This is a genomic window from Pseudooceanicola nanhaiensis (assembly GCF_020171315.1).
In the GTDB taxonomy this organism is placed as follows: domain Bacteria; phylum Pseudomonadota; class Alphaproteobacteria; order Rhodobacterales; family Rhodobacteraceae; genus Pseudooceanicola; species Pseudooceanicola nanhaiensis_A.
Window position 1 is genome coordinate 110,941 of record NZ_JAIUZP010000009.1, and the last position, 114,002, is coordinate 224,942.

The window sequence follows — 114,002 nt, forward strand, 5'->3', positions numbered from 1 at the left end:
CGAGACCGGCGAGCCTGCGTCTGCCCGTTCCCGCAGCATCCGCGCGGCGTGGGGCGAGACGCCCCCTCACCGCATTGCTGCCTCCCGGAATTGACTCTGGTCTCTCCCACGGTGCGTCGCCATGATCCGCGCGGGCGCTCCCGCGTCCCAATCCCTCCTCCGATCCGACAGGCTGTCATGACCACGACTTCCCCCCTCACCGCCGCCGCTGCCCACAGCGCCGGTGCCTCGATCCGTGCCTATTTCTCCCTCACCGAACACCGCGCGCCCGCGATCAGCGGCGATGGCAGCCGGATGGTCTGGCTCTCCAATGCCAGCGGCTTCGCACAGGTCTGGGAGGCGGACGGGCAGGGCGGCGCCGTGCAGCTGACCCGGATGGACGAGCCGGTGGGCAAGCTCAGCTTCGTGCCCGGCAGCCGCGACCTGATCCTGACCACTGACCGGGGCGGGAACGAGCGGCACCAGATCTGGCGCCTGCGCGACGGGGACACGGTGCCCGAGCCGCTGACCGAGGCGCCCCGCGTGGTGCACGGGTTCGGCGCGATCTCCGCGGATGGCGGGCTGATGGCCTATGCCGCGAATGACCGCGACCCGTCGACGATGGATGTGCTGGTCCGGGACATGGCCAGCGGCGCGGTGCGCCGGGTCTGGCAGGGGCAGGGCTTTGGCGAGGTGCTGGCGGTCTTCCGCGATGGTGCGTCGCTGCTGGTGAAAACCTCGGAGGCGTCGAGCCGCCAGACCCTGTGGCGCGTCCAGATCGCCGATGGCACCGCGACGGAGGTCTTCCCCGGCGAGGGCCCGACCCAGTACCGGACGATCAAGCTGCTGAAGGACGGCGTGACGATGCTGGCGCTCTGCGATCGCGGGCGCGAGCGGGCGGCGCTGATGCGGGTCTCGCTGGAAAGCGGCGCGGCGGAGGTGCTGGCTGGCTACGAGGCCGCCGATATCGACGGTTTCGCGCTCAGCGGGGACGAGGCCACGGCCGCCCTGCTGGTGAACCGCGACGGGTTGCACGGGATCACGCTGCTGGATATCGCGCAGGGCACGCTCACCGATCTGCCCGCGCCGCACCCCGGCGTCCTCTCGGTGCCCGTCTTCCATCCGGCGAGTGGCGCGCTGGTCTTCTCGGCCGAGGGCGCTTGCGACGCGCCCGCGCTTTGGACGCAGGCCCTTGACGGCAGCCCGGCCACGGCGCTCGCCAAGACCCGGCCCGAGGGGCTGCCTGCCTTCCGCGAGCCCTCCCTCATCAACTACACCAGCTTCGATGGGCAGCAGGTGCCCTGCTTCCTTTACGATCCCGAAGGCCCCGCGCCGGAGGGCGGCTGGCCGGTCATGGTGATCGTGCACGGCGGGCCGGAACTGCAATGGCAACCGACCTTCCGCGCCGATGTCCAATGGATGCTGGCTAAGGGCATCCGGGTGGCTGCGCCCAACGTGCGCGGCTCCACCGGCTATGGCCGCCAGTGGCACGAGATGGACGACCTCGGCAACCGGATGGACAGCGTGAAGGACCTGCTGGCCCTGCGCGACTGGCTGGCGGCGCAGCCCGAGGTGGACGCAGAGCGTATCGGCGTCTTCGGGCGGTCCTACGGCGGCTTCATGGTGCTGGCCGCGATGGTCGAGGCGCCGGAGGCCTGGCGCATGGGCGTGAACTTCTACGGGATCGCCAACTTCTCGACCATGATGCAGACCACCGGCCCGTGGCGGCGCGACTTGCGCGCGGCGGAATACGGCGACCCGGAGGAGATGGCCGAGGCGCTGGAGGTCTTCTCGCCCATTCACCGGATCGAGAGGATCGCCGCGCCCCTGCTGCTGGTCCATGCCTTCGAGGACCCGCGCGTGCCGATCGGCGAGACGGAGATGGTGCATTCCTGCCTGACCGGCCTGCAACGGGACGTCGAGTATCTGCGCATCGCCCATGAAGGCCACGGATTCGCCCGGACCGAGAACCGGCTGACCGTGCACGAACGGCTGGCCGACTTCATCACCCGAACCCTCTGATCCGGTCCCGCGCGGCACGCCTGCGAGCGACGGAGTTGCACAGGGATTGCGCAGCATGGCGTTTTCCGTCCTCGCGGGCGGTCACGCCGGCGGCATTTCCTTGACGGGGTATAAGGTTTTTCCTCAATCGTAATTTTGTATGACAATATGGAAATAGACTGATGCCGAAGGATTCTGTGATCGGGGCCATCTCTTCCGAGCGGGCGCGCAAGCATGTCGAGGTGATCTGCAAGACGATCCCCCACCGCGCTGCCGGGGCCGAGAACGGCAAGCGGATGGCGGAATATTCCCGCGACGCGCTGCTGGCGGACGGGATCGCGGATGCCACGATCTTCGAGTTGCCGGCCGTCGTCTCCTTCCCCGAACCCGCAGGTTTCAAGGTCACCGCGACCGGCGAGGAAATCCCGGCCAACACGCTGGGCCACAGCACCGAGACCGGCCCCGAGGGCATCACCGGCGAGCTGGTCTATGTCGGCTCCGGCGCCTTCGAGGACTACGAGGGCCTCGACGTCACCGGCAAGATCATCCTGACCGAGCTGTCCTATGCCCCCGGCCGCCACGAGAAGCAGCGCATTGCCGCGCTGAAGGGCGCCATCGGGGCCGTGATGATGAACTGGGGCGGGCCGGAGAACCCGGCCGTGCCCATGGGCTCGGTCAAGCCGAACTGGGGCTCGCCCACGCCTGAAGGCATGCGCGACGAGATGCCCACGATCCCCTGCATCGGGATCGCCCGCGTCGACGGGCTGCGCCTGAAGGCCGAGGGCGAGAAGGCCCCGGTCGAGATCTGGATGCGCCCCGTGGTCGAGAATGGCTGGCGTCCGGTGCAGATCACCGTGGGCGAAGTCGCTGCCCCCGAAACCTCGCCCGAGTCCGAGGATTTCGTGCTGATCGGCGGGCATCAGGACAGCTGGCCCGGCGAGGCCGCCACCGACAACGCCGCCGGCAACGCCTGCATGCTGGAACTGGCCCGCGTGATGAACGAGAACCGCGACCAGCTGCGCCGCGGCGTCGTCTGCGGCTTCTGGACGGCCCATGAGACTGGCACCATGGCGGGCTCTGCCTGGTATGCGGATCATGAATGGGCGCGGCTGCGTGACCATGCGGTTGCGTATCTCCAGATCGACCAGCCCGCCTGCGTCGGCACCGATACGCTCTGGGCCGCGGGCTCCAACGCCGAGCTGAAGACCTTCCACGAAAGCGTCGCGGCCGAGCATCTCGAGGGCCGCGGGCAGCTCTGGCACCGCGCTGCCAAACATGGCGACAGCTCCTTCTTCGGCCTTGGCATCCCGGCCTTCGCGGGCAACGGCTCTTTCACCGAGGACGAGCTGAAGGCCACCGCGTTGGCGACGCTGGGCTGGTGGCACCACTCGACCGAGAACACGCTCGACAAGCTCGACTGGGAATGGATGCAGACCCACCTCGAGATCTACGCGGCCTGGGTCTGGGAACTCTGCACCGCGCCGGTGCTGCCCTTCACCTTCACCCCCGTGGCGGGGCAGGTGAGCGAGCGTCTGGAAGAACTCTCGGCCCCCGGCCAGCTGATCGGGCTGGAGGCGGCCGAAGCCGCAGCCGCCCGCTTTGCCGAGGCCGCCGCCACCTTCGACGCCCGGGCCAAGGCCGCAGCCGAGGCCTTCGACGGTTCTGACGCCGCAGAGGCGATGGCCACGCGGATCAACACCTGCATGAAGCGCCTGTCGCGCATCCTCGTCCCGCTGCAGAGCACCTCTGTCGGCAAGTACGGCCACGACACCTACGGCTACACGCCGCAGGGCTCGATGATCCCGATCCTCTACGACCTGCCCGAGCTGGCAACGCTGGAGGAGGGCGAGGACTTCTGGATGCTGCGCACGAAACTTGTCCGGGCCCGGAACAAGGTTATCGACGGGCTCGACGAAGCAACAACCCTGATCGCCGACACGCTGGAAATGATCGGCGACTGACCCAACTCCGGCGGGGCATCTCCCCTCCCGTCGGGCCAACAAGGAGAACGACACGACATGACATTCCGCACCCTTCTTCTGGCCGCGACGACTGCGCTCGCCACGGCCACGATCTCTGTCTCGGCGCAGGCCCAGACCGAGATCGTCTGGGGCGAAGGCACGCCCAAGGGCCTCGACCCGCACGTCGTCTATGACGTGCCGATGCAACTCTACATGCTGAACGCCTACGACAGCCTCTACCGCTACATCGGCAACCCGCCGGAGCTGAGCAACTGGCTGGCCGAAAGCCACACCGTCAGCGAAGACGGCCTGACCTGGGAATTCACCCTGAAGCCGGGCATCACCTTCACCGACGGCTCCCCGATGACCTCGGAAGACGTAGTCTATTCGTTCCAGCGCCTGCTGGAGATCGGCAAAGGCCCGTCGGGCGCTTTCAAGCCCGTGCTGAAGCCGGAAAACGTCTCGGCCGTGGACGAGCTGACCACCCGCTTCGTCCTCGACAAGCCCTATGCGCCCTTCCTGTCGACGATGCCGCTGGTCGCGATCGTGAACAAGGACGTGGTGCAGGCGCATGAAGCCGATGGCGACTTGGGCGCCGCGTGGCTTTCGACCCACCAGGCCGGCTCGGGCTCCTACATCCTGAACGAGGACACCTACAAGCCGCTGGAAAACGCCGACTTCAACCGCAACGTCGATCACTTCTACGGCTGGGACGACAACGCGAACCCCGTCGACGTCGTGCACGTGCCGACCTTCACCGAAACCTCGACCCGGGTTCTGGCGCTGCTGCGCGGTGACACCGATGCGACCGACGGCTACCTGCCGACCGACCAGGTGGAGCGCATCAAGGCCGCCGACGGCGTCCGCGTGCAGAGCGACGAATCCATGCGGATCATGCTGATCCGGATGAACAACCAGAAGCCGCCGTTCGACAACGTGAACTTCCGTCGCTGCGTCAGCTACGCCTTCAACTACGACGGCTTCAACGAGGTCGTCCTCGGCGGCCTCGTGAAGCGCAACGTCGGCCCGCTGCCCTCGAACCTCTGGGGCGTGGACGAAAGCGTCGAAGGCTACAGCTACGACCTCGACAAGGCGAAAGAGTTCTGTGACCTCGCCCGTGAAGAGGGCGCCGACATCGACCGCAAGATCGAGATCAAGATCCTCTCGGGGCTCGACCAGACCACGCAGGCCGCACAGGTCATGCAGCAGGGTCTCGACGAGCTTGGCCTGAACGTCGAAGTCGTCGGCGACACCTGGGCGAACCTCGCCACCTCGACCGGCACCGTTGAATCCACCCCCGACATGTGGGTGCACTGGGTCTCGACCTACTTCGTCGACCCGGAAAACTGGATCGGCCAGATGTATTCGAGCCAGTTCAACGGCACCTGGAAAGCATCGTCCTGGTACGTGAACCCCCACGTCGACGACCTGCTGCAACAGGCCCGTGACGTGACCGATCAGGCGGAGCGCGAAGTGCTCTACAAGGAAGCCTATCGCACGATCGTGGACGAGGCGGCTGACGTCTGGATCTACAACACCGTCGCCCTGCGCGGCCTGAGCGATCGCCTCGAAGGCTTCAAGTTCTCCCCCGTCGGCTCTGGCGCCGACTTCCGCTGGCTCTCCGTCAAAGAGTAAGCGGCACTGCCCGGCCGGTTCCCCTTCCCGGCCGGGCTTTTTCTGCAAGACCCGACAGGCCCCTTCCCAAAGGCACCGATCCCTCCCATGCTGTTATTCCTGATCCGCCGGCTTCTGCTGATCATCCCCGTCCTCTTCGGCCTGCTGCTGCTGACCTTCTTCATGCTGCGGCTGGGTGGCAACGATCCCGCGGCCATCATGGCCGGCGACAACGCCACGCCCGAGATGATCGCCCGTATCCGCGAGGAACTGGGCCTGAACCAGCCGCTGGTGGTGCAGTTCTGGGATTACCTCGTCAGCGTGCTGCGCGGGGATTTCGGCGTCTCCCTCTTCTCCCAGCGGCCGGTGAGCGAGGACATCCTCGACAAGCTGCCCGCCACGCTGGAACTGACCCTCGTCGCCCTCGTCATCGCCACCGTCCTCGGCATCCTGCTGGGCACGCTGGCCGGTGTCTGGCGCAATTCGATCTTCGACCACAGCGTGCGGATCGTCTCGGTGGCCGGTCTGGCCACGGCCTCCTTCTGGTTCGCGATCATGCTGCAGCTGGTCTTTGCCATGGGCTTCGAGATCCTGCCGCTGCGCGGGCGGCTGCCCACGGGCATGGCGCCGCCGCCGGACATCACCGGCATGTATATCTTCGACAGTCTCGTGACCGGGCATTTCGCCATCACCTGGCAGGCGATCCTGCACATCATCATGCCCGCCGTGACGATCTCTCTCGGCGGTGTCGCGACGGTCGCGCGGTTCACCCGCTCTGCCGTGGTGGCCTCGCTGCAGAGCGAATACGCAAATTACGAACAGGCCGTCGGCTACCCCCGCCACCGCGTGGTCTTCCCCTATGTGCTGCGCAACTCGCTGGTGACGCCGGTGACGCAGGTCGGCCTGCTCTTCGGCGGCTTCATCTCCAACGCCGTCGCTGTGGAGGCCGTCTTCGACTGGCCCGGCCTCGGCTCCTACCTCGTGCAGGCGATCTTCACCTCCGACTACCAGGTGGTGCTGGCGGTGACGCTGGTGATTGGCGCGATCTATGGCGTGGTGAACATCCTCGTCGACATGACCCAAGGCTTGCTCGACCCCCGCGTCGCCGAGAAAATGTGAAGGCTCCCGCATGCTGATCCTCAAGAAATTCCTGCGCGATCTGCCCGCCGTCCTGGGCGCGCTCATCGTCCTGGCCGCGGTCATCCTCGCGATCTTTCCCGAACTGCTGGTCGACAACGTCGACCGCATCAACCGCGGCAACATCATCATGCGGCTGAAGCCGCCCTCGGCCGACATGCCCTTCGGCACCGATGACCTTGGCCGCAACATCTTTGAACGGGTGATCGTGGGCACGCGCTCGGCGCTGACGATCTCGCTCTTCGTGGTGGTCGTCTCGATGATCGTGGGCGTGCCGCTCGGGCTGATCGCGGGCTACCGCAGCGGCTGGGCCTCCAGCGCGATCATGCGGGTGACCGATGTCTTCCTCGCCGTGCCGCAGCTGATCCTCGCCATCGCGATCGCACAGCTCCTCGGACGTGGCCAGATCAGCGCCATGATCGCCCTCGCGGTGACCTACTGGCCGTTCTTCACCCGCACCGTCTATGCCGAGACGCAGAAGGTGCGCGCCTCGCTCTTCGTCGAGGCGCTGGAGGGCTACGGCGCCTCCAAGACCCGGATCATGCTGTTCCACATCCTGCCCAACGTCGCGGCCCCCGTCATCGTGCGGGCCACCGTGGGCATGGGCTTCGTGATCCTCACCGCCGCCGTGCTGGGCTTCCTCGGCGTGGGCGCGGTGCCGCCGGCGCCGGACTGGGGCCTGCAAATCTCGGAAGGACGCAAGTACCTGCCCGAGCAATGGTGGTACGCCACCTTCCCGGGCCTCGCGATCCTGCTGCTGGTGCTGGGCTTCAACCTGCTGGGCGACGGTCTGCGTGACCTTGTCGATCCCCGACTGCGGAGGTCCTGAGCATGAGCGACGCAATCCTCTCCGTCCGTGACCTGAAACTCTCGGTCAAGGGTGACGCCGGTCTGGCGCAGATCCTCGACCACGTCGATTTCTCGATCCACCCCGGCGAGGTGCTGGGGCTGGTGGGCGAAAGCGGCTGCGGCAAGTCCACCCTGATCCGCTCGATCATGGGGCTGCCGCCCAAGGGCGCCCGGATCGAAAGCGGCTCGGTCACCTTCAAGGGGCAGAGCCTGATGGACCCGAAGATCGCGCAGACCCTGCGCGGCCGCGAGATCGGCTTCATCCCGCAGGACCCGTTCCAGGCCTTCAACCCGGTCTTCACCGTGGGCGACCAGATCCTCGAGATCCTGCGCTGGAGCGGCCTGCCCGACGACCCCAAGGGCGGGCGCTACACCAAGGAGCTGCGCGCCAAGCACCGCGCCCGGCTGATCGAGGTGCTGCACGCGGTGCAGATCCCCGACCCGGAAGAGGCGCTGACCCGCTTCCCGCACCAGTTCTCGGGCGGGCAGCGGCAGCGGATCCTGATCGCCGGGGCGCTTGCCTCGCGGCCCTCGGTGATCCTCGCGGACGAACCGACCACCGCGCTCGACGTGACGACGCAGATGCAGATCCTGCGCCTGCTGCGCGAACTGGCCAAGGACTTCAACGTGGCGATGCTGTTCGTCACCCACGACTTCGGCGTGGTGGCCCAGATCTGTGACCGGGTGACGGTGATGTACGCGGGCCAGACGGTGGAAACCGGCACCACCCGCCAGATCATCGACGCGCCGCGTCATCCCTACACCGGCATGCTGATGGCCTGTCACCCCGAGCGCGCGACCGAGATCACCGGCATCCCCGGGCAGGTCTCCTCGCCGCTGACGCCGCCGCCGGGCTGCCGCTTCGCCCCGCGCTGCCCGCGCGCGACCGAGGCCTGCACCACCGCGCGGCCCGGCCTGGACCGGCGCGCCGATGGCCGCCGCATCGCCTGCATTCACGAAAAGGAAGTCGCATGACGGCCCCCCTGCTGGAAACCGTAGACCTCAAGAAACACTACGGCGGCACGCGCAAGCTTCTGCAACGGCCCAAGCCGCTGGTGAAGGCCGTGGACGGGATCGACCTGCAGCTCGCCCCGGGCGAGGTGCTGGGGCTGGTGGGCGAAAGCGGCTGTGGCAAGTCCACGCTCGCCCGCACCCTGCTGGGGCTGGAACGCGAGACCGAGGGCAAGATCCTCTTCGAGGGCAAGGACGTGGGCGGGCGCGGGGCCTCCGCCGCACGCGCGATCCGGTCCGACATCCAGTACGTGCATCAGGATCCGGGCGCGGCGCTCGATCCGTGGTGGCGCATCGGCGACACGCTGCACGAGACGCTGAAGATCCACGGCGTCACCGACAAGGCCGAGCGTGACGCCCGGATCGAGGAGATGCTGCTGGCCGTCGGGCTGAACGACAGCTTCCGCCGCCGCTATCCGCACGAGCTTTCCGGCGGGCAGCAGCGCCGCGTCGGGCTGGCGCGGACGCTTTCGCTGCGGCCCCGGCTGGTGATCCTGGACGAGCCGACCTCGGGCCTCGACCTGTCGGTGCAGGCGACCGTGCTGAAGCTGATGCTGGAGCTGCGGGCGCAATACGACCTGACGTATCTCTTCATCAGCCACGATCTCTCGGTGGTGGAGCGGCTCTGCGACCGGGTGGCGATCATGTACCTCGGCCGGATCGTCGAGATCGGCGCGGCGGAGCAGGTCTTTTCCAAGCCCGCGCATCCCTACACGCAGGCGCTTCTCGCCTCGGCCCCGACGCTGGAGCGTCAGGAGGCGGGCAAGCCGATCGAGGGCGACCCGCCGAGCCCGACCAACCGGCCGGACGGCTGTCCGTTCCACCCGCGCTGCCCGATGGCAGAAGCGGCCTGCCGGCAGTCGGTGCCGGACCTTGCAGACGTGGCAGCGGCCCATCGCGTCGCCTGCCCGCCCGCCCTGCGGACGCTGACACCGCAGTGACTGGGCGACCGGGACGGGGCGCTGCCGGGCGGGCGCGCCCCGTCTCCCGGGACAGAGCCGGACGGAGAGAGGCCGGTGTTCGGCCGGTCGGATGCTGGGATGGTTTGCGGGGCAGGGAGCCCGGGGACTGCGTGCGGCCCCTCAGGCCCTCAGGCGCCCGTTTCCTCGTTGAACCGCTCCAGCGCGTCGCGGGCCGCATTGGCCACGTAGCGCCGCATGGCCGCATCGGCGGCATCCGCATCGCGTTTCACAAGGGCCTCGATGATCGCGTCGATCTCGGCCAGCGAGTCGTGGATACGGGTCGGGTTCTCCATGGCGAGGAACCGCAGGCGGGAAATCCGCGCCAGCAGGCTGCGCAGCAGGTCGCCCGTCACCTGAAGGCCCGAGACGGTGATCATATGCTCGTTCAGCTGCACCATCATCCGCACCAGCCCGATCAGGTCGCGCTTCTCGGCGCCGGTCTTGTGGGCCCGGTGCAGGGCCAGCAGCATCGCGTCCTCGCCTTCGGGGGCCTGCTCGCAATAGGCGCGGGCAAGGCGGGCTTCCAACTCGGCGCGCAGGCCGAAGATCTCGGCCGCCTCGGCCTTGGTCAGCCGGGTGACGGCGGGGCCGCGGTGGGTGGTCACCGTCACCAGCCGCTCGTTCTCCAGCGTGCGCAGCGCCTCGCGGACAGAGGTGCGCGACGCGCCGAGCGCCTCGCAGATCTCGCGCTCCACCAGCCGCTGGCCGGGCTTCAGCCGGCCCTCGATGATCGCGGTGCGCAGGTTCTCGACCACCGCCTCGCGCACGGTCTTGGGCTGCACCAGTGCGGTGCTCAGCCCGTCGGCCAGCGTGTTCTGCTCGGCGAGCGTTTCGGTCAGGGCGGCGCGGGTGGTGGTGTCGGTCAAACGGGGCCTGTCGGTCTGGGGCGGGGCCCTTGCGGGCGGCGGCAGGCCCGCCAGATCGCGGGCACTGGAACGGAATACAGGGCCGCGGATCAGGTTGATTCGAGGCCTCTTGAATTATCATACAATATGACAAGGCTAGGCAAGCAGCATCGCCCCGGCGATGCCCCGCAGGGTCCGGCGCTACCCTTAGGAGGTTCACATGATGAAAGGCAAGGCATTCCAGTGGTCTGCGGCGGAAGCCGCCGCCTCCGACGCGGTGGCGCAATGGGCTGCGGACGGTCCGGGCGGGGCCATTGTCGGCTTTGATCGCGACGGGCTGCGCTTTGCCGTCTCGGGCGGGCTGGCGGATCTGAACCACGGGCTGCCCTTCACGCCCGACACGGTGTCGCGCTGCGCCTCGGTCACCAAGCACCTGCTCTGCGCCATGGTCCTGTCCCATCCCGAGGCGATCGCGCTGGACGATCCTCTGGGCGCGCATCTGCCAGAGCTCGCCCCGGCACTGGCGGAGGTCACGGTGGCGCGCGCGCTCTCCATGACCGGGGGGCTGGCTGACACCCGCGAAAGCCTGTCGCTGCTCGGCCTGTCCTCGGCCGCGCCGTCCGAGGCCGGGACCCTGATGGCCTACCACGCCCGGATGACCGGCCTGAACTTCGCGGCAGGGTCCGAGGTTTCCTACTCCAACGCCGGGTATCGGTTGGTGGAGGAGGCGCTGAAACGGCGCGGCCTGACGCTGGTAGGCTTCGTGGCGGAGGCGATCAACGGCCCTCTCGGCACGCGGTTCGCCGTGCCGGAGCATTGGGGCGACCCGGTGCTGGGCCTTGCGCCCGGGTATTGGCATGACGGCGCGCAGTGGCAGCCGGGCGGGCAGGGGATGCACCTGAGCGCGGCGGGCAGCCTTGCCGCATCGGCCACGGACATGGCCCGCTGGGTGGCCGCGCTGCTGGCCGGGCAGGGGGTGCTGTCCGGGCTCTGGGACGGGATGTCGGCGCAGCGGTCGCTGAGCGACGGCACCGAGACACCCTATGGTTTGGGGCTCTACCGCGTGCCGCTTGGCGATCACGTGCTGATCGGGCACAGCGGCGCACAGGCGGGCTATCGGGCGCAATTCCTGACGCTGCCCGAGGCGGGTGTCGGCGTCGTGGTGCTGTCGAACCGGGACGACGTGAAGGCGCTCTCGCTCGTCCTCGCCACCTTCGCGGCCCTGCTGGAGGCACCGATGCCGGTGCCGGTCGCGCCCGGCACCCTGCCCACGGGGCTCTATGTCGAAGCGGACGGCCCGCGGTGGGTAGAGGTCAAGGCCACCTCGCTGGTGCACATGGGCACGGAAGAGGCGCTCTATGACGGGGGCGAGGGCTGGGCCGAAAGCTGTTCCGGCACGGCGCCCATGCGACTGCGCTGGACTGGCGCGGCACTGGAGGGCTCTATCGGCCACGCTCCCTGCCGCCTGCTGCCGGTCGGGGAGGCGCCCCTGCCCGAGGGGCTGGAGGGGCACTGGCACATGCCGGAGGAAGGCGCTGTCTTCGAGATCCGGGATGGCATGGTTCACTGGGGCATCGGGCCGTCGCGACGGGCGGCCCCCCTGACCCCGCTGGGGACGGGCCGGGCGCTCTTCCTGATGGCGGACGGTCCGGCCCGCCGGCCGGTCTGCCTCGTGAAAACCGGGGCGGACAGCCTGACGCTGGGCCTCAACCGGGCGCGGGCGGTGCCCTACGTCCGGTTGCGCTGATCCACGTCCCTCAGCCGAGGAGGGCCCGCTGGCGCAGGGGGGCCGCGATGGCGGGCACCGCGCCGAAGGGGGCGACGCCGGACGGCATCGCGGGCACATGGGCCGCGGCGAAGGCCGGTCTGTAGGCCGGGCGCGGCGTGTTGGCCGGGGCCTTGGGCGCGACCCGTGCGCGGCGGGCACTGCGGGCCGAGGTCTCGCGACCCCATGCCAGCATCAGTTGCAGCGCCAGACCCAGCGGCGGCAGCACAAGGGCGGGCCACAGCAGGTGCTCGTGGGTCAGCACGACGGTCTGGAACAGCAGCGCCAGCAGCGTGCCCGCGGCAAAGACCTGCAGACCGTGGCGGCCCATCAGGCGCAGCGGCGCGGTCCAGCGGCTTTCCGCGATGGTCACCACGACGGGCAGGCAAGACAGCACGTAGGCCAGCGACAGCGCATGGGCGAAGCGCGGCAGGGCCAGGAAGGTCTTGTCCTGATTGGTGATGTGGAACGGCACGCCAGCCTCGCGCAGCGCTGTCATCGCCGCATCCATCCGCGGGCCCATGCCGGGCACGTAGAGCCACGCGAGCGAGAACAGCAGGTAGCCGACGCAGGCCCAGAAGAGGCCGCGATGCACGGGCACGAACCGTTCGCCACGGCGCATGAAGATGCCGGTCAGCAGCCCGATGGTGAAGAGCGCCTGCCACGCGAAGGGATTGAAGAACCAGCCGCCCTCGTTCGGGAAGTTGGGCAGGTTCAGCCGCACCAGCCCCGCCGTGAACCAGAGCGTCAGCGAGGCGCCCAGCGTCGCGTAGGGGAACCGTTCGGCCAGCGGGATGATCGCGGGCAGCACGAAGAGCAGCACCGCATAGGCGGGCAGGATGTTCACGTAGCCCAGCTGATGGGTCATCAGCGGGATGCCGATCACGGCCTGCAGCGGGTTCGCCAGCAGCGGCGCGAGATTGATCTCCTGCATCAACTCCGGCGCGCGGAACATCAGCACCCCGCCCGCGAAGATCGCGATGGCGGTCACCGTCAGAAGCACGTGGATCACGTAGAGCAGCCACGCCCGGGACCAGAGCGGCGCCATGGCCTGCCAGACGCCGGTGCGCGCGATCCGCTCGGGCAGGAACCGCCCGGAATAGGCCAGCCCCGCGGCGATGCCGGACATCAGGAAGAAGGCCTCGGCCGCATCGGAGAAGCCGATGTTGCGGACGGTGCCGTATTCGTAGGGATTGCCCGGCACATGGTCGATGAAGATCATCGCCAGCGCCAGACCCCGGAACATGTCGATCCGCAGGTCGCGCTTGGCCTTCACCGGGCCCTGGGGGCCGGGCATTGTGATGGGTTTAGCCTCAGGCTGTGACATGGGTGCCTCCTTCACCTGTGTCGGTCTTGGTCGCGGCCTGCGGCTCCAGCGTTTCGGGCCAGTTCGAGGTGACACCGTGGTAGAGCGTCACGACACGGGCGGCCTCCAGCTCTCCCGGCACGCGGAAGAGACGGGAACGCGCGGGGCGCGACGACCAGGAAATCAGCAGCGGTGCGGCCATCATCGGCACGCAGACCGGCAGCAGCCACAGGGCCAGCGTCGGCGCGAACTGGGTCAGCGCCGCCAGCACGAGGGTGCCCCAGGTCACGATCCAGCCGCTGGCGGCCCAGGACTGGCGCAGGGACAGACGGCCCTCGCCACGCTGGTTCGCGGGCCAGCCGCCGTCGCGGCCCATCAGGACCTGCAGCACCGCGCGGGATTGGTACATCAGCATCACCGGCGCCATCAGCGAGGACAGCAGCAGCTCTCCCAGCACCGACCGGAAGGTGGTGAAGGCCCCGCCGAAGCCCGGCGTGCGGCGCGTCGCGATGGCGTGTAGCAGGATGAGGAACTTGGGCAGGATCAGCAGGCCGATCACCCCGATGCCAAGGCCCACGATCTCGCGCGTGCGGTCGGACGGGAAGGAGGGGAAGAGCTGGTAGGGATCGGGGAAGTAATTCGGCAGCGGCGCCGTGGCGAAGGCCACGAGGCTGACGATCAGGAACGCCGCCCAGATCAGCGAGACGATATAGGCCGTGATGCCCTGAAGGAAGACGAACCGGCTCCAGAACCGCAGGCCGGGGGCGGTCAGCAGGCGGGAATGCTGCAGGTTGCCCTGGCACCAGCGGCGGTCGCGCTTGGCGTAGGAGACGATGTTCTCGGGGCCTTCCTCGTAGGAGCCGCGCAGGTCCTCGTCGAGGCGCACGATCCAGCCGGCCCGCGCCAGCAGCGCCGCCTCGACATAGTCATGCGACAGGATATGCCCGCCGAAGGGCGGACGGCCCTTGAGCTCCGGCAGGCCGCAGCTTTCGGCGAAGGCGCGCACGCGGACGATGGCATTGTGGCCCCAGAACGGGCCGGTATCGCCCTGCATATGCGCCAGCCCGCGCGAGAAGACCGGCGAGAAGAAGGTGGAGGAGAACTGCATCGCGCGGCCGAAGAGCGACTGCGCGCCCACGATCTGCGGCAGGGTCTGCAGCAGCCCGAGGCGGGGCTCCGCCACCATGCGGCGGATCATCTCGGCGATGGTCTCGCCTTCCATAAGGCTGTCGGCGTCGAGGATCACGGCAAAATCATAGGCACCGCCGGAACGGGTGATGAATTCCTCGATGTTGCCGGCCTTGCGGCCCCAGTTGTCGGTGCGGCGGCGGTAGAAGATGCGCCCTGCGCCGTCACGATCGCGGTGCAGCTTGTCGAACCACTGCCGTTCCTGCCGGGCCAGCGTGTCATCGCGGGTGTCCGAGAGGATGGCGAAATCCACGGCGCCGGTCAGCTGCGCCTCGGCAAGCGAGATGTCCATCGCGGCCACGCGCGAGAAGGTGGTGCGCGGGTCCTCGTTGCAGATCGGGACGAGCACCACGGTGCGATGCGCCCGCGGGTCGATGGCGGAGAGGTCGCCCGTTTCGATCCGGCGGGGGACCAGACCCAGCAGGGCCTGCGCCGCACCCCATGCCAGCCACGACGTCGTCATCCAGATCAGCAGCGCGCGCAGCACGTCGGTCGTCTGAAGCCCGTCCTGAATGGCGGCCTCGAAGACGAGCCCGGCCGCGCCGAGGCCCAGCAGGCTGGCAAAGCCGATCGCGACGAGGCGCGACACGAGCGTCTTGGATTTCATCGGAGCACGGTCCGGCATGTCAGAAAACTCCCCTGAACGCCCGAAACGGGCGCCATGCCGGTCGGGCCGGCGTCATCCCCTTGGGTCCGCTTTGGATCGGCGTGCCGTAAGGGGCGGACGCGCCGGGCGGGTGGTGCGGCAGGTCAGACCTGAGGGTCAGCCCTGTGCCGCACGTCCGCCGAAATGCATGAGCCGGGCAAGCAGAGACGCGCCGCGACGGGCGGGCGCCTCGAGCTGCTGGCGCGGCATCGCGAGCGGCGCGTCAGGCGGCGCGATGCTCACGTGGGCCTCGGTTTCGGGAGCTTGGTCGAACAGGTGTGCTTCGTTACTCATGCTTTGATCCACTGGTTGATCCATGTCTCTGTCAGGATTCGGTTGAACCCTTCCACATGGGCTTGCAGTTCCACGACGGCGCCGTCCGAGGCCGAAACCTCGATCACCAGCCGCCAGGTGTCGCGGCCGGGAATTTTCGAGAGGATTGCTTCGACGAGCTCGCCATTCTCAATTGTTACTTGGGGTTCAACGGCCGCATCCGCCGGAAGTTCCGACAGAAGCCCGCCGGCGAAGTCGACGACGAATTTCCGCTGATCCTCGACCGCCTCGCCGCCGGAGACACCGCCGTGGCCGGCCAGCGTGCGCAGCACGTATGCGGTGTCGGAGGTCTCATCCGGGGGCAGGTCGCCCCAGTGCATCCGGTAGGAGAATTCCAGCGCCTCGCCGGCCTTGGGCTGGGTTTCGGGCACCCAGAAGGCGACGATGTTGTCGTTGGTTTCCTTGTCGGAGGGGATCTCGACCAGCCGCACGGTGCCGGGGCCCCAGTCGCCGATCGGCTCGATCCGGCAGGAGGGGCGGCGCTCGTAGGCAGCACCCGCGTCGAGCTGTTCGCTGAAGGCGCGGTTGCGCTGCATCAGGCCGAAGGCCCGGGGCGACCGGCTGCCGATGTAGGAATTGGCCAGCTTCGACGGGTTGTTCAGCGGCCGCCAGAAGCAGCGCCCGTCCGCGTTGATCAGCGTCAGCCCGTCGCTGTCGTGCACGCGGGGGCGGTAGTCGTCGAAATCGCCCATGTCGCCCGGACCGAAGAGGAACATCGAGGTCAGGGGCGCCATGCCGATCTGCTCGACGTCATTGCGCATGTAGAGCCGCGCGGTCACTTCCATGACGGTGTCGCTGCCCGGCGTGATGACGAAGCGATAGGCCCCGGCGAGAGAGCGGCTCTCCATCGTGGCGTAAACGGTGATCGTGCCCTGCCCCTGCGCGGGGCGGTCGACGTAGAAGTTCGAGAACCGGGGGAATTCCTCGCCCGAGGCAAGGCCGGTGTTCAGCGTCAGGCCGCGGGCCGACAGCCCGTACGCGTTGTCCCGGCCAAGCGCGCGGAAGTAGGAAGCCCCGAGGAAGGCCACGACCTCGTCATAGACATCGGGGCGGTTCATCGGCGCGGTCAGGCGCATCCCGGCGACGCCCGAGAGGGCGGCATGCTCGGGGATCTTGTCCCGCAGGCCGTTCATGTAATCGAAGTCATCGGTCGAGAAGGTCAGCGGATGGGCCTGACCCTCGGCCACTTCGAAGATTTGCACCGGCTGCTTGAAGAGCCAGCCGAGGTGGAAGGCGTGCAGCTGGAATCGTGCGCCGGTCTCGTGCCAGACGGCGCGTTCGGGCAGGAAGCGGATGTTCTGGTAATCGTCGTAGCCGAGGTCGGCGATGAAGCCCGACGGCCCACCCGGCGCGGTGTAATCCTCGGTCGCGAGGCGCTGCATCTGCGCGCTCAGCTCGTCGAAGGAGAAGGCGGGGGCCGCGTCGGGCGCGGGAGCAGCCGCAGGATCGGCAGGCGTCGTCGTGTCCTGTGCGCGGGCGAGGCGCGGCAGAACGGTCAAGCAGCTGGACCCCGCCAGCAGGGCAAGCATGCGGCGGCGGTTCACGGTCGGTTCGGTGGCAATACAGCGGGAAATCGTATTGTCAGAATACAAAGGTCGGGCCTCATGAGACGACGGTACACCTAGCAAAGCCAAAGACCGTCAGGGTTGCAATCGCTGGGCTGCGGCGCGGCAATTTCACGCCATTTCCCCGGGGCTTGCCGGCTGGTACCCGCGTCCCCACAGCGCTTTAAACGCATGAGATACCAGCGGGTTCCACGAGGTTTCTGCGCCTGCGCGAAACTTCGCCGCAGCGCAGGCACGATCTCGCGTACCGGGTGTGGACGCCGCCTTCGGATCGGACGCCCACGGAAATGTCGGAAGATAAGCTCAGGAGCTGGGGTTGCAGAACAGCCTGTAAAGCAGCGCGATCATCTCGGAGGTGGCGTCGCTGGCGAGGGAGTAATAGATCGTCTTGCCGTCGCGGCGGGTCTGCACCAGACCCTCCTCGCGCAGGCGGGCCAGCATCTGGCTGACAGCGGCCTGACGGAAGTCCAGAAGCTGCTCCAACTCGCCCACCGATTTCTCGCCCGAGCCGAGGTGGCACAGGATCATCAGACGCCCTTCATGCGCCAGCGTCTTGAGGAACGCGGCGGCATTGCCCGCAGCGCGGGCCATTTCGGCAGGAGGGGCTTTGACGTCGGTCTGGTCTTCCACGGGCGTAACGGTCTTGCAGGTTTCTGTGGGCGTTATGTAACACCTTTGTAGCGCGTTTTTAAGATGGGCCATGAGGTGGGCCCGCCGCAGCACGATAAATTTTTCGCGCTGCGGCGTTCATGTCACCGGTGTTGACCCATCAGGGCCTGCGTTGGGGGCTTAGCGCAGCAGCAGCACGTTGCGCCGGGCGGCGCCGGACACGGTGTCGGCGATCGCCTCGTTGATCTCCTCCAGCCGCCAGCGGCCGGAAATCAGCTCGTCCAGCTTGATCCGGCCCTGCTGGTAGAGGTCCACGATCCACGGGATGTCGCGCCGGATGATGACGTTGCCCATCATCGAGCCCTCGATGCCCTGCGCCTGCCGCGCCAGGAGCATCGGCGAGTAAGTGGATGATTTATCTAGGTGTGGCATGCCCACGGCGATCACCCGGCCGGTCGGAACGAGGTAGCGCGGCGCGGTGTCATAGGCCGGGGCGGCCCCCACGGTGACCAGCACGCTGTCGGCGCCCTTGCCCAGAAGAGCCTTCACCGCGGCCCAGGGTTTGCCCTCGGCCAGCACCCCGTCGGTGGCCCCGAATTCGCGGGCGACGGCCAGTTTCTCCTCGGTCATGTCCACGGCGACGATCCGGCGGGCCCCGGCGAGGCGCGCGCCCTGAATGGCGTTCAGACCAACGCCGCCCGCGCCGATGACCACGACGTCCTGTCCGGGACGCACGTTGGCGGCGTTCACGGCGGCCCCCAGCCCCGTGATTACCCCGCAGGAAACGAGCGAGGCCGCCTCCATCGACATGTCGGAGGGAATCACCACGACCTGGCTCTGGTCCACCACGACCTTCTCGGCGAAGGCCCCGCAGGCCATGGCCTGCAGGATCGGCGTCCCGTCGGGCAGCGACAGCGGCCCCGGCTGCGGCACGGGCGTTTCGCAGGTCGTCGGGCTGGCCGAGGCGCAGCTGCGGCAGTGGCCGCAGGAATGGATCAGCGTGACGCAGACATGATCCCCGACCTTCAGGCCCTTCACGCCGTCGCCCAGCTTGGTGATGATACCGGCTGCCTCGTGCCCGGCGATCGTCGGCAGGGTGCCGCCAAAGCCGCCCTGCAGGAAGGAAATGTCGGAATGGCAGATCGCCACCGCCGCAATCTCGACCTCGATCTGACCCTCCCCGGGGGGCGCCAGAAGCACCTCCTCGATGGTGAGGGGTGCGTTGTATTCGCGACAGACGGCCGCCCTGATCTTTTCCACGTCTCATGCCTCCCTGACGGCAGGCCCGGACAGGGGCCTGCTGATAGGGATCACCCTAATGGAATAGAATTCCGCAAGGGAAGGGGCGATACGCCGCGCTGTTATCCCCGGACGCGGGCCGCGAAGGCGCGGGCCTCGGCCGGGGCGGTGCCAAGCTGGCGCGACATGTCGAAGAGATCGCCGAGGTCACGGTCGGGGAAGACCTTCTGCGCCTCGGTGGCAAGGTCCGAGCCCTCGGCCATCACCGTCTTGCAGATGTCCTTCACCTGCGCCTGCGCCTCGGGGCGTGGCATGTCGGCGGCAAGGCGGAAGGTCAGCGCCTCGGCCAGCATCAGGCCCTGACCTGCGTCGAGGGTCCGCTTCATGGCGGCGGCGTCGGGTTGCACCCCTGCGGCCAGTTCCTGTGCCACGTTCAGCGCCGCGCCGGTCGATAGGACCAGCTGCGGCAGCGTCAGCCATTCGGTGAACCACGCGGCCCCGTCGCGTTCGTTGCGGGGCATGGCGGCGCCCTGCATCGTGGCGTTCAGCCCCGCGACCTGCCGGCCAAGCGCCACGAGGGCGGAGGGCTGCACCGGGTTCTGCTTCTGCGGCATGGTCGAGGAGCCGCCGGTCGCGCCAAGGCGCACTTCGCCGATGCCGCTCATGGTCAGGGCGATCAGGTCCTCGCCCATCTTGCCGAGGCCAAGGGCGAGGCGGGCCATCCACGCCGACAGCGCCAGCACCGGGCTGCGATCCGCGTGCCACGACCGGCCCGGATCGCGCAGGCCAAGCGCCTCGGCCAGTTTCGCGCGGGTTTCGAGCGCGGTGTCGCCAAAGGCCGCGCCGGTGCCCGCCGCACCCGAGAGCGAGACCCAGAGCACCTGATCGCGCAGCGCGGGCAGGGCGTCGCGCAGATCCGCCAGCGGCGCGCCCCAATGGGCCACGACCGCGCCGAAGCCCACGGGCGTCGCGTGCTGGCCATAGGTGCGGCCCGCCATGGGCAGCTCGGCATGGGCCTCGGCCAGATCGGCGAGGGTGGAGAGCAGGGCCGTCAGCCCCTTCTCCATCAGGTCCAGCGCCTGCCGCATCCGCAGCATCAGCCCGGTGTCGGCGATGTCCTGCGAGGTGGCACCCCAATGGACGTATTGCGAATGCTCGGGCGCCTGCATCTCCTTGCGGAAGGCAGCGACAAGGCCGGGGACCGGCACGCCGTTGGTGGCCACGGCCTCGGCCAGACCGGAGGGGTCGAGGGGGATCTCGAGGCTGGCGCGGTGGATCGCGGCGGCCGAGACCTCGGGGATCACGCCAAGGCTGCCCTGCACCTTGGCAAGCGCGCCTTCGACCAGCAGCATGGCACGGACCTCGGCGCTGTCGGAGAAGAGCCGCCCCAGATCGCCCGCAGGGAACAGGCGGTGATAGATCGAGCTGTCGTGGACGGAGCCAGCCATGTCAGCGCCCTCCCGCGATCTGGTGCAGCAGCGCGGCCAGCCCGCGCGGATCGGAGAGGAAGGGGGAATGGCCGGTGGGCATGTCGTATCTGTCCTTCGGGTCGCAATCTGCCGCCATCTCCGCCTGTCGGGCAGGGTCGATGGTCAGGTCCTTGGTGCAGCGGATATAGGAACGCGGGGTGTTTTGCCAGTTCGTGCCCAGCCGGATCGGCTCTGCATGGGGCGCCATGGGTTCGGGCACGAGGGTGGCCTGCGCGGCGCGGCGCAGGTCGGGCGCGACATCCTGATAGAAGCGCAGGTCGTCGAGGGCGGGGTCCACGGCATAGCTGTCGCCATGGCGCCGGGCGATGCCCTTGAGCGGTGCGCGCGGCCAGCCTTCGGTCATGCCCGTCAGCGAGGCGCCATCGCGCGGCAGGAAGGCGCAGAGATAGACGAGGCGCTGGACCTTCTGCGGTGCAAGTTCGGCCGCGCGGGAGATGGCGAACCCGCCCGCGGAATGGCCGACGAGGATCGTGGGGCCCTCGGTGGCGGCCAGCACGGCCTCGGCATAGTCATCGAGGGTGAGGGTGCCGTGCGGGCGCGGGTCAGCCCCGCGCCCGGGCAGATCCGGGGCGATAGCCGCATGTCCCCGGGCCTCAAGCTCGGGGATCACGCGGTGCCAGCACCTGCCATCGTGGCAGGCGCCGTGGATCAGCACGAAACGTGCCATTCAGAGGTCGAGGAAGACCGTCTCGTCCTTGCCCTGAAGGACGATGTTGAAGCGGTAGACGCCGTCGGCCTCCTTCTTGGCGATCAGCGTGTCGACGCGGGGACGCTGCTCGATCCGCTTCAGCAGGGGATCGTTGCTGTTGTCCTCGTCCTCGAAGTAGATGCGCGTCTGCAGGCCGGTGTTGATCCCGCGGGCCACGACCCAGACCGAGATATGCGGCGCCTGCATGCCGCCGCCACGCATCGGCACGGGGCCGGGCTTGACGGTGCGCAGGGTGAATTCGCCGGTGGTGCCATCGGCGGCAAAGCGGCAGAAGCCCGAAACCTTGGGGTCCGCGCCGTCCTGACCGGGGAATTTGCCCGCGGCGTCCGGCTGCCAGCTTTCCATCATGGCATCGCGCAGCGCCCAGCCGGTGCCGTCGAAGACCTCGCCCTTGATGGTGATGATCTCACCGGCGCAGCCGTCTTCGATCGGGCTGGTGCCGATCTCTTCCGCATAGGCCCCGGCATTGCCGGCATGGGTCGGCATGCAGCCGATGTGAACGTAGGGGCCCGCGGTCTGCGACGGGCTTTCCATCAGGCGATCGTTGAGCGGTTGGACCATCTCACATACCCTCCAGCTTGTTTTCAAACATGGTCTGGCGACGGCCGCGCAGCACGATGTCGAACTTGTAGGCCAGGAAGTCCATCGGGCGCGACTTGGCCATATCCAGCGGCGCGACGAGGCTGTCGAGCTGGCTGCGGCTCTTGATCGTGGCCGCGATGGGGCAGAGGTTGATCAGCGGATCACCCTCGAAATACATCTGGCTGATCAGCCGCTGGCCGAAGCTGTGCCCGAAGATCGAGAAGTGGATGTGCATCGGGCGCCAGTCATTGGCGCGGTTCGGCCAGGGATAGGCACCGGGGCGGATCGTCAGGAACTCGTAGTACCCGTTTTCGTCCGTCAGGGTCCGACCGCAGCCGCCGAAGTTCGGATCGAGCGGGGCGAAGTAGGTGTCCTTCACGTGGCGGTAGCGCCCGCCCGCGTTGGCCTGCCAGATTTCCACGAGCGTATGCGGCACGGGGCGGCCGAATTCATCCAGCACGCGACCGTGGACGAGGATCCGTTCCCCGACTGCGGGGCTCTCGCCCTTGGTCCAGTTCAGGATCAGGTTGTTGTCCAGCGGCTGGATCTTGTTGTGGCCAAACCGGGGGCCCGTCTCCTCCGACGGGGTCGATTCCATCGACAGCAGCGCCCATTGCGGCGAGCGCGGCACGGTCGTCTTGTAGTCGGGGTAATAGGCCGGCGGGTGCGCGTCTCGGTTGCGCGGCACCAGCGGCCCCAGGTCACGGGCGCTGTCAGTCATCTTGGCTCTCCTCCATTTCAGCGTAGGTGGCTTTGGCAAGTTTCAGGGCGTGGTTCGCCTTGGGCACGCCGGCATAGATGGCGACGTGCTGGAAGGCTTCCTGCACGTCGCGCTTGCTGGCGCCCGTGCGGGCGGTGGCGCGGATGTGCATCGGGATTTCCTCGAAGTTGCCGGTCGCGGCCAGCAGGGCCAGCGTGATCATCGAGCGTTCCCGCTGCGAGATCCCGTCAGAGGCCCAGACCGTGCCCCAGGCGCCCTCGGTGATGAGGGTCTGGAACGGCTCGTCGAATTCGGTCTTGGCGGCTTCGGCGCGGTCGACATGGGCGTCGCCCAGGACCGAGCGGCGCACCTCCATGCCACGGTCGAATTTTGCGGTTCTCTCAGACATGTCCGGTTCCCTTGATGAAGTCGGTGAGGAGGGCGGCATAGGCCTCGGGCTGTTCGGCGCAGGGCAGGTGGCCTGCCTTGCGGATGACCTCGAAGCGGGAGCCCGGGATCAGGTCGATCGTCTCGCGCACGAGGTCGGCCGGGGTGGAGCCGTCATCGCTGCCCGCGATGCCGAGGGCCGGCATCCGCAGGCTGGCGGTGGGCGTGTAGAAATCGGTGCCCGCGATGGCGGCGCAGCAGCCGGCATAGCCTTCGGTGGGTTGCCGGATCAGCATGTTGCGCCAGCCGGTGAATTCCGTGGTCTCGCGGAAGGCGGGGTGGAACCAGCGTTCGAGGATGGCATCCGCCATGGCGGCGATGCCCTGCTCCTTCACCGTGCCGATGCGCTGTTCCCACATCTCGGCGGTGCCGATCTTGGCGGCGGAGTTCGAGATGACGACGGCGCGGATCAGGTCCGGCCGCTTCACCGCGAGGCCCTGCGCGATCATCCCCCCGATGGAGAGACCGACGAAGAGCGCGTCCTTCACGCCGAGGTGGTCCATCAGCCGCTCTGCGTCGCGCACGAGCGCGCCCATGGAATAGGGGCCATCGGGGCAATCGGTCAGGCCGTGGCCGCGTTTGTCATAGCGGATCAGCCGCAGGCCCGCGGGCAGCAGCGGCAGCACCGCATCCCAGAGCCGCAGGTCGGTCCCCAGCGAATTGGCAAAGACGACGGGCGCGCCGTTCGGGTCGCCCTCGTCGGTGTAGTGGACCCTGAGCCCGTCAAGATCGGCGATATTCATGCGTGACGTTTCCTTCCTCCGGAGCCGGTGCGGGCCGAGGCCCCGCCGGACCATGCGCGCACAGGATCCCAGCCCGCGGGCCGGCTGTCAAAGCCTCCGCTCAGCCCGGCCCACGGCCCGGCACGCCATGCCAATGGCATGGGGGCTCGCCCCGAAATGCGCATGATGTCCTCCCTGTTCGCCATGGGAAGGAACCAAAAGTGATTGTCTGTGTCAATTAAAATGCGCGTGGCCCGGCGCCGGGCAGCGCCGCCGACTAGCGCCGCAGGAGAAGCCCGGGCAGTCGCCGCAGCGCGGCACGGCTGAGGTCGGCATACTCGATCTCGCCGCCAAGCAGTTCAAAAGTCAGGCGGCGCAGGCGGCCGGAGGGGCGTTTGAACGCGGCGACAATGGCGCTCTGCAACGGCCGGGCATAGACCAGCTTGCGCAGCAGGATGGCCTGCCGCAGGTCGGCGTGCATCGGGCGCAGGGCCAGGCGATAGCGCGGCAGCGCGTCGTCGGGATGGTTGTGCCGCAGCGCATCAATGGCCGAGTCGGCCGCCAGCTGGCCGGATTTCATCGCCAGTGCGATTCCCTCGCCGGTGAAGGGATCGACCAGCCCCGCCGCGTCGCCCGCCAGCAGCACGCGGCCTGCGCCGGGCACGCGGCGGAAGTCACCGGCAGGCAGGAACTGGCCCTTCACCTTCTCCTCCGCCCCGCGTCCGATCGCGGTGACGTAGTCGGCCATGGCGCGCTTCATCGCAGGGTTGCGGGACAGGATGCCGCCCACCCCGATGGTGGAACTCACCGCCTTGGGGAAGTGCCAGCCATAGCCGTATCGCACCACGCCGAAGTCGATCCGCACCGGGGCGTCGGGGTTGTCGGCGGTGGCCGGGGCCTCCACCTCCAGCCCGAAGCCGACGTGACGCCGGTTGAAGGGCTGGCCGAAGAGGGCGCGGGCGACCTCGCTGTTCACGCCATCCGCGCCGATCAGCACCCGGGCGGTGAGCCTGCGCCCGTCCGCAAGGGTGACGGCAGGGGCCGCCGGGTCGATCCCCGTGACCCTCACCCCGGTGAAATCCTCGGCCCCCGCCTCCAGCGCGCGGCGGCACATATCCGCATCCAGCGTACGCCGCATGGCGAGGTGGATGGCGGTGGCGGTCGATCAGCGCGACGCGGAGCCCGGCCCGCGCCGCCGTGAAGGCGGCCGCAGAGCCTGCGGGCCCGGCGCCAAGCACGATTACGTCCCAGAGGGCGGTGTCAGTCATCGTCCAGCCCAAAGAACCTGTGGATGTCGTCGAAGAGCGTGGGCGCCGTCACGAAGAGAAGGTGCCCCTGTTCGGGATAGGTATAGAACGCATCTGCCGGGATCTCACCGGCGAAGCGGCGGGCACGTCTGAGCGGGAAGAGGTTGTCGTCCTCGCCGTGGAACAGGGCGATGCTGGCGCGCTCCAGCTTTGGATCGGGGTGGTAGACCCAGCCCATCAGGCTGCCGGTATGGGCCAACGTCATCTTGACCGACGGCGTGGTGATATGGCCGCGCTGCTCCTCCGCGAGGGCTTCGCTCTTCTCGGCCAGACCGGGCTGTTCGTAGTGGCGCCGCCCGTAGAGCAGCGTCCGGTAGTTTTCCAGCCACGCGGCATCCATCGACTGGCCGCCAGACCGGATGAAAGCGCTGGCCACGTCCACCGCGCCCTCTGCCGCTGCCACCAGCGTGTCGGGGAAGGAGCTGGCCGAGGAGACGAGGGCGACATGCACATCTGCCGTCTCCACCCGCCGCGCGGCTTCCAGCGCCACCGGCCCGCCGGTCGAGAACCCGATGAGGTAGAGATGCTTGGGCCGGATGCGGTTGACCGCATCGGCGATGTAGGCGCCGGACTCGAGGATATCGACCCGGTGGTCCAGCGGCAGCCCGTCGAGACCCGGGAACCGGAAGGCGAGGATCGAACTGTCGCGGTCGTCCCAGCCAAGCACCGGGCTGAAGATGTCCACCGTCGCCATGGCGCCGGGCACCAGCACGATCAGCTTGTCGACCTCGCTGTGGAGGTTCGGCTCATGAATGATCGGGGAGGTCTCGGCCTCCTGCGGGGGCGGCAGCGAGGAACAGGCGGCCGTGCCGAGGCTCAGCAGGGCGAGGAGAAGAAAACGGAGCATCCGCCTCTTCTTGACGTCCCGCGGCGCGGCTGTCCAACGTCTTTTCACGCCGCGCCTCCGCGAAAGCCGGTGCGGGGGCTTCTCCCGACGCGCTCGCGTACATATATCGGGAAACGAATGTAAATATGGAGGCCGCGATGGCTGGCAAGAAGATCACGTGCCTTGACTGCGGACAGGTCAACCGCGTGCCTGAGGACAAGCTGATGTCCGCACCCAAATGCGGAACCTGCGGTGCGCCGCTGATCTCGGACAAGGTGCAGGAGGTGGATTTCGCCACGCTGCAAAAGGCCGCGCGCACCGACGAGGTGCCGCTGGTCGTCGATTTCTGGGCGCCGTGGTGCGGCCCCTGCCGCATGATGGCGCCGGAGTTTTCCAAGGCGGCGGTGGCGATGAAGGGGCAGGCGCGGCTGGTGAAGCTGAATACGCAGGATCATCCGCAGGCCGGTCAGGCCTATGGCATCCGCGGTATCCCGACGATGGCTGCCTTCTCCGGTGGCCGCGAGAAGGCCCGCCAGTCCGGCGCGATGCCCGGCGCGCAGATCGTCGACTGGGTCAAGCGCGCGCTCTGAGCGGCGCGTCGTCCAATCGACCCCGGATTCGACACCGGGGGCCTGCGGGCCCCCGGCGACACCCCTTGCAGGGCGCATGATCAGAGCACGGTCACCTTGGTGCCGATCGGCACCTTGTCGTAGAGCGCGCTGACATGTTCGTTCAGCATCCGGAAGCAGCCCGAGGAGGCATTGTGCCCGATGCTGGAGGGCTGCACCGTGCCGTGGATGCGGATGTAAGTGTCCTTGCCCCCCTCGTAGAGATACATCGCGCGGGCCCCCAGCGGGTTGCCCGGGCCGCCGGCCATGCGGTCGGTGTTGCCCTTGAACTTGCCATAGCTCGACGGGTTGTTGGCGATCATCTCATCCGTGGGACGCCACGTCGGCCATTCCACCTTGCGGCGGATCGTGGCGGTGCCGGTCCAGCCGAGACCCGGCTTGGCCACGGCGATCCCGTAGCGGGTGGCGACGCCCGGGGCGGTCACGTGGTAGAGGAAATAGGCGCGCGGCAGGATCACGATCTCGCCCGGCTGGTAGGCCGCGTCGAAGGCGACTTCCTGCGGTTGCAGGATCGCGGGAAGCTCGAAGGCGGCCTGAGCAAAGCCGGGGATCGCGGCCAGACCGGTTGCGGCAGCAGCGGTCGCGAGGAAGGAACGGCGGGTGGTCATGCAAGAATACCCTTCTATGACTTACCTATCAAAACGCCAGTTTCGCACTGTGGTTCCGATTCGCAATGGAAACCCCCCTGCTTCCCGGTGAAGTGAACTCTCGGGTGTGGCCCTGATGCATGGTTCGCGCGCCGGGAGAGTGCCTGCGTCACCGCGGTTCACGCCACGGCGTCCTGCGCGGGTCCCTGCAGGGCGGGGGCACTTTGGCGGGCGGGATGCTGCCATGGCCCCGGGGCACGGCGGGCGCTTGCCGGGGGCGCAGGGGCATTCCGGCGAGGGATCGCCGGTTGGGCTGGCGGCGGCCCGCGTTCCCTTGTGTGACGCTGGGGGTGGCATAGGTCGGTGGGGACGCCGCAGATGCCCTGCGGTGAAGACCAGACTGAAAGCAGACCGAAAGGAAAAGCTATGACCCTTCGCGCAAACGCCCTGAAAGCCGGTGTCATCCTTGGCCTCGCCGCCACGCCGCTCGCACCGCTCATGGCCCAGAGTGCCGATCCCGCAGCGCCCGCGACCTCCGCGACGCCGCCCGCCGCGGAAGCCCCGGCGGAGGATTACAGCGATGCGCAGCTCAACACCTTCGTGACCGCCGCGCTGGATGTGAGCGCCGTGCGTCAGGATTACACCCAGCAGATCGAGACCGCGACCGACGAGACCGCCCGCGCCGAGCTGGTGGAAGAGGCGAACCAGAAGATGCTGGATGCGATCTCCGCCGTCGAGGGCATGGACCTCGAGACCTACAACGAGATTGGCGCCGCCGCGCAGGCGGATCAGGAACTGAACACGCGGATCATGGAAATGGCGCAGGCGAAGATGTCTGCCAAGCAGGACTCGGGCGAGGGCTGAGCGCGTCCTTTGACCCGACGCCCGGACCATTCTGGCCGGGCCGCGCCGTCCCCCTCGGGGACGGCGTTTTCGTGTGCGGGGTGAAGGGCGCCCCGGTTGGGCGTTTCGGCTGGGCGCGTCCGCTTGCTCTTGGGGGCGATTGTGTCCATCGCCATCGCTGGGGGCGGGGCAGGGGCCTTGGCTGGATTTCCCGCCCGGATCAATTCGGGCCAAATACGCCGTCCTCTCGGAATGTCCCGCCCGGCCGAGAGGCCGGGCAGCGCCGACCCGCCCCTCTGGAGCGGCGCTTCTGCGCCACCCTGCGGGACGGCGCTGCCCTTTGCGATTGCCGGAGGGCGTGAAGGGGGCGCGTCTTGGTGTGCCGGCCACTTGGCAGAGAAGACTCTGCTCAGCCCTGCACCACCACCCCATCCCCGAAACGAAAAACGGCGCCCTCGCGGGCGCCGTTTTCCTGTTTCTCCCGGCTGCCCGGGTGGCCCTTAGCGGGCGAACTTCTTATACTTGATCCGCTTCGGCTCGAGCGCGTCGGGGCCGAGGCGACGTTTCTTGTCTTCCTCGTAATCCTCGAAGTTGCCTTCGAACCATTCCACATGGGCGTCGCCCTCGAAGGCGAGGATGTGGGTACAGATCCGGTCGAGGAAGAAGCGGTCGTGCGAGATGACCACCGCGCAGCCGGCGAAATCGACCAGCGCGTCTTCCAGCGCCCGCAGCGTTTCCACGTCAAGGTCGTTGGTCGGTTCGTCGAGCAGCAGCACGTTCCCGCCCGAGCGCAGCAGCCGCGCCATGTGCACGCGGTTGCGTTCACCGCCCGACAGCAGCGAGACCTTCTTCTGCTGGTCGCCGCCCTTGAAGTTGAAGGCCGAGCAATAGGCCCGCGCGTTCACCTCGGCGTCGCCCAGCTTCACGATGTCCAGACCGTCGGCGATGGCTTCCCAGACGTTCTCGTTCGGGTTCAGGTCGTCGCGCGACTGGTCCACGTAGGACAGTTTCACCGTGTCGCCGTATTCGACGGTGCCCTCGTCGGGCTGTTCCTGCCCGGTCAGCATCCGGAAGAGCGTGGTCTTACCGGCGCCGTTCGGCCCGATCACGCCGACGATGCCGCCCGGCGGCAGCGCGAAGGACAGGTCCTCGATCAGGAGCTTGTCGCCCATGGCCTTCTTCAGCCCGTTGACCTCGATCACCTTGGAGCCGAGACGCGGCCCGTTGGGGATGACGATCTGGGCGCGGGTGATCTTCTCGCGCTCGGACTGGTTGGCGAGGTCGTTGTAGGCGTTGATCCGGGCCTTCTGCTTGGCCTGACGGGCCTTGGCGCCCTGCCGCATCCACTCCAGTTCGCGCTCCAGCGTCTTCTGGCGCGACTTGTCCTCGCGGGCTTCCTGCGCGAGGCGCTTGGCCTTCTGTTCCAGCCATGCGGAGTAGTTGCCCTCGTAGGGGATGCCCCGGCCGCGGTCGAGTTCGAGGATCCAGCCGGTGATGTCGTCGAGGAAGTAGCGGTCGTGGGTGACGATCAGGATCGTGCCCTTGTAGTCGATCAGGTGCTGCTGCAGCCAGGCGATGGTCTCGGCGTCGAGGTGGTTGGTCGGTTCGTCGAGCAGCAGCATGTCGGGCGCTTCCAGCAGCAGCCGGCAGAGCGCCACGCGGCGCTTCTCACCACCCGAGAGCTTGGTCACGTCGGCATCGTCCGGCGGGCAGCGCAGGGCTTCCAGCGAGATGTCGATCTGGCTGTCGAGGTCCCAGAGGTTCTGGGCGTCGATCTCGTCCTGCAGCTTGGCCATCTCGTCCGCGGTCTCGTCCGAGTAGTTCATGGCCAGTTCGTTGTAGCGGTCGAGGATGTCCTTCTTCGCCTTCACGCCCAGCATCACGTTGCCGCGCACGTCGAGGTTCGGGTCCAGTTCCGGCTCCTGCGGCAGGTAGCCGACCTTCGCGCCCTCGGCATGCCAGGCCTCGCCCTGGAAGTCCTTGTCGAGGCCGGCCATGATCTTGAGCAGGGTCGACTTACCGGCGCCGTTGACGCCGACGACGCCGATCTTAACGCCGGGCAGGAAGTTGAGGTGGATGTTCTCGAAGCATTTCTTGCCACCGGGATAGGTCTTAGACACCCCGGACATGTGGTAGACATACTGATACGCGGCCATGGGAGACTCCCCGACTGGGTGAAAAGGTTCGGGGGTTGATACATAAGGCAGCGGGCCGGGGCAATCGGGATGGCCTGCGCTGACGTGATATCCGGCGGATATTCGGTGCCGGGCGTGGTCATGGGGTGGTCAGCCTGCGCGCCGCCCGGGCCGCTGTCGCCCGCGGGACGGTCCGGGCAGGCTCCTGCGCTTGTGAAGAAAGATGAAGCGGACTGCGGGCTTGTGCGGCGCCACGAGGGCGGGGGCCAAGAAACCTTCAGGAAAACCTCTCGTTTCAGGAACTGGCGCCCTTCGGCGGCGTTGGGACCGGTATCACGAGAGGAGAGGACAGATGGGCCAGCCATCCAACAGCCACGCCCGTGCGCCCGGTCTCGCTGCCGCGACCGCGGCCACCCAGAGCGCCCCCTCCGATGATCCCGGACAGATGCCACGACAGATGGGCGCCGAGGAGGGAAGCCATGCGCCCCGGCCGGCGATGACCCGTCCCGCGACCATCGAGGCGCGCACCGGCGGCCTTGGCGACGGGCCCGGTGGCGCGGGCGGACGACCCCCGGCACCCGCCACGCCGCCTTCGGGCAAGACGATGGCGGACCGGCTCGTGGCGCTCAGCCGGATCGAATACATGCTGGCCGGGCTGCTGATCATCCTCGTGCTCTGGTCGATCTACGTGGCCAAGGTGGTGATGCTGCCCCTCGTGCTTGGCTTCCTCATCGCGCTGACGCTGGCGCCGCTGGTGCGCTGGATCGCCCGCACGGGCATTCCGGAAGGCGTGGTGGCCGTGGGGCTGATCCTCTCCATCGGCGGCGGCATGGCGCTGGGGCTCTACCTCATGTCGGGCCCGGCGGCGGACCTCGTCGATGCGATGCCCGGCATCCGCTACGAGCTGAACATGAAGCTCGCCGGCCTGACGGAGCAGCTGGAGAGCGTGAAGCAGGCCTCGGAGGAGATCGAGGCGCTCGCCGGGGGCGAGGACCAGCCGGGGCAGGTGGTGATGGAGGCGCCCTCCATCGTGAACAAGGCCGTTGCCTCGCTGGCCGGTACCGGCACCGCGCTGATGATCGCGATGATCCTCGCCATGTTCCTGCTCGGCTCGGGCGACATGTTCCGCCGCAAGCTGGTGGAGAGCCTGCCGCGCCTGCAGGACAAGAAGCGCGCGGTGCGGATTTCCCACGACATCGAGCGCCAGATCAGCCGCTACCTCGGCGCGATCACCGTGATCAACGCCTGCCTCGGGATCGCGATCGGCGGCACGCTGCATGTTCTGGGGATGCCCTATGCCTATCTCTGGGGCGTGGCCGCCTTCCTGCTGAACTACCTGCCCTACATGGGCGCGATCATCGGTGCGGGGGCCGTGGGGGCGGTGGCGCTGGTGACCTTCGACACCACCGGCGAGGCGCTGCTGGTGCCGGGGGCCTACCTCGTGCTGACCTCGATCGAGGGCCAGATGATCACGCCCTGGCTGGTGGGCCGCCACCTGTCGCTGAATGCGGCGGCGGTCTTCATCGCGGTGATCTTCTGGGCCTGGCTCTGGGGCGTGGCCGGGGCGCTGATGGCGGTGCCCTTCCTCGTCTTCCTCAAGGTGCTCTGCGACCATGTTCCGGCGCTGAACGTGATCGGCAACTTCCTCAGCGGGCGGGAAGAGGTGCTGGCCGAGGAGTGATACCGCCCGGGATATGCGCCGTCGCCTCTGCAAGGGCCACCTGCGGCGGTGTCGGGGCGAAGTCCGGCAGCAGCCTGTCGAAGGTCGTACCGTCGAGCCGGTGGGGCAGGGACCAGAGATAGCGCATTTCCACCAGCCCGCGCAGGAAGGGGACCGCAGGCGCCGCCATGCGCAGCGGCAGCCAGGGCATCCGCGTGGCGCGGATGGTCTGGCCCCGGGCCGCGGTCAGCAGGGTGGCGATCTCCTCGGCGCTCAGCGTGTAGCCGGGCATCGTGACCTTTTGGAAGGCGGGCAGGTCGTTGCGGATCGCGGCCAGCCTCGCCGCCGCGCGGCCCGCGTCGGTCAGCCAGGCCCAGGCATGGGGCACGTCCAGCGCGCCCGGGTAGCGCAGCACGCCCCGGTCGAGCCGCGCCGCTATGATCCGGTCGAACCAGCCGCCGGTCGGCGCCTCGTCGAGGAAATCGCCCATGGTCAGCACGATCGTGCGGCAGGTCTCGCGGTACATCTGTTCCAGTTCGATCCTGAGCCGTCCGAGCGGGTTCGTCGCCCGCTGCGGGCTGTCGGGCCCCCAGGGCATCGGGCTCTCTGGTCCGTAGACATAGACATTGCCCGGTACCAGCACGGGGATGTCGGCGGCGCGGGCCGCCTGTGCCACGGCGCGATGCAGCGGCATCAGTTGGCGCGCCCAGAGGTGATAGGAGGGCGGGTTCGCGGCCATCACCACGATCTGCTTGCCGGCCATCGCCTGCGCGAGGTCATCGCGGGCCCGGTCGAAGCGGGTGATCTGCCAGCCCTCCGCGGCGAGCGCGGCGGCGGCATGGCGCCCGAACTTGCCGGAGGCGCCGATGACGAGAGCATGGGGCATTGGAGGTCCTTTCCATCGGAAGCGGGAGAGTCGTCGGCAGGATGCGCCCATCGTAACTGAAGCGGAATTGCGTGAAATCCGGTATCTGCTATTCATTATTGCATGGATCAGGACCTCGACTGGGCACTTGTACAGATCTTCCTCGCGGTGGCGGAGGGCGGATCGCTCTCGGCTGCGGCCCGCAGCCTCGGGCAGAGCCAGCCGACGCTGGGGCGGCAGGTGAAGCGGCTGGAGGACCGGCTGGGGCTTGCGCTCTTCGAGCGGCACGCGCGCGGGCTGGAGCTGAGCGAGGCCGGGCGCCGCCTGCTGCCCGCCGCCCGCGAGATGGCCGGGGCCATGGGCCGGATGCGCCTTGCCGCCGCCGGTCAGGACGGCGCGCTGCAGGGGCGGGTGCGGATCACGGCGAGCGAGGTGGTGGCCCATCACCTGCTGCCGCCCCTGATCGCGCAGATGCGGACGGAGCTGCCGCAGGTGGGCATCGACCTCGTACCTTCGGACACGACCGAGAACCTGCTCTTCCGCGAGGCGGATATTGCCCTGCGCATGTACCGGCCCCGGCAGCTCGACCTTGTGGCGCAGCATCTGGGGGACCTGCCGGTCGGGGCCTTCGCGGCAAAGAGCTATGTGGCGCGGCGCGGGCGGCCGGGGTCGGCGGCGGAGCTGAAGGACCATGATCTGGTGGGATATGACCGGTCGGAGCTGATGCTGCGGGCGATGCGCGCACTGGGGCTGGAGATGCAATCCACCGACTTCGCGCTGCGCTGCGACAGCCAGGTCGCCTATTGGGAACTGGTGCGGGCGGGCTGCGGCGTGGGCTTCATGCAATGCGGCGTGGCCCGGCGCGATCCGCTGGTGGAGGAACTGGAGATCGGGGTGGAGATCCCGCCGCTGCCGGTCTGGATCGCGGCGCATGAGGCGATCCGGCCCGTGCCCCGGGTGGCCGCCGTCTGGTCGCGACTGGTGGCGGGGCTGGGCGCGCTGACGGGGTGAGCGCGGGGACTTCGGTCGATGGGGAGGCTGCGGCGGGTAGGTCTGGCGCCTGCGGCGGGCGTGGCGAGGGGGCTGTCTGCCCCCTCTTGCGGGCTTTGCCCGCAATTCACCCCCGAGGATATTTCTGAACAGTGGATGAGGGGGATGCGTAGTCGGGACAGGGCCGGGGGCGTTTGGCGGTGCCTGTGGTGGGTCGTGGGGGGACGATCCCGGGGCGGAGGCGGACGGGGCGCGCAATCCGGCTTTCTTGACGCAACGTGGCCTTCGGGATAGGCGATGCGGGACGTGATTTCAGGAGGATCGCCCCATGTCTAACCCCTCGCTTCTCATCCTCGCCGGTGACGGTATCGGCCCCGAGGTGATGGCCGAGGTCCGCAAGATCATCGACTGGTTCGGGACCAAGCGCGGCATCAGCTTCGACGTGACCGAGGATTTGGTGGGCGGCGCGGCCTACGACGTGCATGGTGTGCCGCTCTCGGATGCCACCATGGAGAAGGCGCAGGAGGTGGACGCCGTCCTGCTGGGCGCCGTGGGCGGGCCGAAGTACGACAAGCTCGACTTCTCGGTGAAGCCCGAGCGCGGCCTGCTGCGGCTGCGCAAGGAGATGGACCTCTATGCCAACCTGCGCCCGGCGCAGTGTTTCGACGCGCTGTCCGACTTCTCGTCGCTGAAGCAGGAAGTGGTCTCGGGCCTCGACATCATGATCGTGCGCGAGCTGACCTCGGGCGTCTACTTCGGTGAGCCCCGCGGCATCATCAAGGAAGGCAACGAGCGCGTGGGCATCAACACCCAGCGCTACACCGAGAGCGAGATCGCCCGCGTGGCGCGCTCGGCCTTCGAACTGGCCCGCAAGCGCGGCAACAAGGTCTGCTCCATGGAGAAGGCCAACGTGATGGAATCGGGCATCCTGTGGCGCGACGTCGTGCAGGAAATCCACGACGCGGAATACCCGGACGTGGAGCTGAGCCACATGTACGCCGATGCCGGCGCCATGCAGCTGACCCGCTGGCCCAAGCAGTTCGACGTGATCGTCACCGACAACCTCTTCGGCGACCTGCTCTCGGACCTCGCGGCGATGCTGACCGGCTCGCTGGGCATGCTGCCCTCCGCCTCGCTGGGCGCGCCGATGGCCAACGGCCGTCCCAAGGCGCTCTACGAACCGGTGCACGGCTCCGCCCCCGACATCGCGGGCAGCGGCAAGGCCAACCCCTGTGCCTGCATCCTCAGCTTTGCCATGGCGCTGCGCTACAGCTTCGACCTCGGCGCCGAGGCGGACCGGCTGGAAGCGGCGGTCAACGCCGTGCTGGCCAAGGGCATCCGCACCGCGGACCTGCTGAACACCGAAGGCGTCACCCCGGCCTCCACCTCGGAGATGGGCGATGCGGTGATCGCGGCGCTCGAAGAGAGCCTCTGATTTCATCCCCCCGCGGATGAGAGCGGCGCGGCCCCCGGGGCCGCGCCGTTTTTCGTGGGGAATTCCGCTGGTTGGGCGGATGGCCCCTTGCGTCCCCGTCGCGGGTCGGCTGATGCTTGGCCGCGACGCGGGGCCGGCTGGCGGCCCCGGCAGCGACAGCAGGGCCAGAGCGGGCCGGAACGGGACAGCACGGACATGGGTACAACGGGCAGCGGCATTCTCTTCGCGCTGGGCTCCTTCGCGATCTACGCCTCCCAGGATGTGATCGTGAAACTGCTTGGCGGCTCCTATGCGCCGTTCCAGATCGTCTTCTTCTCGGTCCTCTTCTCCTTCCCGCTGGCCACCGTGCTGCTGATGCGCGACGCGCAGAAGAGCAACCTGCGCCCGGTCCACCCCTGGTGGATGGCGCTGCGCACGGTGGCGGCCGTGGGCGCGGGGGCCTTTGCCTTCTATGCCTTCTCGGTGCTGCCGCTGGCGGACACCTACGCGATTCTCTTTGCCTCGCCGCTGCTGATCACCCTGCTGGCGATCCCGATCCTGGGCGAACGGGTGCGCCTGCGCCGGGGGCTGGCGGTGGGGGTGGGCCTCGTCGGGGTCGCGATCGTGGTGCAGCCCGGCCAGACGGCGCTCAGCCTCGGGCATGGGGCGGCGCTGGCCTCGGCCTGCTGTTCGGCGCTGTCCTCCGTCGTAGTGCGCAAGATCGGGCGCGAGGAACGCTCGGTCGTGCTGCTGCTCTACCCGATGATGGCGAACTTCCTGATCATGGGGGCGATCCTGCCCTTCGTATACAAGCCGATGCCGATCGAGGCCCTCGGCGGCATGGCGGCCATCGCCTTCTGCTCCTTCATCGCCATGCTGGGAATCATCGCGGCCTACACCCGGGCCGAGGCGGCCCTGATCGCGCCGATGCAGTATTCGCAGATGCTCTGGGCCCTGTTCTACGGCTGGCTGATCTTCGGGGAATGGCCCTCTGTCACCACCCTGGGCGGGGCGGGCGTGATCATCGCCTCGGGTCTCTACATCGTCTTCCGCGAGAGCCGGGGCGGCAGTTCGGCCACCACGCCGGTGCTGCGCACACGGACCCGTCCGGGCACCCCGGCGGCGCTTCGGATCGGCCCGTTCCTGCGTCGCCAGAAAAGCACCGAATTGGTGTCGTGAGGGGCTTGCAAATGCCTGCGGAAGGGGATAGTTCGCCCTCCACGGTCGGAGTGTAGCTCAGCCTGGTAGAGCACTGTCTTCGGGAGGCAGGGGTCGGAGGTTCGAATCCTCTCACTCCGACCAGATAAACAAGGCGCCCTTGGGGCGCCTTTTTTATTGGGTGTGAAGCATCTTCCTGATCTGAGCGCGGCAGTACCGAATTTCGGCCAGACGGTCCTCCGCCCGGCCTTGTTGTGCAAGCCGGCCTTATTGGGAACGAACGTGATAGGGCTGGGGGCAGGACCCGATTGTCGGGTCTGCCTGTCCCGTGCGTGCCCGTCCGCGTCGCCGGACCCCGGACCGCCGCAGGGCAGATCGCAGGGGCTCAGCCTGCGTGGCGGGCGTAGAGGTCGAGCGGCGTGCCCGGGAACCGGTACAATCCCCCCGCGGTGGTCTCATGCTGCTGGAAGCCGTGGCGGTTGTAGAACGCCTCCAGCTCCGCCTTGCTGAGGCCCTCGTCCCCGAACGGATCGTGGTAGAGGGCGATCCCGCAATCCACCGCATCCGCAGCATCGACCAGCCGGCGCAGCAGCCGGTGCGCGATGCCCTTGCCGCGGTAGGAGGGGACAACCCAGATCCCGCTCAGCACGAAGCGCCGGTCCTTCAGTGCGTGCTCCAGATAGGCGACATCGTCGACGGCGTTGCGGTAATAGGTGCGCTCGCCGCTCTCCCCCAGCGTGGCCCGCAGGCCCGGCACCTTGCCGATGGCGGCCACGATCTTCTCGTACTTCGCTTCGACGGATTTTTCCGACTGCAGGGTGCTGGCTTCCAGATCGCGCACGATCTGGGGGTGCCGGTCTTCGCAGTAATCCCGCAGCCCGTGTTGCAGGGCGACGGCGACAAAGGCGCGGAGTTCGCCTTTCAACGTGTCGATCTCGCTTCGGAGTGCGCTTTCGAGGCCCGGCGGCAGGTCGTGCGGCCCGGGACTCATCCTGTTTGTATGTGGCATAGCTTCCTCCCCTCGACGTTGTTCTAGCAGATCGCCGGGCAGATCGCACTCGTCGCGTTGACGCGGGGGCCGGTGCCGTCGATGGCCCCGGGGTTGTCGGCCCTATCGCAGCCCTCTATGGCTGGGGCGACAACCGGGGCGAGAGATGAAACACGGCGCTGCAGAACCTTCGTTGACCGATCAGGCCTTTGACCGGACCCGGAGCCTCATCCTGCGGTCCGATCTCGAACCGGGGGCGGAGATCTCGGCCGCGCAACTGTGCGAGAGGCTGGGTCTGGGGCTGGCCCCGATCCGCGCGGCGCTGGCCCGGCTGGAGCAGCATGGCCTCGTGAGCGCGCAGCCCCGCAAGGGCTACATCGTTGCCCCGCTGACCCTGCAATCGGTACGCGATGTTTTCGAGATGCGCCTGCTGCTGGAACCCGCCGCCCTGCGCAAGGCTGTCGGGCGGGTGGATTTCGACGTGCTGGAGGCGTTGAACGCGGCCTGCCTGCAGGCGGGGCGCGACGGCACGGCGGACGGGCGGATGGACTACCTTGTCGCCAACCGCGAGTTCCACCTCTATCTCGTGCGGCTGTGCGGCAATGCCCTGATGACCGAGACGCTGGCGCGGGTGCTGGACGAGTCGACGCGGGTGCTGCACCTCGGCCTCAGCCACCAGAACCGCAACCGGGATGACCGCAACACCCACAGCGCCCTGATCGACGCCCTGCGGCGCGAGGATGCCGACGCGGTCGAGGCCGTCACCCGCGAGGAGGTGCTGACCTCCCGCAGGCTGGTGATGGAAGCGATCCTGTCGAGCGAGATGTTCCAGAACCTGCGACTCGAAGCCCAGCGGGGCTGAGACAGCCCCGCCGGAGGATGCAGGGGATCACTCCTGCACGGTTGCGGCCAGCGTGCCTTCCCAGAAGACCAGCTTGGCATGGGCGAAACGCACGAGCTGCGTGCCGATCACCCCCATGGCGGCGAGGCTGACGAGGGCTGCGAACATCACGTTCACCTCCATGGTCAGCGCCGAGGCGTTGATCAGGTAGCCGAGCCCCTCGGAGGAGGAGACGAACTCTGCCACCACGGCGCCGATCAGGCTGAGGACGATGGCGATCTGAAGGCCTGCAAAGATATGGCCCGCCGCACTTGGGAAACGGATTTCCCAGAAGGTGCGCCAGCGGCCCGTGTTGGCGGCCCGCGCCATTTCCAGCAGGTCGGCGGGCGTCTGCTTGAGGCCGACCACCGTGTTCACGAAGACCGGGAAAAAGCAGACCAGCACCACCATGATCACCTTCGATGCCTGATCGAAGCCGAACCAGACGAGGATCAGCGGGGCCAGTGCCACCTTGGGCATGGATTGCAGCGCGATCACCAGCGGGTTGATCAGCCGTTCCGCGATCCGCCACTCCGACACGACGGCCCCCACGCAGATCGCCGCGACGCAGCCGATGACATAGCCCATCGCGGTCGAGGAGAGCGTGTAGAAGAAGTGGTGCCAGAACAGCCCGTCGATATAGCCGGTCTTGAGCGCGCCCAGAACGGCCAGCGGCTTGGGCAGGACGTAGCTCGGCACGTCCCAGACATAGACCGCGACCAGCCACAGCGCGAGGATCGCCCCGAAGGTGATCAGCGGATAGAGCGCGCCTGTCAGTTTCTCTTTCATGTCGGGCCTCACTTATCCAGATGCGAGAAGATGCCGCGCAGGTGGCGGGTGTAATCCGTGAACCGCGCGTCGGACATCGTGTCCATGGTGCGCGGGCGCGGCAGGTCGATGGTCAGGTCCTCCACCAGCCGCGCGGGGCGGGGCGAGAGCACGATGACCCGATCCGAGAGATAGACCGCCTCGGGGATGGAGTGGGTGATGAACATCACCGTCTTGCGGGTCTCGTTCCAGATTCGCTGCAGGTCATCCATCATGGTCTCGCGCGTCATGGCGTCGAGCGCCGAGAAGGGCTCGTCCATCAGCAGGACCTTGGGATCGTTGACGAGGCCGCGCACGATGCCGACGCGCTGCTGCATCCCGCCCGACAGTTCGGAGGGGTAGCTCTCTGCGAAATGCGCGAGGCCCACCATGTCGAGCAACCGGCGCGCGCGCTCGGCCCCGGCCTTGCGGTTCAGTCCCTGGCTGCGGACCGGCAGGGTGACATTGTCGAGCACCGTCTTCCACGGCAGCAGCGCGGGCTTCTGGAACACGACGCCCACGTCGGAGCGCGGGCCCGCGACGGTTTCACCGCCGACCGACAGCGCCCCGCCCGAGGGTTTAAGCAATCCGGCGGCCACCCGCAGGAGGGTGGACTTGCCGCACCCCGACGGCCCGAGGATCGAGACGAATTCGCCATCGCCCACGTTCAGCGACAGGCCTTTCACAGCCTCGATGCGACCCTTCTTCGTATGAAATGTCACGTCGAGGTCCTTGGCCACCACAAGCGGTGTCCCAAGCGGCTCCGGGCGGCTGGCAGGCTCTTCCACTGAGTCGATCTGCGCCCTGTTTACCTGTGCCACGGCAGTACTCCTGTCGGTTTTTCGCAATCAAACCAAACGCCTGACCGGCTGGCCGCTGTTCTGACCAGAAAATGACCGGCAGCGACGCTCAGTTGGATCGCCTATTGATTTGTCTAAATTCGTATGTTGACATTTTAGAGTGGTCAATATGATGTTGCTAGAAAACCGCCTTAATTCGAACAGGGATTGGAAAACGATGGATTCTGTGGCCAAGGACCCGGCACGTACCACTGACGACGTGGCACAGCTGCGCAATCTGGGCGATTTGCTCGCCCCGGCCGGACAGGACCCCTGCCTGATCGAGGTCGATCCCGATGCGACCGGCCCGGCGCAGGAGATCACCCGCGCGCGTCTGTCGGCCGCCATCTCTGCCGTCGCCGCCCACCTGCAGGGGCAGGGGCTGGCCCCCGGTGCACGGGTCGGCCTGATCTCGGGCAACCGCTGGGAATATATCGCCGCCTACCTCGGCATCATGTCCGCGGGTTTCGTCGCCGTGCCGGTGAACTTCAAGCTGCCGCGCGACACGGTCACCTGGCTCTGCGGCGATTCCGACATGCAGCTCGTCTTCACAGATGACGCGCGCCGGGATCTCTGCCCTGCCGGGCTGGCGCAGATCAACTTCGACCACGACTGGGCGGCGCTGGAAGCCGCGGGCGGCAGTGCCGCCGCCACGGTGCCCGCCCCCGGGGCCGATGCGATGATCCTCTACACCTCGGGCTCCACCAGCCTGCCGAAGGGCGTGCCGCTGTCCCATGACGGGCAACTCTGGGCCCTGCGCAACCGGCTGCACAACAGCCCCGCCTATGGCCGCAACCGGGTGATCGCCGCGGCGCCGCTCTATCACATGAACGCGCTCTTCACGGCCAAGGTCGCCCTCGCCTCCGGCGCGCGGCTGGTGCTGATGCGCCGCTTCGATGCGGCGGGCTTCGTCACCGCGATCTCGGACCATGACGTGACCATGGTCACCTCCGTTCCCACGATGATCGCCCTCGCCCTGCGCGAAGCGGAGGCCCTGGCCGCGGCGGACCTGTCGGGCGTGCGCTTCGTCGGCATGGGCTCGGCCCCTGTGACGGAGCAGCTGGTCAAGGCGACCAAGGCGGCCTTCCCGAACGCGATCGTTTCCCTTGGCTACGGCACGACGGAAAGCGGCCCTTGTGCCTTCGGCGCCCATCCCGAGGGCCTGCCGAAACCGGCCCTGTCGCTCGGCTATCCCCTGCCGGACGTGGACCTGCGGTTGAGCGGCGGCGAGAGCCGGGGCGAGTTGCTGATCCGCACCCCCGCCGTCATGCGCGGCTACCTGAACAACCCCGAGAAGACCGCCAAGGTGCTGGACGCCGAGGGCTGGTATGCCACCGGCGACCTGATGCGCCGCGACGCCGAGGGCTTCTTCTACTTCGTGGGCCGCGCCGACAACATGTTCACCTGCGGCGGCGAGAACATCTATCCCGAGAACGTCGAGGACATGCTGAACCGCCACCCCGGCGTGGCGCAGGCCTGTGTCGTGCCGGTCGCGGACGAGGTGAAGGGCCAGAAACCCGTCGCCTTCATCGTGCCCCAAGGCACCCCGACCGAGGCCGAGATCCGCAGCTTCGCGCTGGAGAACGGCCCCTCCTACCAGCATCCCCGGCGGGTGATCTTCCTCGACGAGATGCCGCTTGCGGGCACCAACAAGGTCGACCGCGCCGCCCTGACCCGGCGCGCCGCCGACGAGGCCGCCGCTTGACCCCCTTTTGCCATCGCGCCCGCCGTGGCGCCCCTGACATGACATGACGAAGGACGACCCGAACATGAGAGCAGCTGTAATCTACGAACATGGCGCCCCCGAGGTCCTGAAACTGGAAGAAGACTTCCCCAAGCCCACCGCCGGCCCCGGCGAGGTGATCCTGCGCGTCGGCGCCTCCTCGCTGAACTACCACGATGTGTTCACCCGTCGTGGGATGCCCGGCATCAAGGTGCCGATGCCCATGATCATGGGCATCGACGTGGCCGGCACCGTGGCCGAACTGGGCGAAGGCGTGGAAGGCTGGAAGATCGGCGACCGCGTTCTGGTCGATCCCGTCGACCGCGAAGGCAAGCGCGGCTTGATGGGTGAGATGGTCCATGGCGGTCTGGCCGAATACTGCCGCGCCGAGGCCCATTCGCTGGTGCCTGTGCCCGACGAGGTGACGCTGGAACAGGCGGCGGCGCTGCCCGTGGCCTATGGCACCGCCTACCGGATGATGATGGTGCAGGGGCAGATCAAGAAGGGCGAGCGCGTCCTGATCCTCGGCGCTTCGGGCGGCGTGGGCACCTGCTGCGTCCAGCTGGCGAAATCCGTGGGCGCCGAAGTCGTCGCCTGCGCGTCGTCGCAGGAGAAGATGGACCGCCTCAAGGACCTCGGTGCAGACGATTGCATCAACTACGTCGAGGAAGACATCGCCAAGGCCGTCTACAGCCGCTACGGCAAGCCGCACCGCCACAAGCCCGGCAACGGCGTGGACGTGGTGATCAACTTCACCGGCGGCGAGACCTGGGCCCGCTGCATGCGCACCCTGCGGCCCGGCGGGCGGATCCTGACCTGCGGCGCGACTGCCGGTTACGATCCCAAGACCGACCTGCGCTTCATCTGGACCTACGAGCTGACGATCCAGGGCTCGAACGGGTGGAAGCGTGAAGACCTGCACAAGCTGCTGGAGATGGTCGCCGCGGGCGAGCTGACCCCGATGATCGACACCGTCTTCCCGCTGGAGGCCTCCAATGAGGCGCTCGCGCTGATCGAGGATCGCAAGGTCTTCGGCAAGGTCGTGGTGACGCCGTGAGCGACGCGCCCGAGAAACTCGACGTTCCCGCGATCCAGGCGATCTTCGACCGCTCGGCCATGATCTCCTTCATGGGGCTCAAGGCCGAGACGGTGGACTACGACACCATGGTCTTCACCGCCCGGATGCCCCTGCGCGACGAACTGGCCCGCGGGGTCGGCAGCGGCCAGTTCCACGGCGGGGCCATCGCGGCCTTCATCGACACGGTGGGCGATTTCGCCGTGGGGATGATGGTCGGTGGCGGCGTGCCCACCACCAACATGCGCGTGGATTACATGCGCCCGGCCATCAACACCGACCTGATCGGCATCGCCACCGTGCGGCGCATGGGGCGGTCGATCGCGGTGGTCGACATCGACGTGACGAACGAGGACGGCAAGCTGCTGGCCATCGGTCGCGCCAACTACGTGCCCAAGACCGGCTAACCGGCAGGCACCCCCGGCCGGCGCAATCCTGCGGCGGCCGCATCCCCCAGTCCGACAACGGAGTTTTCCATGACCACTGCACAGACCAAGCTGCGTGGCGCCATCAGCGCGCTCGCCCTCAGCCTCTCGCTCGGCGCGGCGCTGCCCGCCGCCGCACAGGACCTGACCCCTGTCACCTTCGGCAACCCGACCTCGATCAGCATCTCGCTGGCGCCGCTGATCTTTGCCCGCGACGCAGGCTACTTCAAGGACGAGGGCCTTGACGTCGAAGTGCTGGAGTTCAAGGGCACCGGCGTGCTGCTGCCCCAGATCGTCGCCAAGCGCGTCGACATCGGCTACCCCAACCCGGATGCGCTGATCATCTCGCGCCAGCCGGGCAAGGAACACCTGCCGCTGAAGTTCTTCTATGACGTCACCCGCGTCTCGGGCTGGGAATTCGTCGTGCCCGCCGACAGCGAGATCCAGACCATCGCCGACCTGAAGGGCAAGACCCTCGGCGTGGGCGCCATGACCTGGGGCAACATCCCGATCACCAACGCCCTGCTCGCCGAAAGCGGCGTTGGCGAGGACATCAAGATGGTGCCCGTGGGCGTCGGCGGCCCGGCCTTCCTCGCGCTGGAAAACGGCACCGTGGACGCGCTGAACCTCTTCGACACCCAGCACGCCACCATGGAGGCCGCCGGCACCGAGATCCGCCGCCTCGACATGGGCGCCAAGTACACCGGTCTCTTCTCGAACAGCTTCATCGCCCACGAGGACACGCTGGCCGAGAAGCCCGAGGTGCTGGCCGCCTTCGGCCGTGCCTTCGCCAAGGCGACCGTGGTCTGCGACGAGAACCCCGAGGTCTGCGTGAAGACCTTCTGGGAAGCCTACCCGAACCAGAAGCCCTCCGAGGGCACCGAGGAAGAGAAGCTGGCCTCCAGCGTGACGGTCATGACCTCGCGCACCGCCAAGTTCTCGGACTTCCAGGGCGGCGAGGAGCTTTACGGCGCCTTCCCGCGTGAAGGCTGGGAGAACTTCATCGAGGTGCTGCACACCGGCGGCCAGCTGGACAGCACCGAGATCGACGTGGACAGCCTCTACACCAACGACCTCGTCGAGCAGATCAACGACTTCGACAAGGCCGCTCTGCGCAGCGAAGCCGACGCGATGTGATCCTGTCTCCGGGCGGCCCTGCGCGGGCCGCCCGGGGCATCGCCGCAACGTTGCGGCAGAGTAAAATGTCAGATTCTTGCCCGGGGCGCAGCGCTGCGCTAGGCTTTCGGGGCATCTCCCGGGGGACCCGCCTTACATGACCGATCTCGCCACGGACCCGCAGCGCGCCGAGAAGGTGAGCGACCGGGCCTTCGACCTGCTCCATGACGCGATCGTCACCTGCGACCTGCTGCCCGGCGAAGTGCTTTCCGAACCCCAGTTGCAACAGCGCTTCGGCCTCGCCCGGGGCTCCTTGCGGCTTGCCCTCGACCGGCTGATCCAGCTGCGCCTCGTCGCGCCGATCCACCGCCGCGGCTACGAGGTGGCCCCGATCACGGTGGCCGATGTGCATCAGGTCTTTGGCCTGCGCCGCCTGATCGAACCGCCCGCAACGGCCATGGCCGTGGGCCGCGTCGATATCGCCTACCTCGAAGAACTGCGCGATTCCGCCCCGCCCCTGACGGGCATCGGGGAAAAGGAACTGACGCGCCGCATCCTCGACCACAACCGCTGCTTCCACATGCATATCGTCGATGCCGCCGGGAATCCCCGGATCAGCGCCATCGCCAAGCAGGTGATCGACGACATCGACAGGCTCTATTTCGTCGGCCTCGTGAAGAACCCGAATTTTCAGGCCATGCGCCGGGATCACGCCAGCATCATCGAAGCGCTGAAGGCAGGCGACGCCGCGCGCGCCGAGGCGGTCGCCCTTGCCCACGTCGACAAGGGGCTGGAGATGGCGATGGATTCGATCCTCGAAACCGCGAGCCTCAGCCGTCTGAGCCTCGCGCGGCTCTGAGAACTGAGGCCGCCGCACCACGTCCCATCTGCACTGGACGGTCCGCGCGGATCGGCTAGGGTCTGGCGCGACGCGCGGATCGCCGCGCCGCATCTGCAAGGGACACAGCATGACAACCGCGGACAGCCTGCTTTCCAACGGCATTCTCAGCCTTTCGGTCTCGCCCCTCGGGGCCGAGATGCAGAGCCTGCGCGCGGCCTCGGGGGCGGACTATCTCTGGGATGGGGATGCGGCCTTCTGGACCGGGCGGGCGCCGGTTCTCTTTCCCATCGTCGGTCGTGCGGCGGACGACAGGATCACCGCGGGCGGGCAGGCGGCCCCGATGGCACAACACGGCTTTGCCCGGCGCAGCCTCTTCGACCTCGTGGACGAGACGCCGAGCGGCTGCCACCACGTCCTGCGGGCAAGCGATGAGACCCGCGCGGTCTATCCCTTCGACTTCGCCCTGCATGTGGAGCACCGGCTGGACGGGCACACGCTGCACTGCGACGTGCGGGTCGAGAACGCGGGCACGGCGCCGATGCCCTTCGGCTTCGGCTTCCATCCGGCCTTCCGCTGGCCCCTGCCGGGCAGTGGCGGTGCCCCGCATGTGGTGACGCTGGCCTCGGGCGGATCGCCCGACCGGCGCGCCCTGAACGATGGCCTGCTGGAGCGGGAGCCGCTGCCCGGCCCCTTCGTCGCAGGCCGGCTGGAGATCGTCGAGGCGCTCTTTGCCGACGGTGCACTGGTGTTCCCGAACGGGGCAGAGGCCCTGCGCTATGGGCCGGAGGACGGGCCGGGGCTGCGCTTCGCCTTCCGCAACCTGCCGGATCTGGCGCTCTGGAAGCCGGTGAATGCGCCCTTCCTCTGCATCGAGCCGTGGCATGGCACCGCCTCCTACGTCGGTGACGGGCCAGAGATCGCGGCGCGCCCGAACAGCCTGACGCTTGCGCCGGGCGAGAGGGTGGCGTTCGGCTACTCCGTCACCATCGAGGCCTGAGCGCCGATCCGCCCGGGCGGGTCAGATGCTTTCGGGCGTGACGATTTCGAAGGGCAGGGTGCGCTGCAGGGTCGTAGTGGGCCCGTTGTCCTGCTTCACGTCGATCATCGTCTGCACCAGCAGTTCCGACGTGGCCTCCAGCGGGTGGCACAGGGCGGCAGTGATCAGCCCCTCCGACAGGCCCTTGCGGGTTTCGGGGCCGATGTCCCGGCAGATCAGGCGGATGCCGCGACGCCGTTCCTCGGGGATTTCGCGCAGCGCCCGCAGGACGCCCGAGATGCCGCCGCCGAAGATCAGGATCGCGGCGAGGTCGTCGTGCCGGGCGATCAAGTCCTTGACCATCTCGTAGGCGCGCCGGGAATCCTCCTGCGTCGGACGGCTTTCCTCGACCATCAGGTGGGGGGCGTGCTCGCGCACGTAGGCGCGGAAACTGGCATCGGCCACGTCCTGACAGAGATACCGGTAGTTCCCCAGAAAGACCGCAACCCGCCCGGGGCCATGGGTCATGCAGCTGACGAGGTAGGCGGCCGTGCGGCCCATCTTCCAGTTGTTCATCCCGACGAAGGCAGCGCGCTCCGGCGCGGATTGATCGGTGATGTAGGTTACCACCGGTGTGCCCGCCTCGCGCAGGTCGCGGATCGCGTTGCCGATCACCGGGTGGTCGGCGGCGATCACCGCCACCGCGTCGCATTCCTGCCCGAGGGCCTTCAGCCGGGCGGCGATATTCTCGGGGGTGAGGATCTCCACGAAGTCGATCAGCGGGTCGATGATCTCTTCGGAGCGCGCCCGGCAGGCCTCGATGATCTTGCGGGCGAAGAGCTGGTAGAGCTCCCGGGAGCTCTGCTGCAGCAGGAAACCGAATCGAAAATGGGGTGCGCTCTGCTTCACCCGGTCCTCGATTGCCCCCAGCCCGTAGAAGCCGATCCGTTCGGCCGCGGCCTGCACCCGCTGCATCGTCGCCCCGCGGACCGAGGCGCTGCCAGCGAGAATGCGGTTCACCGTGGAGACCGAAACCCCTGCTTCTGTTGCGAGATCTGCGATGGTGGGGCGGTTCATGGGCATTCTTCCGGATTGAGTTCGTATCATTATGAATGACACATTTTGATACGATTGCAACGTTAGATGTTATTCACGATTTCAAAGATGAGACGTATTGGCTAGCTCTACGGTCAGTCAAATCCCGGAGGGAGCCGGGGTTCGAGGAGGAGACATCATGAATAAATTCACCCGTTTCGCGGCCACAGCGGCCTGCGCGATCACGGCGAGCTGCATGGCCACGGCCGGCTTCGCCGCGGATATCTTCGTCGTCGGCGGCAAGCCCGATGACACGTTCTGGTCCATCGTGAAGCGCGGCGCGGAAGACGCCGGCAAGGTGGTCGAGGCACAGGGCGGTTCCGTCACCTGGCTCGGGCCGCAGAACTACGACAACCTTGGTGTGGACGCGGCAGAGCTGATCCGCCAGGCCATCGATCAGGGCGCGGATGCGGTCGTGGGGGCGAACTGGGTGCCCGAAGCGATGGACCCGGCCTTCAAGGCGGTGGTGGACGCGGGCATTCCGCTGATCATCTACAACGCCGGTGGCATCGACGCGGCGGACCGACTGGGCGCGATGAACTACGTCGGCTCCGACGACTTCAAGGCAGGCAAGGCCGGCGGCGCGCATCTCGCCGAGATGGGCAACACCAACGGTGTCTGCATCAACACCCTGCCGGGTGCAGCCAACATCGAGAACTTCTGCGGCGGCTTCGTCGAGGGGATCACCGAGGCCGGGGGCGAAGGCTCTGTTCTGCCGCTGCCCGCGACCTCCTTCGGCTCGGCCACGGCGGTGGCGCAGGCTGTCCGGGCGCACCTGCTCCAGAACCCGCAGATCAACGCAGTGTTCACCGTGTCCAACGGCGACGCAAACGCGGCCATCTCGGGCATCCAGCAGGCCGGCAAGATGGGCAAGGTCGCCGTCTGCGGGATCAACTTCGACGAGACGATCCTGAACAATATCAAGGACGGCAAGATGGCCTGCGCCATTGACCAGCAGGGCTACATGCAGGGCTACCTCGCCGTGTCGATCCTGAACGCGCGGGTCAACTACGGCCTCACCGTGCCGACGCGCGAGATCCTGACCGGCCCCGGCATCATCGACAGCACCAACGTCGAGGCCACCATGGCCGGCGTGAAGGCCGGCACCCGCTGACACCACGCGACGCCTGTCCGCGCCCCCGCGGCGCGGACGGCACCGGAGGAGACCGGCCCGCGGGCCGGCACGTCACGTCACTACAGGGGGAGAGACACGTCATGGCTACCGCCGCACGAACCGACACAGCCGCCACGGGCGCGCCAGGGAAGACCGGGGGACGGTCTCTGGGTGCGCTGATCCGGCGGCCCGAGGCGGGCTCGGTCCTGGGCCTTGTCGCGGTCTTCGCCTTCTTCACACTGGTTTCCGGGCAGATCTTCGTTTCGCCCGCGGGCTTTGCCAGCTGGCTCAACGTCGCGGCCGAGATCGGTATCGTGGCGCTGCCCATCGGCCTGCTGATGATCGCGGGCGAGCTGGACCTGTCCATCGGGGCGGTGATCCCGGCGGCCTCTTTGTCCTTCGCCATCGTCAGCGGGCATTACGACATGCCCGAGGTGATCGGTGTGGCCGTTGCGCTTGGCGTCGGGCTGCTGGTCGGCGCGGTGAACGGGTTCCTCGTCCTGCGCACCGGCGTGCCCTCGCTGATCGTCACCATCGGCACGATGTTCGCGGTCATGGGGCTGACGCTGGGCCTGTCCGTGCTGCTCACCGGATCGACCTCCACCAACGTGGTGCCCGCCCCGGTCTGGAAGGCGATCTTCGGCACCTTCATCGGCGGCATGTTCCAGGTCACGATCTTCTGGTGGATCGCCTTTGCCGCGGTGATCGCCTACGTGCTGCACGTCACGCCCTTCGGCAACTGGATCTTCGCCATGGGCGGCGATAAGACCAGCGCCCGCAACGCCGGCATCCCGACCGAGCGGCTGACGATCACGCTCTTCATGGTCTCGGGCTTCGCCGCCGCCTTCGTCGGCGTCAGCCAGGCCATGGTCTACCAGAGCGCGCAGGTCGCCGGCGGTCAGGCCTTCATCTTCAATTCCATCATGTGCGTGGTCATCGGCGGCGTTCTCCTGACGGGCGGTTTCGGCTCGGTCGTGGGCATCGTGCTGGGTACGATCACCTTCTCGATGGTCAACCAGGGCATCTACTTCACCGGCTTCGATCCGAACCTCGGGTCGGTCATCATCGGCGCGCTGCTGCTGCTCGCGGTGCTGATGAACGACACCTTCCGGCAGATGGCCCTCTCCTATTCCACCAAGAAGAAGAGCTGAGGGCAGGATCATGTACGAAGTCTTCGCCGGAACCCTTCTGAAACGCCCCGAGGCGGGCGCCGTCCTCAGCCTCGTCGCCGTGATCCTCTTCTTCGTGATCTTCGGCGGCGTCGACCTCGCCAACCTTCTGGGCGCTGCGAGCTGGGTGAACTTCGCCGCCAACCTCGGCATCGTGGCGATCCCCGTGGGCCTGCTGATGATCGCCGGAGAGCTGGATATCTCCATCGGCGCAATGATCCCCGCGGGCTCCATGACGATCTCCATCGTCTCGGGCTATTACGAGCTGCCGATCGTGGTGGGCATCCTGTGCACCCTCGGGCTCGGCGTGCTGGTCGGGCTGATCAACGGGCTGCTGACGGTGCGGACCTCGGTGCCCTCGCTGATCATCACGCTGGCCACCCTGGTGGCGATGCAGGGCCTCGTTCTCTCCGCCTCCGTGCTGCTGACCGGCAAGGCCTCGGTCCCGCTGGCGGCGCCCGAATGGACCAAGGCGATCTTCGGTCAGCTGATCGGCGGCTCGTTCCAGATCATCATCTTCTGGTGGCTCGCCGTCGCGGTTCTGGCCTGGGTCGTCGTGCACCACACCCGCTATGGCAACTGGCTCTTCGCCATGGGGGGCGACAAGGAAAGCGCCCGCAACGCCGGCATCCCGACCACCAAGATGACGATCTGGCTCTTCGTCCTTTCGGCCACGGCGGCGACCTTCGTGGGCATGTGCGGGGCGATCCTCTTCAACTCGGCGCAGGTCTCGGGCGGCATGAACTACATCTTCAACGCCATCGTCTCGGTGGTGGTCGGGGGTGTCCTGCTGACCGGCGGCTTCGGCTCCATCATCGGGATCTTCTTCGGCACGCTGACCTTCGCGGTGGTGAACCAGGGGATCTACTTCACCGATATCGACCGCAACTGGTCGTCGCTCATCATCGGCGTGATGCTCCTGCTGGCCGTGCTGATGAACAACAGCTTCCGCTCGATGGCGCTGAACTACGCGCCGCGCAAGAAATCCACTTCCAAGGCGTGAGGACCCGACAATGACGGAACCGGTTCTGGAACTTCGCAACGTCAACAAGTCCTTCGGGCCCATCGACGTGCTGCATGACATCAACCTGACCATCAACGCGGGCGAGGTGCTCTGCCTGCTGGGGGACAACGGCGCGGGCAAGTCCACGCTGATCCGGACCCTCGCAGGGGTGCACAAGCCGACCACCGGACAGATGTTCATGGACGGCGAGGCGGTCAGCTTCGACAAGCCCAAGGATGCCGCTGACCGGGGTATCGCAACGGTACACCAGTTTGGCGGGACCTTTCCGCTGATGACCATCGGGCGCAGCTTCTTCGTGGGCTGCGAGCCGACCAGGAAGATCGGCCCGTTCAAGGTCTTCGACCGCAAGACCGCGAATGAAACCGCAGTGAAGGCCGTGCAGGAGTTCGGCATCACCCGCATCGACGATGGCGACCGCCTGATCGGCGGCCTGTCGGGCGGCGAACGCCAGTCGCTGGCGATTGCCCGCGCCGTGCACTTCGGGGCCCGGGTGCTGATCCTTGACGAGCCGACGGCGGCGCTTGGCGTGAAACAGGCCAGCCACGTGCTGCGTATCGTGCTGGAGGCCCGGAAACGCGGCATCGCCGTGATCTTCATCACCCACCAGGTGACCCACGCCATGGCGGTGGGCGATCACTTCGCGGTGCTGATCCGCGGCGCCGTGGCCGCCAACTTCATGCGCGGCGAGAAGAGCCGCGAGGAAATCACCGATCTCATGGCGGGGGGCGAGGCGCTCGCCGACCTCGACACCGCCATGGAGGACTACAAGGACAGCCACGACGGCCACCCGCCGCAGCCCGCAAGCCGCGCAACCGTCGCCTGACACCCGCCCGCACCGGGCAGACCGCAGCAACCGGTGACCCCCGTGGGCACCGGACCGGGACACGCATTCTTTCTGGGAGGAGAGACAGAGATGAAGATCGCCCTCGACCCGTTCATGCACCGCCACCTCAGCCTCGAGGAGCTGCCGTCCAAGGTGGCCGAACTCGGCTACGAGTGGATCGAGCTGAGCCCCCGGGCCGATTTCCTGGAGTGGTTCAAGGCGCCCCGCGTCTTCCCCGACCGGGTGAAGAGCTTCAAGAAGGCGCTGAACGATGCCAATGTCGGCATCTCGTCGCTGCTGCCCATGTATCGCTGGGCCAGCCCGGACGAGGCAGAGCGGCAGGCCGCCGTCCGTCACTGGAAACGCGCCATCGAGATCTGCGTCGAACTGGGCGTGGACGTGATGAACTCCGAATTCGGCCGGGGTCCGCATCCTGACAAGGGCGGCTGCTACTGCTGCCACACCGGCTCGATGATCGAGACCTGCGAAGATGCCTGGTGGCGCTCGATGGAGGAACTCGTGCCCATCGTGGAGCGCGAGGGCATCATGCTGCATATCGAGCCCCACCCCGAAGACTGGGTCGAGGAGCTGAAGCCTGCCGTCGACATCATCCGGACGGTCAACTCGAAGAACGTGAAGTTCCTCTACTGCGCGCCGCACACCTACTACTTCGGTGACGACACCAAGGAGATGCTGCGCGAATGCGCCGACGTGCTGGCGCATGTCCACGTGGCGGACACCTTCAACCACAAGGCCAGCTCGGGCCTGCGGTACATCTTGAACCCGCCGGGCACCAATGCCCGCATTCACCAGCACCTCGACATCGGGCAGGGCGAGGTCCCGTGGGACGACTTCTTCGGCACGCTGGCCGAGATCGGGTTCGACGGGATCATGACCGCCTGCGTCTTCGCCTGGGAAGACCGGATGGACGCATCGGGCAAGTTCATGCGCTCGGAAATCCAGCGCTACGTCGACACGTATTTCAAGTGAGCCCTGGCAGGGGAGGTCGGAAAAAATGACGTTGAAAGTAGGCGTAATCGGGACCGGCATGATCGGTCAGGACCACATCCGCCGCCTGACGCAGGTGCTGTCGGGCGCGGTGGTCACCGGGGTGACGGACATCGACCTCGAACGGGCGGCTTCGGCCGCCCCGATGGGGGCGCAGGTCTTTGACACGCCGCAGGCGCTGATCGGCTCGGACGAGGTCGAGGCCGTCGTGATCTGCTCTTGGGGGCCGGCCCACGAGGAACAGCTGCTGACCTGTATCGCGGCCGGCAAGCCGGTCTTCTGCGAGAAGCCACTGGTCACCTCGGCCGAGGCCGCGCTGCGGGTGATGGAGGCCGAAGTCGCCTTTGGCCGTCGCCTCGTGCAGGTGGGGTTCATGCGCCGCTTCGATGCGGACTACCGGCGGCTGAAGGCGGTGATCGACGGGGGGACGCTGGGCCTGCCGCTGATGTACAAATCGGTGCACCGGAACGCCTCGGTGCCCGCAGGGCTCTATACTTCGGACATGCCGCTGAACGACACGCTGGTGCATGATGCGGATATCTCGCGCTGGCTGCTAAATGACGAGGTGGCCGAGGTCGAGGTCCGCCTGCCGCGCCGCTCGCGGCAGGGCTGCGACCTGCGCGATCCGCATATCGTCCTGCTGCACATGGTCAGCGGCGTGATCGTGGATGTCGAGATCTCGGTGAACATCGCCTACGGCTACGACATTCGCGGCGAGGCCTCCTGTGAACGTGGCGTGGCGGCCCTGCCGAACCGTCCCGCGACGGTGATCAGCGATGCGCACGGCATCCGGCAGGCGATCCCCGAGGACTGGCGCGAACGCTTCCTCGAGGCCTACGACCAGGAATTCCGCGAATGGATCGTGGCCGCTTCCGATGGCACGGCCACCGGGCCCTCCACCTGGGACGGCTATGCCGCGACCCTCGTGGGCGATGCCGCCCTGCGCGCCGTCGCGAGCGGCGTCCGCGAACCCATCAGTTTGATCGAGAAGCCCGCCCTCTACGGTCCTCCCGTTGCGCGTGCTGCTTGATCTCGCGGCCCGGCGCCTCCCCGCCGGGCCGCCCCTAACGTCTTCTGAAGGAGCGAAGACATGAAACTGTCCATCTGCACCGACGTGATGGGGGCGCTGCCCTTTACCGAGATGCTCGACACCTGCGTGGCCCTCGGCGTCGAGGGGATCGAAATGACGGGCGGCGGCTGGTCCCCCGCACCGCATTTCCGCGCCGAGGACCTGCTGGCCGACCGGGGGGAGCTGAAGAGGCGCCTGAAGGAGATCGAGGCCCGGGGCCTGCAGATCGCCGCGCTGAACTGTTCGGCCAACCCGCTGGATCCCGGCGAGATGGGCAAACGCCATCGCCGCGAGATGGAGGACACGATCCGCCTCGCCGGAGAGATCGGCGTGACCAAGATCGTCACCATGTCCGGCCTGCCCGAGGCCGCACCGGGGGACATGGTGCCCAACTGGCTGGTCTACACCAAGAGCTGGCCCGCCGAGATGCCCGAACGCGACCGCTATCAGTGGGAAGATCGGGCCTTTCCGCTCTGGCACGACCTCGTGACGCTGGCGACGGACGTGGGGGTCGAGAAGATCGCCCTCGAAAACTTCTCGGCCATGTTGGTCTGGAACCCCGAGACGCTGTTCCGCCTGCGCAACGAGGTGGGCGAGATGGTCGGCATGAACCTCGATCCCAGCCACCTCTTCTGGAAGGGGGCCTGCCCGATCGCGGTGGCCCGGGCGCTTGGCCCGGCGATCCACCATGTCCATGGCAAGGACACCCGGATCGAGCGCGGCCTGTGCGACGTGAATGGCCTGCTGGAAACGCGCGAGGTGACCGACGTGGCCAATCGCGCGTGGAACTACGTCGCCGTGGGCGCGGGCCATGACCTGCAGTGGTGGAAGGAGTTCTTCTCGGTCGTCGGCATGATGGGCTACGACGGCTGGGTTTCGCTGGAAATGGAGGATTTCACCATGTCCACCGAGGCCGGCATCCGTTCCTCCATCGACGCGCTGCAAGCGACGATCATCCGGTGACGCCATGACGAGGGCAGGCACCACGCGCGACACGCGACCCGGACAGGGGGAAACGACATGACCAAGACACTCGACGTGATCACCATCGGCCGGGCCGGGGTGGACCTCTACGGCGCCCAGATCGGCGGGCGGCTGGAGGATATGGGCTCCTTCGACAAGTATATCGGCGGCTCGCCCACCAACATGGCCTGCGGCACCGCCCGGCTGGGCCTGCGGTCGGCGCTGATCACCCGCGTGGGTGACGAGCATATGGGCCGTTTCATCCGCGAGGAGCTGCAGCGTCACGGCGTCGATGTGACCGGCGTCCGGACCGATCCCGAACGGCTCTCGGCGCTGGTCATCCTCGGCATCCGGGATCAGGAACAGTTTCCCCTGATCTTCTACCGCGAGAACTGCGCCGACATGGCGCTGTGTGCCGATGACATCGACGAGGGGTTCGTGGCCAAGGCCCGCGCGGTCGTGGCCACCGGCACGCACCTCGCCCACGAGACGCCCCGCGCGGCGGTTCTCAAGGCGCTGGAGCTGGCCAGAAAACACGGCGGGCAGACCGCCCTCGACATCGACTACCGTCCCAACCTCTGGGGCGTCGCGGGCCATGGCGACGGCGAAAGCCGCTTTGTCGAAAGTGCCCGCGTGACCGAGAGCCTGCAAGAGGTTCTGGGCCACTTCGACCTGATCGTCGGCACCGAGGAAGAGTTCCACATTGCAGGCGGCTCCACCGACACGGTCACGGCGCTGCGCGCGGTGCGGGCGGTCTCCTCCGCCACGCTGGTCTGCAAGCGCGGGCCGATGGGGGCGGTCGCCTTCGAGGGGGACATCCCCGACAGCCTCGATGACGGTCAGACCGGTCCGGGCTTCCCGATCGAAGTGTTCAACGTGCTCGGCGCGGGCGATGGCTTCATGTCGGGGCTGCTGAAAGGCTGGCTCGACGGCGAAAGCTGGCCGGTGGCTTTGAAATACGCCAACGCCTGCGGGGCCTTCGCGGTGTCACGCCATGGCTGTACCCCGGCCTATCCGTCGTGGGAGGAGCTGATGTTCTTCTTCGAACGCGGGCTCGTCCGGCCCGACCTGCGCAACGACGCGGAACTGGAACAGGTGCATTGGGCCACCAACCGCCACGGCGACTGGTCGGCCCTGCGCACCTTCGCCTTCGACCATCGAAGCCAGCTGGAAGAGATGGAAGGCTATACGCCTGCGAAGGGTGCCGCCTTCAAGGAGCTGTGCCTGAAGGCCGCGCTTGCGGTGCAGGACGGGCGGCCCGGCTATGGCATCCTGTGCGACAACCGGATCGGGCGCAGCGCGCTCCACGCGGCCTCGGGCAGCGGGCTCTGGATCGGGCGGCCGACGGAACTGCCCGGCTCGCGGCCCATCGCCTTCGAACCGGAACTGGGCGCGGACCTCGGACAGTTCCGCGAATGGGCGCGGGAAAACGTGGTGAAGCTGCTGGTCTTCTGCCACCCCGACGATGATGCGACGACCCGCGCGCTGCAGGAGGAACGGGTCAAGCAGCTCTTCACCGCGGCGCGGCGCAACGGGCTCGAATTCCTGCTGGAGGTCATACCTTCCAAGGTGGCCCCGGTGGATGACCAGACCACCGCCACGCTGATCCGCCAGTTCTATGCCGCCGGGGTCTACCCCGACTGGTGGAAGCTGGAGCCGTTCCGCACCGAGGCCGCCTGGACCAACGCCGTGCAGGCGATCGAGGAAAACGATCCCCATACCCGCGGCATCGTGGTTCTGGGGCTGGATGCGCCCGAGGCCGAACTGGCCGAAAGCTTTGCCCTCGCGGCACGGCAGCCGCTGGTGAAGGGCTTCGCCGTGGGGCGGACGATCTTCGGGGATGCGGCGCGTGCGTGGATGCGGGGCACGATGGGGGATGCCGAAGCGGTTTCACAGATGGCCGAACGCTACGGGCGTCTCTGCGGGCAATGGGATGCAGCCCGCGCAGAGGCGCGTCGGAACGCAGCGTGACGGTCGGGGGCGTCCCCCGTTCCCGGTGCGCTGAACCGGGGGCGGGGGACATTTCAGGATTTTCCGGAAAGGGGAGGGGCCGCGCGCCCCTCCGGGAGGACAGGTAAGATGGGCACGATCAGGCTGACGGCGGCGCAGGCCATGGTGAAATGGCTGAGCGTCCAGATGACCGAGGACGGCGAGCGTTTCGTCGAAGGGATGTGGGCGATCTTCGGCCACGGCAACGTGGCGGGCATCGGCGAGGCGCTGCACCGCTATCGTGATGATTTCCCGACGTGGCGCGGGCAGAACGAACAGACCATGGCCCATGCGGCCATCGCCTATGCCAAGACGAAAAAGCGGGCGCGGGCGCAGGCGGTGACCTCCTCCATCGGGCCGGGTTCCACCAACCTCGTGACCGCGGCAGCACTGGCCCATGTGAACCGGCTGCCGTTGCTGATGGTCTGCGGCGATGTCTTTGCCAATCGCCGCCCGGACCCGGTGTTGCAGCAGATCGAGGATTTCGACGACGGGACCGTTTCGGCCAACGACTGCTTCAAGCCGGTGGTGCGCTACTTCGATCGGATCACCCGGCCCGAGCACCTGCTGACCTGCCTGCCGCGCGCCATGGCCGTGATGACCGATCCGGCCAACTGCGGGCCGGTCTGCCTTGCCTTCTGTCAGGATGTGCAGGCCGAGGCCTACGACTACCCCGAGGCGTTCTTTGCGCCGAAGGTCTGGCGCATTCGGCGGCCGGAGCCCGACCCGCGCGAACTGGCGGACGCGGTGGAGATGATCCGCGCCGCGCGCCGTCCGATGATCGTCTCGGGCGGCGGGGTGCTCTATTCCGGGGCCGAGGCGGTGCTCTCTGCCTTCGCCGCCCGGCACGGCATTCCCTTCGTCGAGACGCAGGCGGGCAAGGGCGGCCTCTCGTGGCAGGACCCGATGAACTTCGGCTCGCCCGGCGTGACGGGCTCTGCCTGCGCCAATGCGCTCGCGGCCGAGGCTGACCTGATCATCGGCGTCGGCACCCGGTTCCAGGATTTCACCACCGGGTCCTGGACGGTCTTCGGCGGGGAGGACCGCAAGCTGCTGGCGATCAACCTGCACGGCTACGACGCCACCAAGCATTTCGCGACGCCCGTCGTGGGCGACGCCCGTGTCGCGCTGGAGCGGATATCGCAGGCCCTCGGCGAGACTGCCTTCAACTGGCATGATCCCACCGCCCGGACGGGCTGGCACGACACGGTGCGCGACGTGACCGCCGCCCCGGCGCAGGCCGGGTTGCCTTCCGATGCGCAGGTGATCGGCGCGGTACAGCGGGCCGCGCCCGATGCCGTGGCCATGTGCGCCGCGGGCACCATGCCCGGCGCGTTGCAGGTGCTCTGGCAGGCCGCGCAGGGGGGCTACCACATGGAGTACGGCTATTCCTGCATGGGCTACGAGGTGGCCGGGGCCATGGGCATAAAGCTGGCCGCGCCGGAGAAGGAGGTGATCTGCTTCGTCGGTGACGGCTCCTACATGATGGCGAACTCCGAGCTTGCCACGGCGGTCATGCGGCGCGTGCCCTTCACCGTCGTGCTGACCGACAACCGCGGCTACGGGTGCATCAACCGGCTGCAGATCGAATGCGGCGGGGCCGAGTTCAACAACATGTACAAGGACAGCAACGTCGAGGTGCAGCCCGAGATCGACTTCGTCGCCCATGCCGCCGCGATGGGGGCCCATGCGGAGAAGGTGGCCACCATCGCCGAACTGGAGGCCCGGATCGCCGAGGCGCGCGGGCGCGACATTCCCTCCGTGATCGTCATCGACACCACTGCCGTGCCCGGCACCGGTGCGGGTGGCCACTGGTGGGACGTGGCGGTGCCGCAGGTCGGCGGGCCGGAGCGGCTGGAAAAGGCGCGGGCACATTACACGGCCATGCAGTCAACCCAGCGTGTCTTTAACTGAGGCGCCCTGCGGGCAACGCGACCAAGGCGGGGCAGTGGCCCTGCAAAGGAGACAGGAATGAGCGAGCTTCTACACCGCCCCTTCGGCACCCACGGCGAGGTGCTGAGGATCACGCCCGAAAGCGCCGGCTGGCGCTACGTGGGCTTCTCGCTCCACCGCCTGCGCCCCGGTGAGACGGCCGCGGCCAAGACCGGCGACCGCGAGGTGATCCTCGTCATCGTCGAGGGCCGCGCCAAGCTGAGCGGTGCCGGTCAGGACTGGGGCGAGCTGGGGGATCGGATGTCGGTCTTCGAGAAGACGGCGCCCCATTGCCTCTACATTCCGAACGGAAGCGACTGGAGCGCCGAGGCCACCACCGAGTGCACCATCGCCGTCTGCTCCGCCCCCGGACAGGGCGGCCATGCGGCGCGGCGCATCGGTCCCGACGGGATCACGCTGACCCAGCGGGGGGCAGGCACCAACACGCGTTTCATCAACAACATCGCCATGGAGGGCGAGGACTACTGCGACTCTCTGCTGGTGACGGAGGTCTTTACCCCGGCGGGGCACTGGTCCTCCTATCCCAGCCATCGCCATGACGAGGATGACTTCCCGCGGATCACCTATCTGGAAGAGACCTACTACCATCGGCTGAACCCGGCCAACGGCTTTGGCATCCAGCGGGTCTATACCGATGACCGGCTCCTGGACGAGACCATGGCGGTGCATGACCATGACGTGGTCTGCGTCCCGCGCGGGCATCACCCCTGCGGTGCCCCGCACGGGGTCGAGATGTACTATCTCAACGTCATGGCCGGGCCCCGGCGCAACTGGCGCTTCGTGGCCGCGCCCGAGCTTGAGCACCTGATGTAGGCCGGAGCTTTCCGGCGATCCGATAGAAAATCCGATAGAAAAAGGGCGCGCCGGCAAACGGCGCGCCCTTAGGTGTCCCTGTTGGGAGGATCGGGTTCTGCGTCAGTGCGACGGCGCCCCGATCTTCTCTCTCGCGCCCAGCTCTTCGCGCATCTGCGCGACCTGTGCAGGATTAACGGCGGTCGCGCCATTGCCCCAGTTGTTGCGCACGTAGGTCAGGATCTCGGCGACCTGCGCGTCGGACATCTTCCACGCGAAGGAGGGCATCCCGGCGGCGGTCTGACGCACGCCGGTGTGCGGGGCGCGTGCGCCCTTCAGCATGGCGTGGATCATCCCCGACGGGTCCGAGAGCATCGCCTTGTTGCCCGCGAAGGCCGGGACCATGCCCGTGATCCCTTCGCCCGCCAGACCGTGACAGGCCGAGCAGTTGACTTCGTAGTCATCGGCGGCGCGCTGCATCTCGGCAGTGTCCAGCGAGAGCGGCGCGACAGGCGCGACATCGGAGGCCTTGAGCGAGGTCAGGTAGCTGCCCACGGCGAGCGCGTCTTCCTGCGTCAGGTACTGAAGCGAATGTTCCACCGCCTCGGCCATCGGGCCCGCCGCGACGGAAATGCCGTCGGAGCCGGTGCGCAGGTAATCGGCGATCTCCTCGGCCGTGCTGCCGCCCAGACCCACGTGGGGGTTCTGCGTCAGGTCAGGGGCATACCAGCCGTCCACGACGCCGCCTTCGAGGTAGGCCGAGGCCATCTCGGCGCCCAGTTCGTTGCGCGGGCTGTGGCAGGCGGAGCAGTGGCCCGCACCATCCACGAGGTAACGGCCGCGCTCGGTCTCCGGGTCGCCGTCGAAGCCGGCGTTGTCGAAGAACAGCATGTTCCAGCCCGCCATGGCGAGACGCTGGTTGTAGGGGAAGCGCATGCCGCCGTTCTCGTCGATCGGGTTCGAAACCGGCGCGACCGTGGACATGTAGTCCCAGAGGTCGTGCATGTCCTGATCGGTGAGCTTGGCATAGGCCGTGTAGGGCATTGCCGGGTAGAGCATCCCCTCGGAGCCCTGACCGTGGCGGACCGCGTTGAAGAAGTCGCGTTCGGTCATGGCGCCGATGCCGGTCTCGACGTCGGGGGTGATGTTGGAGGAGACCAGCGTGCCAAAGGGCGTGGCGATCTCGTAGCCGCCGGCGAAGTCGCCCGCGCCACGGGTGTGGCAGGCCGCGCAGTCGCCCGCCCGCATGACGTATTCACCGCGCGCAATGGCGTCCTGATCCTCGCTGGTGAACTCGGCCAGCGTGATCGTGTCATCCGCCACGGCCGAGCGCGAGGTGTTCAGCGTCTGGTAGGCCCAGACCCCCGCCCCGGCGGCGGCGATGACCGCCACCCCCAGAACGCCCGCGCCGATTTTCTTGATGCTTGCCATGGGTTACGCCTCCACCAGCGGGCCGGGGTTGTTGATGTAGGTTTCGTGGATCGCGCGGGCCGCGCGCACCGCGAGGGCCCCCACCGTGAGGGTCGGGTTGTAGCCGCCGTTGTTCGGGAAGGCGGAGGCGCCGACCGAGAACACGTTGTGGCAGTCCCAGCTCTGCAGGTAGGGGTTCAGCGCCGAGGTGCTGGGATCGGAACCCATCACGAGGCCACCGATCGTGTGCGAGGAGTGCTGCTTGTAGGGGTTCCACGCCGCTTCGGCCTGGTTGTCGACCATGAGGTCTTCGCCGCCCGCTTCCTTCATGATCTCGATCGCCTTCTCGGTGGCGAAGTCGATCATGGATTTGTCGTTGCGGTTCCAGTCGAAGGTCAGGCGCAGCAGCGGCTGGCCGTGGCGGTCCTTGTAGGTCGGATCGAGCGAGAGGTAGGCGTCGCGCGTGGGCATCGAGGTGCCCTGGCAGAAGATGTTGGCCACCTCCTGGTAATCCCGCGCATATGCCTCTTTCCACTCCGAGCCCCAGCGCTTGTTGCCCGGACGGATGCCGTTCATGTTGGCGATCGGGCGCCCGTTGGTGGAATAGCCCATGATCCCCGCACCGCCGATGAAGTCGAGGTCGGCGTGGTCGAAGTTGTCGCCGTTGTAATCGTCGATCTGCACGCCGAGCGCGCCGCCGCCGATGAACGGGTTCATCTTGGCCCCCGAGAAGAAGCCGGTGACCGAGGAACAGGTCTGGTAGCTGTAGTTGCGCCCGATGGTGCCCTTCATGGTCGTCGGGTCATATTGCTCGCCGATGCCCGAGAGCAGCATCAGGCGGACGTTGTCCATCTGGTAGGCGGTGATGCAGACCACGTCGGCGGGCTGGAAGCCCTCTTCGCCGTCGCGGGTGACGAATTGCACGCCCTTCACGGTCTTGCCGTCCTCGTGCTTCACGGCGTGGAGCACTTCGGTCTCGGTCAGGACGGTGAAGTTCGGGCGGCGCATCAGCGCGGGCAGGATGCAGGCCTGTGGGCTCGACTTGGAGAAGTTGCCGCAGCCGTGGAAGTCGCAGAAGCCGCAGTAGGTGCAGGGCCCCATCGTGACGCCCAGCGGGTTCACGTAGGACTGCGAGATGTTGCCCGCCGGGATCGTGAACGGGTTGTAGCCCATGCCTTCCGTGGTCTCACGGTACATGCGCATCCAGTTCGTGTCCTTCAGCTCGGGCGTGGGGTAATCCCGTTCGCGCGGGCCCTCGAAGACGTTGCCGCCCTTGATCCGCTCGCCGTTCAGGTTGCCCGCCTTGCCGGAGGTGCCCGCGATCCGCTCGAAGCGGTCGTAGTAGGGGGCCATCTCCTCGTAGGTGACGCCCCAGTCCTGCAGTTGCAGGCCCTCGGCCATCAGGCTGTCGAGCCGGGCTTCGCCATAGCGTTCCGCGGTCTGGGTCGCGACCTCGAAGTCCCAGGGCAGGAAGCGCCAGGACATGCCGGCCCAGTGGGTCCCGGCGCCTCCGACGTTCCAGCCGAACTGGAAGGCGTTCCAGTTGCGCACGGGGGCTGCGGTCTGGCCGGTCTTGTTGCGGAAGGTGGTGGTTTCCACGCTCATCGGCTGCAGCAGCTCGCGGCGGGTGTGCCAGCGAAGTTCGTCAGGGTCGACGGCGGGGGGGAAGTCGGTCGAGGTGTCGCGCCATGCGCCACGTTCGATTGCCACGACGTTGAGGCCTGCGCGGGTCAGCTCCTCGGCCATGACCGAGCCGGCCCAGCCGAGACCGACGATGACCACGTCGGCCTTGGGACGTTCGTTTGCCATTTGGGTGTCTCCTTGGCCTTAGTCGTTCGGGATCAGGCTGACGGGCGTGAGGTTCAACTCTTCGCCGCGTTTTTCGATGTAGGGGCGGAAATCGTAGCGCGCCCCCGGGAAGCCGATCATCTTCCAGCCGGCCATGTCGCGGTTGCCGCCATAGAGCGGGTCCGCGAGGTAGCCCTCGCGGGCGTTCTGCAGCATGAGTTCGAAGAAGGCCTGGCCGTCCACGTCATCGCCGAGGTCGATCTCGCCGGCTTCCAGCCCGGTCAGGATCTCGTCGATCCGGTCGGGCGAAAGGGCGGCAAAGGCGGCGCCGTCGGTGGCCTGTGCATAGGCCTCCAGCGCGGGCAGGCCCGCGGCGTAACGGTCGCGCGGGGTGGCAAAGACCTGTGCCGCCCCCATGATCGCGGCCTCGCGTTCCCGGTTCATCGGCCCGTCGAGGTAGAGCGCCGCGCCCTCGCCGTAGGGGCGGGAAAGCTGGTCGTCGAGAAACTCGAGGCAGCCTGCCTCGGAGGCCGAGGGGCCCTGGTCATCCGCGGGGATCAGCCGGTCGAAGGCGGCCTTCAGCGTGGCGCGGTCGGTTTCGTCCGTGAGGATGCGGAAGCTGCCGCCGCGGTGGGCGGGCACCGGCAGGTGGTCGGCGGACATGGCGGTTTCATGGGGGAAGCCGTGCAGCTCGGCGGCGCGACCGGTCGTGGCGAGGCCAGTGGCCGCCGCCGCGGTGCCGATCGAGAAGAGCGCCTGCCGCCGGTTCATGCCGGGGGACTTGGGGGAGGTCATGGGGACACCTCTGTCTGCTTGCCGCTCGGCCGCGCGTGCACGACGGCCGAGCCCGCCGGCGCGGGCCGGTGGGGGACCGTCCGGCAGCCGGACGATTGCGACATGGGTTTTCGTGTGGTCAGGACGTGTCGGCGGGGCCGGCCGGCCTGTCGGGAGGGTCGCACAGCCGGGTATCAGGAGGGTCCACACCGGGTGCACGTCTGTGTCCTGCGGTATGCCGCAGCGCGGAGAGCGGCAAGGCGAGACATCCGGTCGCACCCGGGTCGGGCTGCTTTTGCGTCACGGTGAGGGATGCTGACGGGTTTGACACGTCAAATTGACGGCCCGTGTTAGACTGGTCTTGCAGGTGCGCTTAAGTCTTGCTTAAGGCGCAGCCAGTGTCGGGGCAGGGGCCCCATGACAGCCGGAGATGACCCTTGGCCCAGCGACTCACCATGGCCGATCTTGCCCGCGAGGCGGGCGTCAGCCTGTCGACTATTGATCGCATCCTGTCCGGGCGCGGCAAGGTGAAACCTGCCACGCTCGACCATGTCCTCGCCACGGCCGAGCGGATCGGCTTCCACGCCGTGGGCTCGATCCGGTCGCGCCGCGACATGGCGGTGCCGGAACGCACGCTGGGCTTCCTCCTCAATGATCGGGCGCGCCATTTCTATCAGGCCTTCAGCCAGCAGCTGTCCAGCGAGGTGGCAGCCCAGACCAGCATTCAGGGCCGCGCAATCTTTTCCCATGTGACGGATCTCGATCCGGCCCGCATGGCCGATGCACTGCTGACGCTGGGCGAGAAATGCGATGCCGTGGCCGCCGTGTGCATCGATCACCCGCGGATCAACATGGCGGTGAAGGACCTTGCCGCGCGCGGCGTGCCGGTGCTGCCGATGATCTCCGACATCTCGGCGCCGGAACGTGCGGGCTTCGTCGGCGCGAACGACTGGCAACTCGGCCGCTCGGCGGGCTGGTTCGTGCGTCGCCTGTGCCCGCGTGGCGGCAAGATCGCCCTCGTGCCGGGCAACGTGCGCTACACCTGCCAGCAGTCGCTCGCGGCCAGTTTCCGGGGCTTCATATCGGAGGTGACGACGCCGCGCTTCACCGTGATCGACGTCCCTTCGACCGAAGAGAGCGACCTGCGGGCGGAGGAAGTCGTGACCTCGCTGCTGCGGGAACATCCCGATCTCGTGGCGATCGTCCTGTCGGGCGGCGGGCTTCAGGGGGCCGCGCGCGCGCTGGCCAGCCGCGGCCAAAGCGAGCGCACGGGCCCGCTGCTGATCGGGACCGAGATCACCGAGAAGACCCGCGCCCTGCTGGTCGAGGGGCGGATCGACATGATCCTCGCCCATCCCGGCAAGGACATCGCGCGCGAGGCCGTGCGGGCGCTGGTCCGGCAGATGGAGGGGCTCGACAAGCCGCAGGGCGTGCAGCGCGTCCTGCCCTTCGAGATCCTCATCGGCGAGAATTGCTGAGGCGGGCGTTCCGTCAGGACCTCAGACCCGGATCCCGTAGCGGCTGATCTTGTCGTTCAGGGTGCGTCGCGCCATGCCCAGCGACCGGGCCGCGCGTTCCGTGTTGCCCCGGCAGCGTTCCAGCGTCAGGCGAATTTCGCGCGCCTCGAAGGCCGCGACCCGGTCGGCGAGGCTTTCGGCCTCCACCGGGGCGGCGGCAGGCCCCTCCGGCATGTCGAGGCCGAGGGCAAAGCGTTCCGCCAGCGCCTTCAGCTCGCGCACGTTGCCGGGCCATGGGCGGCGCAGCAGAGACTGCTTCAGTGCGTAGTCGATCTCGGGCAAGGGGCGGCCATAGCGGGCGGCGGCAAGCCCCGCGTAGTGCGAGAAGAGCAGCAGGATATCGTCGCCGAGGGCGCGCAGCGGCTCCACCGCGATCTCGGCACCCGCGAGGCGGTAGAAGAGATCGGCGCGGAAGGTCCCGTCCAGTGTCAGCGACCGCAGGTCGGTCTTGGAGGTCGCGATGATCCGCAGGTCGAGCGGGCGCAGACGGTTTTCGCCCAGCCTCTCGACGGCGCGCTCCTGCAGGGCGCGCAGCAGCTTGGGTTGCAGGGCGGCGGGCATCGCCTCCACCTCGTCCAGCATCAAGGTCCCGCCGGAGGCCGCCTCCAGCTTGCCGGGCTTGTCCTGCGCACCGGGGAAGGCGCCCGCGACATGGCCGAAGCATTCGATCTCGAAGAGCGTCTCGGGCAGGGCGGCGCAGTTCACGGCGACGAAGGGCCCCCCGGCGCGGGGGCTGGCGGCATGCAGGGCACGGGCCACCAGTTCCTTGCCGGTGCCGGTCTCGCCGGTGACGACGATGTCGATCTCGGTGGGCGCAAGGGCCGCGATCCGGTCCCGCAGGGTGGTCATGGCCGAGGACTGGCCCAGCAGGCCGCCGCCCTCTGTCCGGGTCATGCTGTCCTGCAGGCGGCCGATCTCGGCCCGGGCGGCGCGGCCACGCAGGGCGCGTTCGATCACCGTGACGAGGTGCATCCCGTCATAGGGCTTTTCGAGGAAATCCTCGGCCCCTGCCCGCATCGCCTGCACCGCCTGCGGCAGGTCGCCATGGCCCGAGATCATGATCACCGGGCAGTCGGGATCGCGTTCCAGCGCGGCGGAGAGCACGGCGTGCCCGTCCATGCCCGGCATCCTGAGGTCGGTGATCACGAGGTCGGGCCGGGCCCCGGCGGCCATGGCAGCACTGCCGCCGGCAAAGCCCTCGGCCCGGAAACCGGCGGCTTCCAGCAGATCGCAGAGCGCAAGGCGGTGGTCGGTGTCATCCTCGACCACGTGGATCAGCGGGATCATTCGGCTGCCTCCTGTCCGCTCTCATCGGGGGCGTTCCGTTCCAGCATCGGCAGCAGCACCGACACTTCGGCACCGCCCTCGGGACGCGAGCGGAAGTCGAGCCGCCCGCCGAACTGCTGGACCACCTCGGAGGAGATCGCAAGCCCCAGTCCCAGACCCTCGCCGCCCATCTTGGTGGAGAAGAAGGGCTCGGTCACGCGGGGCAGCACCTCGGGGTCGAAGCCGGGGCCGTTGTCGCGCACGGCGATGCGCAGCATCCCGTCCTCCTCGGCCAGCGCGATCACCACCTCGCCGTGGCCGGGCTCCACCGCCTCGATGGCATTGCCCAGCAGGTTGACCAGCACCTGTTCCAGCCGCGCCGTGCCCGCCTGCACCACGGGGTTGAACGTGGGCCGTTCAAAGCGCGGTTCCAGCCCGGCGACATTGGCGCGCGGCAGGACCAGTTGCAGCGCGGATTGCACCACGGGCACCACGGTCACGGGGTGCAGAGGGGCGACCTCGCGGCGCGAGAAGTTCTTGAGGTGTTTCGTCATCCGCTGCATCCGCCGGATCAGGCCCCGGGCCGATTGCAGGCGGTGAGAGGTCTGTTCCGGCGCGCGGGACAGGCTGAACTCGGCCGCCGTCAGCGTGGCCTCCATCGCGGCGAGCGGCTGGCTCACCTCGTGCACGATGGCGGCGGACATCCGGCCGAGGGCGGCCATCTTCTCGGTCTGGACGAGGGTTTCCTGCGTGGCGCGCAAGTCGGCCTCGGCCTGCCGGCGGGCGACCACTTCGCGGGCCAGTTCGGCGGTACGGACCTGCACCTTGCGTTCCATCATGTCGGTCTGGCGGATGCGCAGCGCGATCAGCCGCAGCCGGTGGCGGCGCATGTCGGCCAGCGCCAGCCCCATCAGCCCGGCCAGCAGGACGAAGCCCGCCGTCAGCGCGGCGGCGGCCCGCGCAGGCAGCACGGGCGCCGCGGCGATCAGGCGCCAACCCTGTTCGAACCCGGTGGAGCGCAGGATGGTGGTGCGGCCAAGGCCCGCGACCATCAGGGCGCTCTGCCCGTTCTGCATTAGCGGGTCGGCCTCATCCAGCGGGGTGGAGAAGTAGAGTCGGGATTCCTGCAGCCGCGCCAATGCCGCCTCTCCCAGCGGGTAGAGCGGGCGATAGCGCCACGCGGGCAGGGAGGAAAGGAAGACCACCCCGTCGCGATCGGTCACGGCGACATGCTGGCCGGTCTCGATCCACGCCGCCTCCAGCGGGCGCAGGTCGATCTTCACCACCATGACGCCCACGGGCGTGGCATTCTCCCCGCCAATGCGGGAGGCGATGAAATAGCCCGGCTCGCCAGTGGTGACGCCGATGCCGTAGACCGCGCCGCTGCCGGTGGCGAGCGCATCGGTGTAATAGGGCCGGAAGCTGTAGTCTGAGCCGACATAGCTCGTCTCGGTCTGCCAGTTGGAGGCGGCGATGGTCACCCCCTCGGCGTTCAGCAGGTAGAGCTGACCCGAGCTGGAATAACGCGTGACCCGTTCGAGGTAGCGGTTCGCGGCGTCAATGGTCCGGGGATCCTCCGGGGCGATCAGCGCCTCGCGGATGCGGTCACTCTCGCCGGCGACGCGGGGCAGGTAGCGGAAGCGGTCGATCTCGGTCTGGAGCGCGTGGCTGCCGACCTGCAGGGTCTGTTCCAGCCCCTGCCGCGTCTGCAGCAGCACCCATTGCCAGGCCAGCCCGCCGCAGAGCAGGGCGGCCAGGGCGACGACTGCAAGCCGCGCCCACCAGACCGACCGGAGCCGGTGCCGCAGACGGTCCCGGACCCGCCCACGCATGGCTCAGCTGCCGTCGCAGGGGGCGAGGTGGATGGGAGCGCCCGAAGTGGCGCCAAGCTCGACGCAATCGGCGCCGCAGAGCGTCCAGGCCGAGGGCGTCTCGCCGGAGGCGGCAAGCGTCAGGTCGCGCACCGGGGGCAGGTCGGGCGCCCAGACCCACCAGCCGTCTTCGAAATGGCCGCCCTCGCCGGGCTCCATTCCCGCGCCGGAGCCTTTTACCGCGGCCTCGACGAGGTGAAGGCGACGGTCTCCCGTCGCCTCCTTGGTCTGTGCTGTGCCCGTGTCGGGGACGATCACTTCCCAGACCTCGCGCCAGGCCTGCTTCTCGACGGAGTGGGTCCACTCCAGCGAGAAACGGTCACCTGCCGCGAGCGAGAGGATCATCGCCCCTGCCATCAGGCAGCTGCTCACGATGCCACCGGCGCCTTGCGGCGGAACCACAGCAGGGCCGCGAAGATCGCCACGAGGGCAAAGCCGACCTCATCCGTGATCGGCATCGCGGCCACGAGGGTGAAGGCCCCCGCCACGGCGATGGCACGTTCCCAGATCGCCAGCGGACGACCCAGCCAGCCGATGACCGATGCCCCCCAGAGACCGAGCGCCAGCAGCGCCTTCACGAGGATGTAGGCCACCGCCGGCCAGTAGCCGATGGCATCCGCCAGCGGGCCGCCGTCCTGCAGCATCAGGGCGGGGGTATAGACCGCCATGAAGGGCACGACGAAACCGGCTGCCGCCACCTTGATCGCCTCGAAGCTGATCTTCAGGCCGCTTTCCTTGGCGATCGGGGCTGCTGCAAAGCAGGCCAGTGCCACGGGCGGTGTCAGGTCGGCGAGGATGCCGAAGTAGAAGACGAACATGTGGCTGACGATCAGCGGCACACCGAGGTCCAGCAGCGCGGGGCCCGCGATGGAGGAGGTGATGATGTAGTTCGGGATCGTCGGGATCCCCATGCCGAGGATGATGCAGGTGATCATCGTCAGGATGAGGGAGAGGAACAGGCTGTTCTGCCCGACCGAGACGATGAACTGGCCAAAGGTGTTGGCCGCACCGGTCAGGGTCATCACCCCGATGATCACGCCCACCAGCGCACAGGCGATCCCGACGGGCAGGGCCGTCTTGGCACCGTCCGCGAGGCTGTCACGGCAGATGGCCAGCGTCTCGCGCCCGCCCTTGGAAATCGCGTTGGCGGCGATCAGCAGGGCCAGCATCAGCAGCAGGGCGTTGATGCCGAACTTGAAGAAGGCCGAGGCCCCGATGCCGAGGATGATCCAGAAGATCACCCGCACCCCGGTCGACCCCATGCCGAGCGCGATGGAGGCGCCGAGGATCAGCATGCCCGTCAGCGCAAGGCCGATGGTGCCCGCGAAGAGCGGCGTGTAGCCCGAGAACAGCAGGTAGACGAGGACCGCCAGCGGCAGGATCAGGTACCAGCCTTCCTTCAGCGCCTTGCGGGCCGAGGGCAGCGCGTCGCCGGAGAGGCCGCGCAGGTCGCGCTTGCCGGCTTCGAGGTGGACCATCCAGAAGGCGCCCGCGAAGTAGAGGATCGCGGGCACGAGGGCCGCTTTCACCACTTCGATGTACTGCACGCCCAGCGTCTCGGCCATGATGAAGGCCACGGCGCCCATGACGGGGGGCATGATCTGGCCGCCCATGGAGGAGGTCGCCTCGACACCGCCGGCGAAGGCGGGACGGTAGCCGAAGCGCTTCATCAGCGGGATGGTGAACTGGCCGGTGGTGACCACGTTGGCCACGCCCGAACCCGAGATCGTGCCCATCAGGCCCGAGGAGAGCACCGAGACCTTGGCCGCGCCACCCATCTTGTGGCCCACGAGGCCCAGCGAGACGTCGGTGAAGAGCTTGATCATGCCCGCCTTCTCGAGGAAGGAGCCGAACAGGATGAAGAGGAAGATGTAGGTCGCCGACACGTAGGTCGGGATGCCGTAGATGCCTTCCGTACCGTAGGCGATCTGCTCCACCACCTGTTCGAAGGCATAGCCGCGGTGGTTGAAGGGCGAGGGCAGGTGCTGCCCGAAGAGCGCATAGGCGAGGAAGAAGCCGCAGATTATCGGCAGGGCAGGGCCCATCAGCATCCATGCGGCGGTGAAGACGGTGACGACGGCGACGCAGCCGAAGACCAGGTCCAGCGTGGTCGGGTCACCGGCCCGCATCAGCAGGGGGACATACTCGATCCACTGGTAGGCGGCGATGGCCACGCCGGCGGCGCCGAGCAGCCAGCACAGCACGCGGACGGGCGAGGAAAAGCCGCGGCCGATGGCCAGCAGCGGGAAGCCGAGCGCCATCAGGAAGGCCACGTGCACGGCCCGCATCACCTGGCTGGGCAGGTCGATGACATGGGCGGCAATCGCGATCTGGTAGAGCGAGAAGGCAACCGCGAGCCAGAAGAGGAAGCGGCCCGCCGCGGAGGCGGGGAAGCTGTTGGCCAGCGGATCGTGGATCTCGTTCGATTCCTCGGTGCGCGTTTTGGCCGAAGTCGTAGGTTCTGTCATGATACCCTCCCGAAACAACAAAGGCGGCCCGGGAAACCGGACCGCCTTACGGTGTTGCCGGTCTTACATAAGACCTTGTTCTTTGTAGTACTTCTCCGCACCCGGGTGGAGCGGGATGGGCGAGTTTGCGATCGCATCCTTGATGTTGATCGCGCCGGCTGCCGCATGGGCCGCCTTCATCTGGTCGAGGTTCTCGAACAGCAGTTTGGTCATCTCGTAGGCCAGTTCATCCGACACGTCGGTGCTGGTCACGAGGATGTTGGTGATCGCCAGGGTCGGGATGTCCGCGTCCTGACCGGGGTAGGTGCCCGCGGGGATCGTGCCGGCCGCGTAGGGCGCGCCAAGGGTCTCTGCCACTTCCGCCGGAACCGACACATAGGTCACGTCCTGGGTCGAGGAGAGGTCCTTCAGGGCTGCGGAGCCGAGGCCCGAGCTCTGCAGGGTGGCGTCGAGCTGACGGTTCTTCATCAGTTCAACCGATTCGGCGAAGGGCAGGTATTCCACCTTGCCGAGATCGTCGTAGGTCATGCCGAGCGCGCCGAAGATCTTGCGTGCGTTGACCTCGGTGCCGGACTTGGCCGCACCGACCGAGACCGACTTGCCCTTGAGGTCGGTCACCGTGGTGGCGCCCGCCGCCGAGGAGGCTGCGATCTGGATGTAGTTCGGGTAGATTGCGGCGATGGCGCGCAGCTTGTCGAGCGGCTTGGAGAAGCCGACGTCTGCGTTGCCTTCGTAGGCGTCTTTCACCGAATCGCCGAGCGCGAAGCCGATTTCGCCACGGCCCTGCTGCAGCAGGTTCAGGTTCTCGACCGAGGCTTTGGTCGATTGCACCTGCGTGCGGCTGTCGGGAATGCCCTTGGCGTAAATGTCAGAAAGCGCCACGCCGAGCGGATAATAGACACCCGAGGTGCCGCCGGTCAGGACGTTAATGAAGTCCGTTGCCATTGCGGCAGGGGCGGACAGGGAAAGGGTGCCGGCGACAAGTGCGCCGAGCCCAAGGCTCTTGAACATGGTAATCCTCCCAGATTCAACGCGTTCCAGTACGCGTGCGGCGCTATTCTTGGGCAGGGACTGCCTATGTGCAAGGCGGCTGACGGGATCTTGTTGCGGAATCTTCGCGGGGTTCTGCCACGGGCGGGGCGGAAATCTGCCCCGCGCCCGTGCGGACCGGGGGCCGCGGGGGCATGGAGCATCCGGCCCGTGTGGGCGGGTGTGGCGCTGCCCGTGGCGGTTGTGGGGGCGGTGGAAGGGGTCAGTGAAAATCCCGGCTGGGGAACAGCCGCTTGGCCTGTTCGCGCGGGTGCCGGGCCGTCGGCTTGGTCCGCGCGGGCCGGGGGGCGTCGTCGGTGACGGGATTGGTGATGCCGATCGCCTCGTCCATCGGGTGGCCGAGGGCGGAGAGCCGGTGCGACACGTCCTCGATCCGCTGCGCGATGACATGGGTCACGATCCCCTCGCGTTGGAGATAGCCGCTGATCCGCAGCAATCGCCCGCCCATCACCTGCCGCCGGTTCGCCTCGTAGACCTTGGGCCAGACCACCACGTTGGAAACCCCGGTCTCATCCTCCAGCGTCAGGAAGATCACCCCCGAGGCGGTGCCGGGCCGCTGCCGCGTGATCACCAGCCCGCAGACGGTGACCTGCCCCAGCGGGGCCTCCCGCAGGCGGTCATGGGGCAGCAGGCCGGGCGTCTCGGGCGCAAGGTCGGGGCGCAGCAGTTCCATCGGGTGGGCCCGCAGGGTCAGCCGGGTGGCGACGTAATCCTCCACCACCTCCTCGTTCAGGTGCATCTGCGGCAGGTCGACCTGCGGTTCGCGGATCGCCTCGCCGTCGATGGGATCGTCGAAGAGCGGCAGCGGCTTGCGGTCGCGCACCGCGCGCGCCTGCCAGAGCGCATCGCGCCGGGTCAGGCCTGCGCCGAGGAAGGCATCCGCCTCGGCCAGCCGTTCCAGCACCGCGGGGGCGACACCCGCCCGCAGCCACAGCTGTTCGGGATCGCGGAAGCCGTTGCCCCGGCTGGCGGTGATCCAGCCTGCGTCCTCTGCGCGGAAGCCCTTGATCTGGCGGAACCCCAGCCGCAGCGCCAGCGCCCCGTCGGCGCGTTTCTCCAGCGTGCAGTCCCAGTCGCTGGCATTCACGCAGACCGGGCGCACCTCGATCCCGTGTTCGCGGGCGTCACGCACGATCTGGGCGGGGGCATAGAACCCCATCGGCTGCGAGTTCAGCAGCGCACAGGCAAAGGCCGCCGGGTGGTGGCGCTTCAGGAAGGAGGAGACATAGGTCAGCATGGCGAAGGCCGCCGCATGGCTTTCCGGGAAGCCGTAATCGGCGAACCCCTCGATCTGGGAAAAGCAGCGCTGCGCGAAATCCGGGGTGTAGCCGTTGGAGAGCATCCCGGCGATGAACCGGTCCCGAAACGCCCCGATGGTGCCCATGCGCCGGAACGAGGCCAGCGAGCGGCGCAGGCGGTCGGCCTCTTCCGCCGTGAAGCCGGCGGCCACCACGGCGATCTGCATCGCTTGTTCCTGAAACAGCGGCACCCCCAGCGTCTTGCCCAGCACCCCCTCCAGCGCGCGGGAGGGGAAATGCACCGCCTCCAGCCCCTGCCGCCGCTTGATGTAGGGCTGCACCATGCCGCCCTGAATCGGGCCCGGGCGCACGATGGCCACCTCGATCACGAGGTCATAGAAGGTGCGCGGCTTCATCCGGGGCAGGAAGTTCATCTGCGCCCGGCTTTCCACCTGAAACACCCCCACCGCATCCGCGACGCAGAGCATGTCATAGGTCGCCTCGTCCTCCTGCGGGGTGCTGGCCAGCGTCAGCTCGCGCCCCTCGTGCTGTGCGATCAGGTCGAAGCTCTTGCGCAGGCAGGTCAGCATCCCGAGGCTGAGCACATCCACTTTCAGGATGCCGAGCGCGTCGATATCGTCCTTGTCCCACTCGATGACGGTGCGGTCCTCCATCGCCGCGTTCTCGATCGGACACAGGTCGTCGAGCCGCCCGCGGGTGATGATGAAGCCGCCGACATGCTGGCTGAGGTGGCGCGGGAAGCCGATGATCTCGCCGATCAGGCGCAGGGTCTGGGACAGGCGCGCATCCTCGGGGTCGAGGCCCAGTTCGCGGATGCGGCCCTCGTCCGCGCCCTTGTTGGACATGCCCCAGATCTGGCCCGAGAGGGCGGCGGTGACATCCTCGCTCAGCCCCATGACCTTGCCGACCTCGCGGATCGCCGCGCGCGAGCGGAAGTGGATCACCGTCGCGCAGAGCCCGGCCCGGTGGCGGCCATAGCGTTCATAGATCCACTGGATCACCTCCTCGCGGCGCTCGTGTTCGAAGTCCACGTCGATGTCCGGCGGCTCGCCCCGGTATTTCGAGACGAAGCGCTCGAAGACCATGGTGATCTGGTCGGGGCTGACGTCGGTCACGCCAAGCGCCCAGCACAGGATCGAATTCGCCGCCGAGCCGCGCCCCTGACACAGGATGCCCCGGCGCCGTGCCTCGGCCACGATGTCATGCACGGTCAGGAAATAGGCGGCGAAGCCCAGCTCGCGGACCATGGTCAGCTCCTTGCGGGCCAGCGTGTCGTAGCGTTCGGGAATGCCGCCGGGACAGCGCCGGGCCAGCCCCTCGGCGGTCAGCCGTTCCAGCCGGGCCTGCGGGGTTTCGCCCTCCGACATCTCGTCGGGGTATTCATAGCTGAGTTCGTCCAGCCGGAAGGCGCAGCGGGCCGCGATCTCCAGCGTGCGGCGCAGGGCGGCGGGATGGGCGTGGAACACGCGGGCCATGTCGTCATGGCCCTTCAGCCGCCGTTCCGCATTGGGCAGGGCGCGGGTGCCGATCCGGTCGATGGTGATATGCTCGCGCAGGCAGGTCAGCACATCGGCCAGCTGCCGCCGGGCGGCGCGGTGCATCAGCACGTCGCCCACCGCCACCATGGGGGCGGAACACTGCCGCGCCAGACGGGCGCATTCCGCCAGCCACGCCTGATCCGACCCGTCGTAGCGCGGCGCGGCGCCAAGGTGGACATGGCCGGGAAACCGCCGCTGCAACCGCCGCAGCGGGGCAGCCGCCTGCCGCAGGTCGTCGGGCGGCAGGGCGATCAGGATCATGCCCGCGCAATGGGTCTCCAGATCGGCAAGGTCGAGGTGGCACTGCCCCTTTCCGGCGCGCCGCTTGCCCAGCGTCAAGAGCCGCGACAGCCGCTCATAGGCCGCCCGGTCGCTGGGCAGGGCGACCCATTCCACCGGGCAGTCGCGCAGCACGAGGCGGCAGCCGGTGATCAGCCGGGGCAGCCGCGCCACCTGCGGCGCGGCCAGGGGCCGGGGCTGGCCGATCTCCTGCCGGGAACAGGGATCGACCCGGTGCTGCGAACGGATGCGCACCTCTTCGGCGGCCTGTTCCTCGACCGCGCGCTGCAATTCCTTCAGCGCCGAAAAGGCCCGCACCACGCCGGCCAGCGAATTGCGGTCGGTGATGGCGATCGCCTCCAGCCCCAGTTCGGCGGCGCGGGTCACCAGCTCCTCGGGGTGGGAGGCCCCGGTGAGGAAGGTGAAGTTGCTGGTCACGCAGAGCTCGGCATAGCTCATGGGAATTCCCCCTGAACGAACCAGCCGGGGGCCTGCGGCGTGTAGAAGAGCCACAGGCGGCGGCCCTGCCGGGTGTCCACCTGCCAGTAGTCGCGCAGCCCGCTGCGCCAGGCCTCGTCGCTCATCCACCATTCCGGGGCGATCCGTTCCGGGCCGGTGGCGCGGCCCGTTTCCAGCGCCATGCGCCGCCAGCGGAACCGTGCGGGCGGGCGCGGGCCGGTGCCGCCGATGGCCTCGGGCGGGAAAAGCCGCAGCGGACGCGGGCGCAGGCTGGCCCAGGCCCCGCCCGGTTCGGACCATGCGGCGGGGGCGATCAGGAAGGCGCGTTCGGGGATATGGCTGTCGGCGGGCAGGAAGCGCTGGACGTTCTCCAGCCCGATGCGGGTGCCGATCCGGGTGATCAGGTCGCCCAGCTGGTCGCTGCGCCCCTGCGGGACGGAGCTGACCTGCTGCACCGGCAGCGGTTCGACCTGCACGGCGGCCAGCCGCAGCTGGTCGATGCCAAAGCCCGCCTCCACCGCGCTCACCCCGCGCTCGAAGAGCGGCAGGATGCGGGCGGCCTCGCGCAGGGGGCGGGCGAGGCGCAGCTCGACCTCCTGCGCGTCCTGATCGACCCGGCGCAGGGTCAGGCGGAACATCCGCGCGCCCGCCTCCTGCGCCTGCAGCTTGGCGCAGAGCCGCTCCAGCAGCCGGGCGAGGCCCGCCATCACGTCATCCTGCAGGCCGATGGGTTCGGGCAGGGTCATGCGCACGCCGTAATGGGGCGGATCGGAGAGCGGGGTGACCTGTTCGGGCTGGCGCCCCAGCGCCTGATCCAGCCGCATCATCACCTCGGGGCCGAAGCGGCGGGTCAGCGGCGCGCGGGCGGTGGCGGCCAGATCGCCCACCGTGCGCAGGCCAAGCCGTTGCAGCGCCGTGGCGGTCGCGGGCTCCAGCCGCAGGGCGGCGACGGGCAGGGGGGCCAGCACCTCGGCCATGCGGCCCGGCGGGGCCTCGCCCTCGCCGAAGCGGGCCAGCGCCCAGGCCGCGCCGCGGGTGTCCGCCAGTCCCAGCCGCACCGAGAAACCGGCCCGCGCCAGCCGCTGGCGCAGATCGGCCAGCAGCAGCGGCTCGTCCCCGAAGAGATGCGCGACCCCGGTGATGTCCATGACCAGCCCGTCCTCGCCCTCGATCCCGACCCAGGGGCAATAGCGCGTGGCCCAGCGACGCAGCGCATGGAGGAAACGGGTGTCGCCCGCGGGATCGGCAGTGCGGGTCTGGAGCCCGGGGCAGAAGGCGCGCGCGTCCGAGACCGGCATCCCGCGCTCCAGCCCCGCGCGTTCGGCGGCGGGGTTCAGGCAATGCAGGCGATTGGCGTTGCCGACCTGAAGCGTCAGGGCAAAGGGCCCCTCAACCGGTCGCGTGCGCAGCGCCCGGTCGCTCGCCAGGCGCGGAAACCACGCGGAGACGATGCGTCTCTCGGTGCGCCTCTCGGTCCCAACGGACATGCCAAAACCCCAATGTTCCTGATTTGTTCTTTATAAGATCCCAATGCTGCAGAGTCGAGTCCAGCCCCTCCGGGTCAAAGGTCGGGGTGCAGCGCCAGCGGGTCTCGGCGGCATTGCTGCCATTGCCCTCGGAGATCAGGCAGAGCCCGGTGCTGCGCCCGTCCTTGGCCGCCAGTTGCAGCCGCCGCCCCGGGGTCAGGCCCAGGGGCTCGCCCAGTTCGGCCACCACCAGTTTGAGCGATCCGTTGCGCAGCGCCTCCTCCGCCACGGCGAGGGCATCGGTCTGGTCCTTGACCTGCGCCACCAGCAGCCGCGCGGGATCGAGGATATCGCTCAGCCCCAGCGGGTTCAGCACCTCGGGCCGCCAGTATTCCCGGATCCAGAGCACCGGCCCCTCCAGTTGCGCCGCCAGCATCGCGGCAAAGCCATGCATGCCGGGGCCGCAGGCCTCGTGCACGCGGGCGCGGCGCGGCGGGAAATGGGGGGCAAGATCGGCGGACATCGGCGGACAGGGGGCCCTCTGGCGGAAACGGCTGGGGTGAAGGATGGCGGGGAATCGGTCAGGATTCGGCCTGCGTCTATTGGAACATATAGGGAACATTTCGGGCAAGGGGGCGCTCTGTGACAGCGCGTTGGTGACTTCTTGCCGGGGCATGCGCAGGGTCTTGCCAATTCCGGGGGGTGCCCTGCGCGGGGTGCTAACGCCCGCGGCCACGCATGGTAAATCGCGGGGTATGAAAAGACTTCTTCGCAAACTCTTCCTTCTGTGTCTGCTGGCGGTCGGTGCGGTGCTTGCCTACGGCGCCAGCGGGTTCCTTGCCGCCCGGTCCGAGGCCGCCGCCCTGCGGGATCGGGCCGATGCGCTGATTGCCGCCGGGCAGGGTGGTGCCGCCCTTGGCCCGGATCGTCAGGCGCAACTGCTGGAGGTGCAGGATCCCGGCTTCCTGCGTCACGGCGGCGTGGACCTGATCTCGCCCGGGGCGGGGACCACGACGATCACGCAGGCGCTGGCGCAGCGGCTGGAGGCCGGCGTCCTCCCGCCTGACATCGACCGCATCCGCCAGACCGGCTTTGCCTTCGGGCTGGAGACCCGGCTGGAGAAGGCGCAGATCCTCGCGCTCTGGCTCGACGAGGTCGAGATGGGCCGTGGCCCCGAGGGCATGATGACCGGCTTCTTCGACACGGCGCGCACGGTCTATGGCAAGCCGCCGCAGGAACTGACGGAGGAGGATTACCTCTCTCTCGTCGCGGTGATGATCGCCCCGGGGCGCTACAGCCTGCAGGCCCCCGGCCCCGCGCTGGAGGAACGGCGCGACCGGATCGCCCTGCTGGTGGCCGGTCACTGCCGCCCCGACGGTCACGACGATGTCTGGCTGGAAGGCTGCGACAAGTCCTGAACGGGGGCAGAGGCGGCCCCGCGGCCCTCAGCGCAGGAAGCTGCGGAACCGCCCAAGCGCGAGGGCAAAGAGCGCCACGGTGATCACCGCCATCGCCACCAGCTGCGGCCAGACCTCTGCCAGACCCGCGCCGCGGAACAGCACCGCCTGCGAGAGCGAGACGAAATGCGGGTTCGGCGTGAACTGCATGACGAAGCGCACCGCGGCGGGCATGTTCTCGGCCGGGGTCATCCCGCCGGAGAGCACCTGAAGCGGCAGCAGCACCAGCATCAGCAGCAGCCCGAACTGCGGCATCGACCCGGCCATGGTGGCCAGGAAGATGCCCATGCAGGTCGAGGCGAAGAGCATCAGCAGCGTCCCGGCGAGGAACAGCCAGACCGAGCCGATGATCGGCACCCCCAGCAGCAGCTGCACCACCACGAGGATCGCCACCGCGGCCCCCACCAGCACCACCGCCGCCATCGCCCAGATCTTGGCCACCATGATCTCGATCGGGCGCACGGGCATGACCAGCAGGTGTTCCACCGTGCCGTGTTCCCGCTCGCGGATCAGCGCCGCGCCGGTGAGGATGATGGACAGCATGGTGATCGAGAGGATCACGCTCTGGATCGAGCCGAACCAGCCCGCGTCCAGCGTAGGGTTGAAGCGGCTGCGGATCACGATGTCGACCGGGCTGCTGCTGGCGGTGCGGGTGTGGTTCAGGAACTCCGTCACCTCCGAGGTCACGATCTGCTGCACGTAGGAGGAACCGGTGAAGGCCTGCGTCATCCGCGTCGCATCGACGTTGAGCTGGATCTCGGGCGTGTTGCCGGCCAGTAGGTCGGCCTGAAACCCGGCGGGGATCACGAGGGAGAAGGTGTCGAGCCCGGCATCCATCCGCGCGTCCATCTCGGCCGCGTCGATCAGCCGGGGGGCGACGAAGTAGGGCGGATAGAAGGCCGAGACGATCATCGTCGAGGCCTGCGAGCGGTCCTCGTCCACCACGGCGATGGGGGCGGCGTTCAGCGTCTCGGGCTGGGCCTTGGCGGTGGTGTAGATGTCGAGGGTGAAGGAATAGACGATCAGGATCACCAGCACCGTCTCCTGAAAGAGACCGCTGAGTTCCTTTAGCCCGAGGTGATAGACATGGCGCCAGTTCATCGGGCTATTTCTCCTGCTTGCGCAGCATCAGCGCGCCGATCAGCAGCAGCACCGGCACCGAGGCCAGGAGCGGCCAGAACGCCTCGCCCAGATCCCGCAGGCCAAGCCCCTTGGAGAAGGTGCCGCGCGCGATCGTGACATAGTGGGTCATCGGGTAGACCTCGCCCACCACGCGGCCGAAGCCTTCGAGCGAGGTCACCGGGTCCAGCAGGCCGGAATACATCGTGCCGGGGATCATGGTGATCATCGCCGTGGCAAAGATCGCCGCGATCTGGCTGGAGAGGAAGGACGAGATCACGAGGCCCATGCCGGTGGAGGCGAGGGCATAGATCGCCGTCGCCACGATCAGCGCGGGCATCGAGCCGGTGAAGGGCACCCGGAAGATCAGGATCGTCACCGCCAGCAGGATGAAGAAGCTCATCAGGGTCAGCACCGCATAGGGCAGCTGCTTGCCCAGCAGGAATTCGAGCCGGGTGACGGGGGTGACGTAGAAGTTGGTGATCGAGCCCAGCTCCTTCTCCCGCACCACCGAGAGGGCCGAGAGCATGGCCGGGATCAGCAGTAGCAGCAGGGGCATGACGGCGGGCGCCATGGCGGTGAGCGAATCCACGTTGGGATTGTAGCGGAAGCGCATCTCCACATCGAAGTCCCCGGTAGCGGCGGCCTCGCCATAGGCCTCGCGCGCCTTGCGGGTCAGCCATGTGGCGTGCAGCCCCTCGACGTAGCCCTGAATGCTTTCGGTCAGCGCCGGGTTGGAGCCGTCGAGGAAGGCCGCGACCTGCACGTCCTCGCCCCGCGCCACCTTGGCGGCGAAATCCGGCGGGATCTCGAGGCCGAAGGAGATCTCGTTGCGCTTCAGCCGTTCGTCCATGTCGGCGTAGCTGTCCAGCGGCGGCTGTTCGAGGAAGTAGGTCGAGCCAGCGAAATCGAGGATGTAGTCCTCGCTGACCGTGGTCTGGTCGCGGTCGAGGACGGCGAATTTCACATCCTCCACGTCCATGTTGATGCCATAGGCGATCACCAGCATCAGGATGACCGAGCCGAGCAGCGCCATCGTCGCGCGGATCGGGTCGCGCTGAAGCTGCAACGCCTCCAGCACGGAATAGCTGAACATCCGCCGGAGCGAGAAACCGCGCCGCGGGGTGGGCGCCTCTTCGGCCACGGGGGCGGCGGGTTCGGGGGCGGTTTCGGTCTCGCCGATGGCCTCTTCGAGGTAGGCGATGAAGGCGTCTTCCAGCGTGGCGCTGCCACGGGTCTCGATGATCGCCTCCGCTGTGTCGCTGACCAGAACTTTGCCCGCATGCATGAGCGAGATCCGGTCGCAGAGCAGGGCCTCGTTCATGAAGTGGGTCGAGACGAAGATCGTCACCCCGTCCTGCCGCGACAGGTCCGAGAGGATTTGCCAGAATTCGTCCCGCGCCACCGGGTCCACGCCCGAGGTCGGCTCGTCGAGGATCAGGATCTCGGGGCCGTGGATCATCGCCACGGCGAGCGACAGCCGCTGACGGATGCCGAGGGGCAGGGCGGCGGGGCGGGTGTGCATCACGCCGGTCAGGCCGAACCTTTCGGCCATCTCCGCGACGCGGGGCGGGATCGCCGCCTCCGCCATGTCGAAGAGCCGGGCGTGCAGTTCGAGGTTCTGCTTCACCGTCAGCTCGGTATAGAGCGAGAAGGCCTGCGTCATGAAGCCGACCCGGCGGCGCACGTTCATGTCGCCCGGATCGACCGGCCCGCCAAAGAGATGCGCGGTGCCCTCCGAGGGCTCCAGCAGGCCGGTGAGCATCTTCATCGTCGTGGTCTTGCCGCAGCCGTTGGAGCCGAGGAAGCCGAAGATCTCGCCCTTGTGGATGCGGAAGGAGACATCGTCGACGGCGGTGAAATCCCCGAAGCGGCGGGTCAGGTGCTGCGCCTCGATGGCGATCTCGCCGTCGCGGTCCGGGTCGCGGGGCGGGATCTCGACCTTGTGGTGATCGCGTCGGGCGTCCTCGGGCAGCAGGGCGATGAAGGCGCGGTCGAGGTCGGGCGCCCCGGTCTGCGCCAGCAGCTCCTCCGGCGTGCCGGTGTCCAGCACCCGCCCGCCGTTCATCGCCACCAGCCAGTCGAAGCGCTGGGCTTCCTCCATGTAGGCGGTGGCGACGATGACGCTCATCTGCGGGCGGGTCAGGCGGATGCGGTCGATCAGGTCCCAGAACTGGCGCCGTGACAGCGGGTCCACCCCGGTGGTCGGCTCGTCGAGGATCAGGAAATCCGGATCGTGGATCAGCGCACAGCAGAGCCCCAGCTTCTGCTTCATGCCCCCCGACAGCTTGCCCGCGGGCCGGTCCCCGAAGGGCGACATGCCGGTGGCGGCCAGCAGCTCCCGGATGCGGCGGGTGCGCTCGGCCGTGTCATGGCCGAAGAGCCGCCCGAAGAAGGCGAGGTTCTCGTTCACCGAGAGCGTGGGATAGAGGTTCTTGCCCAGACCCTGCGGCATGTAGGCGATGCGGGGGCAGACCCGATCGCGGTGGCGGGCGTCGGCGATATCGCCGCCCAGCACCTCGACATGGCCTTCCTGCATCCGCCGCGCACCCGCGAGCAGGGACAGCAGGCTCGACTTGCCCTGACCGTCCGGGCCGATCAGCCCGACCATGCGGCCCGCGGGAATGTCCAGCGTCACCGCGTCCAGCGCCTGCACCTTGCCATAGCGCAGGCTGACCCCTTCGATCCGCGCGACGGGCGCGGACCTGTCGTCCGCGCGGTCCATCACTGACCTGCCGCGCGCGGTTCAGGCAGCTCCACCCGCGTGGTGGCGACCTCGGGCCAGTCCACGCCCGGCGCCGTGCGGACATAGACCACGCCCGGCAGGCCGGTCTTCACGTAGGCGGTGTATTGCGCCAGCAGGGCGCGGTCGATCTGGGCGCGGACGCGGAACATCAGCTTGGTCCGCTCGTCCTGCGTCTCGACGCTGCGCGGGGTGAACTGGGCCACGTCCGCCACGAAGGAGATCGTCGCCGGGATCGCCACCAGCGGCGCGGCATCCAGCACGATGCGGGCCTCGTCGCCGATCTCCAGCCGCCCGGCCTGTTCGGTGGGCAGGAAGAAGGTCATGTAGACGTCGTTCAGGTCCACGAGGTTCAGCACCCGCCCGCCCGCGGCCACGATCTCGCCCGGGCGCGCCACGAGGTATTGCACCCGCCCGTCGATGGGCGAGGTCAGCGTGGCATCCTTGAGCGAGACATTGATCGCGTCGAGCGCGGCCTGTTGCGCCTCCACCGCGGCCTCGGCGTCGATGACGGCGGCCTGCGCGGCGCTGACACCGGCCTCGGCTGCGGCCTGCTGCGCTTCGGCTGCGGCCACGGCGGCCTCGGCCTGATGGGCGGAGGCGATGTTGTCTTCCAGCGTCTGCTGCGAGACCGTGTCGCTCAACGCCAGCCTGCGGCTGCGGGCAAGGCGGCTGTCGGCGGCGGTCTTCGTGGCCTCGGCCTGCGCGACGGAGGCGACGGCGGCGCGGACCTGCGCCTCGGCCTGTTCCACGTTGGTCTTGGCGGTCTCGACACCCACCTTGGTGCGGCGCAGCGCGGCCTCGGCCTGATGCTTCTGGGCCTCCAGCTGATCGGTGTCCATCTGGACGAGCGGCGCGTCCTTCTCGACGTAGTCGCCCTCGGCCGGGAAGATGTCGCGGATGCGCCCGGCGGCGAGCGCCGAGATGTCCACCTCGGTCGCCTGGATACGGCCGTTGCCGGTGGCGATGCCCTCGGGCAGCTTGTCGGCATTGACCGAGCGCAGGATGAAGAGGACCACGAGGGCCGCCGCGACCACCGCCGCCCCCCACAGGAGATTTCGACGCGTGTGTTTCATGACCGGCTCAACCCCGCACTGGTGACTCGCACCGCCCGACGGGACGGCCCTTTCGGCAAGAAGACCTGCGCCGGTGGTGAACTGTCAAGTTCAGTAGCGCAGCATCCGGGGGGCGAAGCGTCGCATCCGACGCAGCGTCACAGCCGCGTAGGAGGTTTATTCCGTAGGTATGTGAGTGGCTTATGTGCTCGGCAGCTTCCCGCCGGGCGCAGGTCGGGCGCCGCTGCGGTGCAGCAGCGCCCGGGGTCTCACATGTCTTCGGCGAGGAAGCCGCCCGACTGCCGCGCCCAGAGAGAGGCATAGATGCCCTCTTTCGCCAGCAACTCCGCATGGGTGCCGTCCTCGACCACGCGGCCCGCGTCCAGAACGACGATCCGGTCCATCTGCGCGATGGTGGAGAGGCGGTGCGCGATGGCAATCACCGTCTTGCCCTCCATCACGCCATAGAGCGTCTGCTGGATCGCGGCCTCTACCTCGCTGTCGAGTGCCGAGGTCGCCTCGTCGAGGATCAGCACCGGGGCATCCTTCAGGATCACACGCGCGATGGCGATCCGCTGGCGCTGCCCGCCCGAGAGCTTCACCCCGCGCTCGCCCACATGGGCGTCATAGCCGCGGCGGCCCTGCGGGTCCTCCAGCGTCTGGATGAAGTCATCCGCCTCGGCGCGCTGCGCGGCGGTGACCATCTGCGCCTCGGTCGCCTCGGGGCGGCCATAGAGGATGTTCGCCCGGACCGAGCGGTGCAGCAGCGAACTGTCCTGCGTCACCATGCCGATCTGCGCGCGCAGGCTGTCCTGCGTCACCGCGCCCACGTCCTGTCCGTCGATCAGGATGCGGCCCTGTTCGGCATCGCGGAAACGCAGCAGCAGGGTGACGAGGCTGGACTTGCCCGCGCCGGAGCGCCCGATCAGGCCCACCTTCTGGCCCGCGGGGATCGTCAGGTCGATGCCGTTCAGCCCGCCCTTGCCCTTGCCGTAGTGGTGGCTGACACCCTCGAAGCGGATTTCGCCCCGGTCCACGTTCAGCGCGGGCGCGCCGGGCCGGTCGACCACGGCCGGTTCCTGCGCGATGGAGCGCAGCCCCTCGCGGATGACGCCCGCATGTTCGAAGAGCCGGATCGTGATCCACATCAGCCAGCCCGACATGCCGTTGATCCGGATCGTCAGCGCCAGCGCCGCCGAGACCTGCCCGATGGAGGCCGTCTCATTGGCCCAGAGCACCACGGCAGGTGCCACGACCGAGACGATCAGCAGCCCGTTGAGCACGTTCAGGCCGAACTGCATCTCGGTCATCAGGCGCATGAAACGCTGGAACCGCAGCCGCAGGCGTTTCATGGCGGAGAGGGCATAGGCCTCCTCGCGCGCGCCATGGGCGAAGAGCTTGACCGTCTCGATGTTGGAATAGGCATCCACCACGCGCCCCGTCGCGAGCGAGCGCGCGTCCGAGAGCCGTTCGGAGGCATCCGAGACCCGCGTCGCGATCCAGCGCACATAGGCGATGTAGAGCACGACCCAGAGCGCCAGCGGCGCCATCAGCAGCGGGTGGATCTGGCTGAGGATCAGCAGCGCGCCGAGGATATAGGCCGCGCCGTACCAGAGCCCCTCGAAGGCGATGAAGATGCTGTCCTCCACCGCCGGGCCCATCTGCATCACCCGGTTCGACAGCCGCCCGGCAAAGTCGTTCTGGAAGAAGCCGGTGGATTGTCCCAGCAGGTGCCGGTGGGCCCGCCAGCGGGCCTGCTCCGACAGGTTGGAGGACAGCGTCTGGCCGAGGAAGGCCGCGTTCAGCGCGATCAGCAGCGGGCGGATGAAGAGCACGGCGAGGGCGGCGGCCACAAGCTCGGGCCAGTGGCCGGCCCAGAAGGCGGCGGGGCCTTCGGCGGTCATCAGGTCGATCAGGCGACCGCCGTAGTAGGTGAGCCACGTCTCGGCCAGCGCCACGATGATGCCCGCCGCGCCGATGACGGGCAGCAGCCGGTGGTAGGGCTTCAGGTGCGTCTTGATATAGGGCCATATCCGGTCGGGCGGCGTGTCACGGCCTGCGTCGGCAAAGGGATCCACGAGGTTTTCGAAGAAGCGGTACATGGGGCCCTCCATGGGGCGGGGAACGTCGTGCGAATGGGAATGCGGCGGGCGCTTGGCCAGCCTTCAAGGACCGGCGTCTCAGGCGCGGAAAAAGGTCCTTGGGTCATTCATTCGCGGCTCTCCTTCATGTCCGTGATCGTGCTTTAGCCGAGGGGGCGGGGCGCTGCCAAGCTTTCTGTTGTGCATTGACGGACAGAGAGCGGGAGATCGCCGGTAGATGTGCACGAAAGCGGCAAATGGGGTGGGGGACCTGTCCGGGGGGCTGACGTCAGGCGAACCCAGTTCCATGCCGCATCCGATCAGCAGCCCGGTACCGCAGTCCCCTATGTCTGTCCCGCCCGACCGATAGGCCGGGCAGCGCCGACCCGCCCCCATGGGGCGGCGCTATCGCGCCACCCCGCGGGACGGCGCTGCCCTTTGCGATTGCCGGAGAGCGATGCGTTGACCGGCGACCTACGCCGCACTCAGCCTTGCATAGCGGCCCGCCGCCTGTGCCAGCTCCTCGTGGCTGCCCAGTTCGACGATCCGCCCCTGTTCCATGACCGCGATCCGGTCGGCGTTGCGGATCGTGCCCAGACGGTGCGCGATCACCAGCGTGGTGCGCCCGACCGAGAGCGCCTCCAGCGCCGCCTGGATCTGGCGCTCGGTCTCGGTGTCGAGCGCCGAGGTCGCCTCGTCGAGGATCAGCACCGGCGGGTTCTTCAGGAAGGCCCGGGCGATCGCCACCCGCTGCTTCTGGCCACCCGACAGCATCACGCCGCGCTCGCCCACGACCGTGTCCAGCCCCTCGGGCAGGCCCTCGATCAGGTCGGCCAGCTGGGCCTTGGCGGCGGCGTCGAGGATCTCGGCCTCGCTGCAGCCGAGACGGCCATAGGCGATGTTCTCGCGCAGGGTGCCGCCGAAGAGGAAGACATCCTGCGACACGAGGCCGATCTGCTGGCGCAGGCTCTGCAGAGTCATCTCGCGCAGCGGCACACCGTCGATGCGGATCTCGCCCGAGGTGGGTTCGTAGAACCGGGGCACCAGCGCCAGCAGCGTGGTCTTGCCCGCGCCCGAGGGGCCGACAAAGGCCATGGTCTCGCCCGGGGCCACGTCGAGGGAAATGCCCTTCAGCACAGGCCGCCCGTCTCCGTAGTCGAAGCCGAGGTCATCGAAGGTCACCCGCCCGGTGAAGGCGGGCGCAGGCCGCGCGCCGGGGGCATCGGCGATGTCTGGGGCGGTGTCCAGCAGCTCCTGATAGCGGCGGAAGCCCGCGATGCCGCGGGGATAGGTCTCGATCACCGCGGCGATCTTGTCGAGCGGACGGAAGAAGACGTTCACCAGCAGCAGGAAGGCCACGAAGCCGCCGGTGGTCAGCTCGCCGCGCAGCACGAAGACCGCGCCCGCGACCATCACCACCACTTGGATGAAACGCATCCCCATGTAGTTCAGCGCCGAGGAGGCGGCCATGACCTTGTAGGCGGCCAGCTTGGTGTCGCGGTACTTCTCGTTGTCCTTGGCAAAGAGCTTGCGCTCGTGGTCCTCGTTGGCGAAGGCCTGCACCACGCGCATCCCACCCACGTTCTCTTCCAGCCGGACGTTGAAATCGGCCACGCGGGCATAGATCGCGCGCCACGTCGACGTCATCCGCCCGCCGTAGACCGTGACGATGGCCACGCAGGCGGGCACGATCGCGGCGGTGATGAAGGCCAGTTCGGGGTTGATCGTCAGCATCAGGAGGAAGGCGCCGATGAAGGTCATCACCGCGATGAACAGATCCTCCGGCCCATGGTGGGCCACCTCGCCGATCTCTTCGAGGTCGCGGGTCACGCGGGCCACCAGCTTGCCGGTGCGGACCTTGTCGAAATAGGAGAAGGACAGCCGCTGCAGGTGGTCGAAGGCGCGGCGGCGCATCTCGGTCTCGATGTTGATGCCCAGCATGTGACCCCAGTAGATCACGATGGCCATCAGCCCGGTGTTGAAGAGGTAGACCGCCAGCAGGCCCACGGCGGCCAGCACCGTCATGGCGATATCGCCACTGGGCAGCAGCCTGTCGATGAAAGCCTGGATGGCGAGGGGGAAGGCCAGTTCCAGCAGGCCGGAGGCGACGGCACAGCCGAAGTCGACCCAGAACAGGGTGCGCCACGGGCGGTAGTAATCGAAGAATTGTCGCAGCATGGGGGCTCGTGCAGCAGGGCCCGGTGCCGACGGGTGCGGGCGAGGTTGAGGGATGCCTTCGGCCCTAGCACCGGCACGCGCCCTTGGCGAGAGCGCAGGCCCACAGAAGGGCCACGCCGCTGCGCAGGGCCGCACGGCTGTCAGATTATGCGGCGGAGAAGCTTCATCATCTGACGCTTGCGCGGCGTCACCGGCGGCTCCATCAAGCGGCCCGCGTTCAGGCGCGGCTGGATCATCACCGGCTTCATGTGGCTGAAGGTCTCGAACCCGGCCTCGCCGTGGTAGGCGCCCTGACCGGAGGGGCCGATGCCGCCGAAGGGCAGCGTATCGAAGGCCACGTGGAGGACGGTGTCGTTCACCGTGACCCCGCCGGAGCGGGTGCCGGAGAGCCAGGGGGCGATCTCCTCCTGCCGGCGGCCAAAGACATAGAGCGCCAGCGGATGATCCCGCGCGGTGACGAAGGCCATGGCCTCCTCCGCCGTGTCATAGGGGACGACGGGCAGAAGCGGGCCGAAGATCTCCTCCTGCATGATGCGCAGGCCGGGATGCGGGTCCACGACGATCGCGGGCGGGAACTTGTGCTGCTTGGCGGGGATGGAATCCGAGGGCAGGCGGATCACCTGCGCGCCGGAGGTCTCGGCCTCGTGCAGCAGGCTGCGCAGCCGGTCGCGGTGGCGCGGCGTGATGATCGCGGCGAAGTCCGGGCTGGCCGCCCCCTCGGGGTAAAGCGCGAGGAAGGCCGCCTCCAGCTTGGCGGTGAGGTCTTCCATCATCGGGCGCGGCACCAGCACATAATCGGGCGCCACGCAGACCTGCCCGGCATTGGCGCCCTTGCCCCAGGCGATGCGCCGCGCGGCGCGGTCGAGGTCCGCCGAGGGCGTGATCACCGCCGGGGATTTGCCGCCAAGTTCCAGCGTGACCGGGGTCAGGTTGCGGGCGGCGGCCTCGGCCACCTTGCGCCCCACGGGGGTGGAGCCGGTGTAGAGCAGGTGATCGAAGGGCAGGGTGGTGAAGGCGGCGGCGGCCTCCGGCCCGCCCTGCACGACGCAGAGTTCCTCGGGCGCGAATTCCTGCGCCAGGGCCTCTTCCAGCGCCGCGGCGGTGCGCGGCGTCAGCTCGGAGGGTTTCAGCATCGCCCGGTTGCCTGCCGCCAGCGCCGCCGCCACAGGGGCCACGGCAAGGTAGACCGGGAAGTTCCACGGCGCGACGATGCCGACAACGCCCCGGGGCTGCGGCATCAGCCGCCCCCGGGCGGGCATCAGGTAGAGTGGCGCCCGCACCCGGCGCGTGCGCATCCAGCGCGACAGGCTGCGCTTGGCGTGTCGGATCTCGCGCAGGGACATGGTGATGTCGAAAAGCTCGGACTCCGCCGCCGGGCGATAGGAGAAATCCGCGCTCATGGCCTCGATCAGCGCGGGGGCGGCCTCGGTCAGGGCGGTCTCCAGCCGGGTCAGGCGATCCCGCCGCTGCGCGTAGGACACGACAGGATCGGCCCGGGCAGCCTCCTGCTGACGGGCGAAGAGCGCCTCCATCAGCGGGCGCGTGGCTGGTTGCAAGATTTGGTCCATGGGCACAAATCCGTCACGTGCAGTTGCAATGTCGTCTTGTCCCCTCGCGCCCAGCTTGTCAGTTTTGCTGCGTTGCGTCCAGTCGCGTGGCTGCACTGCGGCATGAAAAGGCCGGGTGCAGCATCCGCCCGCGCCGGGCTGCCCTGCGCGGCGCGGGCGGGGCCTAGCGGGTCGCTCGGGCGTGGAAGATGAAGCCGAGGAAGTTCAGCAACAGCTGCGCCGCGAGGATCTGCGTGCTCTCTGTCGGGTCATAGGCGGGGGCGACCTCGACAAGGTCGATGCCCACCACCTCGCCGCGTCCGGCCAGCCCCTGCAGGATTTCCAGCACGTCGTAGTAGAGGAAGCCGCCATGGCTCGGCGTGCCGGTGCCCGCCGCGATGGAGGGGCAGAAAGCGTCGATGTCGATGGTGACATAATAGCGCGCGCCCTCGGGAATGCGGGCCAGCACCGCCTCGGTCCCCAGCTTGCGGACCTGCCGGACGGAGAGGATGTCGGAGCCCCGCGCCCGCGCATCCTCGTAGCCGTCCCGCGCGGTGGAAGAGACGTTGCGGATGCCCAGCTGGGTCATGCCCGAGACGTAGTCCTTCTCGATCGCGCGCCGCATCGGGTTGCCGTGGCCTGCCGTGACCCCGTGGCGCACGTCCACGAAATCCAGATGCGCGTCGATCTGGATCACATGCACCGGCCCGTTGGCGGCGCAATCGGCGGCAAAGGCCTCGACACAGGGGATGTTGATCGAATGATCGCCGCCGATCACCACCGGCAGGGCACCGGCGGCGAGGATCTTCTCCACCCCCAGCCGGATGCCGGCGTGGCTTTCCTCGGTCTTGGTGTGGATGATGTCGGCATCCCCGATGTCCACGATCCGCACGGAACTGTCGAGGTAGGTGGCGTCGTCCTCGTGGTCGTATGCCCCCGCATGGCCGAAGCTGAAGAGGGTGGAGGCCTCGCGCACCGCGCGGGGGCCGAAGCGCGCCCCGGGCCGCCACTGGGTGCCGAAGTCGAAGGGCGCGCCGAGTACGGCCACATCGGCCTCGATCGCGTCCCAGTCCGGCACGTAGGGTGCCTTGGCGAAGGTCGAAATGCCCACGAAGGGCAGGTTCAGGCGGCCCGCGTCGTAGCTGTGTCCGGTCATGCGCTCAATCCCTCTCTCTTGTCAGGGCATTGAAGGGCAAAGCGCGGCGGATGCCAACCGTGGCGCACAGGGCGAAAGAGGCCCCGTGGGGCCTCTTGCTGTCGTCCGTGTCCGATCCCGTGGGCTCAGGTCATCCCGTCAGGTCCATGGCCCGGGCCGCCCCGCGCGCTTGCCGGAGCGCGGAACGCGGGTGGTGGAGGTCGTGGGCTCCTGCGGCGCAGGCGCAGGCGCGTAGCTGGCGCGGGCGGGCTGGCGGCCCATCTGCGCGGCCAGTTCCTTCAGCGCGGCCACCCGGTTCTCGGTCGCGGGGTGGGTGGAGAAGAGCTTGTCGCGCCCGCCGCCATGGAGCGGGTTGATGATGAACATATGCGCCGTCGCCGGGTTCCGCTCGGCCGCGACGTTGTCGATCCGGGCCGCGCCCTGCTGGATGTGGACCAGCGCCGAGGCCAGCCAGAGCGGGTTGCCGCAGATCTCGGCGCCCGCGCGGTCGGCAGCGTATTCGCGGGTCCGGCTGATCGCCATCTGCACCAGCGCCGCCGCGATCGGGGCAAGGAACATCATGGCGATCGTGCCCAGCAGGCCCATCCGCTCCCGGCTGCCGCCGAAGAAGAGCGCGAAGTTCGCCAGCATCGAGATCGCACCGGCGAAGGTCGCCGTCACGGTCATGATCGCGGTGTCATGGTTGCGGATGTGGGCCAGCTCATGCGCGATGACGCCGGCCAGCTCCTCCCGCGGGAGGGTGCGGATCAGGCCTGCGGTCACCGCCACGGCGGCGTTGCTGGGGTTGCGCCCGGTAGCAAAGGCGTTGGGCTGGTCGGTGTTGATCAGGTAGACGGCAGGCATCGGCAGGCCCGCGTTCTGCGCCAGTTCCGCGACGAGGCTGTGCAGCCCCATGCGGTCGTTCGGGGTGACGGGCTGCGCATTGTGCATGCGCAGCACCATCTTGTCGGAGTTCCACCAGGTGAAGACGTTCATCAGCGCGGCCACGATCAGCGCGATCAGCGCACCGCCCGAGCCCCCCATCAGGTACCCGATCCCCATGAAGAGGGCGGTCATCGCCGCCATCAGCAGGGCCGTCTTGAAATATCCCATCGTCAACCTCCGACACGTTCTCTCCTAGGGGAACGCCTAGAGATATAGGTGGGGTCCATCGGGACGCAAGAAACCGCTCAGTAGGGCAGCCCCACATAGTTGAGAGCCATCGTGCGCCGGGCGCTTTCGACCTCTTCCAGCTGGAGCAGCTCGCTCTCCTGGATCTTCTGGTCGAACTCGGAGGCCTCGGGGAAGCGGTGCAGCACCGAGGTCATCCACCAGCTGAAGCGCATGGCGCCCCAGATCCGCTTGAGCGCGGTGGCGGAGTAGGTCTCGATCCCCTGACGGTCGCCCGCGCCGTAGAAGGCGATCAGCGCACGGCTGAGGTAATGCACGTCCGAGGCGGCGAGGTTCAGGCCCTTGGCGCCGGTGGGCGGCACGATATGCGCGGCATCCCCGACGAGGAACAGCCGCCCGAACTGCATCGGTTCGCAGACGAAGCTGCGCAGGGGGGCGATGGATTTCTCGATCGAGGGGCCGGTCTGCATCGGCTCGGCCACTTCGGCGGGCAGCCGGCGGCGTAGCTCGTCCCAGAACATCTGGTCGGTCCAGTCCTCGACCTTGTCGCTCAGCGGCACCTGCACGTAGTAGCGCGACAGCGTCGCACTGCGCATCGAGGCAAGGGCAAAGCCGCGCGGGTGGTTGGCATAGACCAGTTCCTCTGCCGCCGGGGCGGTTTCGGAGAGGATGCCCAGCCAGCCGAAGGGATAGACCCGCTCGAACTCCTGCCGCACACCGGTGGGGATGGTCTGGCGGCTGACGCCGTGGAAGCCGTCGCATCCCGCGATGTAGTCGCAGTCGACCCGGTGCTCGACCCCGTCCTTGCGGTAGGTGACATAGGGCGCGTCGCTCTTGGGATCGTGGATCGCCACGTCGGCCGCGTCATGGATCACGGTCGCCCCGATCCGGTCCTGCGCCGCGTAGAGATCGCGCGTCACCTCGGTCTGGCCATAGACCATGACCTCCTCGTTCACGAGCGACTTGAAGTCGATCCGGAACATGCCGTGCTGGGTCGAGAGGTTGCAGCCCTCGTGGGGGTGGCCTTCGATGTCCATCCGCTCGGCACAGCCTGCCTCGCGCAGGAGCCCGACCATGCCGCGTTCCAGCACGCCGGCCCGAATGCGGCCCAGAACATAGTCGCGCGACTTGCGCTCCAGCACGACCGTCTCGATGCCCTTGAGGTTCAGAAGCTGCGACAGCAGAAGCCCGGAAGGCCCGCCGCCAATGATGCAAACCTGTGTACGCATGATGTCCTCCTCTTGTGGCTTGGCATTATCCGAACGCAGATGCGTCTGATAATGGACATATCACGCCACGACTGTTCATATCGGAACATGGAGCGGCCAGATCAGATGATTCCCGCCTTCGATCTCTTCGGCGAGACGGGGCGCTTTCCCGATATCCTGCACGTGGAGCGGATCATCGACCGTGCCGCGCTGCATGACTGGGTGATCTCTCCGCACCGGCACGGCTTCCTGCATCAGTTCTTCCTGATCGAGACCCCCGGGGCGCGGGTCACCATCGACGGGCGCGAGACAGAGCTTGGCGGCGATGCCGCCGTGTCGATCCCGCCGTGGATCGTGCATGGCTTCCGCTTCCGGCAGGGCACGCGCGGCTATGTGCTGACGCTGCCCGTGGACAACCTGCCCGCGCTCTTAGGGGCCGACAGCGCCTGCGGCCCGGTGCTGGCGACGCCCGGCGTTCTGGCCGAGGGGGCCGCCCTGCGCGGGGCCTTCGCCGCCGTGCGGGAGGAATTGCCGCGACAGGGCCGCACCCGGGACACCGCGCTGCTGGCCCTTGCCACGTGGATCGGGGCGCGGATCGCGCGCGGGCTGGAGGAGACCCGGCAGGAGGCGACCGCCGCCCGGCCCGAGCGCCACATGATGCGCTTCGATGCGCTGCTGCGGCGCGATCTGGCCAAGCGGCGCGCGATCTCCGACTATGCGGAGGACCTCGGGATGAGCACGACCCATCTGAACCGGCTGGTGCGCCGGACCACCGGGCTCTCGGCTGCCGCCTACGTGGAAAGCCGCCTGTTTCAGGAGGCCAGGCGTCAGCTGGCCTATACCCGTCTGCCGGTCAGCGAGGTGGGCTACCAGCTGGGCTTCGGCGATCCGGCCTATTTCTCCCGCGCCTTCCGGCGGCACTGCGGAGAGAGCCCGGGCGACTATCGCCGCAGGGTCGATCCCGCGAACGGCTAGCGGCCCGCGACGTTGCCCTTGGCAACCGAGACGGCCTTGAGCACCGCAAAGACCCGCTGCCCCGGGGCCAGTCCCAGCCCCTCGACCGAGCGGCGGGTGACCCGCGCCAGCAGGGCGGAGCCCCCCAGTGACAGCTGCACCAGCGCGCCGGGCCCGTCGCCCATGCGGATCGCGCGGATCTGCACCTCCAGCAGGTTCAGCGCCGAGATATGCTCGGGCCGCTGCGTGGCCAGCATGACATCCGCGGCCTCGACATAGACCCGCAGGGTCTGGCCGGGCGCCGCCGAGACCCGGGGCAGCAGCAGGCGCTGGCCCTCGACCGACAGCTCGCTGAGCCCGTCTGCGTGATGCGCGACGACGCGGGTTTCCAGCAGCGCACCCGCCGCATGGGCGCCCAGCGGGGTCACCTCCGGGTCGCCCAGCACCTCTGCCGCGGCACCCTGCCGGATCACCCGGCCCGATTGCAGCACGACCACATGTGTCGCCAGCCGCGCCACCTCTGCCGCGGAGTGGGAGACATAGAGGATCGGTGTCTCCACCTCGTCGCGCAGCCGCTCGAAATAGGGCAGGATCTCGGCCTTGCGGGCCTCGTCGAGGGCGGCCAGCGGCTCGTCCGCGAGGATCAGCCTCGGCGCGGCCAGCAGGGCCCGGCCAATGGCGACGCGGCTCTTCTCGCCGCCCGAAAGGGCGCCGGGGCGGCGCTCCAGCAGCGGGCCGATGCCCAGCATCTCGAGGACCCGCGCCTCGCTCTCGCGCTTGGCGCCCTTCGGGGCGAAGAACCCGCCATAGCGCAGGTTCTGCTTCACGGTCAGATGTGGAAAGAGCCGGCTTTCCTGAAAGATATAGCCCAGCCGGCGCCGGTGCGGCGGCAGGAACCGCCCCGCGGCACTGTCGAGCAGCACCCAATCGTCCACCGCGATGCGGCCTGCATCGGGGCGCAGCAGCCCGGCCACTGCGTTGATCAGCGTCGTCTTGCCGGACCCGGAGCGCCCGAAGAGCACGGTCAGCCCCGGCGGGGCCTCGAAACCCACATCGAGGGAGAAGCTGCCGAAATCATGGCGGAGCGCGACCGAGAGCGTCATTGGCCCGCCACCCGTTTTGCCACCCGCCGCGCCAGCAGTTCCGAGGCCAGCAGCGCCGAAAGCGCCAGCACGACCGAGATCAGCACCAGCCGCAGCGCCGCGCCCTCGGCACCGGGGACCTGCAGGAAGGCATAGATCGCCGAGGGCAGCGTCTGGGTCTGGCCCGGGATGTTGGAGACGAAGGTGATCGTCGCGCCGAATTCCCCCATCGCCTTGGCAAAGGCGAGGATCGCCCCCGCGATGACGCCGGGCAGGATCATCGGCAGGGTGACGGTGGCAAAGACCCAGAGCCGCGGCGCACCAAGGGTCGCGGCGGCCTCCTCCAGCTTGGGGTCCACCGCCTCGACCGAGAGGCGGATGGCGCGGACCATCAGCGGAAAGGCCATGATGCCCGCCGCCAGCGCCGCGCCCGTCCAGCGGAAGGCGAAGACGATGCCGACTTCCTGCAGGAGCCCGCCCACCGGGCCCCGGGTGCCGAAGGTCAGCAGCAGCAGGTAGCCGGTGACCACCGGCGGCAGGATCAGCGGCAGATGGACGAGGCCATTGAGCAACTCGCGCCCCGGGAAGCGCCAGCGGGCGAGGGCATAGGCGGTGAACACGCCAAGCGGCAGGCTGACCAGCGTCGCCCAGAGGGAGACGCGCAGTGACAGGGCCACCGCGCTCCATTCCGCCGGGGACAGCGGCTGTGTCAGCCCGTCGAGCATTCAGTCTCCCGCCACGATGAAGCCGAGGGCGGTGAAGACCGCCTCGGCCTCCGGTCCCTTGAGGTAGTCGAGGAAAGCGCTGGCCGCCTCGCTGCCCGCGCCAAGGGTGGCGGCAGGATAGACGATGGGCGGGTGGCTGTCGGCGGGGAAGGTGCCAAGGACGCTGACCCCCGGATCGGCGGCGGCGTCGGTGGCATAGACGATGCCCATGGGCGCCTCGCCGGTCGAGACGAGCGCGAGGGCGGCGCGCACGTTGTCGGCCTGCGCGACCGAGGGCGCGACGCTGTCCCAGAGCCCGAGGTGCTCCAGCGAGGCCTTGCCGTAGATGCCTGCGGGCACCGCATCGACCAGCGCCATGGCCAGCCGCCCGCCGTCCAGCAGGGCAGGCAGGTCGAGGGCCGGGGTGATCTCCACCGGGTCGGCGCCCTCGCCGTGGCCGATCAGCACGATGGCGTTTTCCAGCAGGTCGGTGCGGGTGCCCTCGGTCAGCAGGCCCCCGTCCTCCAGCGTGTCCATCCAGCTTTCATTGGCCGAGATGAAGACATCCGCCGGCGCGCCCTGCTGGATCTGCCGCGCCAGCGCCGAGGACCCGGCGAGCGCCACGGTGGCCTCGTGTCCGGTGGCGGCGGCAAAGGCGGGCGCGATCTGGTCCATCGCGTTCTTCAGGCTGGCCGCGGCAAAGACGGTGATCTGGTCGGCCGCCGCGGGCAGGGCAGGCAGCGCCAGCATCAGGCCGAGGGCGAGGGGACGGAGCGCGGACATGGGGGACCTCCACTGGGCATGCATCTGGATATGTTTCAGCGAACATATCGTCGACACGAGATCGGGCAAGCGTTATTTTCCGTCGGACATATCCCTGACGAGAGCCCGCAGGGCGGCGATCTCCTTGGCCCCGGCTTCGGCGGTGATTGCCTCGAGGCGGCGATAATGGGCGAGGACGGCCTCGCCCATGTCTGTCAGGGCGGTGCCGCCGCCCTGTGCGCCGCCCCGGTTCCGCTCCACCAGCGGGGCCTGAAAGGCGGCGTTCATCTCTTCCACCAGCGACCAGGCGCGCTTGTAGCTCATCGACATCGCTCGTCCGGCCGCTGCGATCGACCCGGTTTCGCGGATGTTTTCCAGCAGGTCGGCCTTGCCCGGCCCCATCATCGCATTGCCGAAATGGATGCGCAGGCGCAGGCGGGGATCGGTGTCATGTGTCTCGCTCATGGGCGGATCATTCCCCAAGCGCGGCAGCGGAGCAAGAGATCACGAATTTGGGTCGCCTGAAACGCCGCTTTTCAGCTTTGCAATAATTTGATCCGATAATCGCGTCTCATGTGGTCAAACGAAATGTTTTCCGACCCGCGCACGAGAAAATCGGTGAAGCTATTTGCGGTGAAGCTGTCAAAATCGCTCAAACCCTTATGGAGTCTTCCAGATGACCGCTCTCGACCAGTTCAAATCCTCGCTCTCCCGCGCTGACCTCTGGTCGTGGATACGCGCCGGGCTGATCGGGGAGAAGGCGGTGGTCGAAGGGCCCTGGGGCGATCATCCGATGATCTATGCCGATTACGTCGCCTCGGGCCGCGCGCTGGCGCAGGTGGAGGATTTCGTCCGCGACGAGGTGCTGCCCTATTACGCCAATACCCACACGCAGGCCTCCTACTGCGGGGCGCGCTCCACCAAGCTGCGCGAGGCCGCCCGGGGCGAGATCGCCCGCATCGTCGGCGCAGGCGCGGGCACGAGCGTGGTCTTCACCGGCTCCGGCGCGACGGCGGGGCTGAACCGGATCGCGGGCCTCTTGGACATCCCCGGCGTGCTGGCCGCGGGCGGCCGCGCGGTGGTGCTGGTCGGGCCTTATGAACACCACTCCAACCTGCTGCCGTGGCGTGAGAGCGGCGCCGAGGTGATCGAGATCGCCGAGGCCGCCCACGGCGGGCCGGACATGGCGCAGATCGAGGCGGCGCTGGTGGCGAACGCGGACGCGGACCTGCTGGTGGGGACGTTCAGCGCGGCCTCCAACGTGACCGGGATCGAGACCGATACCGTGGCGGTGACCCGGCTGCTGAAGGCCCATGGCGCGCTCGCGGTCTGGGATTATGCCTGCGCCGCGCCCTATGTCGCCATCGACATGGGCGAAGGCACCGATGCCGCTAAGGACGCGGTCGTCTTCTCGGCGCACAAGTTCGTCGGCGGGCCGGGCGCCTCGGGCGTCATGGTGGTGCGCGATGCCATCGCGCGGCGGCGCACGCCCACGCTGCCCGGCGGCGGTACCGTCAGCTTCGTCTCGCCCTGGGGGCACGTCTATTCCGACGACCTTGCGCATCGCGAAGAGGGCGGCACGCCCAATGTGGTGGGCGACATCCGCGTGGCCCTCGTCATGCTGGTGAAGGAGGCGCTTGGCGTGACGGCGCTGGTCGCGCGACAGGAAGAGCTGCGCCAGCGGGCCCGTGCCGTCTGGGAGAAGAACGACCGGATCGAGATCCTCGGCTGTGCCGGGGCCGACCGGGCGCTGCCGATCTTTTCCTTCCGCATCCATGACGCCGCAGGCGGGCTGGTGCACCACCAGCTCTTCACCCGGATGCTGAGTGATCTCTACGGCATTCAGGCACGCGGCGGCTGTGCCTGCGCTGGCTCCTATGCGCACCACCTGCTGGGGCTGGACAAGGCGGCTTCCGACGCGACCTTCGCCGCCATCGCGGCGGGGCAGGAGACGCAGAAACCCGGCTGGGTGCGGCTCAACTTCTCGGCCCTGCTGAGCGACGAGAAGGTCGAGACGATCATCCGCGCCGTGGATGAACTGGCCCGCACCGCCGAGGCCAACGCCGCCCATTACGAGGCCGATCACGCCAACGCCCGCTTTGCGCCCATCGTCGCAGAGGCGCGCCGCAGCGCCTGAGGCACAGGCGGGCGTCCCCCCCGCGCCGGGTCACGGACCCCGGCGCGGGGACCCTGCCCAACGCCGGACAGCGCAGGCCGGGCCTTGCGCCACCGCGGGGCCGGACCTGCAAATCGGGCCGTTGCATTCCGACGTGAATTGCGGCTTTGCTGCCAATGGCCTGACCGGGAGCGCCGGCTGGGCGGTGCCCTGTCCCGGGGCCACCGTCGTCGCGTCCGGGCCGGACAGGCCCAGGGGTGCGCATGCGTTTCGTCTTCTTCATCAACGGGCTGGTGCTGGTCTTCTTCGCGGGGCTGATGGCGCTGGACGCGGCCCTCTTCCGGGACACGGCGGCCGTCTTCGGGCTGTCTGCGCTTGTCGTGGGCGGGATCGGCGTGCTGATCTCGGTCGCCACGGCGGGGGATTTCGATGATCTCGACCGGCTGCATACCTTCCTGCTGACATCCTCCGTCTGGTTCGCCGCCGCATTGGCCGGGGCGGCGCCGCTCTGCTTCTGGGCGCTGACGCCGGTCGATGCCCTCTTCGAGGCGATGTCGGGGATCACCACCACCGGCTCCACGGTGATGAGCGGGCTGGACACCACGCCCCACGGGGTCATCCTGTGGCGCGCGATCCTGCAATGCGTGGGCGGTGTCGGCTTCATCGTCACGGGGATCGCCCTCCTGCCGATCCTCAAGGTCGGCGGGATGCAGCTCTTTCGCACCGAAAGCTCCGAGAAGGGCGGCAAGGAGCTGCGCAATGCCACGGTCTTTGCCTCGGCCACGCTGCAAATCTACCTTGGCCTCGTGGCGCTCTGCGCGCTGGTCTACCTTGCCGGGGGCATGTCGCCCTTCGATGCCATCACCCATGCGATGACGACGCTCTCCACCGGGGGCTACTCCGGCTATGATGCGTCCTTCGGCCATTTCGAAAGCCCCTTCCTGCAATGGATGGGCACGCTCTTCATGCTGCTGGGGGCGCTGCCCTTCGCATGGTACATCCGCGCGCTGCATCGGGGTGGGTTCCGCAGCGAGCAGGTGGAGGCGATGCTGCTGAGCCTCACGGCGGTGATCGCGGGCCTGACCGTCTGGCTGGTCTGGGCGAAGGACATGGAGCTTTTCACCGCCCTGCGGCAGGTGGCCTTCAACGTGGTCTCGGTGGTGACGACCACGGGCTTTGCCTCGACGGACTACACGCTCTGGGGCCCCTTCGCGGCGGTGGCCTTCTTCGTGCTGACGGCGGTGGGCGGCTGTACGGGATCGACCGCGGGCGGCGCCAAGGCAATGCGGTGGCTGGTCTTCAGCCGCGCGATCGGGGCCCATCTGCGGATGATCCGCTATCGCCACCGGGTAACGATCATGCGCTACGAGGGCCGCCCGATCGAAGAGGATGTCCTCTCGGGCGTGATCAGCTTCTTCGTGGTCTACATGGGCACCTTCATGGTGCTGTCCATCGTGCTGGCGTTCTACGGGCTCGACTTCTCCACTGCGACCAGCGGGGCGCTGACGGCGCTGGCGAACGTCGGTCCCGGCGTGGGCAACATCATCGGGCCCGCGGGCAATTTCGCCACGCTGAGCGATCCGGTGAAACTGGTGCTGACGGTGGGGATGTACCTTGGCCGTCTGGAGATGCTGACGGTCTACGTGCTCTTTACGCCGCTCTTCCTGCGCGAGGCCGCGGCGATGGGCCCGCGTCGCTGAGGGCGCCGGGCGGGGCGGGGGCCGGGCGGGGCAGGGGCCGGGCGGGGCAGGGGCCGGCGCACCGGCCCCCGCGCAAGATCACTCCACCAGTGCGGCGGGGATGACCTGAAGCTCCAGCGCGCAGCCTTCGCCAAGGTGCAGCGTGTTCTGCGCCACCCGCAGGTCGCGGGCGGTGCCTTCCGGCGCGCCGGTGTTCGGGTTGATGTCGTACTTGGGGAAGTTCGACGACGAGATGTCGAGCCGCAGCCGGTGCCCCTTGGCAAAGCGGTTGGCGGTGGCGAAGGGCTCGATCGCGATGTCGAAGGCGCCTTCGTCCGCGGCCACCAGTTCCGGCTTGTCGAAGCCCTTGCGATAGCGCACGCGGAAGATGCCATCGGTGATGATCATCGCATAGCCGCGCGGATAGTCGGCGGAGGGCGGGTAGACGTCCACCAGCTTGGCGGTGAAATCCGTGTCCGGCGCATCGGTCGAGACCTTCAGCCGCACGGTCACAGGGCCTGCGACGATCAGGTCTTCCTCCAGCGGCGCGGTCTCGAAGCTGACCACGTCGCGGCGCGCGATCAGCGGCATCCCCGGCGTGTCGCAGCCGAAGAACTCGGCGGCTTCGGTCTGGTCCACCGGGCCACCGGCAAAGATCGGCTCGCCCGAGGTGAGCGCGCCACCCAGCGTCGGCACCGGGTTCGCCGGGTCGTAGCTGTAGGTGATCGTGCTCTCGGCATCCGCCGTGCCAAGGCTCATGTCCGCGCGAGGATAGAGCGTCAGCGGCGTAGCTTCGGGCACCGGCCAGTCGGCGGTTTCGATCCATTTGCCGCCGTGGTCCAGATGGCCTTGCGCGGTCTTGGTGCCGCTGCCGCCGCCCATGATGAAGAGGTGCACACGCTCATCGCGCGGGCTGACCTCTTCGCCCTTCAGCCACTTGGCAAAGAACGTGAGCCGGAAGGCGAGCCAGTCTTCGTCCACCTGCCCGTCGAAAGTGGCGGCGGGGCCGAAGTCCACGTCGCCAAAGACAGAGCGGGAGCGGTTGCCATGGGTCCACGGACCCATGATCAGCGTGAGGGGACGGCTGGCATTGCCCTTCAGGCCCTCGAAATTCTCGGTCGTGGTGCGGACGTAGGCGTCGTACCAGCTCGACATGAAGATGATCGGGACCTCGGGGAAGTCGTGGTAGTAGCCCGCGGCCCAGATGCCCGCCTTCTTCCAGAAGTCATCGAAGGTGCCGTGCTGCCATTGGTCCAGCAGGTAGCTTTCGTAGTCCGGATCCCAGCGGACCGGCGAGCGGCCCTTGGTCCAGGGCGTCTGCTTCATCCAGTCGTGCAGGCTCTCGGCCTGGATCGCGCCGAGGATGCGGGGCTCCTGCGAGGCGAGAGGCGCCTCCATGGCGCGGTTGTAGGCCCAGGTCGCCTGTTTCATCTCCAGCGCGCCGCCCTGACGGATGCCGCAGGTGAAGGCGTTGGAGAACCCGCCCGAGTCCACGGCCATGCAGGCCAGTCCCGGCGGGTTGAGGCAGGCAAGCGCCATCTGGACGTGGGCGTCATAGCTCAGCCCCATGGTGCCGACCTTGCCGTTGCCAAAGCTTTGGCCGTCGATCCAGACCATCGAGTCGTAGCCGTCCTCGGCCTCGTTCAGGTACTTGGTAAAGCTCCCCTCCGAACCATAGCGCCCCCGGCAGTCCTGCCAGATGACGACATAGCCTTCCTGCACCAGCTTGATCGCCAGATCGGGACGGGAGAGCGGTTCGGGGCGCGCCACGGACTTCTCGGTCCGCGGCGTGCCCGCCTTGTCATAGGGCGTGCGCTCGAAGATCACGGGGAGCGGCGTCTCGTCCGGGCCGCCATCCGCGCCCGCGGGGCGGTAGATGTCGGTGGCCAGATGCACGCCGTCCCGCATCGCGACCATGACGTCGCGATGCACGACCACCCCCGGCCCCGCCGGCTGGGCCGGCGTGAGGGTCCCGGGGGATACAGTGGGGGCGGGGGTGGTCAGCGTCGTCATTTCGTGGAGCTCACGTTCTGGGGAAGGGTCTGTTCGGAAAGGCCGGCTTCGATGTCGAGGCCATCCTTCAGGCCCCAGTGCACCTTCTGCCAGTAGAGCGGCACGATGGGCGTTTGATCGAAGGCGATCTTGGTGGCGTCGCGCAGCTTGGCCAGACGGGTATCCTCGTCGAACTCCTGCAGCGCCTCGTCGAGGGCCGCATCGAAGGCCTCGGAGGCGAAGCGCGCCCGGTTGAAGGCGCCCTTGCCGGCTTCCTTGTCGTAGGTGTGCAGCAGCGACTGGAGGTTCGGCGCCGAGGTCGGCGTGGAGGAGCCCAGCGAGAAGACGAAGGCGCCGTAGTCACCGGCCGAAGCCGCCTTGGAATAGACCGAATAGGGCAGCGCCTCGACGCCGTTCACCTTCAGCCCGCCGCGCGAGAGCATCTGGCCGAGGGCCTGTGCCAGATCGCTGTCGCCGGGGAAGCGGTCGTTCGAGGAATAGACCGTCAGGCCGAAGCCCTCGGGGTAGCCTGCCTCGGTCAGCAGTTCCTTGGCCTTGGCGACATCGGGGGTGTCATAGCCGATCTCGGGGTTGTAGCCGCCCAGCACCTCGGGGACCAGCTGGCCCGCGGGCACGCCGGAGCCGCCGAGGATGCGGTCCACGATCAGGTCGCGGTCGATCATCAGCGAGATCGCCTTGCGGACCTTCGGATCCTTGAAGGGGTTCTCGGCCAGTTCGGCGCCGTTCAGGTCGGTCACGCCCGGCGCCTGATCGAAGCGCATGGAGAGGCCGAGGTAGATCACCCGGCCCGAGGCCTCGGAGACCACATGGGTGCCTTCGCCGCCGTCGAGGCGCTGCACGTCCTGCGGCGGCACGGCGTCGATCACGTCCACGGCGCCCGACAGCAGGGCCGCCACGCGGGCCGCGTCGTTCGAGATGTAGCGGATTTCCACGTCCTTGAACTCGGGCTGTTCACCCCAGTAGCCGTCATAGGCGTGCATGGTCAGCGTCTCGCCCGGCTTCCATTCGTCGAAGACGTAGGGGCCGGTGCCGATGGCCGCGCCGGTGGCGAAGTCTTCGCTCGCCTTGCCCTCGGTCGCGGCTTTGGAGACGATGAAGACGCGGCCGATGCTTTCCAGCAGGGCAGGGTTGGGGACGTTGGTGATGATCTTGACCGTCAGGTCGTCGATCTTCTCCATGCTCTCCAGCGAGGACACCATGTCGGTGTAGGGCGCGGGAGAGTTCGGCACCTCGTCGGCGCGTTCCAGCGAGAAGATCACGTCATCGGCGGTGAAGGGCGAGCCGTCGTGGAAGGTGACGCCTTCGCGCAGATGGAGCGTCCAGGTGGTCGGATCGTCGTTTTCCCAGCTGACGGCCAGACCGGCAGAGATCTGCAGGTTCTGGTCGAAGTTCACCAGACGGTCGAAGAACATGGTCGAGGTCATCTGGTTGTTGCCGGTCCGCGAGAACTGCGGGTCGATCGAGCTTTGCTCGGACGAGCGGCCGATGGTCAGGTCCTGGGCCCAGGCGGGCGCCAGCATCGTGCTGGCCAGCAGCGCGGCCAGTGCGGCGGATTTCGCCAGTTTCATTGGGTTACTCCTTGTTGGGTTTGTTGTTCTGTCGTTGCAGGCAGTTGTCCGGTGCCGGCGTTCAGGTGGCAGGCGACGGTATGGCCGGTCTCGGCCGTGACGAGCGGCGGGCGCTCCTGACGGCAGATGTCCATGGCGAAGGGGCAGCGCGGATGGAAATGGCAGCCCTTGGGCGGGTTCACCGGCGAGGGGATTTCCCCCTTCACGGTGTTGAACCGGTGGCCGCGCCGGTCGATCCGGGGGATCTCCTCCAGCAGGGCCTGGGTGTAGGGATGGCGCGGGCGGTCGAAGATCTGATCCGTCGGCGCGCTTTCCACCACCCGGCCGAGGTACATGATCACCACCCGGTCCGAGATGTAGCGCACCACCGACAGGTCGTGGCTGATGAAGAGCAGCGTCAGCCCGAGGTCCTTCTTGAGCTGGACCAGCAGGTTGATCACCTGCGCCTGGATCGAGACGTCGAGCGCCGCGATGCTTTCGTCGCAGACGAGGAAGTCGGGGTTCACCGCCAGCGCCCGGGCAATGCCGATCCGCTGCCGCTGCCCGCCCGAGAACTGGTGCGGGTAGCGGTTGACCATGGCCGGGTCGAGGCCGACCTGACCCATCAGCTTCTCGACCAGCGCGGGCACCTCGCCACGCGGCACGATGCCGTGCAGGCGGGGGGCCTCGCCGATGATCTCGCCCACCTTCTTGCGCGGGTTGAGCGACGACATCGGGTCCTGGAAGATGATCTGCGTGGCGAGCCGGTTGGCCTTGGCCGCGCGGCCCTTCAGCGTGGCGATGTCCTGCCCGTCGCGGGCGACGGAGCCCGCGGTCACCGGCAACATGCCGGCCACGACGCGGCCCAGCGTGGACTTGCCGCAGCCGCTTTCCCCCACGAGGCCCACGACCTCGCCCTTGGCGATCTCCAGCGAGACCTCGTCGAGGGCGTGGACGATCTTGGGCTCCTCGGCGAGGCCCGCGCGGATCGCGATCCGTTCGGCCACGTCGGTCTTGCGGACGAAATGCTTGGTGACGGTGTCCACCTTGATCAGCGGCTGGTTCATGCAGTGACCTCCTGCGCAAGCGGGTGGAAGCAGCGCCAGCCCCGGCTCAGATCGCCGGTCTCGGAGGGTTCCGACAGGCAGGCATCGGTGGCAAAGCCGCAGCGCGGGCGGAAGGGGCAGCCCTCGGGCCGTCCCAGCGGCGGCGGCGCATTGCCGGGGATCTGCTTGAGCGGCTGGCCGCGGTCGTTTTCCATCGGCAGGCTGTCGATCAGCCCGCGGGTGTAGGGATGCATCGGCGTGTCGAGGACCTGATCCACGGTGCCGCGCTCCACGATCCGGCCCGCGTACATGACGGCCACGTTCTGGGCCAGTTCGGCCACCACGCCAAGGTCATGGCTGATCCAGATCAGGCCCATGCCCATCTCGCGGGTCAGCTTCTGCACCTCGGAGAGGATCTGCGACTGGATCGTCACGTCGAGCGCCGTGGTGGGCTCGTCCGCGATGATCAGGTCGGGCTTGTGCAGCAGCGCGATGGCGATGGCCACCCGCTGGCGCATCCCGCCCGAAAACTCGTGCGGGTAGGCGTCGATCCGTTCCTCGGGGCGCGGAATGCCCACCATGCCAAGCGCGTCGCGCGCCATGGCGCGGGCCTCGGCCTTCGACACGTTTGCATGGGCGCGGACGGTCTCGATCATCTGGGTGCCGATGCGCAGAACCGGGTTCAGCGTCATCATCGGGTCCTGGAAGATCATCGCGATCCGGTCGCCGCGCAGCGCCTGCAGGCGCTTGTTCGACGCGGCGCGCAGGTCTTCGCCCTTGAAGAGGATCGAGCCCTCGACCACCTTGCCCGGCGGGTCCACGAGGCCCAGCAGGGAGAAGCCGGTGATCGACTTGCCCGACCCGCTTTCGCCCACGAGGCCCAGGATCTCGCCCCGGTTCAGCGTCAGGTCCACGCCGTCCACGGCCTTGACCGTGCCCTTGGGCGTCTCGAACCATGTCTTGAGGTTGCGCACCTCCAGCAGTGTCTCGCTCATTGGGCCAGCCTCGGGTTCAGGATCTCGCGCAGGCGGTCGCCCACGATGTTGACGGAGAAGACGAGCACCAGCAGCAGCAGGCCCGGGTAGACCGACATCCAGTAGAGCCCGGCCAGCATGACTTGGTAGCCGTTCGAGATCAGCAGCCCGAGAGAGGGCTGGGTGATCGGCAGGCCGATGCCGAGGAAGGAGAGCGTCGCCTCTGCCGCGATGGCCGAGGCCACCTGGATCGTGCCGATGACGATCAGCGGCGGCAGGCAGTTGGGCAGGATATGCGCGAACATGATCCGCCACGCCGGGATGCCGAGGCAGCGCGCGGCCTCGGCGTATTCCTTGCCGCTTTCCACTAGCGCCGTGGCCCGCACGGCGCGGGCGAAATAGGCCCATTGCACGAAGACCAGCGCGAGGATCACCTTGTCCACGCCCTGCCCGAAGACCACGAGGATCATCAGCGCCACAAGGATCGTGGGGAAGCCCAGCATCAGGTCGACGAAGCGCATGATCACGCTGTCGATGGCGCCACCGCGATAGGCGGCAAGCAGCCCCATGGCGGTGCCCACGACCATGGCCAGCACACCGGCGGTGACGCCCACGGCGAGCGAGGTCCGCAGCCCGTAGAGCATGGCCGAGAACATGTCGCGGCCCTGTCCGTCGGTGCCGAGGATATAGGTCATGCCGTTGTAGCCCTCGCTCATCGGGGGCAGCTTGGCGTCGAAGAAGTCGATCTCGTTCAGGTCATAGGGGTTCTGGGGCGCGATCATCGGCGCGAAGACCGCGGCGAGGATCAGCACGAGGCAGACGATAAAGGCGAGGGTGGCCTTGGGGCTGCCCAGCATGCCGCGGGCGATGCGGGGCACCATGCCCTCGCCTTTGAGAAGGGCGATGCTCGTCATGCGCGGCTCCGGATGCGGGGGTCGAGCAGCGAGTAGAGCACGTCGACGATCAGGTTGATCAGGATGAACATCGTGACGATCACGAGGATGTAGGCAACCACCACGGGCCGGTCGAGCATGTTGATCGAGTCGATGATCAGCTTGCCGACACCGGGCCAGGCAAAGATCGTCTCTGTCACCACGGCGAAGGCGATCAGGCTGCCGAACTCGATCCCCAGCACGGTGACGATGGGGATCAGGATCGTCTTGAGCACATGCACGAAGAGGATGCGGCGCTCGCTCAGGCCCCGGGCGCGGGCGTATTTCACGAAGTCGAGCGGCATCGTCTCCTGCACGCCGGTGCGGGTCAGGCGGATGACGAGGGCGATCTGCGCCATGGCGAGGTTGAGCGCCGGCAGCAGCAGGTGCACGAAGCCGTCCCACGTCGCGTAGGAGGTGTGCAGCCCCAGCACGGTGCCGGTATCGCCACGCCCGGTGGAGGGCAGCCAGCCCAGCCAGACCGAGAAGATCATGATCAGCATCATGCCCTGCCAGAAGTTCGGCAGCGAGAAGCCGAGGATCGAACCGGTCATGACGCTTTCATCCGTCAGCGAGCCCGGCTTCATCCCGGCCCAGAGCCCCAGCGGCAGGCCGATCACCAGCGACAGCACCAGCGAGGTCGTGACCAGTTCCAGCGTCGCGGGCAGCCGTTCGAAGATCACCTCCAGCGCCGGGCGGTTGTAGACGAAGCTGCGCCCGAAATCGCCCTGCAGGGCCGAGGAGACGAAGTTGAGGTACTGGAGCGGCAGCGGCTGGTCGAGGTGCAGCGAGGCGGCCACCTGCGCGCGTTCGGCCATCGTGGCGTCGGCGGGCAGGAGGATCTCCAGCGGGTCGCCGATGGCGTAGACCCCGAGGAAGACGATGAGCGACGTGATGGCCAGCACGAGGATGGCCTGAAGCACGCGGCGGAGGATGAAGACGGTCATTGTGGCAGGCCCCCCACGGGGCGCGGCGCCGGGTCTGGTCGCATGGCGGTGTAGCTGTGTCCCTGTTTCGGGAAAGCTTGCGAGACGATTCGAGTCTATGCAAGATTATGACGAAAGCGGCGACATATATGTCGAATTGGGAATATGTGAGCGATGCAACTCGGCCTTCTGGAGACCTTCCGCTCGGTGATCGAAACCGGTTCGACGCAGGCGGCGGCGGCCCACCTGGGGATCACGCAATCCGCCGTATCACGCCGGATTTCTCAGTTGGAACAAGAGCTTGGACTTGACCTTTTCCTGCGGGACCGGGGCCGCCTCGTGCCCACGAAAGAGTGCCGCCTGCTGCAGGGGCAGATCTTCGGTCTGGTGGACCGGGGGGCGCAGCTGGCCAATGTCGCGCGGGAGCTGAGGCAGGGCAATTCCACCGCGATCACCCTGCGGGTGGCGGTGCCGGGCAGCCTGACCCTGTCGATCATGCCGGGCATTCTGCGCGATTTTTTGGCACAGAACGACCTTGTGCAGGTCGAGTTGCACACCGGCCCCTACGACACGATTGAACGGATGCTGCTGGACGAGCGGGCCGAGGTCGGCTTCCTGCGGATTCCGATCCAGCGGCCGGGGCTCTCGGTCACGCCGGTGATCCGGGCGCGCACGGTCTGCGTCATGCCCGATGACCACCCGCTGACGGCGAAATCCGAGATCACGGTGAACGACCTGAGGGGGGAGCCGCTGATCCTGCTGGGCCGGATGCGCGCGCCCCGGCGCGAGATCGACGAGACGTTCTGGACCGCGGGCTTCAAGCCGCAGGTGCGGGTCGAGGCGCATTCCGTCATGTCGGCCTGTTCGCTGGTGGCGGCGGGGCTAGGGGTCACGCTGGTGAACGAGTTGATGGCCCATGATTACGACCACCTGCCGATCACCCACCGGCCCATGTCGCCCGCGCTGAGCCACAATTTCGCTTTCGCGATGAGTACCGAAACGCCGCTCAGCCAGACGGCGCAGGCCTTCGTGGATCTCAGCAGCGCCCGGTTGCAGGCGCTGCTGAAGCCGTAAGTTTACGAGGGCTTCACGACGCCGGTCTGCGACGAGATGAGGCCGTAGTGCTCGATCCGGCGGTGGGCCGCGAAGTTGAACACGTTCTGGCGGTTGAAGGCGCATTTGTCGAAGTCGGCCTCGGCCACGATCAGCTCGTCGCCCTCGCCTTCGGCCTTGGCCAGCACGGTGCCTTCCGGGCCCACGATCAGCGTGCCGCCGATCATGTGGTTGCCGTCCTCGGTGCCGCATTTCGCGATGCCCATGGCATAGCAGGCGTTCTGGTAGGCGCCGGCACAGAAGCTGAGCTCGTTGTGATAGAGGTTCTGTTCGATCTGAACCTCCTTGCCGTGGGTGTTCTGCGAGGGCGTGTTGTAGCCGATGGTCACGAGGTCGACGCCCTGAAGACCCATCACGCGCCAGGTTTCCGGCCAGCGGCGGTCGTTGCAGATCGCCATGCCCATCAGCACGCCCTGGTTCTCGGCGACCTGGAAGCCGGTGTTGCCGGGCAGGAAGTAGCGCTTCTCGAGGTGCTGGTAGGCGCGGTTCTCGTCGTACTCGGCATGACCCGGCAGGTGGGTCTTGCGGTACTTCAGGACGATCTCACCCTCGGGCGACACGATGATCGAGGTGTTGTAGTGCTCGCCTTCCGGGGTCAGCTCCGAGTAGCCGAAGGTGAAGCCCATCTTGTACTTCTGCGCGAGGTCGAAGAGCGGCTGGGTCGCGGCGTTCGGCATCTCTGTCTCGAACCAGCTGTCCATCTCGGAGCGGTCTTCGACGTATTCGCGCGGGAAGAAGGTGGTCAGCGTCATCTCGGGGTAGGCGAGGAATTCGACGCCCTTTTCGTGCGCCTCGTCCATCAGCTTCATCATCCGTGCGACGACCTCTTCGCGGGTCTCTGCCTTCTGGATGCCGCCAATCTGCGCGGCGCCGATCATCAGTTTCGTCATGTCGTAAGGGCCTTTTCGGAAAGCGCGGCGGGCCTTCGGGCTTCGCCGCCGGAAAACGGGGGTGCCCGCGTCGCCCTCGACACGGCCTGAAATGGCCGGGGGGACCTGACTGCGGACTGCGCGGAGACTGTCAGCCATACTGCGTAAAGGGAAGGGAAAGACGCGCCAATTCGGGGGATGCGGCGGGAGATGCCGCAAAGTTCAGCGTCCGGCGCCCGAAGGCTGCCGCGAAAGCCACTGGCGCGGCCCGGCAAAAGATCCTACGAGGGGCGGCGTGGCCCCTTAGCTCAACTGGATAGAGCAGCGGACTTCTAATCCGCAGGTTGAGGGTTCGAGTCCTTCAGGGGTCGCCACTATTCTGAAATTGCCAATGAAGCATAAGCTTGCACGTTTTGGCGGTTTCCATGCACAGCCCCTGTCAAGAGGCTTGGGATGCCGTGTCGCAGGTTTCTACCAGCACACTGGGATAGAACGGTTTTTCAGCACAACCCGTGGCTGTCGATCACTTACCTCTCTGAGTTTTCAGGAGTGCCACAACCGGCTCGACAGCGTTGCGAAGATAGACCGGTCCGACACCCAAGCCGTTCGGGCGGAACGGCTGGACCCCCTCGCTCTGCAGAACCGCCCGAATCGTGTTCAAATGCGCGCCTGTTTCGGCCGACAGCATTGAGGGTGTCGTGTAGCTGGCCTCAAACGCAGCGATGTCGTCGCGGCTCATGCGCCATTCCCGACGCCTGGTCTTGGGATTCAAAACCAGCCTCGCAGGCGTGTGACCCCCTTCGATCAGAGCCAGGAACTGACCTTTCCCCCGAATACCCGCCGATCGGGCGAAGGCTGCTGCGGTCATCTCTTCCTGGCTGGTCGATGGCTTGCGCTTCGGGGCGACCTTCGCCTTGAACGCTGCAACCTCGGCGATTTCCACCACAAGCCCGTGGTAACCGAAAACATCAGGACGCTGACCAAGGCGCAGAGACCCCATCCGGATGGCCGCAATGATCTCGCCAACAGGAAGGTCCAGCCGCTTGTGAACGAGTTGGATCGTCTCCCACCCTAGCTCCTCCGGAGCAACCGGCTGCGCATAGGCCTCCAACTCCTCAAGAAGAGCTTGGCCATCCGCAATCCGCCAAGGCGATTTGATCGTTGTGACGTTGGTCCTCGGGACAAGGACACCGTCTGCCTTCAACCCGTTCAATTCGGCCAGGGTCGCGCCGATTTCCTTTCGCAGCGCAATGGGACCAACCAGCGTCGGGATTTCATCAAGGACGTGCTGCCAGGCCTTCGCATCAAAGGTCTTGCGGGCATCGGCACGCGCGTCACTGGGCGCGAACGCGCCTGCTTCCGTCAAGAAATCATCCAGAACGGCCGGGCCGATGCCGGTTTCCTTTGATGCTGACGTGAGGGAGTGAAGGCGCCGCTCTGTCACGGCCTGCCCGAGAAGGTCATCACCTGGCGCCAAGGGCCAGATCTCCAGAAAATAGTCACGAAGGATCCCGCGAAAGCCCGCAAAGGCATCGTCATCAAGGTAGATGCTTCTGAGGTGTTTGAATAGCGGACCCAATTCGCCCTGCGTCACGATGTGACCGCCGTCCTGTGACCGCATGAGGATGTCCAGAGCCGCTCGGACCCCATCAGGGCCTTGCGAGACATAGGCAAAGCCCATGGCCTTGGCGCGCCGATCGTCCGGGGCCTGGCCCTGTTTGCGCAGCAAGGCTGCACCGATAAACTCACAGAGCGTGATCGCCGGAAACACCGGCTGTGAGGCCAGCCATGTGTCGTCCGCAGCGATACCCTGCAAGAGACGCTTATCAAGCCAAAGATCATAGTCGGTAGGGTCAATGCGCACGCAATCGAATGATCCTGCTCGCAGGTCTGGCAGGATTTCCGCCAATCTCGCTCCAATATCATCCCGTTCGATGGGGCGCGAGCTAGACCACAAGGGAACCAGCGGATGGTGGTGCTGGTGGCAGATATCAACGCCCCTGCAGAGCCAGTCCCCCCGCAAGGCAATGTGCCGCAATGGATGGGGCTGATCGGCGGCATGCTCACGCATGCAGTGTGGACAACCTCGAATGATCGGGTTTCGTAGGGCCCGCGAGACGAAAACTTCCTTCCGAAACCGCATCCGGACGTCTCCGATGCGTTCACCTGTCCAAGAGAGCAGCTCGGCGAGCTGCGTGGCCGACAGCCCTGCGCGTTCTGCAAAAATCGCGACGGCCTCTTCGTCATGCTCCAGGATACGTCGAAAGGTGGTACCGAGATCGAGGGCGAAGTTGACAACGTTCGTCCCATTCAGGATTGCCATGCGCGAAAACAGCGACGGGAGCGTCTCGCGGTCAACGGGCTCCACCGTAAGGGCAAGTTTCCCTTGCAAATACAACTCCTGTGTACTCAAGCGCCCCATGTGTTTGGGTGCGCGGCTTCATATCCGTTCCGCGATCGGAAGCGAAGTCGCCACTCGCTGCAGCGGCAGGTAGAGACATGTGCGTCGGCGAACTTGCGACGGGCATGGGCAAGGCAGAAGGCAAGCTCGAGCGGAGCGGCGTTGCTCTCGCGACGCTGCTTGGCCACCCGGCTCAATCAGCATGCGCGGCGTCAGGCGCTTTGACGTCGAATACCTTCGTCCTGTGCCAGTCCAAGAAGACCCTATGCTTGTCGGTCAGATCGACTGGCCGATCAAAACATAGTCGCGCACGTGCCTGCTCGCTGAGGTTCGCCGAAAAGACCGGGATGCCGTCATTTCCAAAAGTCACCAGACCGCCATCGAATACGGCGTCCCAAAGAGCCGACAGAAGCAGGCCGTTATGGACATCCAGACGCTCTGCGTCGTTTTCACAGTCGCGCCATGGCTTGATGTGAGAGGCACGGAGAAGCGGTTTGTCGACAATCCCGGTCAGAGGGCATCGCCCCCGCCAGTATTTGATCAGACGCTCACGAAAGATGTTCTGGCCGACACGCTGGACCACAAGGCGTTCCGCCTCCGTCGTCTTCGGCAAGTTCTTGGTGCGGTGAAGAAACTCCTGAAGTGGTGCGTCGGGAAGGCTTGCGGCAAGCTCGTAAACTCTTGGCATCAAGCCATAAAGCAGTGCCAGCGAGGCAAGCCGGAACCGTGCGAGGCCTGGCCCTGCAGCAACGCACGCCTCAATCCCAATCTCTGCAATGACCCCGGCGTGATCTAGGGCGAGGAGCCAAGCACCGGAAGTGTCCCGAGCAAGCCAGATTGACCCCTGCGCGGTCGTCGAACTGTACTGCTGCCAGCCATCGAATTCACCATGGGGGCGCCGGAAGCCGTTCTGGTAGGTGACCTTCTCGCATTCCTGGCGGGTAACGAAGGATTGGGGCGTCTCGACAACAGTCATAGTCAGGCGTCCAGCCGTTCGACTAGCCGCGCCCGAATGTCCTCAATAGAAGGCACGACATCCTTCTCTCTCACAAGGGCGCGCACCTCGTCTTCGAAGTACTCGAGGAAGACCGAGAAGACCGCGCCCTCGTCGTCCTCGGCCGCCGCGGCCATAAAAGCTTCGACCATATCTTCGGCGAGATCGGACAAGTCGCCTTCCGGATCGATTAACGCGTCGGCATGGCTGGCGATTAGGTCCAGCACCTCGCCCCTGTCCGACAGGACTGACCAGACCATCCCCGAGCCCTCAACTTCGTAGCCGATCACGTCGCCGCGGTGCGGACCGATGAGGTCTAGGGTCCGGCGTGATGCGCGGCTGTTCACCTCGTCGAGGACGAGAGACACGATCCCGTCTATCCAGATGCTGCCGAGGCGTTCCTCTTCGTCGCTGTCGTCGTCTTCCTCGAAAGCTTGCGCGCTTAGCAAAACGAGCGTGTGCCTGGGAAGCTTCTCGACCTCGGTCTGGATAGATGCGCGCAATACGTCTTCGAATGCCCCCGACAGTGAGCCGAGGCGAACATCGTCCCAGCCCATGTCGCCATCGAATGGTCCCTCCTGAAGCGACCAGCAATATTCGTCCCACAGACTACGCGCCGCGACATCGCCGAACGTGTCGTTGGCCGATTGAGAGCGCAGATCGTCGATGACTGCCCCGGCGATACGGTCGACCTCGGCTCGGGCGAATGCCTCCGCAGCCGACTGCAAGCGCGACAGACCGTCCCGATTTACCTCAACGTGATCCTCAGCCATGTTTCACATTCCCATCGCCGTGAATTCGCCGTTGGCTTCCATCCGGTCCCAGGCGGTGAGGACGAGGCGGCGGGTGCGGTATTCGCCGTGTTGGCGGATTTCCTTTTCGTTGAGGACGCGGAAGGTTTCCGAGGGGTAGTCGGGGCCCTTCACGTCGGCGGGGTCGAGGATGTAGCGCAGCTTGTCGCGGGGCAGGCTGTAGGCGCGGGCGTAGAAGGCGTTGAGATCGGCGCGCAGGAGGGCGCGGCGGTCCTCGTCCCAGGCGAAGGGCGGGCTGTCATGACAAGCTGAAACCATCAGACCCGATCCCATGCTTCCTCGATCAATCGCTGGGTCCGGAACTCCTTGAACTCGCGAAGTTCAGCGTTGCGCAGGGCCTTGAAGGTCTCGACCCCGCAATCCGGGCCAAGAATGTTGTCTGGGTCGAGGATATAGAGCATTTCCTGCTTTGACTGGCCGAACACCTCGCGCGCGACAAGAACGTCGATCTCGGCCGCGACTGCTGCGCGTTGATCGGGAGCCTCGATGATTGCGTCAGGCGCTTCAAGGATGCCCGCCTTAACGGCCTGCGCCCTGAACTCTGCCATTTCTTCACCAACCGCACAAAGCGCACAGACCCGGCGTGCAATAGCTTCAGCTGAGGGAGTAGTCGAATAATCTCGTGGGAAGGGCAGACTGTCCATGATGGTGTAGGACATCGTCAGCGACACCTTTTTTCGAACCAGGAAATCCATGACCAGTGAATTGGCGACACCAAGCCATAATAGCATGTCTTTTATTGTGCCGCGTACGAATTCAATTGTTGGAACCTTGTGCCCGCTGACCGACCTTTGCGGCAGAAGAGCCGCGACGAGGGCCCTCTGATTTGTGGGGCTGGCGACATCACCGAAGCCGATCCGATACCGATAGACCCGGTCCCCAAGTTTTTCGGGGATTTGTTCCTCGACAACACGCCACTGTGGCAGGATTCGCTTCGTCGGTGACCCGAACGGGAAATCCTCCCAGACGGCAGACCGTCCACGACCGGAGACATAGCCTTTGGCACGATAATCGTAGGCGTCAATCATTCGCCCTTCATAAACAGGTAGGCCCTCCAAGCCTTCGGAGAACAAACCACGATCTGTGCCCATGTCCACTTCACGCATGTAATACCGAAGGGGCACACCCTCGATGTCTGCCCCAAACTTCGGGTAGAGAGCATACATGCGGGCGCAGATGTCGATTTCTGATTGGGCCGCAAATTCCATCACGGCGACAGGTTCGGGCGAGAACTCTTTGACCACGGAAACCGGTATGCGAAGACCGTTGCCTGTCATGAACTCTGCCAGTTTCTGGCTAGAGTTGACGCGGAAGGCCGCATTGAAATGCTCTGTTTTGCCGCCTTTCCACGCGACATAGAGGCTGAACTTCATTGCGGTATGAACTGACGGGAACCAGATGCCCTTGGTGTTCTCGAACCCGGCGAGGTGCTCCAGTCGGAAGGCCGTGAACAGTTCACGCCGGATCGCCGTGGCATTCGCCCCGTTGTAAAGGCCCTCGGGTACGAACTGGGCTGCAACGCGGCCCTTCCGTGTG

The 114,002-nt window shown here is 67.6% G+C and carries 95 protein-coding genes, 2 tRNA genes and 1 pseudogene (1 of these 98 running past the window's edge); 39 read left to right on the top strand and 59 right to left on the bottom strand.

All coding sequences use genetic code 11. The annotated features are described in order from the left end of the window. Positions 1–177: 177 nt before the first annotated feature. From LCM32_RS16075 to LCM32_RS16105, 7 genes are all read left to right on the top strand, one after another. Entirely contained in the window at positions 178–2,001 is a 1,824-nt protein-coding gene (locus LCM32_RS16075; RefSeq protein ID WP_224822110.1) for a S9 family peptidase, read from the top strand. Positions 2,002–2,162: 161 nt separating this feature from the next. After that, a complete protein-coding gene (locus LCM32_RS16080) occupies positions 2,163–3,941 on the top strand; it encodes a M28 family peptidase (protein ID WP_224822111.1) in 1,779 nt (592 codons plus the stop codon). A gap of 57 nt (positions 3,942–3,998) precedes the next feature. Further along, entirely contained in the window at positions 3,999–5,576 is a 1,578-nt protein-coding gene (locus LCM32_RS16085) for an ABC transporter substrate-binding protein (RefSeq protein ID WP_224822112.1), read from the top strand. An 87-nt stretch (positions 5,577–5,663) separates the two neighbouring features. Beyond that, on the top strand, positions 5,664–6,674 hold the full coding sequence (locus LCM32_RS16090) for an ABC transporter permease (protein WP_224822113.1): 1,011 nt from the start codon (positions 5,664–5,666) through the stop codon (positions 6,672–6,674). Between the two features lie 10 nt (positions 6,675–6,684). Beyond that, entirely contained in the window at positions 6,685–7,521 is an 837-nt protein-coding gene (locus tag LCM32_RS16095; RefSeq protein ID WP_224822114.1) for an ABC transporter permease, read from the top strand. A 2-nt stretch (positions 7,522–7,523) separates the two neighbouring features. Next, positions 7,524–8,516, top strand: coding sequence for an ABC transporter ATP-binding protein (locus LCM32_RS16100; protein ID WP_224822115.1), 993 nt, complete (start codon positions 7,524–7,526; stop codon positions 8,514–8,516). After that, positions 8,513–9,493 carry an ABC transporter ATP-binding protein gene (locus LCM32_RS16105; protein ID WP_224822116.1) on the top strand — a complete coding sequence of 327 codons (981 nt, stop codon included), beginning with the start codon at positions 8,513–8,515 and terminating at the stop codon, positions 9,491–9,493. Before LCM32_RS16100 ends, LCM32_RS16105 begins: the two co-directional genes overlap by 4 nt. Before the next feature lie 149 nt (positions 9,494–9,642). Here the strand turns inward: LCM32_RS16105 and LCM32_RS16110 are convergent, their stop codons facing one another. Continuing rightward, positions 9,643–10,380, bottom strand: a complete 738-nt coding sequence (locus LCM32_RS16110; RefSeq protein WP_224822117.1) for a GntR family transcriptional regulator — start codon at positions 10,378–10,380, stop codon at positions 9,643–9,645. 199 nt (positions 10,381–10,579) lie between these two features. On the opposite strand from LCM32_RS16110, the gene LCM32_RS16115 reads away from it, so the two are divergent. Beyond that, positions 10,580–12,106 (top strand): serine hydrolase domain-containing protein, encoded by a 1,527-nt coding sequence (locus LCM32_RS16115; protein ID WP_224822118.1) that lies wholly within the window; start codon positions 10,580–10,582, stop codon positions 12,104–12,106. Positions 12,107–12,116: 10 nt separating this feature from the next. Here the strand turns inward: LCM32_RS16115 and LCM32_RS16120 are convergent, their stop codons facing one another. The 15 genes and pseudogenes from LCM32_RS16120 to LCM32_RS16190 all read right to left on the bottom strand — a co-directional run bounded on the left by LCM32_RS16120 (position 12,117) and on the right by LCM32_RS16190 (position 25,814). Next, positions 12,117–13,421: an OpgC family protein gene (locus LCM32_RS16120; RefSeq protein ID WP_224822119.1), complete on the bottom strand. Its 1,305-nt coding sequence runs from the start codon at positions 13,419–13,421 to the stop codon at positions 12,117–12,119. Between the two features lie 16 nt (positions 13,422–13,437). After that, complete coding sequence (gene mdoH / locus LCM32_RS16125; protein WP_224822120.1) at positions 13,438–15,243, bottom strand: glucans biosynthesis glucosyltransferase MdoH; 1,806 nt, start codon at positions 15,241–15,243, stop codon at positions 13,438–13,440. A 138-nt stretch (positions 15,244–15,381) separates the two neighbouring features. Continuing rightward, complete coding sequence (locus tag LCM32_RS16130) at positions 15,382–15,558, bottom strand: hypothetical protein (RefSeq protein WP_224822121.1); 177 nt, start codon at positions 15,556–15,558, stop codon at positions 15,382–15,384. Further along, positions 15,555–17,126 (bottom strand): glucan biosynthesis protein G, encoded by a 1,572-nt coding sequence (locus tag LCM32_RS16135; RefSeq protein WP_224822210.1) that lies wholly within the window; start codon positions 17,124–17,126, stop codon positions 15,555–15,557. The genes LCM32_RS16130 and LCM32_RS16135 overlap by 4 nt, the downstream gene beginning before the upstream one ends. Positions 17,127–17,465: 339 nt before the next feature. Further along, the gene (locus tag LCM32_RS16140) at positions 17,466–17,753 is read right to left on the bottom strand and encodes an ArsR/SmtB family transcription factor (RefSeq protein WP_224822122.1); all 288 of its coding nucleotides are present in this window, start codon (positions 17,751–17,753) and stop codon (positions 17,466–17,468) included. A gap of 198 nt (positions 17,754–17,951) precedes the next feature. Further along, entirely contained in the window at positions 17,952–19,031 is a 1,080-nt protein-coding gene (locus LCM32_RS16145; RefSeq protein ID WP_224822123.1) for an alcohol dehydrogenase catalytic domain-containing protein, read from the bottom strand. 101 nt (positions 19,032–19,132) lie between these two features. Further along, positions 19,133–20,458, bottom strand: coding sequence for a lyase family protein (locus LCM32_RS16150; RefSeq protein ID WP_224822124.1), 1,326 nt, complete (start codon positions 20,456–20,458; stop codon positions 19,133–19,135). 1 nt (position 20,459) lies between these two features. Next, on the bottom strand, positions 20,460–21,167 hold the full coding sequence (locus LCM32_RS16155) for an alpha/beta fold hydrolase (RefSeq protein WP_224822125.1): 708 nt from the start codon (positions 21,165–21,167) through the stop codon (positions 20,460–20,462). Beyond that, positions 21,168–21,770: a protocatechuate 3,4-dioxygenase subunit alpha gene (pcaG, locus tag LCM32_RS16160; protein ID WP_224822126.1), complete on the bottom strand. Its 603-nt coding sequence runs from the start codon at positions 21,768–21,770 to the stop codon at positions 21,168–21,170. 1 nt (position 21,771) lies between these two features. Next, complete coding sequence (gene pcaH / locus LCM32_RS16165) at positions 21,772–22,512, bottom strand: protocatechuate 3,4-dioxygenase subunit beta (protein ID WP_224822127.1); 741 nt, start codon at positions 22,510–22,512, stop codon at positions 21,772–21,774. After that, entirely contained in the window at positions 22,505–22,900 is a 396-nt protein-coding gene (gene pcaC / locus LCM32_RS16170; RefSeq protein ID WP_224822128.1) for a 4-carboxymuconolactone decarboxylase, read from the bottom strand. The genes pcaH and pcaC overlap by 8 nt, the downstream gene beginning before the upstream one ends. Continuing rightward, on the bottom strand, positions 22,893–23,681 hold the full coding sequence (pcaD, locus tag LCM32_RS16175) for a 3-oxoadipate enol-lactonase (protein WP_224822129.1): 789 nt from the start codon (positions 23,679–23,681) through the stop codon (positions 22,893–22,895). Before pcaD ends, pcaC begins: the two co-directional genes overlap by 8 nt. Before the next feature lie 256 nt (positions 23,682–23,937). Beyond that, the gene (locus tag LCM32_RS16180; RefSeq protein ID WP_224822130.1) at positions 23,938–24,798 is read right to left on the bottom strand and encodes an NAD(P)/FAD-dependent oxidoreductase; all 861 of its coding nucleotides are present in this window, start codon (positions 24,796–24,798) and stop codon (positions 23,938–23,940) included. Between the two features lie 37 nt (positions 24,799–24,835). After that, a pseudogene (locus tag LCM32_RS16185) lies at positions 24,836–24,928 on the bottom strand (FAD-dependent oxidoreductase); the annotation flags it as partial. Further along, the gene (locus LCM32_RS16190; protein WP_224822131.1) at positions 24,921–25,814 is read right to left on the bottom strand and encodes an alpha/beta fold hydrolase; all 894 of its coding nucleotides are present in this window, start codon (positions 25,812–25,814) and stop codon (positions 24,921–24,923) included. The pseudogene LCM32_RS16185 and the gene LCM32_RS16190, both read right to left, overlap by 8 nt. A 137-nt stretch (positions 25,815–25,951) precedes the next feature. Here LCM32_RS16190 and trxC point away from each other — a divergent pair, with 137 nt between their 5' ends. After that, the gene (gene trxC, locus LCM32_RS16195; protein WP_224822132.1) at positions 25,952–26,383 is read left to right on the top strand and encodes a thioredoxin TrxC; all 432 of its coding nucleotides are present in this window, start codon (positions 25,952–25,954) and stop codon (positions 26,381–26,383) included. An 80-nt stretch (positions 26,384–26,463) separates the two neighbouring features. On the opposite strand, the gene LCM32_RS16200 is transcribed toward trxC, so the two are convergent. Next, a complete protein-coding gene (locus LCM32_RS16200) occupies positions 26,464–27,030 on the bottom strand; it encodes a L,D-transpeptidase (protein WP_224822133.1) in 567 nt (188 codons plus the stop codon). 405 nt (positions 27,031–27,435) lie between these two features. Here LCM32_RS16200 and LCM32_RS16205 point away from each other — a divergent pair, with 405 nt between their 5' ends. Then, entirely contained in the window at positions 27,436–27,873 is a 438-nt protein-coding gene (locus LCM32_RS16205; protein ID WP_224822134.1) for a DUF4168 domain-containing protein, read from the top strand. Between the two features lie 479 nt (positions 27,874–28,352). Here the strand turns inward: LCM32_RS16205 and ettA are convergent, their stop codons facing one another. Beyond that, positions 28,353–30,008, bottom strand: a complete 1,656-nt coding sequence (ettA, locus tag LCM32_RS16210) for an energy-dependent translational throttle protein EttA (RefSeq protein WP_224822135.1) — start codon at positions 30,006–30,008, stop codon at positions 28,353–28,355. A gap of 331 nt (positions 30,009–30,339) precedes the next feature. Here ettA and LCM32_RS16215 point away from each other — a divergent pair, with 331 nt between their 5' ends. Then, on the top strand, positions 30,340–31,668 hold the full coding sequence (locus tag LCM32_RS16215) for an AI-2E family transporter (RefSeq protein ID WP_224822136.1): 1,329 nt from the start codon (positions 30,340–30,342) through the stop codon (positions 31,666–31,668). Here LCM32_RS16215 and LCM32_RS16220 read toward each other — a convergent pair. Then, the gene (locus LCM32_RS16220; RefSeq protein ID WP_224822137.1) at positions 31,634–32,533 is read right to left on the bottom strand and encodes an epimerase; all 900 of its coding nucleotides are present in this window, start codon (positions 32,531–32,533) and stop codon (positions 31,634–31,636) included. The two genes, LCM32_RS16215 and LCM32_RS16220, sit on opposite strands and share 35 nt — an antisense overlap. Positions 32,534–32,635: 102 nt before the next feature. Between LCM32_RS16220 and LCM32_RS16225 the strand changes: the two genes are divergently transcribed. The 4 genes from LCM32_RS16225 to LCM32_RS16240 all read left to right on the top strand — a co-directional run bounded on the left by LCM32_RS16225 (position 32,636) and on the right by LCM32_RS16240 (position 36,218). Continuing rightward, positions 32,636–33,523, top strand: a complete 888-nt coding sequence (locus LCM32_RS16225) for a LysR family transcriptional regulator (protein ID WP_224822138.1) — start codon at positions 32,636–32,638, stop codon at positions 33,521–33,523. A gap of 307 nt (positions 33,524–33,830) precedes the next feature. Next, positions 33,831–34,937 carry a 3-isopropylmalate dehydrogenase gene (gene leuB, locus LCM32_RS16230; RefSeq protein WP_224822139.1) on the top strand — a complete coding sequence of 369 codons (1,107 nt, stop codon included), beginning with the start codon at positions 33,831–33,833 and terminating at the stop codon, positions 34,935–34,937. Positions 34,938–35,132: 195 nt separating this feature from the next. Continuing rightward, the gene (locus LCM32_RS16235; protein ID WP_224822140.1) at positions 35,133–36,095 is read left to right on the top strand and encodes a DMT family transporter; all 963 of its coding nucleotides are present in this window, start codon (positions 35,133–35,135) and stop codon (positions 36,093–36,095) included. Positions 36,096–36,141: 46 nt separating this feature from the next. Beyond that, positions 36,142–36,218, top strand: a tRNA-Pro gene (locus LCM32_RS16240). 241 nt (positions 36,219–36,459) lie between these two features. On the opposite strand, the gene LCM32_RS16245 is transcribed toward LCM32_RS16240, so the two are convergent. Beyond that, positions 36,460–37,065, bottom strand: a complete 606-nt coding sequence (locus LCM32_RS16245; protein ID WP_224822141.1) for a GNAT family N-acetyltransferase — start codon at positions 37,063–37,065, stop codon at positions 36,460–36,462. Between the two features lie 163 nt (positions 37,066–37,228). On the opposite strand from LCM32_RS16245, the gene LCM32_RS16250 reads away from it, so the two are divergent. After that, positions 37,229–37,924 (top strand): GntR family transcriptional regulator, encoded by a 696-nt coding sequence (locus LCM32_RS16250; protein WP_224822142.1) that lies wholly within the window; start codon positions 37,229–37,231, stop codon positions 37,922–37,924. 27 nt (positions 37,925–37,951) lie between these two features. Here LCM32_RS16250 and LCM32_RS16255 read toward each other — a convergent pair whose 3' ends face one another. Continuing rightward, complete coding sequence (locus LCM32_RS16255; protein WP_224822143.1) at positions 37,952–38,731, bottom strand: ABC transporter permease; 780 nt, start codon at positions 38,729–38,731, stop codon at positions 37,952–37,954. An 8-nt stretch (positions 38,732–38,739) separates the two neighbouring features. Next, positions 38,740–39,570 (bottom strand): ABC transporter ATP-binding protein, encoded by an 831-nt coding sequence (locus LCM32_RS16260; RefSeq protein ID WP_224822144.1) that lies wholly within the window; start codon positions 39,568–39,570, stop codon positions 38,740–38,742. A gap of 196 nt (positions 39,571–39,766) precedes the next feature. Between LCM32_RS16260 and LCM32_RS16265 the strand changes: the two genes are divergently transcribed. The 6 genes from LCM32_RS16265 (at position 39,767) to LCM32_RS16290 (ending at position 45,765) form a co-directional block, all read left to right on the top strand. Then, complete coding sequence (locus LCM32_RS16265; protein ID WP_224822145.1) at positions 39,767–41,293, top strand: class I adenylate-forming enzyme family protein; 1,527 nt, start codon at positions 39,767–39,769, stop codon at positions 41,291–41,293. 43 nt (positions 41,294–41,336) lie between these two features. Continuing rightward, a complete protein-coding gene (locus LCM32_RS16270; protein WP_224822146.1) occupies positions 41,337–42,368 on the top strand; it encodes a quinone oxidoreductase family protein in 1,032 nt (343 codons plus the stop codon). Further along, on the top strand, positions 42,365–42,793 hold the full coding sequence (locus tag LCM32_RS16275; protein WP_224822147.1) for a PaaI family thioesterase: 429 nt from the start codon (positions 42,365–42,367) through the stop codon (positions 42,791–42,793). Before LCM32_RS16270 ends, LCM32_RS16275 begins: the two co-directional genes overlap by 4 nt. A gap of 69 nt (positions 42,794–42,862) precedes the next feature. Continuing rightward, a complete protein-coding gene (locus LCM32_RS16280) occupies positions 42,863–43,948 on the top strand; it encodes an ABC transporter substrate-binding protein (protein ID WP_224822148.1) in 1,086 nt (361 codons plus the stop codon). Positions 43,949–44,084: 136 nt separating this feature from the next. After that, positions 44,085–44,786, top strand: a complete 702-nt coding sequence (locus LCM32_RS16285) for a GntR family transcriptional regulator (protein ID WP_224822149.1) — start codon at positions 44,085–44,087, stop codon at positions 44,784–44,786. A gap of 109 nt (positions 44,787–44,895) precedes the next feature. Beyond that, complete coding sequence (locus tag LCM32_RS16290; RefSeq protein WP_224822150.1) at positions 44,896–45,765, top strand: aldose 1-epimerase family protein; 870 nt, start codon at positions 44,896–44,898, stop codon at positions 45,763–45,765. Positions 45,766–45,786: 21 nt separating this feature from the next. Here the strand turns inward: LCM32_RS16290 and LCM32_RS16295 are convergent, their stop codons facing one another. Beyond that, positions 45,787–46,821, bottom strand: coding sequence for a LacI family DNA-binding transcriptional regulator (locus tag LCM32_RS16295; RefSeq protein WP_224822151.1), 1,035 nt, complete (start codon positions 46,819–46,821; stop codon positions 45,787–45,789). A gap of 157 nt (positions 46,822–46,978) precedes the next feature. On the opposite strand from LCM32_RS16295, the gene LCM32_RS16300 reads away from it, so the two are divergent. The 10 genes from LCM32_RS16300 to iolB all read left to right on the top strand — a co-directional run bounded on the left by LCM32_RS16300 (position 46,979) and on the right by iolB (position 58,764). Further along, a complete protein-coding gene (locus LCM32_RS16300; RefSeq protein ID WP_224822152.1) occupies positions 46,979–47,953 on the top strand; it encodes a sugar ABC transporter substrate-binding protein in 975 nt (324 codons plus the stop codon). 101 nt (positions 47,954–48,054) lie between these two features. After that, on the top strand, positions 48,055–49,104 hold the full coding sequence (locus LCM32_RS16305; RefSeq protein ID WP_224822153.1) for an ABC transporter permease: 1,050 nt from the start codon (positions 48,055–48,057) through the stop codon (positions 49,102–49,104). Positions 49,105–49,114: 10 nt separating this feature from the next. Continuing rightward, complete coding sequence (locus tag LCM32_RS16310) at positions 49,115–50,125, top strand: ABC transporter permease (RefSeq protein WP_224822154.1); 1,011 nt, start codon at positions 49,115–49,117, stop codon at positions 50,123–50,125. 10 nt (positions 50,126–50,135) lie between these two features. Continuing rightward, complete coding sequence (locus LCM32_RS16315; RefSeq protein ID WP_224822155.1) at positions 50,136–50,969, top strand: ATP-binding cassette domain-containing protein; 834 nt, start codon at positions 50,136–50,138, stop codon at positions 50,967–50,969. A gap of 90 nt (positions 50,970–51,059) precedes the next feature. Further along, positions 51,060–51,959, top strand: coding sequence for a sugar phosphate isomerase/epimerase family protein (locus LCM32_RS16320; RefSeq protein WP_224822156.1), 900 nt, complete (start codon positions 51,060–51,062; stop codon positions 51,957–51,959). A gap of 25 nt (positions 51,960–51,984) precedes the next feature. Next, positions 51,985–53,007, top strand: a complete 1,023-nt coding sequence (locus tag LCM32_RS16325; RefSeq protein WP_224822157.1) for a Gfo/Idh/MocA family oxidoreductase — start codon at positions 51,985–51,987, stop codon at positions 53,005–53,007. A 60-nt stretch (positions 53,008–53,067) separates the two neighbouring features. Further along, positions 53,068–54,009: a sugar phosphate isomerase/epimerase family protein gene (locus LCM32_RS16330; RefSeq protein ID WP_224822158.1), complete on the top strand. Its 942-nt coding sequence runs from the start codon at positions 53,068–53,070 to the stop codon at positions 54,007–54,009. A gap of 57 nt (positions 54,010–54,066) precedes the next feature. Next, positions 54,067–55,980 (top strand): bifunctional 5-dehydro-2-deoxygluconokinase/5-dehydro-2-deoxyphosphogluconate aldolase, encoded by a 1,914-nt coding sequence (locus LCM32_RS16335; protein WP_224822159.1) that lies wholly within the window; start codon positions 54,067–54,069, stop codon positions 55,978–55,980. A 108-nt stretch (positions 55,981–56,088) separates the two neighbouring features. Next, positions 56,089–57,912 (top strand): 3D-(3,5/4)-trihydroxycyclohexane-1,2-dione acylhydrolase (decyclizing), encoded by a 1,824-nt coding sequence (gene iolD / locus LCM32_RS16340; RefSeq protein ID WP_224822160.1) that lies wholly within the window; start codon positions 56,089–56,091, stop codon positions 57,910–57,912. Positions 57,913–57,969: 57 nt separating this feature from the next. After that, positions 57,970–58,764, top strand: coding sequence for a 5-deoxy-glucuronate isomerase (iolB, locus tag LCM32_RS16345; protein WP_224822161.1), 795 nt, complete (start codon positions 57,970–57,972; stop codon positions 58,762–58,764). A 102-nt stretch (positions 58,765–58,866) separates the two neighbouring features. Here the strand turns inward: iolB and LCM32_RS16350 are convergent, their stop codons facing one another. The 3 genes from LCM32_RS16350 to LCM32_RS16360 are packed head-to-tail and all read right to left on the bottom strand — an operon-like array spanning position 58,867 to position 62,736. Beyond that, positions 58,867–60,174, bottom strand: coding sequence for a c-type cytochrome (locus LCM32_RS16350; protein ID WP_224822162.1), 1,308 nt, complete (start codon positions 60,172–60,174; stop codon positions 58,867–58,869). Positions 60,175–60,177: 3 nt separating this feature from the next. After that, positions 60,178–61,962 carry a GMC family oxidoreductase gene (locus LCM32_RS16355; RefSeq protein WP_224822163.1) on the bottom strand — a complete coding sequence of 595 codons (1,785 nt, stop codon included), beginning with the start codon at positions 61,960–61,962 and terminating at the stop codon, positions 60,178–60,180. A gap of 18 nt (positions 61,963–61,980) precedes the next feature. After that, positions 61,981–62,736, bottom strand: a complete 756-nt coding sequence (locus tag LCM32_RS16360) for a gluconate 2-dehydrogenase subunit 3 family protein (protein WP_224822164.1) — start codon at positions 62,734–62,736, stop codon at positions 61,981–61,983. 416 nt (positions 62,737–63,152) lie between these two features. Here LCM32_RS16360 and LCM32_RS16365 point away from each other — a divergent pair, with 416 nt between their 5' ends. Further along, on the top strand, positions 63,153–64,193 hold the full coding sequence (locus tag LCM32_RS16365) for a LacI family DNA-binding transcriptional regulator (protein WP_224822165.1): 1,041 nt from the start codon (positions 63,153–63,155) through the stop codon (positions 64,191–64,193). A 21-nt stretch (positions 64,194–64,214) separates the two neighbouring features. On the opposite strand, the gene LCM32_RS16370 is transcribed toward LCM32_RS16365, so the two are convergent. From LCM32_RS16370 to LCM32_RS16405, 8 genes are all read right to left on the bottom strand, one after another. Further along, the gene (locus tag LCM32_RS16370) at positions 64,215–65,519 is read right to left on the bottom strand and encodes a sigma-54-dependent transcriptional regulator (protein ID WP_224822166.1); all 1,305 of its coding nucleotides are present in this window, start codon (positions 65,517–65,519) and stop codon (positions 64,215–64,217) included. Further along, complete coding sequence (locus LCM32_RS16375) at positions 65,516–67,330, bottom strand: sensor histidine kinase (RefSeq protein WP_224822167.1); 1,815 nt, start codon at positions 67,328–67,330, stop codon at positions 65,516–65,518. The genes LCM32_RS16370 and LCM32_RS16375 overlap by 4 nt, the downstream gene beginning before the upstream one ends. 3 nt (positions 67,331–67,333) lie before the next feature. Further along, positions 67,334–67,741 carry a DUF1850 domain-containing protein gene (locus tag LCM32_RS16380; RefSeq protein WP_224822168.1) on the bottom strand — a complete coding sequence of 136 codons (408 nt, stop codon included), beginning with the start codon at positions 67,739–67,741 and terminating at the stop codon, positions 67,334–67,336. Beyond that, entirely contained in the window at positions 67,738–69,837 is a 2,100-nt protein-coding gene (locus LCM32_RS16385) for a TRAP transporter permease (RefSeq protein WP_224822169.1), read from the bottom strand. Before LCM32_RS16385 ends, LCM32_RS16380 begins: the two co-directional genes overlap by 4 nt. Before the next feature lie 63 nt (positions 69,838–69,900). Then, positions 69,901–70,848, bottom strand: coding sequence for a TAXI family TRAP transporter solute-binding subunit (locus LCM32_RS16390; protein ID WP_224822170.1), 948 nt, complete (start codon positions 70,846–70,848; stop codon positions 69,901–69,903). Positions 70,849–71,089: 241 nt separating this feature from the next. After that, positions 71,090–74,422, bottom strand: a complete 3,333-nt coding sequence (locus LCM32_RS16395; RefSeq protein WP_224822171.1) for an error-prone DNA polymerase — start codon at positions 74,420–74,422, stop codon at positions 71,090–71,092. Further along, positions 74,419–75,909 (bottom strand): Y-family DNA polymerase, encoded by a 1,491-nt coding sequence (locus LCM32_RS16400; protein ID WP_224822172.1) that lies wholly within the window; start codon positions 75,907–75,909, stop codon positions 74,419–74,421. The genes LCM32_RS16395 and LCM32_RS16400 overlap by 4 nt, the downstream gene beginning before the upstream one ends. Beyond that, a complete protein-coding gene (locus tag LCM32_RS16405) occupies positions 75,812–76,411 on the bottom strand; it encodes an ImuA family protein (protein WP_224822173.1) in 600 nt (199 codons plus the stop codon). The genes LCM32_RS16400 and LCM32_RS16405 overlap by 98 nt, the downstream gene beginning before the upstream one ends. Before the next feature lie 232 nt (positions 76,412–76,643). Here LCM32_RS16405 and LCM32_RS16410 point away from each other — a divergent pair, with 232 nt between their 5' ends. Next, on the top strand, positions 76,644–77,306 hold the full coding sequence (locus LCM32_RS16410; RefSeq protein WP_224822174.1) for a transglycosylase domain-containing protein: 663 nt from the start codon (positions 76,644–76,646) through the stop codon (positions 77,304–77,306). 27 nt (positions 77,307–77,333) lie between these two features. Here LCM32_RS16410 and LCM32_RS16415 read toward each other — a convergent pair whose 3' ends face one another. From LCM32_RS16415 to pobA, 9 genes are all read right to left on the bottom strand, one after another. Next, positions 77,334–78,446 carry an ABC transporter permease gene (locus LCM32_RS16415; RefSeq protein ID WP_224822175.1) on the bottom strand — a complete coding sequence of 371 codons (1,113 nt, stop codon included), beginning with the start codon at positions 78,444–78,446 and terminating at the stop codon, positions 77,334–77,336. 4 nt (positions 78,447–78,450) lie between these two features. After that, a complete protein-coding gene (gene rbbA, locus LCM32_RS16420; protein WP_224822176.1) occupies positions 78,451–81,189 on the bottom strand; it encodes a ribosome-associated ATPase/putative transporter RbbA in 2,739 nt (912 codons plus the stop codon). Further along, positions 81,189–82,283, bottom strand: coding sequence for an HlyD family secretion protein (locus tag LCM32_RS16425; RefSeq protein WP_224822177.1), 1,095 nt, complete (start codon positions 82,281–82,283; stop codon positions 81,189–81,191). The genes rbbA and LCM32_RS16425 overlap by 1 nt, the downstream gene beginning before the upstream one ends. A 248-nt stretch (positions 82,284–82,531) precedes the next feature. Further along, positions 82,532–84,364: an ABC transporter ATP-binding protein gene (locus tag LCM32_RS16430; RefSeq protein WP_224822178.1), complete on the bottom strand. Its 1,833-nt coding sequence runs from the start codon at positions 84,362–84,364 to the stop codon at positions 82,532–82,534. 453 nt (positions 84,365–84,817) lie between these two features. Continuing rightward, complete coding sequence (locus LCM32_RS16435; protein ID WP_224822179.1) at positions 84,818–86,521, bottom strand: ABC transporter ATP-binding protein; 1,704 nt, start codon at positions 86,519–86,521, stop codon at positions 84,818–84,820. Positions 86,522–86,661: 140 nt separating this feature from the next. Beyond that, positions 86,662–88,089 carry a coniferyl aldehyde dehydrogenase gene (locus LCM32_RS16440; protein WP_224822180.1) on the bottom strand — a complete coding sequence of 476 codons (1,428 nt, stop codon included), beginning with the start codon at positions 88,087–88,089 and terminating at the stop codon, positions 86,662–86,664. A gap of 163 nt (positions 88,090–88,252) precedes the next feature. Further along, positions 88,253–89,224 carry an agmatinase gene (locus LCM32_RS16445; RefSeq protein WP_224822181.1) on the bottom strand — a complete coding sequence of 324 codons (972 nt, stop codon included), beginning with the start codon at positions 89,222–89,224 and terminating at the stop codon, positions 88,253–88,255. 138 nt (positions 89,225–89,362) lie between these two features. Then, positions 89,363–90,316 (bottom strand): zinc metalloprotease HtpX, encoded by a 954-nt coding sequence (gene htpX / locus LCM32_RS16450; protein WP_224822182.1) that lies wholly within the window; start codon positions 90,314–90,316, stop codon positions 89,363–89,365. Positions 90,317–90,393: 77 nt separating this feature from the next. Beyond that, positions 90,394–91,563 carry a 4-hydroxybenzoate 3-monooxygenase gene (gene pobA / locus LCM32_RS16455; RefSeq protein WP_224822183.1) on the bottom strand — a complete coding sequence of 390 codons (1,170 nt, stop codon included), beginning with the start codon at positions 91,561–91,563 and terminating at the stop codon, positions 90,394–90,396. 87 nt (positions 91,564–91,650) lie between these two features. On the opposite strand from pobA, the gene LCM32_RS16460 reads away from it, so the two are divergent. Next, entirely contained in the window at positions 91,651–92,517 is an 867-nt protein-coding gene (locus LCM32_RS16460) for a helix-turn-helix domain-containing protein (protein WP_224822184.1), read from the top strand. Here LCM32_RS16460 and modC read toward each other — a convergent pair. From modC to LCM32_RS16480, 4 genes are all read right to left on the bottom strand, one after another. After that, positions 92,514–93,599, bottom strand: a complete 1,086-nt coding sequence (modC, locus tag LCM32_RS16465) for a molybdenum ABC transporter ATP-binding protein (protein ID WP_224822185.1) — start codon at positions 93,597–93,599, stop codon at positions 92,514–92,516. The two genes, LCM32_RS16460 and modC, sit on opposite strands and share 4 nt — an antisense overlap. After that, positions 93,596–94,303 carry a molybdate ABC transporter permease subunit gene (gene modB / locus LCM32_RS16470; protein ID WP_224822186.1) on the bottom strand — a complete coding sequence of 236 codons (708 nt, stop codon included), beginning with the start codon at positions 94,301–94,303 and terminating at the stop codon, positions 93,596–93,598. The genes modC and modB overlap by 4 nt, the downstream gene beginning before the upstream one ends. Further along, complete coding sequence (gene modA / locus LCM32_RS16475) at positions 94,304–95,065, bottom strand: molybdate ABC transporter substrate-binding protein (RefSeq protein ID WP_224822187.1); 762 nt, start codon at positions 95,063–95,065, stop codon at positions 94,304–94,306. It lies immediately after the preceding gene. 72 nt (positions 95,066–95,137) lie between these two features. Continuing rightward, positions 95,138–95,509 carry a winged helix-turn-helix domain-containing protein gene (locus LCM32_RS16480; protein WP_224822188.1) on the bottom strand — a complete coding sequence of 124 codons (372 nt, stop codon included), beginning with the start codon at positions 95,507–95,509 and terminating at the stop codon, positions 95,138–95,140. 211 nt (positions 95,510–95,720) lie between these two features. On the opposite strand from LCM32_RS16480, the gene LCM32_RS16485 reads away from it, so the two are divergent. Both LCM32_RS16485 and LCM32_RS16490 read left to right on the top strand, forming a co-directional pair. Further along, positions 95,721–97,181, top strand: a complete 1,461-nt coding sequence (locus LCM32_RS16485; protein ID WP_224822189.1) for an aminotransferase class V-fold PLP-dependent enzyme — start codon at positions 95,721–95,723, stop codon at positions 97,179–97,181. Between the two features lie 242 nt (positions 97,182–97,423). Next, positions 97,424–98,860 (top strand): TrkH family potassium uptake protein, encoded by a 1,437-nt coding sequence (locus LCM32_RS16490; protein ID WP_224822190.1) that lies wholly within the window; start codon positions 97,424–97,426, stop codon positions 98,858–98,860. A gap of 78 nt (positions 98,861–98,938) precedes the next feature. Here the strand turns inward: LCM32_RS16490 and LCM32_RS16495 are convergent, their stop codons facing one another. Genes LCM32_RS16495 through LCM32_RS16520 form a run of 6 tightly spaced genes read right to left on the bottom strand, consistent with a single transcriptional unit; the run spans position 98,939 to position 106,298 of the window. After that, complete coding sequence (locus LCM32_RS16495) at positions 98,939–100,852, bottom strand: CocE/NonD family hydrolase (protein WP_224822191.1); 1,914 nt, start codon at positions 100,850–100,852, stop codon at positions 98,939–98,941. After that, positions 100,849–102,420, bottom strand: a complete 1,572-nt coding sequence (locus LCM32_RS16500) for an ABC transporter substrate-binding protein (protein WP_224822192.1) — start codon at positions 102,418–102,420, stop codon at positions 100,849–100,851. Before LCM32_RS16500 ends, LCM32_RS16495 begins: the two co-directional genes overlap by 4 nt. After that, positions 102,417–103,466 (bottom strand): ABC transporter ATP-binding protein, encoded by a 1,050-nt coding sequence (locus LCM32_RS16505; RefSeq protein ID WP_224822193.1) that lies wholly within the window; start codon positions 103,464–103,466, stop codon positions 102,417–102,419. The genes LCM32_RS16500 and LCM32_RS16505 overlap by 4 nt, the downstream gene beginning before the upstream one ends. Next, on the bottom strand, positions 103,463–104,440 hold the full coding sequence (locus tag LCM32_RS16510; protein WP_224822194.1) for an ABC transporter ATP-binding protein: 978 nt from the start codon (positions 104,438–104,440) through the stop codon (positions 103,463–103,465). The genes LCM32_RS16505 and LCM32_RS16510 overlap by 4 nt, the downstream gene beginning before the upstream one ends. Then, positions 104,437–105,333 (bottom strand): ABC transporter permease, encoded by an 897-nt coding sequence (locus LCM32_RS16515; RefSeq protein WP_224822195.1) that lies wholly within the window; start codon positions 105,331–105,333, stop codon positions 104,437–104,439. Before LCM32_RS16515 ends, LCM32_RS16510 begins: the two co-directional genes overlap by 4 nt. Continuing rightward, entirely contained in the window at positions 105,330–106,298 is a 969-nt protein-coding gene (locus LCM32_RS16520; RefSeq protein WP_224822196.1) for an ABC transporter permease, read from the bottom strand. The genes LCM32_RS16515 and LCM32_RS16520 overlap by 4 nt, the downstream gene beginning before the upstream one ends. Before the next feature lie 153 nt (positions 106,299–106,451). Between LCM32_RS16520 and LCM32_RS16525 the strand changes: the two genes are divergently transcribed. Further along, complete coding sequence (locus tag LCM32_RS16525; RefSeq protein ID WP_224822197.1) at positions 106,452–107,351, top strand: LysR family transcriptional regulator; 900 nt, start codon at positions 106,452–106,454, stop codon at positions 107,349–107,351. A gap of 2 nt (positions 107,352–107,353) precedes the next feature. Here the strand turns inward: LCM32_RS16525 and LCM32_RS16530 are convergent, their stop codons facing one another. Beyond that, positions 107,354–108,280, bottom strand: a complete 927-nt coding sequence (locus tag LCM32_RS16530) for an N-carbamoyl-D-amino-acid hydrolase (RefSeq protein ID WP_224822198.1) — start codon at positions 108,278–108,280, stop codon at positions 107,354–107,356. Between the two features lie 276 nt (positions 108,281–108,556). Between LCM32_RS16530 and LCM32_RS16535 the strand changes: the two genes are divergently transcribed. Then, a tRNA-Arg gene (locus tag LCM32_RS16535) sits at positions 108,557–108,633 on the top strand. Between the two features lie 149 nt (positions 108,634–108,782). Here LCM32_RS16535 and LCM32_RS16540 read toward each other — a convergent pair. The 5 genes from LCM32_RS16540 to LCM32_RS16560 all read right to left on the bottom strand — a co-directional run. Continuing rightward, entirely contained in the window at positions 108,783–110,672 is a 1,890-nt protein-coding gene (locus LCM32_RS16540; protein ID WP_224822199.1) for a TniQ family protein, read from the bottom strand. A 181-nt stretch (positions 110,673–110,853) separates the two neighbouring features. After that, positions 110,854–111,636, bottom strand: a complete 783-nt coding sequence (locus LCM32_RS16545) for an HNH endonuclease (protein WP_224822200.1) — start codon at positions 111,634–111,636, stop codon at positions 110,854–110,856. A 2-nt stretch (positions 111,637–111,638) separates the two neighbouring features. After that, positions 111,639–112,427, bottom strand: a complete 789-nt coding sequence (locus LCM32_RS16550) for a hypothetical protein (RefSeq protein WP_224822201.1) — start codon at positions 112,425–112,427, stop codon at positions 111,639–111,641. A gap of 3 nt (positions 112,428–112,430) precedes the next feature. Then, positions 112,431–112,739: a hypothetical protein gene (locus tag LCM32_RS16555; RefSeq protein WP_224822202.1), complete on the bottom strand. Its 309-nt coding sequence runs from the start codon at positions 112,737–112,739 to the stop codon at positions 112,431–112,433. Then, positions 112,724–114,002, bottom strand: the final stretch of a protein-coding gene (locus LCM32_RS16560; protein WP_224822203.1) for an Eco57I restriction-modification methylase domain-containing protein. It continues 2,540 nt past the right edge of the window; the window shows 1,279 of its 3,819 coding nt (coding positions 2,541–3,819); its start codon lies beyond the right edge, outside the window; its stop codon occupies positions 112,724–112,726. The genes LCM32_RS16555 and LCM32_RS16560 overlap by 16 nt, the downstream gene beginning before the upstream one ends.

Excerpts from the sequence above, each read along its gene's own strand:
- ettA (WP_224822135.1), bottom strand. The coding sequence starts at position 30,008 with ATGGCCGCGTATCAGTATGTCTACCACATGTCCGGGGTGTCTAAGACC.
- LCM32_RS16360 (WP_224822164.1), bottom strand. The coding sequence starts at position 62,736 with ATGACCTCCCCCAAGTCCCCCGGCATGAACCGGCGGCAGGCGCTCTTC.
- LCM32_RS16250 (WP_224822142.1), top strand. The coding sequence starts at position 37,229 with ATGAAACACGGCGCTGCAGAACCTTCGTTGACCGATCAGGCCTTTGAC.
- LCM32_RS16085 (WP_224822112.1), top strand. The coding sequence starts at position 3,999 with ATGACATTCCGCACCCTTCTTCTGGCCGCGACGACTGCGCTCGCCACG.
- LCM32_RS16220 (WP_224822137.1), bottom strand. The coding sequence starts at position 32,533 with ATGCCCCATGCTCTCGTCATCGGCGCCTCCGGCAAGTTCGGGCGCCAT.
- LCM32_RS16410 (WP_224822174.1), top strand. The coding sequence starts at position 76,644 with ATGAAAAGACTTCTTCGCAAACTCTTCCTTCTGTGTCTGCTGGCGGTC.
- LCM32_RS16415 (WP_224822175.1), bottom strand. The coding sequence starts at position 78,446 with ATGAACTGGCGCCATGTCTATCACCTCGGGCTAAAGGAACTCAGCGGT.
- LCM32_RS16515 (WP_224822195.1), bottom strand. The coding sequence starts at position 105,333 with ATGACGAGCATCGCCCTTCTCAAAGGCGAGGGCATGGTGCCCCGCATC.
- LCM32_RS16310 (WP_224822154.1), top strand. The coding sequence starts at position 49,115 with ATGTACGAAGTCTTCGCCGGAACCCTTCTGAAACGCCCCGAGGCGGGC.
- LCM32_RS16200 (WP_224822133.1), bottom strand. The coding sequence starts at position 27,030 with ATGACCACCCGCCGTTCCTTCCTCGCGACCGCTGCTGCCGCAACCGGT.
- LCM32_RS16520 (WP_224822196.1), bottom strand. The coding sequence starts at position 106,298 with ATGACCGTCTTCATCCTCCGCCGCGTGCTTCAGGCCATCCTCGTGCTG.
- modC (WP_224822185.1), bottom strand. The coding sequence starts at position 93,599 with ATGACGCTCTCGGTCGCGCTCCGCCATGATTTCGGCAGCTTCTCCCTC.
- leuB (WP_224822139.1), top strand. The coding sequence starts at position 33,831 with ATGTCTAACCCCTCGCTTCTCATCCTCGCCGGTGACGGTATCGGCCCC.
- LCM32_RS16075 (WP_224822110.1), top strand. The coding sequence starts at position 178 with ATGACCACGACTTCCCCCCTCACCGCCGCCGCTGCCCACAGCGCCGGT.
- iolD (WP_224822160.1), top strand. The coding sequence starts at position 56,089 with ATGGGCACGATCAGGCTGACGGCGGCGCAGGCCATGGTGAAATGGCTG.
- LCM32_RS16290 (WP_224822150.1), top strand. The coding sequence starts at position 44,896 with ATGACAACCGCGGACAGCCTGCTTTCCAACGGCATTCTCAGCCTTTCG.
- LCM32_RS16205 (WP_224822134.1), top strand. The coding sequence starts at position 27,436 with ATGACCCTTCGCGCAAACGCCCTGAAAGCCGGTGTCATCCTTGGCCTC.
- LCM32_RS16090 (WP_224822113.1), top strand. The coding sequence starts at position 5,664 with ATGCTGTTATTCCTGATCCGCCGGCTTCTGCTGATCATCCCCGTCCTC.
- LCM32_RS16460 (WP_224822184.1), top strand. The coding sequence starts at position 91,651 with ATGGAGCGGCCAGATCAGATGATTCCCGCCTTCGATCTCTTCGGCGAG.
- modA (WP_224822187.1), bottom strand. The coding sequence starts at position 95,065 with ATGTCCGCGCTCCGTCCCCTCGCCCTCGGCCTGATGCTGGCGCTGCCT.
- mdoH (WP_224822120.1), bottom strand. The coding sequence starts at position 15,243 with ATGCCGGACCGTGCTCCGATGAAATCCAAGACGCTCGTGTCGCGCCTC.
- LCM32_RS16150 (WP_224822124.1), bottom strand. The coding sequence starts at position 20,458 with ATGGCTGGCTCCGTCCACGACAGCTCGATCTATCACCGCCTGTTCCCT.
- LCM32_RS16120 (WP_224822119.1), bottom strand. The coding sequence starts at position 13,421 with ATGCCCGGCCCCCAGGGCCCGGTGAAGGCCAAGCGCGACCTGCGGATC.
- LCM32_RS16095 (WP_224822114.1), top strand. The coding sequence starts at position 6,685 with ATGCTGATCCTCAAGAAATTCCTGCGCGATCTGCCCGCCGTCCTGGGC.
- LCM32_RS16270 (WP_224822146.1), top strand. The coding sequence starts at position 41,337 with ATGACGAAGGACGACCCGAACATGAGAGCAGCTGTAATCTACGAACAT.
- LCM32_RS16285 (WP_224822149.1), top strand. The coding sequence starts at position 44,085 with ATGACCGATCTCGCCACGGACCCGCAGCGCGCCGAGAAGGTGAGCGAC.
- LCM32_RS16280 (WP_224822148.1), top strand. The coding sequence starts at position 42,863 with ATGACCACTGCACAGACCAAGCTGCGTGGCGCCATCAGCGCGCTCGCC.
- htpX (WP_224822182.1), bottom strand. The coding sequence starts at position 90,316 with ATGGGATATTTCAAGACGGCCCTGCTGATGGCGGCGATGACCGCCCTC.
- LCM32_RS16080 (WP_224822111.1), top strand. The coding sequence starts at position 2,163 with ATGCCGAAGGATTCTGTGATCGGGGCCATCTCTTCCGAGCGGGCGCGC.
- LCM32_RS16430 (WP_224822178.1), bottom strand. The coding sequence starts at position 84,364 with ATGTACCGCTTCTTCGAAAACCTCGTGGATCCCTTTGCCGACGCAGGC.
- iolB (WP_224822161.1), top strand. The coding sequence starts at position 57,970 with ATGAGCGAGCTTCTACACCGCCCCTTCGGCACCCACGGCGAGGTGCTG.
- LCM32_RS16180 (WP_224822130.1), bottom strand. The coding sequence starts at position 24,798 with ATGCGGCGTACGCTGGATGCGGATATGTGCCGCCGCGCGCTGGAGGCG.
- LCM32_RS16140 (WP_224822122.1), bottom strand. The coding sequence starts at position 17,753 with ATGGCCCGCGCTGCGGGCAATGCCGCCGCGTTCCTCAAGACGCTGGCG.
- pcaD (WP_224822129.1), bottom strand. The coding sequence starts at position 23,681 with ATGAATATCGCCGATCTTGACGGGCTCAGGGTCCACTACACCGACGAG.
- LCM32_RS16480 (WP_224822188.1), bottom strand. The coding sequence starts at position 95,509 with ATGAGCGAGACACATGACACCGATCCCCGCCTGCGCCTGCGCATCCAT.
- LCM32_RS16375 (WP_224822167.1), bottom strand. The coding sequence starts at position 67,330 with ATGCGTGGGCGGGTCCGGGACCGTCTGCGGCACCGGCTCCGGTCGGTC.
- LCM32_RS16440 (WP_224822180.1), bottom strand. The coding sequence starts at position 88,089 with ATGGACCAAATCTTGCAACCAGCCACGCGCCCGCTGATGGAGGCGCTC.
- LCM32_RS16530 (WP_224822198.1), bottom strand. The coding sequence starts at position 108,280 with ATGACGAAACTGATGATCGGCGCCGCGCAGATTGGCGGCATCCAGAAG.
- modB (WP_224822186.1), bottom strand. The coding sequence starts at position 94,303 with ATGCTCGACGGGCTGACACAGCCGCTGTCCCCGGCGGAATGGAGCGCG.
- LCM32_RS16245 (WP_224822141.1), bottom strand. The coding sequence starts at position 37,065 with ATGAGTCCCGGGCCGCACGACCTGCCGCCGGGCCTCGAAAGCGCACTC.
- LCM32_RS16490 (WP_224822190.1), top strand. The coding sequence starts at position 97,424 with ATGCGTTTCGTCTTCTTCATCAACGGGCTGGTGCTGGTCTTCTTCGCG.
- LCM32_RS16370 (WP_224822166.1), bottom strand. The coding sequence starts at position 65,519 with ATGATCCCGCTGATCCACGTGGTCGAGGATGACACCGACCACCGCCTT.
- LCM32_RS16155 (WP_224822125.1), bottom strand. The coding sequence starts at position 21,167 with ATGGCACGTTTCGTGCTGATCCACGGCGCCTGCCACGATGGCAGGTGC.
- LCM32_RS16405 (WP_224822173.1), bottom strand. The coding sequence starts at position 76,411 with ATGTCCGCCGATCTTGCCCCCCATTTCCCGCCGCGCCGCGCCCGCGTG.
- LCM32_RS16390 (WP_224822170.1), bottom strand. The coding sequence starts at position 70,848 with ATGTTCAAGAGCCTTGGGCTCGGCGCACTTGTCGCCGGCACCCTTTCC.
- LCM32_RS16435 (WP_224822179.1), bottom strand. The coding sequence starts at position 86,521 with ATGCTGCGACAATTCTTCGATTACTACCGCCCGTGGCGCACCCTGTTC.
- pcaC (WP_224822128.1), bottom strand. The coding sequence starts at position 22,900 with ATGTCTGAGAGAACCGCAAAATTCGACCGTGGCATGGAGGTGCGCCGC.
- LCM32_RS16135 (WP_224822210.1), bottom strand. The coding sequence starts at position 17,126 with ATGCTTGCCCTGCTGGCGGGGTCCAGCTGCTTGACCGTTCTGCCGCGC.
- LCM32_RS16190 (WP_224822131.1), bottom strand. The coding sequence starts at position 25,814 with ATGCTCCGTTTTCTTCTCCTCGCCCTGCTGAGCCTCGGCACGGCCGCC.
- LCM32_RS16225 (WP_224822138.1), top strand. The coding sequence starts at position 32,636 with ATGGATCAGGACCTCGACTGGGCACTTGTACAGATCTTCCTCGCGGTG.
- LCM32_RS16115 (WP_224822118.1), top strand. The coding sequence starts at position 10,580 with ATGATGAAAGGCAAGGCATTCCAGTGGTCTGCGGCGGAAGCCGCCGCC.
- LCM32_RS16505 (WP_224822193.1), bottom strand. The coding sequence starts at position 103,466 with ATGAACCAGCCGCTGATCAAGGTGGACACCGTCACCAAGCATTTCGTC.
- LCM32_RS16555 (WP_224822202.1), bottom strand. The coding sequence starts at position 112,739 with ATGGGATCGGGTCTGATGGTTTCAGCTTGTCATGACAGCCCGCCCTTC.
- LCM32_RS16265 (WP_224822145.1), top strand. The coding sequence starts at position 39,767 with ATGGATTCTGTGGCCAAGGACCCGGCACGTACCACTGACGACGTGGCA.
- rbbA (WP_224822176.1), bottom strand. The coding sequence starts at position 81,189 with ATGGACCGCGCGGACGACAGGTCCGCGCCCGTCGCGCGGATCGAAGGG.
- LCM32_RS16330 (WP_224822158.1), top strand. The coding sequence starts at position 53,068 with ATGAAACTGTCCATCTGCACCGACGTGATGGGGGCGCTGCCCTTTACC.
- LCM32_RS16350 (WP_224822162.1), bottom strand. The coding sequence starts at position 60,174 with ATGGCAAGCATCAAGAAAATCGGCGCGGGCGTTCTGGGGGTGGCGGTC.
- LCM32_RS16325 (WP_224822157.1), top strand. The coding sequence starts at position 51,985 with ATGACGTTGAAAGTAGGCGTAATCGGGACCGGCATGATCGGTCAGGAC.
- LCM32_RS16395 (WP_224822171.1), bottom strand. The coding sequence starts at position 74,422 with ATGAGCTATGCCGAGCTCTGCGTGACCAGCAACTTCACCTTCCTCACC.
- LCM32_RS16355 (WP_224822163.1), bottom strand. The coding sequence starts at position 61,962 with ATGGCAAACGAACGTCCCAAGGCCGACGTGGTCATCGTCGGTCTCGGC.
- LCM32_RS16130 (WP_224822121.1), bottom strand. The coding sequence starts at position 15,558 with ATGAGTAACGAAGCACACCTGTTCGACCAAGCTCCCGAAACCGAGGCC.
- LCM32_RS16315 (WP_224822155.1), top strand. The coding sequence starts at position 50,136 with ATGACGGAACCGGTTCTGGAACTTCGCAACGTCAACAAGTCCTTCGGG.
- pcaH (WP_224822127.1), bottom strand. The coding sequence starts at position 22,512 with ATGACTGACAGCGCCCGTGACCTGGGGCCGCTGGTGCCGCGCAACCGA.
- LCM32_RS16545 (WP_224822200.1), bottom strand. The coding sequence starts at position 111,636 with ATGACTGTTGTCGAGACGCCCCAATCCTTCGTTACCCGCCAGGAATGC.
- trxC (WP_224822132.1), top strand. The coding sequence starts at position 25,952 with ATGGCTGGCAAGAAGATCACGTGCCTTGACTGCGGACAGGTCAACCGC.
- LCM32_RS16320 (WP_224822156.1), top strand. The coding sequence starts at position 51,060 with ATGAAGATCGCCCTCGACCCGTTCATGCACCGCCACCTCAGCCTCGAG.
- LCM32_RS16300 (WP_224822152.1), top strand. The coding sequence starts at position 46,979 with ATGAATAAATTCACCCGTTTCGCGGCCACAGCGGCCTGCGCGATCACG.
- LCM32_RS16500 (WP_224822192.1), bottom strand. The coding sequence starts at position 102,420 with ATGAAACTGGCGAAATCCGCCGCACTGGCCGCGCTGCTGGCCAGCACG.
- LCM32_RS16550 (WP_224822201.1), bottom strand. The coding sequence starts at position 112,427 with ATGGCTGAGGATCACGTTGAGGTAAATCGGGACGGTCTGTCGCGCTTG.
- LCM32_RS16100 (WP_224822115.1), top strand. The coding sequence starts at position 7,524 with ATGAGCGACGCAATCCTCTCCGTCCGTGACCTGAAACTCTCGGTCAAG.
- LCM32_RS16425 (WP_224822177.1), bottom strand. The coding sequence starts at position 82,283 with ATGAAACACACGCGTCGAAATCTCCTGTGGGGGGCGGCGGTGGTCGCG.
- LCM32_RS16385 (WP_224822169.1), bottom strand. The coding sequence starts at position 69,837 with ATGACAGAACCTACGACTTCGGCCAAAACGCGCACCGAGGAATCGAAC.
- LCM32_RS16335 (WP_224822159.1), top strand. The coding sequence starts at position 54,067 with ATGACCAAGACACTCGACGTGATCACCATCGGCCGGGCCGGGGTGGAC.
- LCM32_RS16445 (WP_224822181.1), bottom strand. The coding sequence starts at position 89,224 with ATGACCGGACACAGCTACGACGCGGGCCGCCTGAACCTGCCCTTCGTG.
- LCM32_RS16525 (WP_224822197.1), top strand. The coding sequence starts at position 106,452 with ATGCAACTCGGCCTTCTGGAGACCTTCCGCTCGGTGATCGAAACCGGT.
- LCM32_RS16235 (WP_224822140.1), top strand. The coding sequence starts at position 35,133 with ATGGGTACAACGGGCAGCGGCATTCTCTTCGCGCTGGGCTCCTTCGCG.
- LCM32_RS16485 (WP_224822189.1), top strand. The coding sequence starts at position 95,721 with ATGACCGCTCTCGACCAGTTCAAATCCTCGCTCTCCCGCGCTGACCTC.
- pobA (WP_224822183.1), bottom strand. The coding sequence starts at position 91,563 with ATGCGTACACAGGTTTGCATCATTGGCGGCGGGCCTTCCGGGCTTCTG.
- LCM32_RS16295 (WP_224822151.1), bottom strand. The coding sequence starts at position 46,821 with ATGAACCGCCCCACCATCGCAGATCTCGCAACAGAAGCAGGGGTTTCG.
- LCM32_RS16400 (WP_224822172.1), bottom strand. The coding sequence starts at position 75,909 with ATGTCCGTTGGGACCGAGAGGCGCACCGAGAGACGCATCGTCTCCGCG.
- LCM32_RS16105 (WP_224822116.1), top strand. The coding sequence starts at position 8,513 with ATGACGGCCCCCCTGCTGGAAACCGTAGACCTCAAGAAACACTACGGC.
- LCM32_RS16215 (WP_224822136.1), top strand. The coding sequence starts at position 30,340 with ATGGGCCAGCCATCCAACAGCCACGCCCGTGCGCCCGGTCTCGCTGCC.
- LCM32_RS16495 (WP_224822191.1), bottom strand. The coding sequence starts at position 100,852 with ATGACGACGCTGACCACCCCCGCCCCCACTGTATCCCCCGGGACCCTC.
- LCM32_RS16305 (WP_224822153.1), top strand. The coding sequence starts at position 48,055 with ATGGCTACCGCCGCACGAACCGACACAGCCGCCACGGGCGCGCCAGGG.
- pcaG (WP_224822126.1), bottom strand. The coding sequence starts at position 21,770 with ATGGTCCAACCGCTCAACGATCGCCTGATGGAAAGCCCGTCGCAGACC.
- LCM32_RS16510 (WP_224822194.1), bottom strand. The coding sequence starts at position 104,440 with ATGAGCGAGACACTGCTGGAGGTGCGCAACCTCAAGACATGGTTCGAG.
- LCM32_RS16255 (WP_224822143.1), bottom strand. The coding sequence starts at position 38,731 with ATGAAAGAGAAACTGACAGGCGCGCTCTATCCGCTGATCACCTTCGGG.